This is a genomic window from Pseudomonas sp. PDM25, assembly GCF_019219045.1.
Classification (GTDB): Bacteria; Pseudomonadota; Gammaproteobacteria; order Pseudomonadales; family Pseudomonadaceae; genus Aquipseudomonas.
In genome coordinates, this window is the sequence record NZ_JAHUWL010000008.1 from 1 (window position 1) to 114,205 (window position 114,205).

Annotated in this window: 104 protein-coding genes, 4 tRNA genes and 2 pseudogenes; 52 read left to right on the top strand and 58 right to left on the bottom strand. The window is 59.0% G+C overall.

The features are described 5' to 3' along the window. Positions 1-293 precede the first annotated feature (293 nt). The 6 genes from msrQ to KW848_RS16365 form a co-directional block, all read right to left on the bottom strand. Complete coding sequence (gene msrQ / locus KW848_RS16340) at positions 294-914, bottom strand: protein-methionine-sulfoxide reductase heme-binding subunit MsrQ (protein ID WP_218537472.1); 621 nt, start codon at positions 912-914, stop codon at positions 294-296. Beyond that, on the bottom strand, positions 914-1,927 hold the full coding sequence (gene msrP / locus KW848_RS16345) for a protein-methionine-sulfoxide reductase catalytic subunit MsrP (RefSeq protein WP_218537473.1): 1,014 nt from the start codon (positions 1,925-1,927) through the stop codon (positions 914-916). The genes msrQ and msrP overlap by 1 nt, the downstream gene beginning before the upstream one ends. A gap of 58 nt (positions 1,928-1,985) precedes the next feature. Then, a complete protein-coding gene (pssA, locus tag KW848_RS16350) occupies positions 1,986-2,840 on the bottom strand; it encodes a CDP-diacylglycerol--serine O-phosphatidyltransferase (protein WP_008156794.1) in 855 nt (284 codons plus the stop codon). A 146-nt stretch (positions 2,841-2,986) separates the two neighbouring features. After that, entirely contained in the window at positions 2,987-4,003 is a 1,017-nt protein-coding gene (gene ilvC / locus KW848_RS16355) for a ketol-acid reductoisomerase (protein WP_007948647.1), read from the bottom strand. A 48-nt stretch (positions 4,004-4,051) separates the two neighbouring features. Further along, a complete protein-coding gene (gene ilvN, locus KW848_RS16360; RefSeq protein ID WP_003176102.1) occupies positions 4,052-4,543 on the bottom strand; it encodes an acetolactate synthase small subunit in 492 nt (163 codons plus the stop codon). Between the two features lie 2 nt (positions 4,544-4,545). After that, positions 4,546-6,270, bottom strand: a complete 1,725-nt coding sequence (locus tag KW848_RS16365; protein WP_008156791.1) for an acetolactate synthase 3 large subunit — start codon at positions 6,268-6,270, stop codon at positions 4,546-4,548. A gap of 400 nt (positions 6,271-6,670) precedes the next feature. Between KW848_RS16365 and KW848_RS16370 the strand changes: the two genes are divergently transcribed. After that, on the top strand, positions 6,671-7,093 hold the full coding sequence (locus KW848_RS16370) for a DUF4124 domain-containing protein (RefSeq protein ID WP_192410900.1): 423 nt from the start codon (positions 6,671-6,673) through the stop codon (positions 7,091-7,093). A gap of 108 nt (positions 7,094-7,201) precedes the next feature. Here KW848_RS16370 and KW848_RS16375 read toward each other — a convergent pair whose 3' ends face one another. The 3 genes from KW848_RS16375 to mrcB are packed head-to-tail and all read right to left on the bottom strand — an operon-like array spanning position 7,202 to position 10,612. Then, positions 7,202-7,537, bottom strand: a complete 336-nt coding sequence (locus tag KW848_RS16375) for a YqcC family protein (RefSeq protein ID WP_008156787.1) — start codon at positions 7,535-7,537, stop codon at positions 7,202-7,204. Then, positions 7,537-8,271 (bottom strand): tetratricopeptide repeat protein, encoded by a 735-nt coding sequence (locus KW848_RS16380; RefSeq protein WP_111451044.1) that lies wholly within the window; start codon positions 8,269-8,271, stop codon positions 7,537-7,539. Before KW848_RS16380 ends, KW848_RS16375 begins: the two co-directional genes overlap by 1 nt. 16 nt (positions 8,272-8,287) lie before the next feature. Continuing rightward, positions 8,288-10,612, bottom strand: coding sequence for a penicillin-binding protein 1B (gene mrcB / locus KW848_RS16385; protein WP_111451045.1), 2,325 nt, complete (start codon positions 10,610-10,612; stop codon positions 8,288-8,290). Between the two features lie 118 nt (positions 10,613-10,730). Here mrcB and KW848_RS16390 point away from each other — a divergent pair, with 118 nt between their 5' ends. From KW848_RS16390 to KW848_RS16405, 4 genes are all read left to right on the top strand, one after another. Next, a complete protein-coding gene (locus KW848_RS16390) occupies positions 10,731-12,287 on the top strand; it encodes a bifunctional aminoglycoside phosphotransferase/ATP-binding protein (RefSeq protein ID WP_218537474.1) in 1,557 nt (518 codons plus the stop codon). Positions 12,288-12,378: 91 nt separating this feature from the next. Then, the gene (locus KW848_RS16395; protein WP_111451047.1) at positions 12,379-12,723 is read left to right on the top strand and encodes a pentapeptide repeat-containing protein; all 345 of its coding nucleotides are present in this window, start codon (positions 12,379-12,381) and stop codon (positions 12,721-12,723) included. 226 nt (positions 12,724-12,949) lie between these two features. Next, complete coding sequence (locus KW848_RS16400; RefSeq protein WP_003228231.1) at positions 12,950-13,222, top strand: TfoX/Sxy family protein; 273 nt, start codon at positions 12,950-12,952, stop codon at positions 13,220-13,222. Positions 13,223-13,237: 15 nt separating this feature from the next. Next, positions 13,238-14,038: a Crp/Fnr family transcriptional regulator gene (locus KW848_RS16405; protein ID WP_218537475.1), complete on the top strand. Its 801-nt coding sequence runs from the start codon at positions 13,238-13,240 to the stop codon at positions 14,036-14,038. 232 nt (positions 14,039-14,270) lie between these two features. On the opposite strand, the gene KW848_RS16410 is transcribed toward KW848_RS16405, so the two are convergent. From KW848_RS16410 to KW848_RS16425, 4 genes are read right to left on the bottom strand one after another with little or no spacing between them, the layout of a single operon-like run. Further along, entirely contained in the window at positions 14,271-15,122 is an 852-nt protein-coding gene (locus tag KW848_RS16410) for a ChaN family lipoprotein (RefSeq protein WP_218537476.1), read from the bottom strand. 20 nt (positions 15,123-15,142) lie between these two features. Then, positions 15,143-15,910 (bottom strand): heme ABC transporter ATP-binding protein, encoded by a 768-nt coding sequence (locus KW848_RS16415; RefSeq protein WP_218537477.1) that lies wholly within the window; start codon positions 15,908-15,910, stop codon positions 15,143-15,145. Beyond that, positions 15,910-16,893, bottom strand: coding sequence for an iron ABC transporter permease (locus KW848_RS16420; protein ID WP_218537609.1), 984 nt, complete (start codon positions 16,891-16,893; stop codon positions 15,910-15,912). Before KW848_RS16420 ends, KW848_RS16415 begins: the two co-directional genes overlap by 1 nt. Before the next feature lie 50 nt (positions 16,894-16,943). Continuing rightward, entirely contained in the window at positions 16,944-17,816 is an 873-nt protein-coding gene (locus tag KW848_RS16425; protein WP_218537478.1) for a hemin ABC transporter substrate-binding protein, read from the bottom strand. Positions 17,817-17,982: 166 nt separating this feature from the next. Between KW848_RS16425 and KW848_RS16430 the strand changes: the two genes are divergently transcribed. Beyond that, positions 17,983-18,300 (top strand): Rieske (2Fe-2S) protein, encoded by a 318-nt coding sequence (locus KW848_RS16430; protein WP_008153288.1) that lies wholly within the window; start codon positions 17,983-17,985, stop codon positions 18,298-18,300. Here KW848_RS16430 and sfsA read toward each other — a convergent pair. Together sfsA and KW848_RS16440 are read right to left on the bottom strand one after the other, a co-directional pair. After that, the gene (sfsA, locus tag KW848_RS16435; RefSeq protein ID WP_218537479.1) at positions 18,297-19,010 is read right to left on the bottom strand and encodes a DNA/RNA nuclease SfsA; all 714 of its coding nucleotides are present in this window, start codon (positions 19,008-19,010) and stop codon (positions 18,297-18,299) included. The two genes, KW848_RS16430 and sfsA, sit on opposite strands and share 4 nt — an antisense overlap. Continuing rightward, positions 19,010-20,182, bottom strand: a complete 1,173-nt coding sequence (locus tag KW848_RS16440) for a pyridoxal phosphate-dependent aminotransferase (RefSeq protein ID WP_192410892.1) — start codon at positions 20,180-20,182, stop codon at positions 19,010-19,012. Before KW848_RS16440 ends, sfsA begins: the two co-directional genes overlap by 1 nt. 332 nt (positions 20,183-20,514) lie before the next feature. Here KW848_RS16440 and dksA point away from each other — a divergent pair, with 332 nt between their 5' ends. The 16 genes from dksA (at position 20,515) to KW848_RS16520 (ending at position 41,483) form a co-directional block, all read left to right on the top strand. After that, positions 20,515-20,958 (top strand): RNA polymerase-binding protein DksA, encoded by a 444-nt coding sequence (gene dksA, locus KW848_RS16445; protein ID WP_008153293.1) that lies wholly within the window; start codon positions 20,515-20,517, stop codon positions 20,956-20,958. A 200-nt stretch (positions 20,959-21,158) separates the two neighbouring features. Beyond that, positions 21,159-22,055, top strand: coding sequence for a tRNA glutamyl-Q(34) synthetase GluQRS (gluQRS, locus tag KW848_RS16450; protein ID WP_218537480.1), 897 nt, complete (start codon positions 21,159-21,161; stop codon positions 22,053-22,055). 77 nt (positions 22,056-22,132) lie between these two features. Continuing rightward, complete coding sequence (locus tag KW848_RS16455; protein ID WP_003176118.1) at positions 22,133-22,309, top strand: hypothetical protein; 177 nt, start codon at positions 22,133-22,135, stop codon at positions 22,307-22,309. Next, positions 22,293-25,247 carry a sensor histidine kinase gene (locus KW848_RS16460; RefSeq protein ID WP_218537481.1) on the top strand — a complete coding sequence of 985 codons (2,955 nt, stop codon included), beginning with the start codon at positions 22,293-22,295 and terminating at the stop codon, positions 25,245-25,247. The genes KW848_RS16455 and KW848_RS16460 overlap by 17 nt, the downstream gene beginning before the upstream one ends. Before the next feature lie 22 nt (positions 25,248-25,269). After that, complete coding sequence (locus KW848_RS16465; RefSeq protein ID WP_218537482.1) at positions 25,270-26,706, top strand: sigma-54 dependent transcriptional regulator; 1,437 nt, start codon at positions 25,270-25,272, stop codon at positions 26,704-26,706. 737 nt (positions 26,707-27,443) lie between these two features. Further along, positions 27,444-28,844, top strand: a complete 1,401-nt coding sequence (locus tag KW848_RS16470) for a polynucleotide adenylyltransferase PcnB (protein WP_192410890.1) — start codon at positions 27,444-27,446, stop codon at positions 28,842-28,844. Positions 28,845-28,847: 3 nt separating this feature from the next. Then, a complete protein-coding gene (gene folK, locus KW848_RS16475) occupies positions 28,848-29,333 on the top strand; it encodes a 2-amino-4-hydroxy-6-hydroxymethyldihydropteridine diphosphokinase (RefSeq protein ID WP_218537483.1) in 486 nt (161 codons plus the stop codon). Between the two features lie 371 nt (positions 29,334-29,704). Then, positions 29,705-30,505 (top strand): 3-methyl-2-oxobutanoate hydroxymethyltransferase, encoded by an 801-nt coding sequence (panB, locus tag KW848_RS16480; RefSeq protein WP_218537484.1) that lies wholly within the window; start codon positions 29,705-29,707, stop codon positions 30,503-30,505. Continuing rightward, a complete protein-coding gene (gene panC / locus KW848_RS16485; RefSeq protein ID WP_218537485.1) occupies positions 30,502-31,362 on the top strand; it encodes a pantoate--beta-alanine ligase in 861 nt (286 codons plus the stop codon). Before panB ends, panC begins: the two co-directional genes overlap by 4 nt. Positions 31,363-31,559: 197 nt before the next feature. Beyond that, positions 31,560-31,940, top strand: a complete 381-nt coding sequence (gene panD, locus KW848_RS16490; RefSeq protein WP_008153310.1) for an aspartate 1-decarboxylase — start codon at positions 31,560-31,562, stop codon at positions 31,938-31,940. A gap of 228 nt (positions 31,941-32,168) precedes the next feature. Then, the gene (pgi, locus tag KW848_RS16495) at positions 32,169-33,833 is read left to right on the top strand and encodes a glucose-6-phosphate isomerase (RefSeq protein ID WP_218537486.1); all 1,665 of its coding nucleotides are present in this window, start codon (positions 32,169-32,171) and stop codon (positions 33,831-33,833) included. 234 nt (positions 33,834-34,067) lie between these two features. Further along, entirely contained in the window at positions 34,068-36,005 is a 1,938-nt protein-coding gene (gene acs, locus KW848_RS16500; protein WP_218537487.1) for an acetate--CoA ligase, read from the top strand. Between the two features lie 65 nt (positions 36,006-36,070). Next, positions 36,071-36,943, top strand: a complete 873-nt coding sequence (locus tag KW848_RS16505) for an oxygenase MpaB family protein (RefSeq protein ID WP_218537488.1) — start codon at positions 36,071-36,073, stop codon at positions 36,941-36,943. Between the two features lie 182 nt (positions 36,944-37,125). Continuing rightward, positions 37,126-38,142 carry a class I SAM-dependent rRNA methyltransferase gene (locus KW848_RS16510; RefSeq protein WP_218537489.1) on the top strand — a complete coding sequence of 339 codons (1,017 nt, stop codon included), beginning with the start codon at positions 37,126-37,128 and terminating at the stop codon, positions 38,140-38,142. A gap of 60 nt (positions 38,143-38,202) precedes the next feature. Continuing rightward, the gene (locus KW848_RS16515; protein ID WP_218537490.1) at positions 38,203-41,187 is read left to right on the top strand and encodes a DUF748 domain-containing protein; all 2,985 of its coding nucleotides are present in this window, start codon (positions 38,203-38,205) and stop codon (positions 41,185-41,187) included. Further along, on the top strand, positions 41,187-41,483 hold the full coding sequence (locus KW848_RS16520) for a DUF2845 domain-containing protein (protein ID WP_111451067.1): 297 nt from the start codon (positions 41,187-41,189) through the stop codon (positions 41,481-41,483). The genes KW848_RS16515 and KW848_RS16520 overlap by 1 nt, the downstream gene beginning before the upstream one ends. A gap of 287 nt (positions 41,484-41,770) precedes the next feature. Here KW848_RS16520 and KW848_RS16525 read toward each other — a convergent pair whose 3' ends face one another. Continuing rightward, the gene (locus KW848_RS16525; protein WP_111451068.1) at positions 41,771-42,127 is read right to left on the bottom strand and encodes a BON domain-containing protein; all 357 of its coding nucleotides are present in this window, start codon (positions 42,125-42,127) and stop codon (positions 41,771-41,773) included. Between the two features lie 309 nt (positions 42,128-42,436). Next, on the bottom strand, positions 42,437-42,868 hold the full coding sequence (locus KW848_RS16530) for a pilin (RefSeq protein WP_218537491.1): 432 nt from the start codon (positions 42,866-42,868) through the stop codon (positions 42,437-42,439). 225 nt (positions 42,869-43,093) lie between these two features. On the opposite strand from KW848_RS16530, the gene pilB reads away from it, so the two are divergent. From pilB to yacG, 5 genes are read left to right on the top strand one after another with little or no spacing between them, the layout of a single operon-like run. After that, positions 43,094-44,794 carry a type IV-A pilus assembly ATPase PilB gene (gene pilB, locus KW848_RS16535; protein WP_218537492.1) on the top strand — a complete coding sequence of 567 codons (1,701 nt, stop codon included), beginning with the start codon at positions 43,094-43,096 and terminating at the stop codon, positions 44,792-44,794. A 2-nt stretch (positions 44,795-44,796) separates the two neighbouring features. After that, positions 44,797-46,014, top strand: a complete 1,218-nt coding sequence (locus KW848_RS16540) for a type II secretion system F family protein (RefSeq protein ID WP_218537493.1) — start codon at positions 44,797-44,799, stop codon at positions 46,012-46,014. A 1-nt stretch (position 46,015) separates the two neighbouring features. After that, entirely contained in the window at positions 46,016-46,888 is an 873-nt protein-coding gene (locus KW848_RS16545) for an A24 family peptidase (protein ID WP_111451072.1), read from the top strand. Then, positions 46,885-47,508: a dephospho-CoA kinase gene (gene coaE / locus KW848_RS16550; protein ID WP_111451073.1), complete on the top strand. Its 624-nt coding sequence runs from the start codon at positions 46,885-46,887 to the stop codon at positions 47,506-47,508. Before KW848_RS16545 ends, coaE begins: the two co-directional genes overlap by 4 nt. Further along, on the top strand, positions 47,505-47,705 hold the full coding sequence (gene yacG, locus KW848_RS16555; RefSeq protein ID WP_008153323.1) for a DNA gyrase inhibitor YacG: 201 nt from the start codon (positions 47,505-47,507) through the stop codon (positions 47,703-47,705). Before coaE ends, yacG begins: the two co-directional genes overlap by 4 nt. 3 nt (positions 47,706-47,708) lie before the next feature. Here the strand turns inward: yacG and KW848_RS16560 are convergent, their stop codons facing one another. The 3 genes from KW848_RS16560 to KW848_RS16570 all read right to left on the bottom strand — a co-directional run bounded on the left by KW848_RS16560 (position 47,709) and on the right by KW848_RS16570 (position 49,686). Continuing rightward, the gene (locus KW848_RS16560; RefSeq protein ID WP_111451074.1) at positions 47,709-47,924 is read right to left on the bottom strand and encodes a hypothetical protein; all 216 of its coding nucleotides are present in this window, start codon (positions 47,922-47,924) and stop codon (positions 47,709-47,711) included. 63 nt (positions 47,925-47,987) lie between these two features. Then, on the bottom strand, positions 47,988-48,677 hold the full coding sequence (locus KW848_RS16565; RefSeq protein ID WP_008153325.1) for an energy-coupling factor ABC transporter permease: 690 nt from the start codon (positions 48,675-48,677) through the stop codon (positions 47,988-47,990). A gap of 76 nt (positions 48,678-48,753) precedes the next feature. Then, complete coding sequence (locus tag KW848_RS16570) at positions 48,754-49,686, bottom strand: LysR family transcriptional regulator (protein WP_111451076.1); 933 nt, start codon at positions 49,684-49,686, stop codon at positions 48,754-48,756. Between the two features lie 121 nt (positions 49,687-49,807). Between KW848_RS16570 and KW848_RS16575 the strand changes: the two genes are divergently transcribed. Then, complete coding sequence (locus KW848_RS16575; protein ID WP_192410878.1) at positions 49,808-50,050, top strand: DUF2790 domain-containing protein; 243 nt, start codon at positions 49,808-49,810, stop codon at positions 50,048-50,050. Between the two features lie 8 nt (positions 50,051-50,058). Here KW848_RS16575 and KW848_RS16580 read toward each other — a convergent pair whose 3' ends face one another. From KW848_RS16580 to KW848_RS16595, 4 genes are all read right to left on the bottom strand, one after another. After that, on the bottom strand, positions 50,059-51,327 hold the full coding sequence (locus KW848_RS16580) for an OprD family porin (protein WP_218537494.1): 1,269 nt from the start codon (positions 51,325-51,327) through the stop codon (positions 50,059-50,061). Between the two features lie 17 nt (positions 51,328-51,344). Then, the gene (locus KW848_RS16585) at positions 51,345-52,565 is read right to left on the bottom strand and encodes a benzoate/H(+) symporter BenE family transporter (protein WP_218537495.1); all 1,221 of its coding nucleotides are present in this window, start codon (positions 52,563-52,565) and stop codon (positions 51,345-51,347) included. Next, a complete protein-coding gene (locus tag KW848_RS16590; RefSeq protein WP_218537496.1) occupies positions 52,562-53,926 on the bottom strand; it encodes an aromatic acid/H+ symport family MFS transporter in 1,365 nt (454 codons plus the stop codon). Before KW848_RS16590 ends, KW848_RS16585 begins: the two co-directional genes overlap by 4 nt. A 301-nt stretch (positions 53,927-54,227) precedes the next feature. Then, positions 54,228-54,695, bottom strand: coding sequence for an FAD/FMN-containing dehydrogenase (locus KW848_RS16595; RefSeq protein ID WP_218537497.1), 468 nt, complete (start codon positions 54,693-54,695; stop codon positions 54,228-54,230). Positions 54,696-54,824: 129 nt separating this feature from the next. Here KW848_RS16595 and KW848_RS16600 point away from each other — a divergent pair, with 129 nt between their 5' ends. The 5 genes from KW848_RS16600 (at position 54,825) to KW848_RS16620 (ending at position 58,286) form a co-directional block, all read left to right on the top strand. Further along, a complete protein-coding gene (locus KW848_RS16600; RefSeq protein ID WP_008154887.1) occupies positions 54,825-55,451 on the top strand; it encodes a DUF1780 domain-containing protein in 627 nt (208 codons plus the stop codon). After that, positions 55,448-55,975 carry an MOSC domain-containing protein gene (locus KW848_RS16605; RefSeq protein WP_192410874.1) on the top strand — a complete coding sequence of 176 codons (528 nt, stop codon included), beginning with the start codon at positions 55,448-55,450 and terminating at the stop codon, positions 55,973-55,975. Before KW848_RS16600 ends, KW848_RS16605 begins: the two co-directional genes overlap by 4 nt. Positions 55,976-56,030: 55 nt before the next feature. Further along, a complete protein-coding gene (locus KW848_RS16610; protein ID WP_008154890.1) occupies positions 56,031-56,204 on the top strand; it encodes a DUF3094 domain-containing protein in 174 nt (57 codons plus the stop codon). A 60-nt stretch (positions 56,205-56,264) separates the two neighbouring features. Beyond that, positions 56,265-57,563, top strand: a complete 1,299-nt coding sequence (locus KW848_RS16615; protein WP_192410873.1) for an NAD(P)/FAD-dependent oxidoreductase — start codon at positions 56,265-56,267, stop codon at positions 57,561-57,563. A 324-nt stretch (positions 57,564-57,887) separates the two neighbouring features. Next, on the top strand, positions 57,888-58,286 hold the full coding sequence (locus KW848_RS16620) for an EF-hand domain-containing protein (RefSeq protein ID WP_111451083.1): 399 nt from the start codon (positions 57,888-57,890) through the stop codon (positions 58,284-58,286). A gap of 63 nt (positions 58,287-58,349) precedes the next feature. Here KW848_RS16620 and KW848_RS32460 read toward each other — a convergent pair whose 3' ends face one another. From KW848_RS32460 to rluD, 9 genes and pseudogenes are all read right to left on the bottom strand, one after another. After that, complete coding sequence (locus KW848_RS32460) at positions 58,350-59,213, bottom strand: methyl-accepting chemotaxis protein (protein WP_375154722.1); 864 nt, start codon at positions 59,211-59,213, stop codon at positions 58,350-58,352. After that, positions 59,205-59,975 (bottom strand): annotated as a pseudogene (locus tag KW848_RS32465) (MCP four helix bundle domain-containing protein); the annotation flags it as partial. The pseudogene KW848_RS32465 and the gene KW848_RS32460, both read right to left, overlap by 9 nt. Positions 59,976-60,142: 167 nt before the next feature. Then, positions 60,143-60,219 (bottom strand) — tRNA-Pro (locus tag KW848_RS16630). A gap of 97 nt (positions 60,220-60,316) precedes the next feature. Next, a tRNA-Lys gene (locus KW848_RS16635) sits at positions 60,317-60,392 on the bottom strand. A gap of 5 nt (positions 60,393-60,397) precedes the next feature. Further along, a tRNA-Pro gene (locus KW848_RS16640) sits at positions 60,398-60,474 on the bottom strand. A 9-nt stretch (positions 60,475-60,483) separates the two neighbouring features. Then, positions 60,484-60,559: transfer RNA gene (locus tag KW848_RS16645), tRNA-Asn, on the bottom strand. 298 nt (positions 60,560-60,857) lie between these two features. Beyond that, positions 60,858-63,422 (bottom strand): ATP-dependent chaperone ClpB, encoded by a 2,565-nt coding sequence (gene clpB / locus KW848_RS16650; protein ID WP_218537499.1) that lies wholly within the window; start codon positions 63,420-63,422, stop codon positions 60,858-60,860. A 129-nt stretch (positions 63,423-63,551) separates the two neighbouring features. Continuing rightward, positions 63,552-64,277, bottom strand: coding sequence for a peptidoglycan editing factor PgeF (gene pgeF / locus KW848_RS16655; RefSeq protein WP_218537500.1), 726 nt, complete (start codon positions 64,275-64,277; stop codon positions 63,552-63,554). Beyond that, complete coding sequence (gene rluD / locus KW848_RS16660) at positions 64,274-65,236, bottom strand: 23S rRNA pseudouridine(1911/1915/1917) synthase RluD (protein ID WP_007942311.1); 963 nt, start codon at positions 65,234-65,236, stop codon at positions 64,274-64,276. Before rluD ends, pgeF begins: the two co-directional genes overlap by 4 nt. Positions 65,237-65,387: 151 nt before the next feature. Here rluD and KW848_RS16665 point away from each other — a divergent pair, with 151 nt between their 5' ends. The 4 genes from KW848_RS16665 (at position 65,388) to KW848_RS16680 (ending at position 69,688) form a co-directional block, all read left to right on the top strand. Next, on the top strand, positions 65,388-66,410 hold the full coding sequence (locus KW848_RS16665) for an outer membrane protein assembly factor BamD (RefSeq protein WP_192410870.1): 1,023 nt from the start codon (positions 65,388-65,390) through the stop codon (positions 66,408-66,410). Between the two features lie 122 nt (positions 66,411-66,532). Further along, on the top strand, positions 66,533-66,766 hold the full coding sequence (locus tag KW848_RS16670; RefSeq protein ID WP_111451088.1) for a PP0621 family protein: 234 nt from the start codon (positions 66,533-66,535) through the stop codon (positions 66,764-66,766). Then, complete coding sequence (locus KW848_RS16675; RefSeq protein ID WP_218537501.1) at positions 66,756-68,345, top strand: PAS domain-containing sensor histidine kinase; 1,590 nt, start codon at positions 66,756-66,758, stop codon at positions 68,343-68,345. The genes KW848_RS16670 and KW848_RS16675 overlap by 11 nt, the downstream gene beginning before the upstream one ends. Positions 68,346-68,347: 2 nt before the next feature. Further along, a complete protein-coding gene (locus KW848_RS16680) occupies positions 68,348-69,688 on the top strand; it encodes a sigma-54 dependent transcriptional regulator (RefSeq protein ID WP_111451090.1) in 1,341 nt (446 codons plus the stop codon). Between the two features lie 121 nt (positions 69,689-69,809). On the opposite strand, the gene thiO is transcribed toward KW848_RS16680, so the two are convergent. From thiO to KW848_RS16715, 7 genes are read right to left on the bottom strand one after another with little or no spacing between them, the layout of a single operon-like run. Beyond that, positions 69,810-70,910, bottom strand: a complete 1,101-nt coding sequence (thiO, locus tag KW848_RS16685) for a glycine oxidase ThiO (RefSeq protein WP_218537502.1) — start codon at positions 70,908-70,910, stop codon at positions 69,810-69,812. A gap of 55 nt (positions 70,911-70,965) precedes the next feature. Then, positions 70,966-71,361 carry a type IV pilin protein gene (locus tag KW848_RS16690; protein WP_008154912.1) on the bottom strand — a complete coding sequence of 132 codons (396 nt, stop codon included), beginning with the start codon at positions 71,359-71,361 and terminating at the stop codon, positions 70,966-70,968. A gap of 14 nt (positions 71,362-71,375) precedes the next feature. Next, positions 71,376-74,495, bottom strand: coding sequence for a pilus assembly protein (locus tag KW848_RS16695; protein ID WP_218537503.1), 3,120 nt, complete (start codon positions 74,493-74,495; stop codon positions 71,376-71,378). Then, on the bottom strand, positions 74,482-74,961 hold the full coding sequence (locus KW848_RS16700) for a PilX N-terminal domain-containing pilus assembly protein (protein ID WP_218537504.1): 480 nt from the start codon (positions 74,959-74,961) through the stop codon (positions 74,482-74,484). Before KW848_RS16700 ends, KW848_RS16695 begins: the two co-directional genes overlap by 14 nt. Positions 74,962-74,972: 11 nt before the next feature. Further along, a complete protein-coding gene (locus tag KW848_RS16705; RefSeq protein WP_218537505.1) occupies positions 74,973-75,686 on the bottom strand; it encodes a PilW family protein in 714 nt (237 codons plus the stop codon). After that, positions 75,683-76,132 (bottom strand): type IV pilus modification protein PilV, encoded by a 450-nt coding sequence (gene pilV / locus KW848_RS16710; protein WP_218537506.1) that lies wholly within the window; start codon positions 76,130-76,132, stop codon positions 75,683-75,685. The genes KW848_RS16705 and pilV overlap by 4 nt, the downstream gene beginning before the upstream one ends. Further along, on the bottom strand, positions 76,129-76,602 hold the full coding sequence (locus KW848_RS16715) for a GspH/FimT family pseudopilin (protein ID WP_008154923.1): 474 nt from the start codon (positions 76,600-76,602) through the stop codon (positions 76,129-76,131). The genes pilV and KW848_RS16715 overlap by 4 nt, the downstream gene beginning before the upstream one ends. 131 nt (positions 76,603-76,733) lie before the next feature. Between KW848_RS16715 and KW848_RS16720 the strand changes: the two genes are divergently transcribed. Further along, complete coding sequence (locus KW848_RS16720) at positions 76,734-77,291, top strand: GspH/FimT family pseudopilin (protein WP_218537507.1); 558 nt, start codon at positions 76,734-76,736, stop codon at positions 77,289-77,291. Here KW848_RS16720 and ispH read toward each other — a convergent pair. The 6 genes from ispH to murJ form a co-directional block, all read right to left on the bottom strand. After that, positions 77,260-78,207 (bottom strand): 4-hydroxy-3-methylbut-2-enyl diphosphate reductase, encoded by a 948-nt coding sequence (gene ispH / locus KW848_RS16725; protein WP_007901894.1) that lies wholly within the window; start codon positions 78,205-78,207, stop codon positions 77,260-77,262. The genes KW848_RS16720 and ispH overlap by 32 nt on opposite strands. A 240-nt stretch (positions 78,208-78,447) precedes the next feature. Continuing rightward, positions 78,448-78,885, bottom strand: coding sequence for an FKBP-type peptidyl-prolyl cis-trans isomerase (fkpB, locus tag KW848_RS16730; protein ID WP_177327872.1), 438 nt, complete (start codon positions 78,883-78,885; stop codon positions 78,448-78,450). Positions 78,886-78,892: 7 nt separating this feature from the next. Next, entirely contained in the window at positions 78,893-79,405 is a 513-nt protein-coding gene (lspA, locus tag KW848_RS16735) for a signal peptidase II (protein WP_008154929.1), read from the bottom strand. After that, entirely contained in the window at positions 79,398-82,229 is a 2,832-nt protein-coding gene (ileS, locus tag KW848_RS16740) for an isoleucine--tRNA ligase (RefSeq protein ID WP_218537508.1), read from the bottom strand. The genes lspA and ileS overlap by 8 nt, the downstream gene beginning before the upstream one ends. Beyond that, complete coding sequence (ribF, locus tag KW848_RS16745) at positions 82,230-83,180, bottom strand: bifunctional riboflavin kinase/FAD synthetase (RefSeq protein WP_111451098.1); 951 nt, start codon at positions 83,178-83,180, stop codon at positions 82,230-82,232. It lies immediately after the preceding gene. Between the two features lie 129 nt (positions 83,181-83,309). Then, complete coding sequence (gene murJ / locus KW848_RS16750) at positions 83,310-84,848, bottom strand: murein biosynthesis integral membrane protein MurJ (RefSeq protein ID WP_218537509.1); 1,539 nt, start codon at positions 84,846-84,848, stop codon at positions 83,310-83,312. Positions 84,849-85,100: 252 nt separating this feature from the next. Here murJ and rpsT point away from each other — a divergent pair, with 252 nt between their 5' ends. Further along, entirely contained in the window at positions 85,101-85,379 is a 279-nt protein-coding gene (gene rpsT, locus KW848_RS16755) for a 30S ribosomal protein S20 (protein ID WP_008154937.1), read from the top strand. A gap of 198 nt (positions 85,380-85,577) precedes the next feature. Here rpsT and KW848_RS16760 read toward each other — a convergent pair whose 3' ends face one another. From KW848_RS16760 to rplU, 5 genes are all read right to left on the bottom strand, one after another. Beyond that, positions 85,578-86,042, bottom strand: coding sequence for a CreA family protein (locus KW848_RS16760; protein WP_008154938.1), 465 nt, complete (start codon positions 86,040-86,042; stop codon positions 85,578-85,580). 12 nt (positions 86,043-86,054) lie between these two features. Then, positions 86,055-87,173, bottom strand: coding sequence for a glutamate 5-kinase (gene proB / locus KW848_RS16765; protein ID WP_111451100.1), 1,119 nt, complete (start codon positions 87,171-87,173; stop codon positions 86,055-86,057). A gap of 137 nt (positions 87,174-87,310) precedes the next feature. Next, positions 87,311-88,534 (bottom strand): Obg family GTPase CgtA, encoded by a 1,224-nt coding sequence (gene cgtA, locus KW848_RS16770; RefSeq protein ID WP_111451101.1) that lies wholly within the window; start codon positions 88,532-88,534, stop codon positions 87,311-87,313. A gap of 194 nt (positions 88,535-88,728) precedes the next feature. Continuing rightward, positions 88,729-89,004, bottom strand: a complete 276-nt coding sequence (rpmA, locus tag KW848_RS16775) for a 50S ribosomal protein L27 (RefSeq protein ID WP_017340859.1) — start codon at positions 89,002-89,004, stop codon at positions 88,729-88,731. Between the two features lie 34 nt (positions 89,005-89,038). Then, the gene (rplU, locus tag KW848_RS16780) at positions 89,039-89,353 is read right to left on the bottom strand and encodes a 50S ribosomal protein L21 (RefSeq protein ID WP_003176051.1); all 315 of its coding nucleotides are present in this window, start codon (positions 89,351-89,353) and stop codon (positions 89,039-89,041) included. A 240-nt stretch (positions 89,354-89,593) separates the two neighbouring features. Between rplU and KW848_RS16785 the strand changes: the two genes are divergently transcribed. From KW848_RS16785 to KW848_RS16795, 3 genes are all read left to right on the top strand, one after another. Continuing rightward, complete coding sequence (locus tag KW848_RS16785; RefSeq protein ID WP_033054288.1) at positions 89,594-90,562, top strand: polyprenyl synthetase family protein; 969 nt, start codon at positions 89,594-89,596, stop codon at positions 90,560-90,562. 181 nt (positions 90,563-90,743) lie between these two features. Continuing rightward, the gene (locus KW848_RS16790; protein ID WP_008154270.1) at positions 90,744-91,085 is read left to right on the top strand and encodes a zinc ribbon domain-containing protein YjdM; all 342 of its coding nucleotides are present in this window, start codon (positions 90,744-90,746) and stop codon (positions 91,083-91,085) included. 206 nt (positions 91,086-91,291) lie between these two features. After that, on the top strand, positions 91,292-91,549 hold the full coding sequence (locus KW848_RS16795; protein WP_018925879.1) for a hypothetical protein: 258 nt from the start codon (positions 91,292-91,294) through the stop codon (positions 91,547-91,549). Positions 91,550-91,683: 134 nt separating this feature from the next. On the opposite strand, the gene KW848_RS16800 is transcribed toward KW848_RS16795, so the two are convergent. The 3 genes from KW848_RS16800 to KW848_RS16810 all read right to left on the bottom strand — a co-directional run bounded on the left by KW848_RS16800 (position 91,684) and on the right by KW848_RS16810 (position 93,414). Beyond that, positions 91,684-92,301 (bottom strand): FKBP-type peptidyl-prolyl cis-trans isomerase, encoded by a 618-nt coding sequence (locus KW848_RS16800; protein WP_008154266.1) that lies wholly within the window; start codon positions 92,299-92,301, stop codon positions 91,684-91,686. 121 nt (positions 92,302-92,422) lie between these two features. After that, positions 92,423-92,722: a DUF6482 family protein gene (locus KW848_RS16805; RefSeq protein WP_192410861.1), complete on the bottom strand. Its 300-nt coding sequence runs from the start codon at positions 92,720-92,722 to the stop codon at positions 92,423-92,425. Between the two features lie 203 nt (positions 92,723-92,925). Then, positions 92,926-93,414, bottom strand: a complete 489-nt coding sequence (locus KW848_RS16810) for a TIGR00645 family protein (RefSeq protein ID WP_033054284.1) — start codon at positions 93,412-93,414, stop codon at positions 92,926-92,928. Positions 93,415-93,573: 159 nt separating this feature from the next. On the opposite strand from KW848_RS16810, the gene KW848_RS16815 reads away from it, so the two are divergent. Further along, positions 93,574-95,403: a hypothetical protein gene (locus KW848_RS16815; RefSeq protein ID WP_218537510.1), complete on the top strand. Its 1,830-nt coding sequence runs from the start codon at positions 93,574-93,576 to the stop codon at positions 95,401-95,403. A 5-nt stretch (positions 95,404-95,408) separates the two neighbouring features. On the opposite strand, the gene KW848_RS16820 is transcribed toward KW848_RS16815, so the two are convergent. Together KW848_RS16820 and KW848_RS16825 are read right to left on the bottom strand one after the other, a co-directional pair. Continuing rightward, positions 95,409-95,750: a hypothetical protein gene (locus KW848_RS16820; protein ID WP_008154258.1), complete on the bottom strand. Its 342-nt coding sequence runs from the start codon at positions 95,748-95,750 to the stop codon at positions 95,409-95,411. 318 nt (positions 95,751-96,068) lie between these two features. Next, positions 96,069-98,507 (bottom strand): Lon protease family protein, encoded by a 2,439-nt coding sequence (locus tag KW848_RS16825; RefSeq protein ID WP_008154256.1) that lies wholly within the window; start codon positions 98,505-98,507, stop codon positions 96,069-96,071. 276 nt (positions 98,508-98,783) lie between these two features. Here KW848_RS16825 and KW848_RS16830 point away from each other — a divergent pair, with 276 nt between their 5' ends. From KW848_RS16830 to KW848_RS16845, 4 genes are all read left to right on the top strand, one after another. Continuing rightward, a complete protein-coding gene (locus tag KW848_RS16830) occupies positions 98,784-99,272 on the top strand; it encodes a DUF3015 domain-containing protein (RefSeq protein ID WP_218537511.1) in 489 nt (162 codons plus the stop codon). 104 nt (positions 99,273-99,376) lie between these two features. Continuing rightward, on the top strand, positions 99,377-101,230 hold the full coding sequence (locus KW848_RS16835) for a DUF4105 domain-containing protein (protein ID WP_218537512.1): 1,854 nt from the start codon (positions 99,377-99,379) through the stop codon (positions 101,228-101,230). 214 nt (positions 101,231-101,444) lie between these two features. Next, positions 101,445-101,801, top strand: a complete 357-nt coding sequence (locus KW848_RS16840; RefSeq protein WP_218537513.1) for a hypothetical protein — start codon at positions 101,445-101,447, stop codon at positions 101,799-101,801. A 70-nt stretch (positions 101,802-101,871) separates the two neighbouring features. Next, complete coding sequence (locus tag KW848_RS16845; protein ID WP_218537514.1) at positions 101,872-102,366, top strand: GreA/GreB family elongation factor; 495 nt, start codon at positions 101,872-101,874, stop codon at positions 102,364-102,366. Here KW848_RS16845 and KW848_RS16850 read toward each other — a convergent pair. Next, positions 102,363-103,154: pseudogene (locus tag KW848_RS16850) on the bottom strand (glutamate dehydrogenase); the annotation flags it as partial. The gene KW848_RS16845 and the pseudogene KW848_RS16850 overlap by 4 nt on opposite strands. Positions 103,155-103,371: 217 nt before the next feature. Continuing rightward, positions 103,372-105,036 (bottom strand): energy-dependent translational throttle protein EttA, encoded by a 1,665-nt coding sequence (gene ettA, locus KW848_RS16855; protein ID WP_111451107.1) that lies wholly within the window; start codon positions 105,034-105,036, stop codon positions 103,372-103,374. Positions 105,037-105,319: 283 nt separating this feature from the next. Between ettA and KW848_RS16860 the strand changes: the two genes are divergently transcribed. The 5 genes from KW848_RS16860 (at position 105,320) to KW848_RS16880 (ending at position 113,747) form a co-directional block, all read left to right on the top strand. Continuing rightward, complete coding sequence (locus KW848_RS16860) at positions 105,320-109,168, top strand: bifunctional diguanylate cyclase/phosphodiesterase (protein ID WP_218537515.1); 3,849 nt, start codon at positions 105,320-105,322, stop codon at positions 109,166-109,168. Positions 109,169-109,391: 223 nt separating this feature from the next. Then, on the top strand, positions 109,392-110,645 hold the full coding sequence (gene glyA / locus KW848_RS16865) for a serine hydroxymethyltransferase (RefSeq protein ID WP_111451109.1): 1,254 nt from the start codon (positions 109,392-109,394) through the stop codon (positions 110,643-110,645). A gap of 276 nt (positions 110,646-110,921) precedes the next feature. Further along, the gene (locus KW848_RS16870) at positions 110,922-112,235 is read left to right on the top strand and encodes a C4-dicarboxylate transporter DctA (protein ID WP_218537516.1); all 1,314 of its coding nucleotides are present in this window, start codon (positions 110,922-110,924) and stop codon (positions 112,233-112,235) included. 67 nt (positions 112,236-112,302) lie between these two features. Next, positions 112,303-113,007: a FadR/GntR family transcriptional regulator gene (locus KW848_RS16875; protein ID WP_074871066.1), complete on the top strand. Its 705-nt coding sequence runs from the start codon at positions 112,303-112,305 to the stop codon at positions 113,005-113,007. A 44-nt stretch (positions 113,008-113,051) separates the two neighbouring features. Continuing rightward, entirely contained in the window at positions 113,052-113,747 is a 696-nt protein-coding gene (locus tag KW848_RS16880; RefSeq protein WP_218537517.1) for a GntR family transcriptional regulator, read from the top strand. Positions 113,748-114,205 lie beyond the last annotated feature (458 nt).

Here is a 114,205-nt window from a genome sequence, read left to right on the forward strand (position 1 = left end):
TTTCCTTTGCAACTTCAACCACTTGCGCTTGCGATCTCTCGTTAGCGGGAGGCGAATTCTACAGCGTTACTCGCTGCTGTCAACACCTCTTTTACACCGCTTTCGACCGAGAAGATCGAATCGTCAAAAGAGCCAAACAACCTCGCTCCTTCAACTCCTTCTGGGCTTCGATGACCTGAAGCAACCCGCTGTCGAAAACTACGTAACTCATTGTTTACCAAGGAGTTTTCCGCTTCGACTGCGCCGGAAGTGGGGCGAATTATAGACTTCCAGAATCTGCCGTCAACCCTTAATTAAGCTTTTCGTGCAGCAGGTGTCTTTTTGGCTATTAATCGTGGGATTCGGCGGATTACAGAGGGTAGTCGCAACACTAATAGCAATGCACCTATAGAAGCGTAAACCGCCCACTCCTTAAGATCAGCGCGCACGATCCACAACATATGCAGCAATCCAAGCCCGAGAACCCCATAGGCAAGACGATGTAATTTCTTCCAGCCAGAACCCAAACGCCGCTGACTATAGCGATTTGAGGTCACCGCCAAGGCCAATAAACACAGAAACCCAAGCGTCCCGACAATAATGTACGGCCGTTTGCGCAACTCGACACCCAACTGCGACCAATCAAAGCCGAGGATGAACGCCGTATACCCACTCAAATGCAAAACCACATAGGCGAAGCACCACAACCCCAGTTGTCGCCGGACAGCAACCCACCCTGCCCAACCAGTAAGCTTCTGCACAGGTGTCATGCTTAACGTAATGAGCAGCAGTACAAGCGCCCCCAACCCCAACCGGTCAACCAGAACCTTGCCCGGATCAGGCCCCAGCACATCCTCCCAGGCCTGATACAACCAAAGCAGCGGCCAGACCGCAGCAGCTATAAAGACGCCAATTCGCCAAAACGGAAATCGCATCAGTAGTTCTTCCGCAAATCGAGCCCTGTATATAGAGAGGCGACTTCATCCGAGTAGCCATTGAACATCTGCGTGTCCCGCACATTGGGCTTGAACAGCCCACTCGGCAAACGCCGCTCACGCGCCTGGGTCCATCGAGGATGATCGACTGTCGGATTCACGTTCGCATAGAAGCCGTACTCATCCGCAGCAATGCTCTGCCAGGTGGTCTTCGGCTGCTCGCTGACCAGACTGATCCGCACGATGGATTTGATGCTCTTGAAGCCATATTTCCACGGCACCACCAAACGCAGAGGCGCGCCGTTCTGATTGGGCAGCTCACGCCCGTACATACCCACGGCAAGAATCGCCAACGGATTCATCGCCTCATCCAGACGCAGCCCTTCCACATACGGCCAATCGATCAAGGCAAAACCGGAACGTTGCCCGGGCATGCTCTTGGGATCTTCCAGGGTTTCAAAGCGAATGAATTTGGCTTTGGAAGTCGGCTCGACTTCCTTGAGCAGGGCCGAGATGGGAAATCCGATCCAGGGAATGACCATCGACCAGGCCTCTACACAGCGAAGACGGTAAATACGCTCCTCGAGCTGATAAGGCCTCATGAAGTCCTCCAGTGCGTACCGCCCTGGTTTTCCCACCTCCCCGTCTATTACCACACTCCAAGGTTCGGTTTTCAGCGCGCCGGCATTGGCAGCGGGATCACCTTTGTCGGTGCCGAACTCATAGAAATTGTTGTAATGGGTCGCGTCCTTGAATGGCGTGATCGCCTCATCCTTGACGCTAACCGCGCCCCATCTAGCAGAAGGTAGTTTTTCGGCAAACCAGGAAGGCGCCTTGCCAGGCTCGACATCCGAATAACGCGCAGCATCGGCAGCACTGACCCAACGCGGCAAGCCGCTAACAGCCAAACCGGCGACGGCAGCACCGAGCACATTGCGACGAGATAGATAGAAGGATTCAGGCGTGACGTCCGACTCATGGCAGTCAGACGCTTTGGGGACTTTGATCAGCATGGCAACTCCGCAGCATTGGAGAACAGATGCACCAATAGACTGCGGAGTATGAGGGAAGCTAAGCGTTTTTGTGCCGACGAAGACGTAACAGATATTGAACCGGGCCAGAGGCTGCATAAGCGAGGAAAACCAGCAGCAGAATGCGCGGCGGATCACTGAACACCACGGCAAACACCAACACCACGGCGAGAATCGCCACGAAAGGTACACGCCCTTTCAAGTCCAGCTCCTTGAAGCTGTTGTACTTGATGTTACTGACCATCAGCATGCCGGCAGCCGCAACCATCAGCGCCACCAGGAAGGACATCTTCGAACCCTGGATGCCGTAATCACTGAACGCCCAGACAATGCCTGCAACCACACCAGCAGCCGCCGGACTGGCCAGACCTATGAAGTAGCGCTTGTCCGCAGTGCCGACCTGGGTATTGAAACGCGCCAGACGCAACGCTGCACCGGCCACATAAATGAAGGCAACCATCCAGCCGACCTTACCCATGTCGCCCAAGGCCCAACCGAATGCCAACAATGCTGGCGCGACACCAAAGGCGACCATGTCGGACAGCGAGTCGTACTCGGCACCGAAGGCACTCTGGGTATTGGTCATACGGGCAACGCGACCATCGAGGCCGTCGAGCACCATCGCGACAAAAATCGCGATTGCTGCAAAAGCAAAATACTTGCTCGCACCAATCGAATCACCGGCACTCAAGGCGCTCTGGGCGCTCATCGAGTTGATGATGGAGTAAAACCCTGCGAACAGGTTCGCAGTGGTGAACAGATTCGGCAGAAGATAGATACCACGATGCCGGACTTTACGGCCTTCAGCGTCGTGCCCTTCCTCGATGTGTTCATCGATGGGCAGCAGGCTTTCGGCGTCAGAAGCCTGGTTTGGCTCTTCGGGACGTTCGCTCATGGACATTACCTTGCAACGGGGTGGAAAGTTTGGACAGGTGTCTGGGACGACGGTTCGGCCGCAAACGATGCAGCTTTATACCAGAACCGGCCGCCCAAACGAAAAAACGCGGCCTAGGCCGCGTTTTTTTCGTACAAGTGTGCGACTTAGTTTTTAGCTTTGTCGACGATCTTGTTGGCACCGATCCACGGCATCATGGAGCGCAGTTGCTCGCCGATGATTTCGATACCGTGAGCGGCGTTGTTACGACGCTTGGCGGTCATCGAAGGATAGCCGGTAGCGCCTTCGCTGATGAACATCTTGGCGTATTCGCCGTCCTGAATACGTTTCAGGGCGTTGCGCATGGCCTGACGGGATTCGGCGTTGATCACTTCCGGACCGGTCACGTACTCGCCGTATTCAGCGTTGTTGGAGATCGAGTAGTTCATGTTGGCGATACCGCCTTCGTACATGAGGTCAACGATCAGCTTCAGTTCGTGCAGGCATTCGAAGTAGGCCATTTCCGGCGCGTAGCCAGCTTCAACCAGGGTTTCGAAACCGGCTTTAACCAGCTCAACGGTACCGCCGCACAGAACGGCTTGTTCGCCGAACAGGTCGGTTTCAGTCTCGTCCTTGAAGGTGGTTTCGATGATGCCGGTACGACCGCCACCAACGCCAGCGGCGTAGGACAGTGCAACGTTTTTGGCGTTGCCGGAAGCATCCTGATAGATAGCGATCAGGTCAGGGATACCGCCGCCTTTGACGAACTCGGAACGCACGGTGTGGCCCGGAGCTTTCGGCGCGATCATGATCACGTCGAGGTCAGCGCGCGGAACAACCTGGTTGTAGTGGATCGCGAAACCGTGGGAGAAGGCCAGGGTGGCGCCTTTCTTGATGTTCGGCTCGATTTCGTTCTTGTACAGAGCGGACTGGAACTCGTCCGGGGTCAGGATCATGACCAGGTCGGCAGCCGCAACAGCGGAAGCAACGTCGGTCACTTTCAGGCCGTGAGCTTCGGCTTTGGCAACAGTTGCCGAACCTTTACGCAGACCAACAGTAACGTCAACGCCGGAGTCTTTCAGGTTGCACGCTTGAGCGTGGCCCTGGGAACCGTAACCGATGATGGCAACTTTCTTGCCCTGGATGATCGACAGGTCGCAGTCTTTTTCGTAATAAACTTTCATGAAATTCCCCTATATATCCAGGCCGTTCAGGCCATTCGCTAATTTGGTTTAGATGCTGAGTACTTTGTCGCCGCGGGCAATACCGGTTACGCCGCTGCGGACGGTCTCCAGAATCGAGGCGGTGCCAATGGACTGAATGAAGCTGTCGAGCTTATCGCTGGTACCGGTCAATTGAACGGTATACACGCTAGCGCTGACGTCAACGATCTGCCCACGATAAATATCGGTAGTGCGTTTGATCTCGGCGCGCTGGGCGCCGGTGGCCTTGACCTTGACCAGCATCAGCTCGCGCTCGATGTGAGCACTCTCCGACAGGTCGACCAGTTTGACCACTTCGATCAACTTGTTCAGGTTCTTGGTGATCTGCTCGATAACTTCATCGTGGCCAACCGTGGTCAGCGTCAGACGCGACAGGGTCGGGTCTTCGGTAGGTGCCACAGTCAGGCTTTCGATGTTGTAGTTGCGCTGCGAGAACAGGCCGACTACACGAGACAGAGCACCCGGTTCGTTTTCCAGAAGCAAGGAAATAATGTGCCGCATGATTATGTACGCTCCGTCTTGCTCAGCCACATATCGCGCATGGAGCCGTCTTTGATCTGCATCGGGTAGACGTGCTCGCTGGTGTCGACCGAAACATCAATGATCACCAGGCGATCTTTCATGGCAAACGCTTCTTCCATCTTCGCCTTCAAATCTTTCGATTCAGTGATGCGCATGCCGACGTGACCATAGGCCTCTGCCAGCTTGACGAAATCAGGCAGCGATTCCATGTAGGAATGCGAGTGACGGCTACCATAGCTCATGTCTTGCCACTGGCGAACCATACCCAAAACGCCGTTGTTCAGGATGACGATTTTGACTGGCAAGCCATATTGCAGACAGGTGGACAGTTCCTGAATGTTCATCTGGATACTGCCCTCGCCCGTCACGCAAACGACATCGTCATCCGGGAAGCTCAGCTTGATGCCCATGGCCGCCGGAAAACCGAAGCCCATGGTGCCCAGACCACCGGAGTTGATCCAGCGGTTCGGCTTGTTGAACGTGTAGTACTGCGCCGCGAACATCTGGTGCTGACCCACGTCGGAGGCGACAAAGGCATCGCCTTTGGTCACTTCACACAGGGTTTCGATCACGGTCTGCGGCTTGATAACGCTGCCGTCGCCCTTGTCGTAAGGGAACAGGCCGCGATCACCGCGCCACTCATCAACTTGCTTCCACCAACTGGCAACGGACTCCTTGTTCGGGGTCTCGCCGATTTCCTTGAGGATCGCGACCATCTCGGTCAGGACACTCTCGACCGGACCGACGATAGGCACGTCTGCCTTGATGGTCTTGGAGATCGAAGCCGGGTCGATGTCGATGTGAATGATCTTGGCATTCGGGCAGAACTTCGCCGGGCCGTTGATCACGCGGTCGTCGAAACGAGCGCCGACTGCAAGGATCACGTCGGCATGGTGCATCGCCAGGTTAGCGGTGTAGCTGCCGTGCATGCCGAGCATGCCGATAAACTGACGGTCGGTGCCAGGGTAGGCACCCAGCCCCATCAGGGTATTGGTCACCGGCAGGTTGAGCATCTTCGCCAGCTCGGTCAGCGGCGCGGAGCCACCACCGAGAATCACGCCGCCGCCTGCATACATCACAGGACGCTTGGCCGCCAGGAGCATTTCTGCCGCCTTGCGGATTTGCCCGGAGTGACCGCGAACGGCCGGGCTGTAGGAACGCAGCTTGGCTTTTTTCGGGAAGATGTATTCGAACTTCTCGGCCGGGTTGGTCATGTCTTTCGGGATATCGACAACGACCGGACCAGGACGACCGGATTGCGCGAGGTAGAACGCTTTCTTCATGACTTCCGGGATTTCCGACGCGTGCTTGATCATGAAGCTGTGCTTCACGATCGGCCGGGAGATACCGATCATGTCGGTTTCCTGGAACGCATCGGTGCCCACCATGGTGCTAGGCACCTGGCCGGAAATGACCACCATCGGAATGGAGTCCATGTAGGCCGTGGCAATACCGGTAATGGCGTTGGTTGCGCCCGGGCCGGAGGTCACCAGTACCACACCGGCTTTACCGGTGGCACGGGCATAGCCGTCAGCCATATGGGTCGCAGCCTGTTCGTGACGAACCAGGATGTGGGTCACTTCCGGTTCTTTGAACAAGGCATCGTAGACATGAAGAAGAGCACCACCCGGGTACCCGTAGATATATTTGACGCCTTCGTCACGCAAAAAGCGGACGAGCATCTCACCGCCAGATAAAAGCTCCACGTTGTTCACCTCTAAAACGCCAGAATACCGCCCACATAAAAGAGGACGGGTCTTAATAGGTTTACTTCTCAGCAGAGCATGAGCGACGGTGGTCGCCGACTACGTCAGCACTGACTGAGCAAGTATTGGGATCGTCCCAAGTGTTGCGGGCCTTTCCCACCCAGCGCGAGGTAACGCGTTGCGGGTGTAACAGGTCGGCGCGGATGTGCGCCTCATGATCTGCTGAGCGGGCCTGCTTCTGGCAGTCCCTCTACAGCGGACTTTGGATTCTTCTGTTTCGTCCTCTCCAAGTCAAGTCGTCTATGTGCTTTATTGAACTAAGCACATGAGAAAGCAAGAAAAAACCGCTAAACAGCAACTGTGTTAGCTTCAATTGCGCAACCCAATACAAGGAAATGGCATGCGAACGTTTTTCCTGACCGTCAGCCTGCTGATTGGCATCAGTCCTCTGGGCGTGGCCGCTCAGATCTACAAATGGGTCGACGCCCAGGGCGTTACCCACTTCGACGCCCAGCCGCCCCAAGGCCAGGAAGCTACCACCGTGGTCACGCCCTCCTCGCCTGCCAGCAACCAACCCCCGCCGCCACGCAGCGGTGCCATTGGCGATCAACAGGCCATCGACAAAAAAGTGAAAAAGCAGGTCAGCGAGCAGCAAGCCCAGCTAAAGGCATTCTGCGAACAGGCGCGGACGAACCTGGCTCAACTGCAGAACAATCCGCGAATACGGGAGGATGTCGAAGGCGAGATGCGCCGCCTGACCGACCAGCAGCGGCAGGAGCGCATTAGCGAAACACAGAAACAGATTGCGGAAAACTGCCAGTAGACACCTGTAGGAGCCGAGCTTGCTCGCGATGAGGGCAAAACAGTCAACAGATCTGCTGACTGTTGCACCGCTATCGCGAGCAAGCTCGGCTCCTACAACGGATCGGATTCAGCGGGAGGCGGTGATCAGTAGATCAAACTCTTTGAGCAGCACCTGCAGTTGCCGATCCCTGCCTTGAACATTGCGGGCAGCGAAGACCATTTCGGCCATCTCCTGAATTCCCGAAGCGTTTGGCAAGGGCAGATCCTGCTCGAGGATCACCTTCATCCGCGGAAGGAAGATCCATTGCAGCCACTGCTCGAAATCCAGCGTATCGACCGAGAATGGTTCGACACTGGAAAGCGCTTCGGCGGAGGGCGAGACCTCGTCCCACCAACCCTGAACCCGCAGCTCGCGCTCGATAAGCAGCAACTGTTCGGCAATCTTCGGGAAGCGCGCATCCATCACAGCGAAACCTTGGCCTTCTGACGGGCCAATGCTGCGCCAGCAGAATCACCCTGTTTCTCACGCGCCTGAGCGATCAATTCCCACAAGCTGGCTTGAAGTGCCGGACGACCATTGGCGAAGGTCAGGCCACGACGAGCAAACTGCTCGGCTTGTGGTGCATCGCCTTGAGCCATACGTACCTGGGCCAGACGATAAAGCACTTGCGGCTCACGCGGAGCAACACGCTGGGCGCGTTCGAGGCTGGAGGAAGCACCGTTGAGATCACCACTCGCCTGTTGCTGCTGAGCGGTAGTCAGCAAGGCCAGAACCGGACCGTCCAATTGCTCGTCGGCAGACAAGCCACCGGAGCTCGCCGAAGGAATCCCGCTCGGCGTCGACGGCATGCTGTAGCTGCCCTGATTGACCGGTGCCGACTGGACCGGCGAGGTATCGATCGGCCCCGGAGTAATCGGGCCTGGCGTGATCGGCGCAGTGCTGATCGGTGCCGACGTTACTGCGCCACCACCCGGCACCATCACGACGACGCCGGTATCACCTTGTGGAATCGCCTGAGTCTGGGTTTGCGCAGGACGTTTAGTCGTCGTCTGACGGAAACCGCCATTCGCCGAAATCCGTTCACTGTTCGAAACGGCGCTACCGGAATCCACAACCGGAATCGACCCGCGTTGTACGGAGGAGCAACCGCTGAGCAAAGCCACGGCAGTAACCGCTGGAATCAACCACTTGTTCACTTGAAACCCTCTTTGCTTAATTCATCCAGCCCTTGACCCAATCCATCACCGTTTCGCCGGAAACAGGGCTTTCGCCACCGCAAGCAGCACCGGGAGGCGGTTCGCTGCCGCGAATATACGGCATCTGCACCGCACCTGGGCAGTTGGCATCAGAGCCTTGTCCGGTACGCGAATCGACCCAGGCCTGAACAATGTTGTCTGGCTGCGGCATGTCCAGCGGTAACGGATCGGCCTTGCGCATGAAACTGGTCCAGACCTGCAACGCACCGGTCGCGCCGGTGAACGGCGTCTTGCCGTTGTCATCGCGCCCCAGCCAGACCACTGCCAGCAGGTCCTGACTGAAACCGGCGAACCAGCTGTCCCGCGAATCGTTACTGGTACCGGTCTTGCCGGCCAGGGTCAGGGTTTTCGGCAACACGTTGTAAACCGAACTACCGGTACCTTCACGCATGACCCGCTGCATGGCGCTCTGGATCAGGTAAATGGAGGCCGGATCGAAACGCTGCTGAATCTGGAACGGATAACGCTTGAGCGGTTCGCCTTCCGCGGTCAATACGCTACGGATCCCGCGCATCGGCGTATTGAAACCACCGTTGGCCAGGGTCTGGTACATCGTCGCCACTTCGATCGGGGTCAGACCGCCAGCCCCCAGTAGCATCGACGGGAACGCCGGGAATTCGCGACTCACACCAAGACGCGCCAGGGTCTTCAGGACATTCGGCACGCCCACCGCCAACCCGAGACGCGCGGTCGACAGGTTGTAGGAGTGCGCCAGGCCCTGATACAGAAATACGGTGCCATGGGAACGGCGATCGTAGTTCTGGGGTTTCCAGACTTGACCGTCCGCGCCTTTGACCGAGAAGGAATCGTCCGACAGCCAACTGGTCAATGTGTACTGGCTCGGCTTCTCAAGGGCTGTCAGATAAACCGCCGGCTTGATCAAAGAGCCGATCGGTCGCACAGCATCCAGCGCACGGTTGAAGCCGGCAAAACTCGCCTGACGACTGCCGATCATGGCCTGGACTTCACCGGTTTCCGGGTTGGTCACGACCATGGCCGCTTCAACCTCATCGGAACCCTTGCGCCCGGCGAGTCTCTTGAAGGTGTCGTTGACCGACGCCTCGGCTTTCATCTGCAGGATCGGGTCGAAACTGGTGAAGATCCGCAGACCTTCTTCGGTCAAGTCTTCGTCGCGATAGTCTTCACGCAGCTGACGCTTGACCAGATCGAGGAAGCCGGGGAACGAGCTGTCCGCCAGCTTGCCGCGAGTCGTCACACCCAGTGGCATTTGCTTCGCGGCAGCGACCTGCTCGGCGGTGGCAACACCTTGCTGCTCAAGTACATCGAGTACCAGATTACGCCGCTCAAGCGCCCGCTCAGGGTTGCGACGCGGGTTGTAATAGGACGGCCCCTTGACCATGCCCACCAGCATGGCGACTTGATGCAGTTTCAGTTCGGACAACGGTTGCCCGAAGAAAAACTGGCTTGCCAAGCCAAAGCCATGCACTGCGCGCTGGCCATCCTGACCGACGAACACTTCGTTGAGGTAAGCCTCAAGAATTTCTCGCTTGTCGTAATGCAGCTCAAGCAACATCGCCATCATGGCTTCGGTGAGTTTACGGGTCAGGCTGCGTTCGCTGGTCAGGTAGAAATTCTTGACCAACTGTTGCGTCAGCGTACTGCCGCCCTGGGTCATCTTGCCGCCAGAGGTGTTGACGTAGACGGCGCGGGCAATCGACTTGGGCGACACGCCCCAATGGCTATAGAAATCCCGGTCTTCCACAGCGACCAGGGTTTCCAACAGATAGGGCGGGACCTGATCGATTTTGATCAGAATGCGATCTTCGAGGTTTTTCGGGTAAATCCCGCCGATCAGCAGCGGCTCAAGGCGCACCACAGAAAGCTTCGAACCGTTGGTCGCCGAAAGTTCGGCCACGTAGTCGCCGGAGAACCGCACGCGCACAGGCTGGGGTTTCTCCAGGCCTTCGTAGAACTGGAAGCCACGGGTATTCAAGTCGACAGTGTTGCCACTGACCGCCGCCGCACCGGGGCCATTGCTCACGGCCTCGCGTCGGTAGCCCAAGGCGTCGAGCTCGGTGAGGAAGTCTTCCTTGCTCAACTTTTGGCCGGTAAACAGCTCCAGCGGGCGCGCGTACACCTTGGCCGGGATGGTCCAGCGCTTGCCGGAGAACTTCTCCTGGACGATCGCGTCGAGGTAAACCGCGAACCCGGCCAGCACCACAAGGCCGACCAGACTGAGTTTAAGGGCCCAGCCCAGCCAGGGGCGCAGGCCCTTGGAAGGTGGTTTTTTGGGGGTGCGGGGGGATCGAGTACGAGTCATGGCGGCGGATTATACGCACTTTATTCAGACTCAACAGGAGCCCTCTGAGGTTTGCGTCAGACGGACTTGCGGCCATAATGACGGCCGTGAATTTCCCCCAGACTCTGAAGGATCGCTTGTGAGCCAATCCCTGATCGCTGCCCTGCAAAACCCAGCCCTCTACCCGCATCCCGTAGACGGGTTCCAGGTCATCGAAACCCATATTTCCTGGGTAATCCTCACCGGTCCCTTTGCTTATAAAGTGAAGAAGCCAGTGAATTTCGGCTTCCTGGATTTCACCAACCTCGACGCTCGCAAGCATTTTTGCGGGGAGGAGCTGCGTCTTAACCAGCGCCTGACCAACGATTTGTACCTCGAAGTATTGCCAATCACCGGCAGCGCCGAAGCCCCACAACTGGGCGGCGCGGGTCCGGTCGTCGATTACGCACTGAAAATGCGTCAATTCCCACAGAGCGGGTTACTCAGCACCCTACAAGCCAATGGTGAATTGACCACCACGCACATCGACGAGATGGCCGCGCAGATCGCCCAATTCCACCTCAACGCGCCGAAAGTGCCTGCCGAACACGAAGCCGGCACGCCGGAAAGCGTGATGGCACCGGTACGCCAGAACTTCGAACAGATCCGCCCGTTCCTCAGCGACAAGGCCGATCTGCTGCAACTGGATGCGCTGCAAGCCTGGGCCGAAAGCAGCTTCGAACGCCTCAAGCCACTGTTCGCCCAGCGCAAGGCCGAAGGTTTCATCCGCGAATGCCACGGTGACATCCACTTGGGCAACGCCACCGTGATCGACGGCAAGGTCGTGATCTTCGACTGCATCGAGTTCAACGAACCGTTCCGCTTCACCGACGTTTATGCCGACACCGGCTTCCTGGCGATGGACCTGGAAGACCGTGGCCTGAAGAGCCTGGCGCGCCGCTTCATCAGCCAGTACCTGGAATTGACCGGCGATTACCAGGGCCTGGAGTTGCTGAACTTCTATAAAGCCTACCGCGCACTGGTTCGCGCCAAGGTCAGCCTGTTCAGCATGCCGGCCGAGGCCGACCCGGTGCAGCGAGCCACCACCCTGCGTCAGTACCGCAATTACGCCAACCTGGCGGAAAGCTACAGCACCATTCCTTCGCGCTTCATGGCCATTACCCACGGTGTTTCTGCCGTCGGCAAGAGCCACGTAGCCATGCGTCTGGTGGAAGCATTGGGCGCCATTCGCCTGCGTTCCGATGTAGAGCGCAAACGTCTGTTCGGCGAGCAAACCGTGCCAAACGACCCTCAGGCCGGCATCTATAGCGCCGACGCCAGTGCCGCCACTTACACCCGCCTGCATGAAGTTGCCGCTGTGATCCTGCGCGCAGGCTTCCCCGTGGTGATCGATGCGACGTACCTCAAGCGCGACCAGCGTGACGGCGCAGCGAAAATCGCCGAAGCCACCGGCGCGCCATTCCTGATCCTCGATTGCAATGCGCCGCAAGCGGTGATCGAGACCTGGCTGGCCCTGCGTCAGGCAGACAAAAAGGACCCGTCCGACGCCAACCTGGCGGTTATCGAAGCCCAGCAAGCCACTCGCGAGGCTCTGACGCCGGCAGAGATTCTGTGCAGCAAACGCGTTCAGACCAATGAAAGCGGAACCCTCGACACCGTCATTGCGCAGATTCGCCAGCGCCTGCCAGGGCTGTAAGCAACTATTTCAGCCGTGAAGCCTTCACCGGCTTCACGGCTGCCAAATAGTGGCACTATACTGGCGTCATAAAACCAACAGGTGATCTGACATGAGCCAGCCGAAACTTCTCGATACCCCGCTTTATGCTTTGCTGCACAAAGACGACATCACTGGCTTCAACAACGAGCGACCAAAAGACGGACCTATCGACATGGTCGGTGGCGATTTCCGGGGGCTGGACCTGCGTGAACTGAACGCCGACGGCATCGACTTTACCGATGCCTATTTCCGCTCCGCCGACTTGCGCGGCATCGACTTTCGCAACGCCTCCCTGGAAGGCGCGAGCCTTGCTCACGCACAGATCTCCGGCGCCTACTTCCCGCCAGAGCTGAGTGCTGACGAGATCCTGATGTCGATGAATTTCGGTACACGCCTGCGTTATCGCACCCGCTAGTACCCGCATCGCCTCCCCAATTTGACACGATCCCTGTGCGAGCTTGCTCCCACAGAGATTGCGTTGCCTGCTTCTACTGCACTCGCAGACATTTCCTCTCTCTCCAGACATCTGCTTCTTAGAAGCTTTTGCGTCGAAACCGACCAAACAATCACGCTTTTCCTACTGATGGCTACACTCCTGAGAAGCTCGCCCACGCACCGTTCGGCCGTCGCAAGGAGGCTTGATGAATGATGAACTGCAGCACCTGAAGAATCTTGGCAAGACGTCGGCGCAGTGGCTGCATGCCGTGGGCATCCACAGCGCCTCGGACTTGCGTCGCCTGGGGGCGGTGGATGCTTATCGGGCCGTGCGCACGCGCGGGTTTCGGGCGTCCAAGGTGTTGTTATATGCCATCGAAGGTGCCCTGATGGATGTGCACTGGAATGACATTCCCGCCGAGCGCAAGGACGCCTTGAACAAACAGCTGGAAGCTATCTCGTCACGTCACAAAAACTGAACGGACGCAGCAGCCATGTACCTACTAGGGGAACAACCGGCTTACGCCGACGCGCTGATCAACCGACTGCAACATATTCCCGTCCGGCTGCTGGAAGGTTTGATGCCCTGCGGACCGCGCCTGGAATTTTCAGCCGTCGATGATCTGGCCGTCCTGTTACCCGGCAATCAACTTTTTGTGCTGGACAATGGCCTGCTGCATGGATGCATCGACGATCGGGCATTGTTCTATCTGCACGAGGGCGATCTGATCGGCTTGCGTCAGGGCACAGAACTGCCGCGTTGCCGCTTTCGCAGCGATAACCCTTTGGCACTGACGCCATATCTGCGATCCGAGGTTTTTCAGCATATCTACGCCGACCCGGAGCGTTCGGAGTTGTTTCTTCAATACATGGCCGGACAGTCCGCGCTGCTGTCCGATGCCGTGGCCCGCTTGAAACTACCCGAGTTTCGAAGCACCAATGGCTTTCAGCGCGTGGCCAGTGGCGAAGTATTGATCCGTCAGGGCGATGAACCGGATCAGGTGTTTGTCATCATTGATGGCCACGCTGAAGCCTTTGTCGACGGCCACAAAGTCGGCGATATACCCAAGGACGAGATTTTTGGCGCCATGGCGGTATTCACTGGCGAGAAGCGTAACGCCAGTGTGATCACCAGCGAGCCCAGCACTGTCATGCTGATCCCCAAAGACCAGTTTCTCAGCCTGACCCAAAGCAATCCGAAGATCGCTCATAGCCTGATTGCGAGCATGGCCCGACATATCGACCTGCTGAACAAGCAGATCATTCTGATGAGTTCGCGCAAGCGAACAGGCTAAAACCAATGATTACGGGCGTTTCAAGCGAACGGGCAGCGCATTTCAAAGAACTGAAAAATCAGCGGTTGACTTGGTAATGAGAATCGCTATGATTACCGCATCCGGTCGCGAGACTGGTCGATATTTGAAAAGCCCTTGGTTCGGACTCTCAGATATCTCCTCATCAGGCTAATCACGGTTATTTGACCCGGCTCTTGCCGGGTCTTTTTTTGCCTGGAGAAAAGTCGTTCGATCACTTGCCAAATTGCTTACGCATTTGCGCGCAGTAATCCTGGGGCGGCGTGGCAGGCGTGTACCAGACGTAATCCGCCATGGCCGGTGTGACCTCGCTGCCCTGCTCCGCCAGCATCACCACCGCAGGCGCCTGGGGTTCACCCAGATCAAGCACATGAATCGGCACGCCGACATCCTTGCGCGCATGGTAAGCGCCGGCAAACAGCAGTGAAGGCGTGGGTGCCGCCAGCAGGCGTTCGGCCATCCGTCGGTCACGTTGCTGCTGGACCGCCAGCATCGCCGGCATCTGCGATGTCGGCAGCAGGCCACAGTGGGATTCGCTGACTTGCTTCAGCAACTCGTCCTTCACTGACGCTGCGTTGGAACGCGAACCGCTCAATGTCGGAGGGGTGGCGTAAACGGCACGGACTTCAAGCGTGTCCAGATTGGCTGCCAGCAGCGGGTATGGCTGGGACAGCGCGAAACGTACGATAGGCCCGTACAGATTCCAGTCCCAGCCAGACTGCCAGGCCAATGCACCGGGCAAATCCGCTGGCGGTGTCGAGGCGTGACGAACGTCATCGACACGCGGCTGTTGATCAGGTGTGAGCATTTCCAGCAGCAGACTGCCTTGAGGTCGCCGCTGACCCAGCGACTGCAATAACCACAGCTGCAGCTCATGGTGATCGCGATTGTCATGTTGCTCGCCCACGATCAGCCGTGAAGGCGTCTTCAGCCGTTCAATCAGCTCCTCTGCCGTGAGGGTCTGACCGCTGCGCAAGTCCCGGATCTCGCCGACAACCGGTGGCGCAGTCGAAACATGCTGACAGGCACTCAGCAACAGCAAGGCCAGCATCAAAATCCCACGCATGTTTTCACTCCATAAAAAACTCAGCGGGCGATGATCAGCGGATGCCCACGCTCCGGGTGCTGCTGCACCAGCACTTCCAGCCCGAACACGGCCTTGAGTGGCTCTGGGCGCAACACCTGCTCCGGAGTATCGAGCGCCACAGGGCGCCCGCCTTCGAGCAGTAACAGGCGATCACAATAGCGCGCTGCCAGGTTCAGATCATGCAGGATCACCAGCACCGCCGCGCCTCTATTGGCGAACTCGCGTACAGCTTGCAAAGTGGTGTGCTGATGAAGCGGGTCGAGCATCGACGTTGGCTCATCGAGCAACAACGTTTGCCCTGCTTCGCCCGGCCAGAGCTGCGCCAGAACCCGCGCCAGATGCACCCGCTGACGTTCACCACCGGACAAAGCCAGATAGCTGCGGCCACTCAAATGTTCGGCATCGGCTGCGTGTAATGCAGCGGCGACGATCTCGTCATCGCGGACCCGACCGCTTTGATGGGGCAAGCGGCCCATGCCGACCACCTCTTCGACACGAAAAGCGAAGTCCAGGGTCGACACCTGCGGCAATACCGCCAAGCGCTGCGCTCGCGACGTCCCCGTCCAGTCGCTCAGCTCGCGCTCGTCGAGCCAGACGCTGCCCTGATGAGCCCGCAACTCGCCGCACAAGGCGCCGAGCAAGGTGCTTTTGCCGGCGCCATTCGGCCCCAGCACGCCGAGAACTTCGCCCGGTTTGAGCTCAAGCGTGATGTCCGTCAGGACAATCTTTCGGCCCCGACGGATTTGCAGATTTTGCGTTCGCAACATCAGGCACGCCCTCTGAGCAATAAATACAGAAAGAACGGCGCACCGATGAAAGCCGTGACGATCCCGATCGGCAATTCGGCCGGCGCCAGGGCCAGTCGCGCCACCAGATCGGCAAACAACAGAAGGCTGGCACCGGCCAATACTGACGCTGGCAACAGCACACGATGATCCGGACCGGCCAGCAGTCGCACCAGATGCGGCACCACCAGCCCCACAAACCCGATCATCCCCGCCGCGGCCACCGCCGCACCGACACCCAACGCCGTGCAAAACACCAATTCGCGCTTGAGCCCTTCGACGTCGATGCCCAGGTGACCCGCCTCCGACTCACCCAGCAACAACGCATTCAAGGCCTTGGCCCGGCGCGGCAGCCACAGCGCCACGCCGGCACTGATCAGCAGTAACGGCCAGAGCCGCGAATAGCTGGCGCCATTGAGGCTGCCCAGGTTCCAGAACGTCAGGGTGCGCAGCGTCGCGTCATCCGCCAGATAGGTGAACAGTCCCACGGCGGAACCGGCCAGCGCAGTCAACGCAATACCGGCCAGCAGCATGGTCGCGACATGGGTCTGCCCGTTGCGTCGGCCCAGTCGATACACCAACGCGGTCACGCCAAGCCCGCCGAGAAACGCGCACAGCGATAACAGATACGGCCCGAAGGATTCAGGCAGACCGCCGAACACAGAACCACCGACGATCGCAATGGCCGCGCCCAATGCCGCACCACTGGAGACGCCGACCAGCCCCGGATCGGCTAGAGGATTACGAAACAACCCCTGCATCGCCACGCCGGACAAGGCCAACACCCCTCCCACGGCCATCCCCAACAAGGTTCGCGGCAAGCGAATCTGCCCCAGGATCAGTTCGGCCTGCTCCAGTCCGTCGGGCGCAATCGGGACACCCACCAGCCGCAGAGCTGCACGCAAGGTGTCGAACAACGGCAAGCTCACCGGTCCAAGCGCCAATGACAACCAGATGGCCAGCAAACACAGCAGGATCAGACCAATGAACAAAGCACGGGGTTTAACCAGGATGGTCATTGGCCGGCCGAATCGGGGTAAAAGGCGTCAGACAGTTTTTTCATCGCATCGGGTAGCCGCGGCCCCAAGCCCCCGACCAACAAGGTCGGATCAAGCTCCATGACTCGCCCGTCCTTGGCGGCGCGGGTCGAGGACAGGATCGGGTTCTCCTTGAACAACGCCGCACGGGCTGCATCGCCGGTCAGTGCGCGATCGGCAAACACCAGCACCTCAGGATTCAGACTGACCAGGGATTCGACAGAGAAGGGTTTGTAGCCGGTATGCGTGGCCAGGTTGTGCCCGCCGGCCTGTTGCAGCAACCAATCGGCGGCGGTGTTCTTGCCGGCGATGAGCGGTTTGCCGCCCGCGTGACCAAGCAACAACAGCACGCCCGGCGATTTTCCTTTCAACTGCGCCCGAGTGACCCGGATCTTTTGCTGATCGAGTTGCTGTTGATAAGCCTGGAACACCTGCGAGGCCTGATCGTCCGCGCCAAGCAATTTGCCCAGACGCTGCAAATTGCCCTGCAACGTCGGCAGGTCCGGCTGGGCCGAGAACAGTTCGACCTGCACACCCGCACTGCGAACCTGCGAAAGCACCGGTGGCGGTCCCGTTTCCTCGGTACCGACCAGTATCTGCGGGCGTAAGCTCAAGATGCCCTCCGCCGACAGCTGCCGCTGATACCCGATGCTCGGCAATGCCTTGAGCGATTCCGGGTGCTGACTGGTGGTGTCGACACCGACCAGTTTCGATTCACCGCCCAGCGCGCTGATCCATTCCGATAAAGCGCCCCCGGCACTGACCCAACGTTGTGGCGACTCGGCCGCTGCGGCGTGGTGGCTGACGAGGAGTCCGACACAGAGCGCAGCAACGCGGGTACTCAGGCGCATAAACAGCTTCCTTCAAGGGTTTTCCCGGGCATTGAAATGACAGGCCACGTATCCTTGGCGCCTGGCATCTGTACCCGAAGGGCAAGGCGGCCATTTGATAATTGTTTGCATTTGAACGTCAAGCTCGGACATATCCAGTCACGAGCCGCCGGACTTGAGGATAGACATGAAGTTTCTTTGTGCAGGCGTTGAACTGGCCGATGCCAGCAGCCGCGGCTTCGACATCGACGGCCAGAAGCTCTTTGCCGTGCGCCGTGGCGGCCAGGTTTACGTCTACATCAATCGCTGCCCGCACCGTGGGGTCGGACTGGAATGGAAACCCGACCAGTTTCTCGACCCCAGCAACAGCCTGATTCAGTGCGCGACCCACGGCGCACTGTTTCTGATCGAAGACGGCGAATGCGTCGCCGGCCCTTGCGCCGGCCAGTCTCTGACCACCGTCGCCTGCCGCGAAGACGAGCAAGGGATCTGGGTCAGTCTTTAGCCGTTGAGCAACACTTCCAGACGCCGATCGACCACCATTTCTTCGTGGGTCAACCGCACGCCATAGGCCAGCACCTCGACTCCGCACGCCACCGCTTCACGCAAAGCGTCGGCGTAGGCCGAATCGATTTCTTTTGCAGGACGCACAGCGTCGATGCCGGTGAGATTGACGCAATACAACTGCACCGCACGAATTCCGTCCCGGGCCAAATGCGCCAATTCGCGCAAATGCTTGGCCCCGCGCTGGGTCACTGCATCGGGAAATGCCGCTACCAGCGAACCGTCGAAGCCCAGGGTGACACTTTTGACTTCGACATACGCCGGCCCGCTCGGGTAATCGAGGCGGAAATCGATGCGACTGCTCTCCTGACCGTAGGCCACTTCGCGCTTCAGCTCGGTAAAGCCGTTGAGTTCAGTGATGACACCCGCTCGCAGCGCTTCTTCGATCAAGCCGTTGGCCCGCCCGGTGTTCACGCAAAACAAGCGCCCCTGCGGGGTTTCGCCGACTTCCCAGGTGCCGGGCAACTTGCGCTTGGGATCGTTGGAACGGCTGAACCAGACCTGCCCGCCCTCAACCTGGCAATTGAGCATCGAGCCGGTGTTCGGGCAATGAATAGTCATCAACTCGCCGCTAACGGTTTCGATATCGGCGAGAAAACGCTTGTAACGACGAATCAAACGACCTTCTTCGAGGGGAGGATGAAAACGCATCAGCCTTGCCAGCTCTTCAAGCCGCGCGCAATCCGCTCGACCGCTTCCTGTAGGCGCGGAAGACTTTGGGTGTAGGCAAACCGCACATGATGGCCGGCCTGATAACGACCGAAGTCCAGACCCGGAGTAATCGCAACGTGTTCGGTTTCGAGGAAATGTCGGCAGAACGCGAAGGCATCGCCGCCGAACTTGCTGATATCGGCATACAAATAGAACGCGCCTTCAGGCTCGACAGCGATACCGAAGCCCAGCTCTCGCAGGGCTGGCAAGAGGAAATCCCGACGACGGCCGAATTCGGCGCGGCGTTCTTCCAGAATGCTGATCGTGGCCGGTTCGAAGCAGGCCAGAGCGGCGTGCTGAGCCATGCTCGGGGCGCTGATGTAGAGGTTCTGGGCGAGCTTTTCCAGTTCACCGACCGCCGCTTCAGGCGCCACCAGCCAACCCAGTCGCCACCCCGTCATGCCGAAATACTTGGAAAAACTATTCAGTACAAAGGCACTGTCATCGACTTCCAGCACGCTGGCCGCATCAGTGCCATAGGTCAGGCCGTGATAGATCTCGTCCACCACCAGATGACCGTGACGCTCCTTGATCGCGGCAGACAGGCCCGCCAGTTCATCGCGGGTCAGGATCGTCCCGGTCGGATTGGCTGGCGAAGCCACCAGGGCGCCGACGCTGTCGTGGTCCCAGTGGCGGGCAATCAGTTCCGGCGTCAGCTGATAGCGCACGTCCGGGCCTACAGGAACAAGCTGCGCGGCGCCTTCCACCAGCCGCAAAAAGTGCCGGTTGCACGGGTATCCCGGGTCCGCCAGCAGCCAGTGCTTGCCCGGATCCACCAACAAGGCGCTGGCCAGCAGCAGCGCACCGGAACCGCCAGGCGTGATGAGAATTCGCTGCGGGTCGATGTTCAAACCGTAGCGTTGCTGATAAAAGCCGGAAATGGCCTCACGCAACTCGGGAATGCCACGCGCGGCGGTGTAACGGGTCTTCCCCGCCGTCAATGCGGCCTGGCCAGCCTGAATGATCGGCTCGGCGGTGGTGAAGTCGGGTTCGCCGATTTCCAGGTGGATCACGTCGTGACCAGCGGCTTGCAGTTCATTGGCCCGCGCCAGCAGCGCCATGACATGGAAAGGTTCGATCGCGCGACTGCGGGCACTGTAGGACTGAGCCATTAGCCTTCCTTCAACGGGGAAAAGAACTGATTCTACCCAAGCGCAGGAACGAGCGAGAACCTAAAGCGGTCAGACCGTTATAACGCTGTTCTCAAACGACTCAAGCGTGTGTCTCAGGTTTGACTAAAATCAATAATTGATCAGGTCTCCAGCGCCACCAGACAAGGCTTTGCAATCATTTGCAAGCACTGCGGGCCACTACCTCGACATCCGGGAGTAGCGCGGCCCGATTTGATCTGGTAAGTTCGCCCGCTTGCAGCCGCAGGGCCGGCAGGTGTCGGTGATGGAGCAATCCTGCGCAATGGATTACAAGAGTAGAGGCGGTCTATTTCATGTCCACCCAAGCAAAGCAACAACAGAACCAGTCGATCAGCGGCTTCGAACCCTACAAAGAAGTGAAGGGCGAGGAGTACATGGGCAAGCCCATGCGCGCTCACTTCACCAAGATCCTGAATAAGTGGAAACAGGACTTGATGCAGGAAGTCGACCGTACTGTTGATCACATGAAAGACGAAGCGGCCAACTTCCCGGACCCGGCAGACCGTGCCAGCCAGGAAGAAGAATTCAGCCTCGAGCTGCGTGCCCGCGACCGCGAGCGCAAGTTGATCAAAAAGATCGACAAGACGCTGCAACTGATCGAAGACGAAGAATATGGCTGGTGCGAGTCCTGCGGCGTCGAAATCGGCGTCAAGCGACTGGAAGCCCGCCCTACCGCCGACATGTGCGTTGACTGCAAGACCCTGGCGGAAATCAAGGAAAAGCAAGTCGGCAAGTAATCTCGACTTGAACGAAAAACGGAGCGTGCGAACGCTCCGTTTTTGTTTCTGACATTCGCCACGGCGAGCCCTCCTGTGGGAGCGAGCCTGCTCGCGATTGCGGCGTGTCAGTCAACGAATGTGTTGTATGTGAAACCGCTATCGCGAGCAGGCTCACTCCCACAGGGACTCGCGCACGACCAGAGATGTAACATTCGTCCATGACCGCCACGACTTCCACCCCCTACATCGGGCGCTTCGCCCCCACGCCCAGTGGCCATCTGCATTTCGGTTCGCTGGTCGCAGCGCTGGCCTCATACCTCGACGCGCGCTCGGTGGGTGGCCGCTGGCTGATGCGCATGGAAGATCTCGATCCTCCCAGGGAAGAGCCCGGCGCTCAGGCGGCGATCCTCAAAGCCCTGGAAAGCTACGGTTTCGAGTGGGATGGCGAAGTGGTCCGACAGAGTGACCGGCACGATGCCTATGCCGAAGTCCTCAATCGCCTGTTCAATCAGGGCCTGGCCTACGCTTGCACTTGCTCGCGCAAACAATTGGAGCCGTATCACGGGATTTACCCGGGCTTTTGCCGCAACGCCGGTCATGACACTAAAGATGCAGCGATTCGCCTGCGTGTCCCCGAGCTGGAATATCACTTCATCGACCGGGTGCAAGGCGAATACCGCCAACACCTGGGCCGGGAAGTCGGCGATTTCGTGATTCGTCGCCGCGACGGGCTCTACGCCTATCAATTGGCGGTGGTGCTGGACGACGCCTGGCAAGGCATTACCGATATCGTCCGCGGCGCCGACCTGCTCGACTCCACGCCGCGCCAGCTCTACTTGCAAGAACTGCTTGGCCTGCCGCAACCGCGCTATCTGCATATCCCGCTGATCACCCAGCCCGATGGCCACAAGCTCGGCAAGTCCTATCGTTCGCCGCCGTTGACCGAAGATCAGGCAACCCCCTTGTTGCTGCGTGCATTGCGCGCACTGGGGCACAATCCCGGTGCCGAACTGGCTTACGCCACCCCACGGGAAGTGTTGAACTGGGGCATCGCCCACTGGGATGCCGTGTTGATCCCGCGCACACTCAACCTGCCCGAAGCACAACTACAGTGATCACACTTGCAGTGGCGCGCCCATCCGTTACCATCGCCGCACGTTTTCGGGCACGCGCATAAAAAAGAGAGGCCGGGATGTACATCTATCGCTTGGTCCTGCTCCTGGTAGTGGGGATTTATCTGTTCTCCCCGGCCATCATGGATTGGTGGATCGACGCCACTGGCGCCTGGTATCGCCCTTATCTGCTCTGGCTGATTCTGATCGTCGTGACCTTCATCCTGCAGAGCCAAAAAGATGCCGATGAGCTTTAGCCTGACCCAGATGATCCTGATCAGCGCCGCCTACCTGGCGGTGCTGTTCGGCGTAGCCTGGATCAGCGAACGGGGCATGATCCCCCGGGCGATCATTCGCCACCCGCTGACGTACACCCTGTCGCTGGGCGTGTATGCCAGTGCGTGGGCGTTTTACGGCACGGTGGGCCTGGCCTATCAATACGGCTACGGATTTTTGTCCAGCTATCTGGGCGTCTCCGGCGCGTTTCTGCTGGCGCCGGTGCTTTTGTATCCGATCCTGAAAATCACCCGCACGTATCAGCTGTCGTCGCTGGCCGATCTGTTCGCCTTCCGCTTCCGCAGCACCTGGGCCGGCGCACTGACCACGATCTTCATGCTGATCGGCGTGCTGCCGCTGCTGGCGTTGCAGATTCAGGCGGTGGCCGACTCCATCGGCATCCTCACCCGCGAGCCGGTGCAACATCGCGTGGCCCTGAGCTTCTGCGCACTGATTACGCTGTTCACGATTTTCTTCGGCTCGCGGCACATTGCGACGCGGGAGAAACACGAAGGCCTGGTGTTCGCGATTGCCTTTGAATCGGTGATCAAACTGATCGCCATCGGCGGTGTTGGCTTGTATGCGTTGTACGGCGTATTCGACGGCCCGCAACAGCTGGAACTGTGGCTACTGCAAAACCAGACCGCCCTCGCCGCGTTGCACACGCCATTGCAGGAAGGCCCATGGCGCACGCTGCTGCTGGTGTTCTTCGCTTCGGCGATTGTAATGCCGCACATGTACCACATGACGTTTACCGAAAACCTCAACCCTCGCTCGCTGGTCAGCGCGAGCTGGGGCTTGCCACTGTTTCTGCTGTTGATGAGCCTGGCGGTACCGCTGATTCTCTGGGCCGGGCTGAAACTCGGCGCCACCACCAACCCGGAATACTTCACGCTGGGCATCGGCATCGCCGCCAACAACAAGGCCCTGGCGCTATTGGCCTATGTCGGTGGCTTGTCGGCGGCCAGCGGCTTGATCATTGTCACCACCCTGGCGCTGTCCGGGATGGCGCTGAACCATTTGGTGCTGCCGCTCTATCAGCCGCCGGCCGAAGGCAATATCTACCGCTGGTTGAAGTGGACCCGCCGGGCGCTGATCGTCGCGATCATCATGGCCGGTTACGGTTTCTACCTGCTGCTGGGCGCGGAGCAGGACCTGGCGAATCTGGGCATCGTCGCCTTCGTCGCCACTCTGCAATTCCTGCCGGGCGTGCTGTCGGTACTGTACTGGCCGACCGCCAACCGCCGCGGTTTCATCGCTGGTTTGCTCGCGGGGATTCTGGTGTGGCTGGTAACCATGCTGCTGCCGCTGGTCGGCAATCTGCAGGGTTTCTACATACCGCTGCTGAACATGATCTACGTGCTGGACGACACCAGTTGGCACATGGCGGCGATCGCCTCGCTGGCGGCCAACGTGCTGATGTTCACCCTGATCTCGCTGTTCACCAACGCCAGCAGCGAAGAAGCCAGCGCCGCCGAAGCCTGCGCCGTGGACAACGTGCGTCGGCCGCAACGCCGCGAACTGCACGCCGCCTCCCCCCAGGAGTTCGCCACACAGCTTGCCAAACCCCTGGGCGCCAAGGCTGCGCAGAAAGAAGTCGAACAGGCCCTGCGCGACCTCTATCTGCCTTTCGATGAGCGCCGGCCTTACGCCTTGCGTCGCTTGCGCGACCGTATCGAAGCCAACCTCTCCGGCCTGATGGGGCCGAGTGTGGCTCAGGACATGGTCGAGACATTCCTGCCTTATAAGGCCGGCGGCGAAAACTACGTCACCGAAGACATCCACTTCATCGAAAGTCGCCTCGAGGATTACCACTCGCGCCTGACCGGGCTGGCCGCCGAACTCGATGCCCTGCGCCGCTATCACCGCCAGACCCTGCAGGAATTGCCGATGGGCGTTTGCTCGCTGGCCAAGGATCAGGAAATCCTCATGTGGAACAAAGCCATGGAGGAGCTGACTGGCATTGCCGCACAGCGTGTGGTCGGCTCGCGGCTGAGCACCATTGCCGATCCCTGGAAAGAGCTGCTGCAAGGCTTCATCAATCTGCCGGACGAGCATTTGCACAAACAGCACCTGGCCCTCGACGGCCAGACCCGCTGGCTGAACCTGCACAAAGCCGCGATCGATGAACCGTTGGCCCCGGGTAACAGCGGCCTGGTGCTGCTGGTTGAAGACCTGACCGAAACCCAGATGCTCGAAGACAAACTGGTGCACTCCGAGCGCCTGGCCAGCATCGGTCGACTCGCCGCCGGTGTGGCCCATGAAATCGGCAACCCGATCACTGGCATCGCCTGTCTGGCGCAGAACCTGCGCGAAGAGCGCGAAGAAGACAGCGAACTGAAGGAAATCAGCGGGCAGATCCTGGAGCAGACCAAACGCGTGTCGCGCATCGTTCAGTCGCTGATGAGCTTCGCCCACGCCGGCAGTCATCAGCACAGCGACGAGCCCGTCTGTCTGGCCGAAGTGGCCCAGGATGCCATCGGTTTGCTGGCGCTGAACCGACGCAATTTCGAAGTGCAGTTCTACAACCTGTGCGATCCCGATCACTGGGTCGAAGGCGACCCGCAGCGACTTGCGCAAGTACTGATCAACCTGCTCTCAAACGCCCGCGACGCCTCGCCTCCCGGCAGTGCGGTGCGGGTCAAAAGCGAAGCCGGCGAACACACGGTCGATTTGATCGTGGAGGACGAAGGCAGCGGTATTCCGAAGAACATCATGGATAGATTGTTCGAACCTTTCTTCACCACCAAGGATCCTGGCGAAGGCACCGGTCTGGGCCTTGCACTGGTCTATTCCATCGTTGAAGAGCATTATGGACAAATCACCATCGACAGCCCGGCTGATGTTCAAAGCCAACGCGGCACCCGTATCCGGGTGACCTTGCCGCGTCATGTCGAAGCGACGTCCGCTGTGAACTGAGACCGTCGAGAGTATCGAATCAATGCCGCACATTTTGATCGTCGAAGACGAAACAATTATCCGCTCCGCCTTGCGCCGCCTGCTGGAACGTAACCAGTACCAGGTCAGCGAAGCCGGTTCAGTGCAGGAAGCACAAGAACGCTTCACCATTCCCACGTTCGACCTGATCGTCAGCGACCTGCGTCTGCCGGGCGCGCCTGGCACCGAGTTGATCAAACTCGGCCAAGGCACTCCGGTGTTGATCATGACCAGCTACGCCAGCCTGCGTTCGGCGGTCGACTCGATGAAGATGGGCGCGGTGGATTACATCGCCAAGCCTTTCGATCACGATGAAATGCTGCAAGCCGTCGCGCGAATCCTGCGTGACCGTCAAACTGTGCAAGCCAGCGGTGAACCGGTCGCTGGCAAAGCCGGTAATGGCGCCGCGAAACCGGGCGCCAGCAACAACAATGGCGAAATCGGCATCATCGGCTCCTGCCCGCCGATGCAGGATCTGTACAGCAAGATCCGCAAAGTCGCGCCAACCGACTCCAATGTTTTGATTCAGGGCGAATCCGGCACCGGTAAAGAACTGGTGGCGCGCGCCCTGCACAACCTGTCCAAACGTGCCAAGGCGCCGATGATTTCGGTGAACTGCGCGGCCATTCCGGAAAGCCTGATCGAGTCCGAACTGTTCGGCCACGAAAAAGGCGCGTTCACTGGCGCCAGCGCCGGGCGTGCCGGCCTGGTAGAAGCCGCCGACGGCGGCACCTTGTTCCTCGACGAAATCGGCGAACTGCCACTGGAAGCCCAGGCCCGCCTGCTGCGCGTGCTGCAGGAAGGTGAAATTCGTCGTGTGGGTTCGGTGCAGTCCCAGAAAGTCGATGTGCGCCTGATCGCCGCGACTCACCGGGACCTCAAGAGCCTGGCGAAGATCGGCCAGTTCCGTGAAGACTTGTATTACCGCCTTCACGTGATCGCCCTGAAACTGCCGGCCCTGCGCGAGCGCGGTGCCGACGTCAACGAAATTGCCAACGCGTTCCTGGCGCGGCAGAGCGCGCGGGTCAACCGCACCGACCTGAAGTTCGCCCCGGATGCCGAGCAAGCCATTCGTCACTACTCCTGGCCGGGTAACGTTCGGGAGCTGGAAAACGCCGTAGAACGTGCGGTCATTCTGTGTGAGAGCCCGGAGATTTCCGCCGAGCTGCTGGGGATCGACATCGAGCTGAGCGATCTGGACGATGACGATTTCATCGGCCTGCCACCACAACAGGGCAGCGCCGCCGGTAACAATAGCCATGAGCCGACCGAAGACCTGTCACTGGAAGACTACTTCCAACACTTCGTTCTCGAGCACCAGGACCACATGACCGAAACCGAGTTGGCACGCAAACTCGGTGTCAGTCGCAAATGCCTGTGGGAACGCCGTCAGCGCCTGGGCATTCCGCGGCGCAAGACCGGGGTGGCCAGCGAGAGCTGAACCTCACCTGTCTGATGTGCGGGTAACACGTGACAAGGTGAAAAAACTGTTACCTCACCTTTTCCACGTAACAGAAGCCGGGGCTTACGGTAACGAAGCCCCGGTTTTTTTTGGCCTCTGAAAACCTCACCAACGGGCCTAACCCCTTGTTTTGCTGGGCCTCGCAAAAGTTGGCACGCACCCTGCTATATGTTTGGTACAAGAACAATAACAAGCAATGCACAAGACAATAAAAATAAGACGTATCGACTCACGCACAATAAAAACAAGACGGCGAGAGGCGTAGCTAACTGATTCTTTTGGAGAGGCGTTGTATTTGGGGCTTGCCCCACGACCAGGCCGAGAACAACAAAAAACTGTCACAAGACAGAGCCTGAACTGGTTGGATCGCAAGATCACTGCAACACAGCGACCAAAGCAATCCGTTTGCTCTTGGCTCCCGATTGGGAGGGTCATGAAGGAAAAACTTCATGGCGAGGGCACTTAACAAAAACAAAAAGCCCGAATCAAAAATAAAAATAGAGCATGCAACTACTTTCTTGGGGAGCTTCGGCTCCCCTTGTAGTTTCTGGTGTTTGGCCCTTGTAGCGGCACACAGAACCAATCCGCACCAATAAGCCCCTGCTTCAAGCGCTTGCGCAGCTTCCTACACCATCCCCCGACTAAATGCTAGAATCCCCGCCCATCATGCGGTCATTCTTCGTTTTGGCCGAACATTCCTTCAAACAGTGCATCCCATGCTGAAGAAGCTGTTCCAGTCATTCCGTTCTCCCAAGCGTCATACGCAACACATTCGCAGTACGCCTGAAGTGCTCAACAGCGGCCAACATTCGCTGCAAAAGGCCCAATTCAGTCGCTACGCGGTGAACATCGTCGAACGCCTGCAGAACGCCGGTTATCAGGCTTACCTGGTCGGCGGCTGTGTGCGTGACATGCTGCTCGGCATCACGCCAAAAGATTTCGACGTCGCCACCAGTGCCACGCCTGAGCAGGTGCGGGCCGAATTCCGCAACGCGCGGATCATCGGTCGCCGCTTCAAGTTGGTGCACATCCACTTTGGCCGCGAAATCATTGAAGTCGCGACCTTCCGCGCCAATCACCCGCAAAACGATGAAGAGGAAGACAGCAACCAGTCTTCCCGTAACGAAAGCGGGCGCATCCTGCGCGATAACGTCTATGGCACGCTGGAAGAAGACGCGCAGCGCCGCGACTTCACCATCAACGCCTTGTATTACGATCCGGTCAGCGAGCGCATCCTCGATTACGCCAACGGCGTACACGACATCCGCAATCACCTGATCCGCCTGATCGGCGACCCGAAGCAACGCTACCAGGAAGATCCGGTACGGATGCTGCGAGCCGTGCGTTTCGCCGCCAAGCTTAATTTCGGCATCGAAAAGCACAGCGCCGTGCCAATCCGTGAACTGGCGCCGATGCTGCGCGAGATCCCATCGGCCCGCCTGTTCGAAGAAGTGCTCAAGCTGTTCCTCTCCGGCCATGCCGCGGACACCTTCGAGATGCTGGTCGACCTGCAGCTGTTCGATCCGCTGTTCCCGGCCAGTGCCGAGGCGCTGGAATACAACCCGACGTACACCCACACGCTGATCAGCGATGCGTTGATCAACACCGATCTGCGGATCAAACAGAACAAACCGGTGACCCCGGCGTTCCTGTTTGCGGCGCTGCTTTGGCCTGCCCTGCCGGCCCGTGTATTGCGCCTGCAAGAACGTGGCATGCCGCCGATTCCGGCCATGCAGGAAGCCGCTCACGAGTTGATTGCCGAACAGTGCCAGCGCATCGCGATTCCGAAACGCTTCACCATGCCGATCCGCGAGATCTGGGACATGCAAGAGCGTCTGCCACGCCGCAGCGGCAAGCGCGCCGACCTGTTGCTGGACAATCCGCGGTTCCGTGCCGGTTACGACTTCCTGCTGCTGCGCGAAAGCGCCGGTGAGCAGACCGAAGGCCTGGGCGAATGGTGGACGGACTATCAGGACGCCAACGACAGCGAACGTCGCGACATGATCCGCGACCTCAGCGGCAAGGATGACGGCACCGGCGCGCCACGCAAGCGTCGCCGCAGCGGTGGTGCCAAGCGCAAACGCACCGCCGGCGCACCGAGCGCCACGGGCGAGTAATCCATGGAACGCATCTACATCGGCATTGGCAGCAATCTGGCTGACCCCGCCGAACAATTGCGCAGCGCCGTCGAGGCGCTGACACAGTTGCCGCAGACCGAACTGATCGGGGTTTCCGGGTTTTATCAGAGCGACTCGCTGCTGCCCGGCCAACCGCGTTATACCAACGCGGTTGCCGCCCTCGACAGCACGCTCCCGCCGCTGGAGCTGCTTGATGCGCTGCAAGCCATCGAGAACGGACAGGGCCGCGAGCGCCTTGAACGCTGGGGGCCGCGTACGCTGGATCTCGACATCGTACTGTTCGGTGATCGGCAGATCGATGAACCTCGCCTCAAGGTGCCTCACTACCATATGCAGGAACGAGCGTTCGTTCTCTATCCACTGGCCGAACTGGCGCCTGCGGATTTGCGTCTGGCTGATGGCCGCAGCCTGAGCGATTTGCTCGCTGCCTGCCCGTTCGTCGGCCTGGAACGCCTCTCCCAAAATTGACAAAAATCCCCTGTGGGAGCGGGCTTGCTCGCGAATGCGGTGTGCCATTCAGCCTCAATGTTGACTGACACACCGCATTCGCGAGCAAGCCCGCTCCCACAGTGTTTTGTACCGGACTCAAGATCGACGGCAATCCTGCTGAATCGCATCAGTTACCCCGGTAACACCCCACACGTAACAATGCGGTAACACACGCAATTGACTTCCCGAGTTCTCCTCACGACTATAGGCGTCCCGCTGCCGCCAACACGGCGTTGAAGGGCGCAATCCAGGCCTTAAAAGCACGACAACAGACCGTGCGCCTGTATTTAACGAAGAATCACGCGCGTTACTCGCAGTAGTTTCCACAGCGCCTGAATGAGGAACTTTTCATGCCAGCCATCACCCTGACCACTCTGCAAGGTCTCAAGCAAAAAGGTGAAAAGATCACCATGCTGACCTGCTATGACGCGACCTTCGCCCACGCCTGCAATGAGGCTGGCGTCGAAGTGCTACTGGTGGGCGACTCCCTAGGCATGGTTTTGCAAGGTCACGACAGCACCCTGCCGGTCACCACCGCGGAAATGGCTTACCACGTGGCATCCGTCAAACGCGGTAACACCGATGCGTTGATCCTCGCCGACCTGCCCTTCATGGCCTACGCCACCCTCGAACAAACCATGACCAACAGCGCCCTGTTGATGCAGGCGGGTGCGCACATGGTCAAGGTTGAAGGTGCGCTGTGGCTGGCGGACTCGATCCGTCTGCTGGCCGAACGCGGTATCCCGGTGTGCGCCCACATGGGGCTGACACCGCAATCGGTGAATATTCTGGGCGGTTACAAAGTCCAGGGCCGCAGCGAGAACCAGGCACGCCAGATGCGCGCCGATGCCATCGCTCTGGAACAGGCGGGGGCAGCCATGCTGTTGCTCGAGTGCGTACCGAGTGAACTGGCTCAGGAAATCACCCAGGCGGTGGGTATTCCGGTGATCGGCATCGGCGCCGGCAGCGGCACCGACGGCCAGGTCCTGGTTCTGCACGACATGCTCGGCCTGTCGATCACTGGCCGTATGCCGAAGTTCGTGAAGAACTTCATGGCCGGGCAACAAAACATTCAAGCGGCGCTTGGTGCGTACGTCACTGAAGTCAAAGCGGCGACTTTCCCTGGTATCGAACACGGATTCTCTGCATGAACACCGTAAAAACCGTACGCGAATTGCGGGCCGCCGTGGCCCGTGCCCGCAGTGAAGGCAAGCGCATCGGCTTCGTGCCGACCATGGGCAACCTGCACAGCGGTCATGTGGCACTGGTGACCAAAGCCACCCAACGGGTGGATTTCGTGGTCGCGAGCATTTTCGTCAACCCGTTGCAGTTCGGCGCCGGCGAAGACCTCGACAAGTACCCGCGCACCCTCGCGGCCGATCAGGAGAAACTGCTCCAGGCCGGCTGCCACTTGCTGTTCGCGCCAACCGTTGAAGAAATGTACCCCGACGGCATGGTCGGCCAGACCCGTGTCAGCGTTCCGCAACTCTCCGAAGGCCTGTGCGGCGCCAGCCGTCCCGGGCATTTCGAAGGGGTGGCGACGGTCGTCACCAAGCTGTTCAACATGGTCCAGCCGGACCTGGCGATCTTCGGCCAGAAAGACTTCCAGCAACTGGCGGTGATCCGCGCCCTGGTGCATGACCTGAACATGCCGATCCAGATCATCGGCGAACCGACGGTACGTGCGGCCGATGGCCTGGCGCTGTCGTCGCGCAATGGTTTCCTCAGCGAAGAACAGCGGGCCGTTGCGCCAGTTGTGTATCGCGGTTTGAGCCAGATTGCCGACGCAATCAAACAGGGCGAACGGGATTTCCCGGCGTTGATTGATGCGCAGATCAAGCAGCTTGAAGCGGCGGGTTTGCGTCCTGACTATCTGGAGATTCGCCATGCGCTGACCTTGCGCCCGGCGACTGCGCAGGATCGGGATCTGGTGATTCTGGTGGCGGCGTTCCTGGGCACTACGCGGCTGATCGATAACCTGCATCTGAACCTCGACACACCCGCCTGAACACCGCAATACAAATGTGGGAGCGGGCTTGCTCGCGAATGCGGCAGATCAGTCGGCATCAATACTGAATGACACACCACATTCGCGAGCAAGCCCGCTCCCACATTGGGTCGGCGGTGACTCCACACGCCGTATTGCTGGCCCTCAAGTCTTTGGGCACAATGCCCGCCGTTCGATTCCGACCTGGGGAAACACTCATGCACGCCATCATGCTCAAAGCCAAGCTGCATCGCGCCGAAGTCACCCACGCTGTACTCGATTACGAAGGTTCTTGCGCCATCGACGGCGAATGGCTGGACCTGTCCGGCATCCGTGAGTACGAACAGATCCAGATCTACAACATCGACAATGGTGAACGCTTCACCACCTACGCGATTCGTGGCGAAGAAGGCTCGCGCATGATCTCGGTCAATGGTGCCGCAGCGCACAAGGCCAAGGTCGGTGACCGCGTGATCATCTGCGCATACGCCCACTACAGCGAAGCCGAGCTGCTCAACTTCAAGCCACGCATGCTCTACATGGCCCCGGGTAATGAACTGAGCCACACCAGCAATGCCATTCCGGTTCAGGTCGCCTGATCCAGTCTTAGCCCTTCCCCTTCCGTTTGTCGGACCGTTCCCTGCTCGATGTATAAAAAAGTACCGGGAACGGGTCAGACAAAGTCAAGACAGATCGCAGCGCGAGGTTTACTGTATTCGCCCTGTGTCATGAAATCGTGTCGACGCAGTTGACCGGAGGCCCACCCACAGCGCTCCGGTATTTTCAGTGTTCAAAAGGCCGTTCAAGTAAAAAGGAAACCCGCAGCGATGGCGTATTACCGCACCCCTCAAGACGTTACCGCTCTGCCCGCCTGGCAAGCGTTGAATGACCACCGCCAAGCCATGCAAGATTTCAGCATGCGCGAAGCCTTTAATGCCGATCCGCAGCGCTTTACCCAATTCACCCTCAGCAGCTGCGGCCTGTTTCTCGATTACTCGAAGAACCTGATCAACACCGAGACCCGCGATCTGCTGGTGGGCCTGGCGAACGAAGTCGACCTCCAGGGCGCGATCAAAGCGCTGTTCGAAGGCGAAATCGTCAACTCCTCCGAAGGTCGCCCCGCCCTGCATACCGCACTGCGCCGTCCGGTCGGCGACAAGCTGAAGGTCAACGGCGTCAACGTGATGCCGGAAGTGCACAAGGTCCTGAACCAGATCACCGACCTCGTGGGCCGTATCCACGACGGTCTGTGGCGCGGTTACTCCGAGAAGCCGATCACTGATGTGGTGAACATCGGCATCGGCGGCTCGTTCCTCGGCCCGGAACTGGTCTCCGAAGCGCTGCTGTCTTACGCCCAGAAGGGTGTGCGCTGCCATTACCTGGCGAACATCGACGGCAGTGAGTTCCACGAACTGACCATGAAGCTGCGTGCCGAAACCACGCTGTTCATCGTTTCGTCGAAATCCTTCAACACCCTCGAAACCCTGAAGAATGCCCAGGCCGCACGCGCCTGGTACCTGGCTCAGGGTGGTTCGGAAGCCGAGCTGTACCGTCACTTCATCGCCGTCTCCAGCAACAATGCAGCGGCAGTGGCCTTCGGGATCCGCGAAGAAAACATCTTCCCGATGTGGGACTGGGTTGGCGGCCGTTACTCGCTGTGGTCGGCCATCGGTTTGCCAATCGCGCTGGCCATCGGCATGTCGAACTTCAAGGAATTGCTGTCCGGTGCCTACACCATGGACCAGCATTTCCAGAGCGCACCTTTCGAACAGAACATGCCAGTGCTGCTGGCCCTGCTCGGCGTGTGGTACGGAAATTTCTGGGGCGCGCAAAGCCACGCGATCCTGCCGTACGACCACTACCTGCGTAACATCACCAAGCATTTGCAACAGCTGGACATGGAATCCAACGGCAAGAGCGTGCGTCAGGACGGCACACCAGTGTCCACCGACACCGGTCCGGTGATCTGGGGCGGCGTGGGTTGCAACGGTCAGCACGCTTACCACCAGTTGTTGCACCAGGGCACCCAACTGATCCCGGCCGACTTCATCGTGCCGATCGTCAGCTTCAACCCGGTGTCCGACCACCACCAGTGGCTGTACGCCAACTGCCTGTCGCAAAGCCAGGCGCTGATGCTGGGCAAGACCCTTGCCGAGGCCGAAGCCGAGTTGCGCGACAAAGGCATGAGCGAAGAAGAGGTGCAGAAACTTGCGTCTCACAAGGTGATCCCGGGCAACCGTCCGAGCAATACGTTGGTGGTCGAACGCATCAGCCCGCGTCGTCTCGGCGCACTGGTGGCGATGTACGAACACAAAGTCTTCGTGCAAAGCGTGATCTGGGGCATCAACGCCTTCGACCAGTGGGGCGTGGAACTGGGTAAAGAGCTGGGCAAAGGCGTCTACAACCGCCTGGTCGGCAGCGAAGAAAGCCCGGCTGACGATGCCTCGACCCAAGGCTTGATCAACTACTTCCGCGGTCGTCACCGCGGCTGATCTGACGCCACTCGGCAGCACTTGTGGGAGCGAGCCTGCTCGCGATAGCGGTCTGACATACAACATTAATGTTGAATGTCATGCCCCCATCGCGAGCAGGCTCGCTCCCACATTGGTTTGCGTCAGTCACAAATTTTGCAGCCAGCCCCTTCCACACCGATCGGCAGCCGACTTGAACCCTTCCCCCACTCGGCGCATCTTTATTACTTGTAGCAACAAGAATAAGGAACCGTCATGTTCGATATCAGCACGTTCCCCCAAGCCGATGCCGTCCGCCGGGCCGCACAATTAAGTCAAGACGACTACAAGCGCCTGTACCGCCAATCCATCGAGCACCCCAGCACCTTCTGGGCCGAACAGGCCACACGCTTTCTCGACTGGAGTACCCCGTGGGATACCGTCCAGCGCTATAACCTGAAAACCGGTGAGGCGAGCTGGTTTGCCGGCGGCAAGTTGAATGTCAGTTACAACTGCATCGACCGTCATCTGGAAAAGCGCGGCGATCAAACCGCGATCATCTGGGAAGGCGACGACCCTGCCGAATCCGCGCAGATCAGCTACAAAAAACTTCATCACAACGTCTGCCGCCTGGCCAACGTGCTCAAAAGCCGTGGCGTGAAGAAAGGCGACCGCGTGTGCATCTACATGCCGATGATCCCGGAAACCGCCTACGCCATGCTCGCCTGCACGCGCATTGGTGCGGTGCATTCGGTGGTGTTTGCGGGTTTTTCTCCGGACTCTGTGCGTGACCGGATTCTCGATGCCGACTGCCGCACCGTGATCACCGCCGATGAAGGCGTGCGCGGCGGTAAAGTCGTGCCGCTCAAGCAGAAGGTCGACAAGGCGCTGCAAAGTTGCCCGAACGTCAGCACCGTGATCGTGGTCGAGCGTACCCAGGGCGAAGTGGACTGGGTCGAGGGCCGGGACATCTGGTATCACCAGGCGCTGCGTGACGTCAGCGACGATTGTCCGCCGGAACCGATGGGCGCCGAAGACCCGCTGTTTATCCTCTACACCTCCGGCAGCACCGGCAAACCCAAAGGCGTGCTGCACACCACCGGCGGCTACCTGCTGCAAGCGGCGATGACCTTCAAGTACGTGCTCGACTACCGCGACGACGAAGTCTTCTGGTGTACCGCCGATGTCGGCTGGGTCACCGGCCACAGCTACATCGTCTACGGTCCGCTGGCCAACGGCGCGACCACGCTGATCTTCGAAGGCGTACCGAGCTACCCGAGCAGCTCGCGCTTCTGGCAGGTGATCGACAAGCACCATGTCAACATTTTCTATACCGCCCCGACCGCCCTGCGCTCCCTGATGCGTGAAGGCCCCGAACCGTTGAAGGAAACTTCCCGCGCGAGCCTCAGATTACTCGGCACTGTCGGTGAGCCCATCAACCCGGAAGCGTGGGAGTGGTACTTCAATGCCGTCGGCGAACAGCGTTGTCCGATCGTCGATACCTGGTGGCAGACCGAAACCGGCGGCATCATGCTCAGCCCGCTGGTCAGCGCTCAACGGATCAAACCCGGTTGCGCCACGCAACCGATGTTCGGCGTGCAACCGGTGTTGCTCGACGAAGTGGGCAAGGAAATCAAAGGCGCCGGCAGCGGCGTGCTGGCGATCAAATCCAGCTGGCCGGCGCAGATCCGCAGCGTCTACGGCGACCCGCAACGAATGGTCGACACCTACTTCAAGCCCTACCCCGGTTACTATTTCACCGGCGACGGCGCCCGGCGCGATGAGGATGGCGATTACTGGATCACCGGGCGCATCGACGACGTGATCAACGTCTCCGGGCACCGCATCGGCACCGCGGAAGTGGAAAGCGCGCTCGTTCTGCACGACAGCATCGCCGAAGCGGCGGTGGTCGGTTACCCGCACGACGTCAAGGGTCAGGGCATCTATGCCTTCGTCACCCCCATGAACGGCACCGAGCCCAGTGACGAATTGAAGAAAGAATTGCTGGCTCACGTCAGCGAGGAAATCGGCAGCTTCGCCAAACCGGACCTGATCCAGTGGGCACCGGCCTTGCCGAAAACCCGTTCGGGCAAGATCATGCGGCGCATTCTGCGCAAGATCGCCTGCAACGAACTGGACAGCCTGGGCGACACCTCGACCCTGGCTGACCCGAGCGTGGTCCAGGAGTTGGTCGATAAACGCCTGAACCAGTAATCGCTTGTTTCAAAAGCCTGCGCGGCCGTTAATGGCCGCGCCTCCTTTTCCGCCACTGAGTCGCCATGGAATTCATTCGAACCCGCATCGAAACCCAGATCATGAGCCTGACCGGTCTGTCTCTGGGCAAGCTCGACCTGGAAAACCCCAAGGGTGATCCCGGCCTGTTCGGCCCCGATTCGGTGTGCTGGCAAGTGCATGGCGACTTCAGCAGCATGCTGATCGGCGGCATCAGCGCCCTGATGCTGCAAGCCCTGCATCCACTGGCCCTGGCCGGGGTATGGGACCATTCGAATTTCCGCGAGGACATGATCGGCCGACTGCGCCGCACCGGGCAGTTCATTTCCGGCACCACGTTCGGTTCGCGAAAGGACGCCGACTGGCTGATCGAGAAAGTCCGCACCATCCACCTGCAAGTGACCGGCACGGCACCGGACGGCCGGCCCTACGCCGCCAGCGATCCCGATCTGTTGACCTGGGTGCACGTGGCCGAAGTCAGCAACTTCCTCGCGGCCCATTTGCGTTACCGCAATCCGAACCTGTCCCTGGCGGATCAGGACCGTTACTACGCGGAAATCGCGTTGGTCGCCGAACGGCTCGGTGCCCGTAACGTGCCGCGTTCGCGGCAGGAAATTGCCGATTATCTTGAGCGCATTCGCCCACAGCTACTGTGCGATGAACGCAGTCGAGAGGTGTTACGGCTGTTGTTGAACGCCCCGTCCCCCAGCCGTTTGGCCAGACCTTTCGGCGGTTTGATGATGAAGGCCGGGATCGACCTGCTGCCGGACTGGGCCAGTGACATGCTGGGCGTCAGCCAGAGCCCGCTGCAACGCAAGCTGATCCGCGCCAGCGTCAATCGCAGCGTGCCAATGCTGCGCTGGGCGGTGCGTAACGGCTCGGTGCACCGCGCCAAACGACGGATGGGATTGTTGAGCTAAAGAGCTAAAGAGCTAAAAGCTTCGCGAGCAAGCCCGCTCCCACATTGGTTCTGTGTCGCACACAAAATAACCGATCAACAAAGAACCAATGTGGGAGCGGGCTTGCTCGCGAAGGCAGCCCCTCGGTTTGCTGCCAAGCTGTTAAACTCCCGCGCCAAATTCCCTCCTGCAAGGCGCCCAGCATGTCTTCCTTGAATCAGGCGCTGCGCGCCGCCCTCGATCGTCGTCAGGACCTGCTGGCCGAGCTGCATCAGCAAGGCACCGATTGCTATCGCCTGTTCCACGGTAGCCAGGAAGGCGCCGGCGGCCTGACGATCGACCGCTACGGCCCGCAATTGCTGGTGCAAAGCTTTCACCAGTCGCTGGAACGAGATGCGCTGCTGCAACTGCACGACACCATCAATCAGCACTTGGGCCTCGAAACGCTGCTGGTCTACAACGATCGCTCCCGGGGCAACTCGCGCATCGACCGTGAAGACACTGTCTACCGCGCCGACGAGGCCGCCCTGCAAGACTTGATCGGTCACGAATGGGGCTTGAATTACCGGATTCGCGGTCGCCACGCCGGCCAGGACCCGCTGCTGTTCCTCGACCTGCGCAATACACGCGGCTGGGTCAAGCAGCACAGCAAAAACAAAAGCGTGCTGAACCTGTTCGCCTACACCTGTGGCGTCGGCCTGAGTGCGGCGGCCGGCGGCGCGAGCGAAGTCTGCAACCTCGATTTCGCTGAGGGCAACCTGGCCGTCGGCCGTGAGAACGGCCTGCTCAATCCGCAGTTGCCGACCATGGACTTCATCCAGTCCGACTACTTCCCGGCCATCCGCCAGTTGGCCGGCCTGCCGATCAGCCAGCGCCGCGGGCAAAAACTGCCGAGCTATCAACGTCTGGAACAGCGTCAGTACGACCTGGTGCTGCTGGATCCGCCAGCCTGGGCCAAGAGCGCTTTCGGCACCGTCGACCTGCTGCGCGACTATCAGAGCCTGCTCAAGCCGGCACTGCTGACCACCGCCGACAATGGCGTTCTGATCTGTTGCAATAACCTGGCAAAAGTCAGCATGGACGACTGGCGCGAGCAAGTTTTGCGTTGTGCAGAGAAAGCCGGCCGACCGGTGCGCGAGTGGACAGTGATGAAACCGGGCGGCGATTTTCCGTCAATGGATGAACAGCCACCGCTGAAAACCCTGATTCTTCAGCTCTGAGATTCGTCCGAAAAATCAGATAAATCCTATAAAGCAAGATCACTTCGGAACCGGAAACGCATGCCATACTCCAACGCACTCCGATTCAGACAGATGAAGCCGCACATGCCCAAAGGATTGATTCGCGCTATTGGCGCTCTGTTGACCGCTCTAGCCCTCTACAGTCTGCTGGGGTTTCTGATTTTGCCGGGTATCGCGTTGCGGGTGGCCAATCAACAATTGGCCAGTTACGCGACGACGCCCGCAACGATCCAGCGTATCGAACTCAACCCCTTCAGCCTTGAAGTCACCCTGTGGGGCCTGATCATCGGCGAACCGGGCAAGGAGCAGGTCGGCTTCGAGCGCCTGTACGCCAACCTGCAGATCGACAGCCTCTGGACCAAGGCGCTGCACCTGTCCGATATCGAAATAGACAAACCCAAGACCGAAATCCTCTTCGGCAAGGACGGGAAGCTCAATCTGCTTGGCCTGTTCAAAATCCCCGCCAGTGAACCGACCCCGGCCGACCCGAACGCCAAACCGTTCCCGTTGCGCATCGAGCGGATCAAACTGGCCGGCGGTGCCGTGCATTTCCAGGATCAACGCCCCAGCGAACCCATTGAATTCCTCTACGACAAACTCGACTTCGAACTGAAAAACCTCAGTACCCTGCCTGAAGACAGTGCCGACATGACCTTGGTGGCCATCGGCCCGGCAGGTGGACAGATCGACTGGACCGGCAATTTCAGCCTGATCCCGATCACCTCCGAAGGTAAGCTGAAGATCACCAACGGCAAGATGAAATCCTTTTGGCCCTATGTGCGTGACGCGGTGCCACTGGTGCTTGAAGACGGCGTCCTCAGCCTGAGCACCGACTACAAACTCAACCTGTCCAAGGAAACCGAACTGCTGTTGAGCAACGTCGCCGTCAGCGTCGCGCCGTTCGCGATCAAAGCACCAGACGGTCGACCGCTGGCGAAACTCGAGCGGCTGGACATCAGCGAAACCACCGTCGACCTGGCCAAGCAACAAGTGGTTGTCGGCAAGATCCGCAGCCAGAAACTGGAAACCTGGGCCGCCCTCGAAGCCGACGGGCAACTTGATTGGCAGAAACTGTTCGCCAGCCAACCGTCCAAAGCAGCCGTCAAAGCCAAGGCCGAACCGGCCGCCACGCCAGCCGCCGCCGACTCACCGAAACCCGACCCGGCGCCCCCGAGCAAGCCATGGCAGGTGCTGCTCAAAGACGTGCAACTGCGCAATTACCAGGTGCATCTGGCTGACCGCAAGGCGCAACCGGCCGTGGCGCTGGATGTAGGCCCGCTGAACCTGGACCTGCAGAATTTCGACAGCCTCAATGGCGCGCCTTTTAACCTCAAGCTCGACACGGGCGTGGGCAAGCAAGGCAAGATCACGGCAGACGGTATCGTCAATCTCGCCCCGGTCAGCGCCAGGTTAAACGTACAAACCAAGGACATCGACCTGCGCGTCGCCCAGTCCTATATCACCCCGTTCATTCGCCTGGAACTGCGCAGCGGCATGCTCGGCAGTGATCTGGCGGTCGATCTGAAAAGCACCGAGCCGCTGGCATTCAGCGTCACCGGCCGTGCTCAAGTCGATCAACTGCATACCCTCGACACCCTCAAAACCCGCGACTTCCTCAAGTGGCAGCAGTTGGTGCTCGAAGGCCTGAACTATCAGCACGGCGACAGCCTGTCGGTCGACAAGGTCAACCTGTTCCAGCCTTATGCGCGCTTCATGATCAACGATGACCGCACCACCAACATCGACGACCTGCTGATTCCGCAACCGCCGGACTCCGGCGCCAAAACGGGCGCTGCCAAACCGGCCAGCCAGGAAAAGCCGCTGGGCATCCACATTGGCGGCATTGCCATCAATGACGGTTCGGCCAACTTCGCCGACTTCAGCCTGACCCCGAATTTCGCCACGGCCATTCAACAGCTCAACGGGCAAATCGGCACCATCGACAGCCGTCAGGCGAAACCGGCCAGCGTCGATATCAAAGGCAAGGTCGACCGTTATGCGCCGGTCACCATCAAGGGCTCGGTCAACCCGTTCGACCCGATGGCCAGCCTCGACATCGCCACCAGTTTCAAACGTGTTGAACTGACCACGCTCACGCCCTACTCCGGCAAGTTCGCCGGTTACCGCATCCGCAAGGGCCGACTCAATCTCGACCTGCATTACAAGATCACCAACGGCCAACTCCTGGCCGAAAACAAAGTGGTGGTCGAGCAGCTGCAACTGGGTGAAAAGGTCGACAGCCCAGACGCTGTGAGCCTGCCGCTGAAGCTGGCGATTGCCTTGCTCAAGGATGTCGACGGCAAGATTTCCATCGAGCTGCCGGTGAGCGGCGACCTGAACAACCCGCAATTCAGTGTCATGCCTATCATCTGGCAGACCCTGCGCAACCTGATCGTGAAGGCCGCCGCGGCGCCCTTCAAAATGATTGGCGGGCTGGTCAGTGGTGGCGGTTCGGAAGATTTGGGTACCGTGTCGTTTGCGCCGGGTTCGAGCGATCTGAGCAAGGAGGCCGAAGGTTCGCTGGTCAAACTGTCCCAGGCCCTCAAGGAACGTCCGGCCCTGCGCCTGGAAATCGAAGGCACGGCGGCCGCCAGCAGCGATGGCCCGCTGATCGCCGAGCAACGTCTGGAGCGGGAATACCAGTACAACTACTACAAAATGCTCCAGCGCCGCGGCGACAAGGTGCCGGCTCAGGCTTCATTGCTGGATGTACCGGATAACGAGAAAGGCCCGTTGCTGGAAGGGATCTACCGCACGCGCCTGAAGACCCAGCCGCCCGCCGAGTGGAAGGATTTGGGCAAGGAAGAACGCACGGCAAAAATGCGCGAAGGCATAATCAAGTTCTGGAGTTCCAGCGACGTGCTCTTACGCCAGCTGGGCCAGGAGCGCGCCAGCAGCATCAAGGACTATCTGGTCGACAAGGGTCAGTTGGCCGATGACCGCGTGTACTTCATCGACGCTAACCTCGGCGAAGCGGAAAGTGACGGTCGAGTGGTTACGCCGCTGCATCTGGACGCCGAATGATGGGCGCGAAATGGCTGATGAGCCTGGCTCTGGCGATGATCGCCAGTCACGCCTCGGCAGCCGACACCCTGCGCTGCGGCAGTCAATTGGTCAGTGTCGGGGACAGGTCCAGCGAAGTGCTGCAGAAATGCGGAGAACCGGTCAGCCGTGATCTGCTGGGCTACAAGCGCAGCGCTAACCGACGAGAAGAATTTCAAGTCGAGGAATGGACCTACGGGCCCAACGGCGGGATGTATCAGTACCTGCGTTTTGAAGGTAATCGGTTGAAGCAGATCACCAGCAAGCGCGGTAACTGAATCCAGCACACATTACAATTCGAACACCGTCAATGTGGGAGCGGGCTTGCTCGCGAAAACGGCCTGACAGCCAACATTTATGTTGAATGTTAAGCCCCCTTCGCGAGCAAGCCCGCTCCCACATTTGGTTTTGCATCGCTCACAAATAGAACAGGCCCCTGACACGAATGTCCGGGGCCTGTAATGGCCACATCCTTATGGCCTTCGCATGAACTCTCCTGAGGCGGCAGACGTATTGCTCGGCCCGTCTGTCGCACCTTCTCCCAGTCCAGGCGAGAAGCTTTGCCTTACTCGGCTTTCAGGCCGTCAGCGGAAACCGCTTTGACGCCTTTGATTTTCTTGGCGATCGCCACGGCGGTGGCTTTCTGAGCGTCAGTCACCGCAACGGTGGACGACAGGGACACTACGCCTTTGTTGGTTTCGACTTTGATGTCGGTACCAGGAATGCCTTTCTCGGTCACCAGGTCGGCTTTGACTTTAGTGGTGATCCAGGTATCGGAAGTAGCTTCTTTGGCTTTGGTGACTTCACCCGCCGCCAGAGTCATCGGAGCCTGGGTGGTTTGAGTGGTCTGTGCAAATGCAGCGTTGGCCATGGTCAGGGTCAGCGCGGTAGCAGTAGCGGCAGCGATAGCGAACTTCTTCATACGAGTAACTCCTGTTTTTCATAAAGTCTGCTGCGTGTCTTGTCAGCAGGGTTACTGGAGATAGTGCGAACGTTGTGCCAACTTTGATAAAGCCAATAAATCCATATAAATCAATAGCTTACAAAAACACCTGATTTTCGGAATCATGCAAAATGCATGACTTCCAAATTATCGACATGCAAGTTGCGGGTTTTACCGCAGGCCTAAGGCCATGAATTATCGGAAGTTTTCTCAATGACTCGATTTTTCCCGAACGGCGAACAAAAAATGCCCCGTCAAACAGACGAGGCATCAGCTCAAGCCACCGGATTACGCGCCACTGCCGGGACAGCCTTTTGGTGCGAAGTCAGCGTTGACATTGCTGGCACACGTCCAGGCACCCGCCGTGTTCCCTGATGAGCGAGTCAGTGTGATGGTCTTGCCCAACACCGGTCCTGGGGCATTAACCAGCGTACAAGTGATCGTCCCGGCACCTGTCGAAGCTGTGCCTGAAGCCGCCAATGTGCAATTGGAGGTTGTCGCCGCCGCGTTACCTGCCACCAATAGCAATGTAGGGTCGGTGCCTTGGTTGATGATGTCTTCGAAAGGCACTTTCAACGCGCTGATCTCAGCCAGGCCGGCCGTCACTTTGGCCCGGGCCTGATACTTGGAGTACTGAGGCAGCGCAAACGTCGCCAGAATCCCGATGATCGCCACCACAATCAGCAGCTCGATAAGCGTAAAACCTTTTTGAGTCTTCATAGACAAGCTCCATGCATGAGTCGAAATCTCATGATCTGAACTAGCCGCAGCACAGCCCATGCCAAGCCCTTCGCCCCGTGTTGGTGGGGCGTGCGATCGACAAAAAACCTTTTCCTACCCCCAGAATCCGCACTATCTGACACTTTTTGTCACCTCAACGCCGCTGGTTTGGTTCCTCCGCTTGACTAGGCTATAACTCATGAACTGTCTGCGTCCGGTATCCCAATGAATGACATCGCCCTTAGCGGTCTGGCCAAGCAATTGGTCCTGGCCGAGCTGCTCACTGACAAAAGCGCGCAACAGGCGTATCAGCAAGCCCAACGCAACAAAATCTCCCTGGTCAGTTATCTAGTGCAGAACAAACTGGTGAAGAGTCGCCAGGTCGCCGAAATCGCTTCGGAACACTTCGGCATGGCCTTGCTCGACCTCAACTGTCTGGACAAGGAAACCCAACCCAAGGGGCTGGTCAGCGAGAAGCTGATTCGCCAGCACCACGCCCTGCCCCTCTGGCGGCGCGGCAACAAGTTGTTCGTGGGTGTTTCGGACCCGACCAATCATCAAGCCATCAATGACATCCAGTTCAGCACCGGGCTGAATACCGAAGCCATCCTGGTGGAGGACGACAAGCTCAGCGACGCCATCGAAAAATTCTTCGATACCCAAGGCACCGGCCTGGACGACATGGCCGATGTCGACCTCGATGGCGTGGACATCGAGTCGATCGATGACAACAAGCAGGATTCCATTGGCGGACAAGACGCCGATGACGCGCCGGTGGTGCGCTTCGTGCACAAGATGTTGCTGGACGCGATCAAAAGCGGCTCTTCCGACCTGCATTTCGAACCCTACGAAAAAACCTACCGTGTGCGGATGCGCACCGACGGTATTTTGCGTGAAGTCGCCAAGCCACCGATTCAACTGGCCAATCGCATCGCCGCGCGGCTGAAAGTCATGGCCAGCCTCGACATCTCCGAACGGCGCCGGCCCCAGGACGGGCGGATCAAGATGCGCCTGTCCAAGAGCAAATCCATCGACTTTCGGGTCAACACCCTACCGACCCTGTGGGGCGAGAAAGTGGTGATCCGGATCCTCGACCCGTCCAGCGCCCAAATGGGCATCGACGCCCTCGGCTATGAGCCCGACCAGAAAGAACTGTACATGGCCGCCCTCAAGCAGCCGCAGGGGATGATTCTGGTGACCGGGCCCACCGGCTCGGGCAAGACGGTGTCGCTCTACACCGGGCTGAACATTCTCAACACCGTGGACATCAACATCTCCACCGCCGAAGACCCGGTGGAGATCAACATGGAAGGCATCAACCAGGTCAACGTCAATCCCAAGCAGGGAATGGACTTCGCCCAGGCGCTGCGCTCCTTTCTGCGACAGGACCCGGACGTGATCATGGTTGGCGAAATCCGCGACCTCGAAACCGCTGAAATCGCCATCAAAGCCGCCCAGACCGGTCATCTGGTGCTGTCGACCCTGCACACCAACAGCGCCGCCGAAACCCTGACGCGCCTGCACAACATGGGCATCCAGGGGTTCAACATTGCCACCTCGGTCAGCCTGATCATCGCCCAGCGCCTGGCGCGAAAATTGTGCAGCCATTGCAAGAAACCCATCGAGATTCCCCGGGAGGCGCTGCTCAAGGAAGGCTTCCCCGAGGAACGCATCGGCTCATTCACGATCTATGAGCCAGTCGGTTGCGATCACTGCAACAACGGCTACAAAGGGCGAGTCGGGATTTATGAAGTGGTGAAGAACACACAGGACCTGCAACGGCTGATCATGGCCGAAGGCAACTCACTGGAAATCGACATCCAGATGCGTAAAGACGGCTTCAACGACCTGCGCACGTCAGGCCTGATCAAGGCCATGCAAGGCATCACCAGCCTTGAAGAAATCAACCGGGTCACCAAGGACTGAATATGGCGGTCAAAGCAGCAAAAATCAGCGTCTACGCCTGGGAAGGCACAGACCGCAAAGGCACCAAAATGACGGGCGAGTTGAGCGGTCAGAATCCGGCATTGATCAAGGCCCAATTGCGCAAGCAGGGCATCAACCCCGGCAAGGTACGCAAGAAGTCCGCCTCGATTTTCAACCTGGGCAAGCGCATCAAGGCCCAGGACATCGCCCTGTTCACCCGGCAGATGGCGACCATGATGAAGGCCGGCGTACCGCTGTTGCAGTCCTTCGACATCATCGGTGAAGGCTTTGATAACCCGGCCATGCGCACACTGATTGACGAGGTGAAACAGGAAGTCGCAGCGGGTAACAGCTTCGCCGCCTCCCTGCGCAAAAAGCCTCAGTATTTCGATGAGCTCTACTGCAACCTGGTGGATGCTGGCGAGCAGGCCGGTGCCCTCGATACCCTGCTGGAGAGAGTGGCGACCTATAAGGAAAAAAGCGAAAGCCTCAAGGCCAAGATCAAGAAAGCCATGACCTACCCGCTGGCGGTGGTGTTCGTCGCGATCATTGTGACCGGGATTCTGCTGGTCAAAGTGGTGCCGCAGTTCGAATCGGTATTCAAAGGATTTGGCGCCGAATTGCCAGCTTTCACGGTGATGGTCATCGGCCTGTCGGAATTCATGCAGGACTGGTGGTGGGCGATGCTCGGCGTGCTGATCGCGGCCATCTTCGGCGTGCGCCACGCGTTTAAAACGTCGCAAGGCTTTCGGGACCGAATGGACACCTGGCTGCTGAAACTGCCGCTGATTGGCACGCTGATGTACAAGTCCGCCGTGGCCCGGTACGCCCGCACGCTGTCGACTACCTTTGCGGCGGGTGTGCCACTGGTGGAAGCGCTGGATTCGGTGGCCGGCGCCACCGGCAACATCGTGTTCAAACGCGCGGTGCTGCGCATCAAGCAGGACGTGGCGACCGGTATGCAGCTGAATTTTTCCATGCGCGCCTCCGGTATCTTTCCGAATATGGCGATCCAGATGACTGCGATTGGCGAAGAGTCCGGCGCGCTGGACGATATGCTCGACAAGGTCGCGAGCTTCTACGAGGACGAAGTGGACAACATGGTCGATAACCTCACCAGCCTGATGGAGCCGTTCATCATGGTGGTGCTGGGTGTTATCGTCGGGGGCCTGGTGGTTGCGATGTACCTGCCCATCTTCCAACTCGGCACAGCGATCTGACATGCCCTTGAACGACATTCCGACCCTCCACCCGTTGACCTTCGTGATTGCAGCCATGTTGGTCGGCCTGCTGATTGGCAGCTTTCTCAATGTGGTGGTCTGGCGCCTGCCAAAAATGCTTGACCGCGAATGGCGTGAGGAGGCTCGTGAAGTGCTGGGCTTGCCTGGCGAAACACCGCTGCCGACCTTCAACCTGATGCTGCCCCATTCCCAGTGCCCACATTGCGGCCATCGAATCCGCGCCTGGGAAAATATTCCGCTGCTCAGTTATCTGTTCTTACGGGGTCGATGCTCGAACTGCACCGCAGCCATCAGCAAACGCTACCCGCTGACCGAACTGGCCTGCGGTTTGCTCTCGGCGTTCATCGTTTGGCATTTCGGTTTCGGCTGGCAGGCCTGCATGGTGCTGCTTCTGAGCTGGGGGTTGCTGACGATGAGCCTGATCGACGCCGAGCACCAACTGCTGCCGGATGTGCTGGTGCTGCCGCTGATATGGCTGGGGCTGATCCTCAACAGTTTCACCTTGTTCGTGCCATTGCATGACGCATTGTGGGGCGCTGTGGCCGGCTATATGGCGTTGTGGTCGGTGTTCTGGCTGTTCAAGCTGATCACCGGCAAGGAAGGCATGGGCTACGGTGATTTCAAGTTGCTAGCGATGTTCGGCGCCTGGGGTGGCTGGCAGATCTTGCCGCTGACCATCCTGTTATCGTCGATGGTGGGCGCCGTTGTCGGCGTGATTTTGCTGCGTTTGCGCAACGCGAAAACCTCCACGCCGATCCCCTTCGGACCCTATCTGGCAATTGCCGGCTGGATTGCCTTGCTCTGGGGTGGTCAAATAACCGGCTTCTATTGGCAGTTTGTCGGTTTGAAATGAATACCCCTGTGGAAAAACCCTGGATTCTCGGCCTGACCGGCGGCATCGGCAGCGGCAAAAGCGCGGCTGCCCAGCACTTCATCGACTTGGGCGTGCACGTAGTGGACGCCGATCACGCGGCGCGTTGGGTGGTAGAGCCGGGGCGCCCGGCGCTGGCCAGGATCGCCGAACACTTCGGCCCCGACGTATTGCAAGCCGACGGGCAGCTGGATCGCGCGGCGTTGCGCAAACTGATCTTCGAAGTGCCAGAGGAACGCCGCTGGCTCGAAGCGTTGCTGCATCCGCTGATCGCCAAGGAAATCGCCGAGCATCTGGCCAAGGCACAATCGCCTTACGCGATTCTGGTTTCGCCGCTGCTGATCGAGTCCGGGCAATACGCCATGACCCAGCGAGTCCTGGTAATCGATGCCCCGGAACAACTACAGATCGAGCGCACCTTGCAGCGTGACCAGACCAGCGAGCAACAGGTCCAGGCGATCCTCAAGGCCCAATCCAGCCGACAGGACCGCGTGAGCCACGCCGACGATGTGGTGGTCAACGACCGCGACCTCGCCTGGCTGCACAGCGAGGTCGAACGCCTGCATCACTTTTACCTTACTTTGCGTGGAGGCCAGTCATGAGCCAGACCCCAACCGTCAATTGCCCAACCTGTGGCGCCCCTGTCGAATGGGTCGCCAGCAACGTCAACCGGCCGTTCTGCTCGGATCGCTGCAAATTGATCGACCTCGGGGCATGGGCCTCGGAAGAACACAAGATTCCGGTCAGCCCAGATGCCGAAGACGACCTGTTCAGCGAAGACTTCGAGCCGCGTCACTGATCTTCAAGGCCGCATAAAACCGTAGTCCTGGCTGTCATCGAGGTTTTCCGCAAGAAAACGCAACTCATCGGCCAGGTCTTCGACACTGCGCACTGCCTTGCTCTGTTGCACCACTGCACTGAGCAAGGCACGCAGGCTCAACCCCGGATCAAAACCCACTTCCTGCGCCCCATCCAGACTGTGACGCAACTCCTGCCTTGCCCATTCGTAGACACTCATTTCGATGCTCCTGAAGGTTTTCCAGAGCATGGATTCGTGAGCGATTTTTGCCTTTGATGTGGATCAAGATTTGGGATCGTCGTCTTTCCAGGGGGCCGAAAGGTAGCGCGTGCGATTGAACGTTTCCAGCCACTCGGGGCAAAACACCACTAGCGCACTGACCACCATGCCGTTGATGAACGCTTCCGGAAAAATCAGCAGCCACAGATAACCGACAAAATCTTCCAGCCAATACGGCATGGCGAAACGCTCGTCGAACCACAGCAGCCACAGCGCCAGCAGCAGGCACAGCAACGCCGACAGCGCCGCAGCAAAGAAACCGGACACGAAGATATACACAAAGGGATTACGCGGTTGCGCTCGCTCCACCAGGATGGCGCAGCATTCGGTGACCAGCACCGGCAGTAGAATCAGCAGCGCGCCGTTGACCCCCATCGCCGCCAGATCTTGCCGCCCGAGCAGCACCAGTCCCGCTTGCGCCACCAACCCGCCGACAATCGCCAGCGGCCAGTCGAGCAACAGGGTCACGGCGGTCATGCCGATAAAGTGGTAGGACACGCCGGTATCGAAGTCTTGTCGCACCAGCCAGAGCATGAACAGCGCGAACACCGTGCCGAACAACAGATGCTGGCGGCGACTGTCGCTGAACAGTTCGACCCACGGTGCTCGCGCAACGGCCCAGATCAGCACCGGCACATAGATCAACCACCCCGCCGTGAGGGTTTCAGGTGACAGTAACTCGGCGCCGATCATGGCTGGGCACACTCCCTTGTCTTGCCGAAAGAGAACAGGCCCTCAGTCTACACCGCCCCTTGTACACCCTTCGACTTCAGGCCCAATGCCGTGGATCGTTCATCACCGCCTCGTGTTCAGCGAACAGCTTGGGTAATTCGGCTTTGAGAAAGTCCACCCAGGTCCGAACCTTGGCATCGAGAAAACGCCGCGACGGGTACAGCGCATATACGTTGCGTTCACGGGGGCGCCAGGCCGGCAGCAAGCGCAACAACGTGCCATCGCTCAACGGACGCGTCGCGGTGTAGAACGGAATCAGGCTGATCCCCATGCCGGCCTCCGACGCCTTGACCATCGACTCGGCAACATTGCATTGAAAGGTCCTGGCCGGGCTGACGGCATGCTCTCCGACTTCGTCCCGGAACACCCATTCATCGCTGTACAAAGGGTCGAGCATGCGCAGGCACTGATGATCGTTCAGCGCCAGCGGTGTGCGCGGCACGCCACGACGTTGCAGGTAGTGCGGGGAGGCGCAGGGCACGCTGTAAATCTGCCCGATGGCCTGGGCGACCATTTGCGAATCGGCCAGTTCGTGGGCAATCGAAATCACCACGTCGTGCCCTTCCTCCATTGGATCGGGATTGCGCTGCGACAGGGTCAACTCGAACACCACGTCGGGGTAAAGCTCGCTGTAGCGGGCGATCAATGGTGTGATCAGCACGCCCAGGCCACTCATGCTGTGAACCCGCAGCCGTCCACTCGGTTTGAGATGGGCGCCGCGAGCCTCTGCCGTTGCCACCTCCATTTCTTCGAGTATTTGCCGACTGCGTACCAAAAAGCGCTCACCGGCCTCGGTCAGGCTCAACCGCCGCGTGGTGCGTTGCAGCAAGCGTGCTTGCACATGCTGCTCCAGATCCGCCACCAATCGGGACACTTGCGCGGTCGACAGTTCCAACGCGTCGGCGGCGGCCGTAAAGCTTGCGCACTCCACCACGCGGACGAACACCCGCAAGTTATTGAGCAGATCCATAAGCCCTCCACGGGCAGTGACTGTTACGTTTCATGTAAGGCTGCATCAGGCGCTGGCCCCTTTATCGGTCGCGGGCAAAGACTAGAATTCAGGTATCGAAATCAACACGGAGCACGGAAAAATGAAAACCCTGATCAGCCTGTTTCTGACCGTTGTCGCCACCTCAGCCTTGGCCGCCGGCAACGAACCCGCCGCCACCTCGTACAACCCGGCACAGCGGCTGGACATCGCCGAAGTGGTTTCAGTGTCGAACACCGCGACCGCCTGCGACGTCGTGCCAGCCACCATGGTCTACATCGATCATCAGGGCGAGACTCATCGCGTGACGTATCAAGTGATGGGTAACTGCATGAGCAATCTGTGATCCCTGCTTCATAGCAACGTCCAGGTGTAACTGAGGATCAGGCGGTTTTCGTCGATATCGCTGCGGTAGTTGGAGCGAGCCATCGCGTTGCGCACACGGATCCCGAGGCCTTTGAGGCTGCCGCTCTGCAGCACATAGCCGATGTCCAGATCACGCTCGCGGTCCTTGCCCTCGAACCCTTTGCCGGTGTCGACGTTGTTGCCGGTGATGTAGCGCACAGTGCTGGTCAGCCCCGGCACACCGAGGGCGGCGAAATCGTAGTCGTAACGCGCCTGCCAGGAGCGCTCATCGGTGTAGGCAAACTCATAGGTCGGCACCTCGTTACCCAGAGGGCTGATGTTGGCAAACACTCGCGGGAACGCGCTGTCGCCGAACATGCCCTGATAGCCGACATAGAACGTGTGGCCGCCACGCTTGGCCGACAGCAAGGAGAAGAACGCCTGGTTGTCGATATTGCCCAGCAGTTTTTTGCCGTCTTCGCGCGAATCGTAATACCCAACGTTGGCGCCCAGGGTCCAGTTACCGAGTGGCTCGCTGTGCTTGAGGCCGAGAAAGCGCTGGTTGTAGATATCTTCCAGTTGCCCGAACCAGGCGCTGACCGAGCTGCGTTTATCGTTGAAGGAATAATCGGCGCCGGCAAAGTTGAAACCATCACTACTGACCTGACGCTGCGGTACATGACCGAGCATGGCTTGCATCTTTTCGTCGCCGGCCTCGTTGCGCAGGCTGGTCGAACTCAAGTGACCACCTTGTAAGGTCAGGCCATTGATCTCGTTGGAGCTGATGCTTGCACCCTGATAGCTGGGCGGCAGCAAACGGATATCGCTGAAGGCCAGCACTGGCACGTTGGGTTGCAGTTCACCCACCTTCAGTTCGGTTTTGGAGAAACGCACCTTCAACGCGCCTTCCAGACGGCTGTATTCATTCGCCGCGCGCCCGTCACCCTGCACCGGTAGCAAACCGGTATTGACCCGATCCGGGCTGCTGTCGAGCTTGAGGCCGAGCAGGCCAATAACATCCACACCAAAACCGACGGGGCCCTGGGTGTAACCGGATTTGACGTTGAGGATGAAGCCCTGCGCCCACTCTTCGGCCTTCGATTGCTGGTTGGCCCCGACGATGTCGGAAAAGTCCCGGCTGAAGTAATAGTTGCGTGCTTGCAAGGTCGCCGTGGTGTCTTCGATGAAGCCACTCTCGGCCGCCATCGCACCGGCGGAGAAACTCGAGACGACCGCCATGGACAACACTGAACCGGTTGTTGGAAGAATCTGTTTCATTGTTTTTTCTCTTATTTTTATTGATCGACAGGTTGAAGTGCTTCAGCCGCAGCGGATTTGCGGCGGTGAACGGGACGACGGGCGTTCAACAACACGTGGGTGACCATGCCGAAAATCAGCCCCCAAAAAGCAGCGGACAAACCCAACAACGACATGCCCGACGCGGTGGTCAGAAAAGTCACCAGCGCGGCTTCGCGATCGCTCGGCACAGCCATTGCGCCGGCCAACGCCCCGGCAATTGCGGCGAACAGCGCCAGCCCGGCCAGGGCGGCGATCAGTTCTTTGGGGAACGCCGAAAACAGCGAAACCAGGGTGGCGCCGAAGATCCCCAGCACCAGGTAACACAGCCCGCCCACAACCCCGGCCACATAGCGTTTGCCGGGATTTTCATGGGCCTCGCGCCCGGTACAAATCGCCGCGGTGATGGCTGCCAGATTCAGCCCATGGCAACCGAACGGCGCCAACAGCGCCGTGCCCAGCGCACTGCTGGCGATGATTGGCCCGGCCGGTGTTGCGTAACCGCTGGCGCGCAGCACCGCCATGCCGGGAACAAACTGGCCGGTCAGCGCCACCATCACCAGCGGCAAGGCGATATTCAGGGTCGCGCTCAGGCTGAACGCGGGTGTGATCCACACCGGCGTGGCCAAACCGATCACCAATGCCTCGCTGCGCAAATCACCGAAGAGAAAAGCCATCGAGCAGCCCACCAGCAGCACCATCAACACCGCATACCGCGGCATCAGCCGTTTGCAGACCAGGTACGTGGCGAACATCGCCAGCACCAGCAACGGTTTGCCCTGCAACGAGACGAACAACCCCGTGCCGAAGCTGAACAGAATCCCCGCCAGCATCGCTGCCGCAATCGCCGCGGGCAGTTTGCCGATGATCCGGTCAAACGCTCCCGAGACCCCGACCAGAAAGATAATCAGGCTGCTGACCAGATACGCGCCTACCGCCTCCGGCATGGAGATCCCCGGCAACAGCGCCACCAGCAACGCCGACCCCGGCGCCGACCACGCGATGATCACCGGCACGCGGTAACGCAGGCTCAGACCGATGCCGAGCACGGCGCTGCCGATGGAAATCGCCCAGATCCAGGACGACAACACCTCCCGCGAGAGGTGTGCGGTCTCGGCGGCCTGAAAGATGATCACCAACGGGCCTGCGTAGGAAATCACCGTGGCGATAAAACCGGCGACGGCCGCAGACAGGGAAAAGTCCTGGAATAAGGTTTTCATGAAACCTCGCCAACAGCCCCGTCAGGCGATCCGTGGATGCCCGGCAACATTTGTTTGGCACTGCGCCGACTGCTCACGGCGAACACGGTCATGGCAATCGCGGCCACCGCACCGGGCAAGGCGAATGCCATGAAGTTCAGTTGCAGTGGCAGGCTGATCCCGAGCAAGGCACCGCCCAGCAGCGGTCCGACGATGGCACCGTTGCGCCCGATGCCCGAGGCCCAGCCCAAACCGGTGGAGCGAATGGTCATGGAGTAGAACTGCGCGGCGCAGGCGTACAACAGAATCTGCGAGCCAATGGTGGTGGCGCCGGCAATGGCGATCAGCAAATACAACAGCGGCATCGGGCTGTTGAAGCCCAGCAAGGTGATCGACACCGCAGCCACGGCGAAGAACACCGCCAACACCCGTGGCAGGTTGAGTTTGTCTCCCAGCACACCGCCGCCCACCGCGCCGAAAATGGCGCCGAAGTTGAGCACCAGCAGGAACGACAGACTTGAGCCCAGGCTGTAACCGGCGTTAGCCATCAGTTTTGGCAGCCAGGAACTCAAGGCGTAGACCATCAGCAAGCAGCAGAAAAACGCCAGCCACAACATCAGCGTGCGCAGCGCACGACCTTCGCGAAACAGTTGCAACACCGGCGTGCCGGTGCCCTTCACTTCGCTCATGTGCAGCTGATCGCTGGTTTGCGCGACGTACGCCGGGTCAATCCGCTGCAGGATGTTGCGCGCCTCTTCATTGCGCCCCTGACGCAGCATGAAACCCACCGACTCGGGCAGGAAGTACATGATCAACGGCAACAACAGCAACGGCAGCACCGCCACATAAAACACCGATTGCCAGCCAAAACTCGGGATCAGCACGATACCGAGCCCCGCCGAGAGCATGCCGCCTACCGAATAGCCGCTGAACATGATCGCCACCAGCGTGCTGCGGATTTTCTTCGGCGCGTACTCGTTCATCAGCGCCACGACATTGGGCATCACCCCGCCAATGCCAAGCCCGGCAATGAACCGGCAAAGCCCAAACTCGGTGGGGTTGCGGGCAAAACCATTGAGCACGGTGAAACCGCTGAACAGCATCACGCAGATCGTGATGGCTTTTTTGCGACCGATCCTGTCCGACAGCGGGCCGAAAAACAGCGCGCCGAACATCATGCCGAACAATGCATAACTGCCCAGTGCGCCCGCTTGCAGAGGACTGAGCCCCCACTCTTTCATCAGCATCGGCAGCACCACGCCGTAGATCACCAAATCGTAACCGTCGAAAATGATGATCAGGGCACACCAGAACAGCACCATCCAGTGAAAGCGATTGAATCGTGCGTTGTCGATAACCGCATGTACGTCGATCTTGCGCATGGCATTTATCTCTTGTTGTTATTTTTTTAAGAGCGTCGGCAACACGGCTAACGTCCGTACAGCCGAGGGTAGAGGCGCCAGGCGCGGGGCAATATCCGCTTTGCGCAGATCGCTATCCGTTTTGTGCAAGGCCCTGAACCGGGCGCGGGATGGGGAGTATTGCGGGGATGGCGGGCAGCAAATCCGGCAGATCGGAACCTCTGCGATGAACTGCCTTCATTGCGATCACATTTGAACGCTAAGCGCGGGCTGATGGACGATTGAGATGTCAGCGCCTGCGGTCACAGGCGCTTTGTGCGGATCAGGGCAGGGCTTTCTCCAGCGCCTCACGCAATTGCGCAGCCGTGGCGTATTCATGCTGAGCCACCAATCGACCGTCCTTGAGCTGCAGCCACAGCACTTTATCCACAGGCCCGGGATAGCGTGGCGCCACGCGACCATCGCGGTCGAGCATCACTCGATAGGGATAATCGCGCATGGCCGGTACAGCGAACATTTTCGCGATCAGTCGAGGCATGCGCTGGATGTCCGCGACAAATACCGCGTGCCGAGCCTCCAGGTAGCCCTTGGGCTGGTCCTGCAGAGCAGCGCCGACCAGTTTGGCGGCGTCCATGCTGCGCGCCACCAGCAACGTCTGAGTCTGATTATCAAGCGTGAAGGCCTGATCGAATTGATCGAGCAAGGTCCACGGCGCCAGCCGCTCACCCACCTCCAGTGCCTGCGCCCAAAGAGGCAGAAGACTGAGCAATAACACGGGCCAATATTTCACGTTCTACTCCTCGTTCAAGCTCATTTGAGTAATGGCCATCAGTCTACACCGCCCATTTCGAGCGCCCAGTCCCACTGTTTACCGTTTCACGCTTTCTGCTTGTCGCAAATGAACGCTAAGCTTGGGCCTATGGATGACTCAGATTATTTACGCCTGCTGACCATTGCGGCCGAGCAAGCCAACGCGTTCCTGTCCAATGCCCGCAAATGGGAGCGTGAGCGTTGGGTCTGCCAGCGCCTGCTGCAAGGCCTGAACATTCCCTATCGCGCCGACGAATTCGCCCCGGCCGGGGAGCCGCCGGACGTGCTGTTTCGTGACGCCAGTTTCGAAGTGTTTTTCGTGCTCGATGAAGGCCGACGCCTCAACGACGAATGGCGCGATGAACTGCAACGTCGGCGCAGCGCATTTTCCCTGAGTTCGCTGGTACGGCGCGAGGCCAAGCCCCGGCGCATTCCGGCCAATGAGTTTCTGCTGAGACTGGCGCCGACCTTGCGCAAAAAAGCGCACAACTACAAAGAACGCGGCATGGACCTGGGCGAACTGGACATCATCGCCTTCGCCAGCCTCAAGCGCGAAGTGCTGGACCTCAACAGCCATTTCCCGCCGCCTACCGAATACCTGCGTCAGGGCTGGCGCTCGTTGTCGCTGGTCGGCCCGACCTTCGCCCGTGTGCTGTTCGCTCACCCGGATGCGCCGGATTTCCTGCGCAGCAACCTGGGTCGCAGCATTGTTTTCGACGTCGGGATCAGCCTGTGAGTCCATTGCAGGCGCTGATTGCCGAAGTGCCGCAAACGGGTCGCGTTCGCTGGATCGGCGTGCGGCCGCAGTCACGCTCTCAAATGATCGAACTCGATGCCGTGGAGGCGCGGCTTGAAGCCGGTTTGACCGGTGATCACACGCGTCCCGGCGTACGCAATGCGCGGCAGGTAACGCTGATCCAATGGGAGCATCTGGCGGTGATCAATTCGCTGATGGGCCGCCCGGTGGATCAACCGGTGTTAGCGCAGGACTTGCGGCGCAACATCGTCGTCAGCGGCATCAATCTCTTCAGTCTCAAGGGCCGACGCTTCAGGATTGGCCAGGCGATTTTCGAAACCACTGGCTGGTGCCAACCCTGCGCCCGTCTCGAGAACAACCTCGGCCCCGGGACCTTTCAGGCCGTTCGAGGACATGGCGGAATCACCGCCCGGGTGTTACAAAGTGGAATCATTCGCCTGGACGATACGGTGAGCGTCGAGCCCATTCCTGCCAGCGGCTATGCTCCGTTCAACGTTCGTTAAATCCGCCTGTAGCTTCTACACACTCAGCAACGTCTACCCCCTGACGAGGCCCAATATGACCAGCCGCCTGAACCCAGACGACCAAAAGCATGTCGAAGAGTACCTGCAATTGTCCCAGCACCAAGTCGAGCGCCGGCCTTTCCGGCCGTGGATGCTCCTGGTGGTGGTGTTGGCAGTGACCATTGGTCTGGGCCTGTTGAGCCGACTTATCAGTTACCTGACGCTATGAGCAGCATCGCGCTCGCTCGGTTGACTGCACCGATTTCTTTTAGCCTTGCGAGATATCCCCATGACTCATCGTATTGTCATCGTTGGCGGCGGCGCCGGCGGTCTGGAGTTGGCTACCCGTCTGGGTAAGACTCTGGGCAAGCGCGGCACGGCCAGTGTGATGCTGGTCGACGCGAACCTGACCCACATCTGGAAACCGCTGTTGCACGAAGTGGCGGCAGGTTCCCTGAACTCTTCCGAAGACGAACTCAACTATGTTGCCCAGGCAAAATGGAACCACTTCGAGTTCCAGCTGGGGCGCATGAGCGGGCTTGATCGCGCGCAGAAGAAAATCCAGCTGGCGGCCACCTACGACGAAGCCGGCATTGAATTGGTCCCGGCACGCGAAGTGGGTTACGACTCGCTGGTGATCGCGGTCGGCAGCACCACCAACGATTTCGGCACTCAGGGCGCGGCGCAACACTGCCTGTTCCTCGACACCCGCAAACAGGCCGAGCGCTTCCACCAGCAATTGCTCAACCACTACCTGCGCGCCCATGCCGGGCAGACCGACAAGGTCGAGCAGATCAGCGTGGCCATCGTCGGCGCCGGTGCTACCGGTGTCGAACTGGCCGCCGAACTGCACAACGCCGCCCATGAACTGGCGGCTTACGGCCTGGACCGGATCAAACCGGAAAACATGCACATCACCTTGATCGAAGCCGGGCCACGGGTGTTGCCAGCGTTGCCCGAACGTATCGGCGGGCCGGTGCATAAAACCCTGGAGAAACTCGGGGTCAACGTCATGACCAATGCCGCCGTCAGTGAAGTGACGGTCGACAGCCTGATTACCGCCGATGGCAAAGTCATCAACGCCAGCCTGAAAGTCTGGGCGGCCGGGATTCGTGCACCAGGCTTCCTCAAGGACATCGATGGCCTGGAGACCAACCGGATCAATCAGCTGCAAGTGCTGCCGACCCTGCAAACCACCCGCGACGAGAATATCTTCGCCTTCGGTGACTGCGCGGCCTGCCCGCAGCCGGGCAGCGATCGCAACGTGCCGCCGCGCGCCCAGGCTGCGCATCAGCAAGCTTCGTTGCTGGCCAAATCGCTGAAACTGCGGATCGAAGGCAAGCCGCTGCCTGAGTACAAATACACCGACTACGGCTCGTTGATCTCGCTGTCGCGTTTTTCGGCTGTGGGTAACTTGATGGGCAACCTCACCGGCAGCGTGATGCTGGAAGGCTGGCTGGCGCGGATGTTTTACGTGTCGCTGTATCGCATGCACCAGATGGCGCTGTATGGCGCGTTTCGTACGGCGATGTTGATGTTGGGCAGCAAGATCGGGCGCGGGACTGAGCCGCGACTCAAACTTCACTGATAGAACACAATCCACTGTGGGAGCGGGCTTGCTCGCGAAGGCGGTGTAACAGTCAACAGAGATGTTGAATGTAATGACCCCTTCGCGAGCAAGCCCGCTCCCACATTTGTTCTGCATCGACTCTTAGATCTGTGTCTCACTGTATCTCCCCCGCCGTTTCATCCCCTTCGCTTACAAACTCCCCCCTTGCGCGACACAGTAGCGATACACCACGCCCGCTAAATGGCCACACCCGAGCAAGGCTCCCCGCCAGCTACGGTTATCGCCGCACTTGCGTGGCGTCCTTTATCGAACGGTTGTGTCGTGCAACCCAGGAGTATTGAAATGTCCCGTACCACCAAAAACACTATCGGTCTGCTCGGCGCTGTTTTGGCCGGTGGCATGATGTTGTCCGGCGCTGTGTTCGCCGCCCAACCCCTGACACAAGGCTACCTGCTGGCCTCGGCCGAACAGGTCGTGAAGACCCCTGAAGGTAAATGTGGCGAAGGCAAGTGTGGCGATGCCTCGATGGCAAAAACCGACACGGATGGCGACGGCAAGGTATCCCGTGCCGAATTCCTGAAAGTCGCGCCGAAGTCCAACTTCGACAAGATCGACACCAACCATGATGGCTTCATCGACGAGCAAGAGGCATTCGATAACGTGAAAGCCAACTACGAAGCCAATGGCAAGAAAATGCCAAAAGGCCTGTTCGAGCACTTGAAAGACCAAGACGGCGCCTAAGCTTCCGAAAACCAGGCCGCGCTTTTCCATCGAGAAGCGCGGCTTTTTTTGCGTCTGGAAAATTTAAAGCTGAAAGCGCCGCACCATGCCCTGCAAGGCATTGGCCAACTGAGACAGCTCCTGGCTGGACGCGCTGGTCTGATCCGCCCCGGCGGCAGATCGCACCGAAAGGTCACGGATATTCACCAGGTTGCGGTCGACTTCACGCGCCACCTGCGCCTGTTCTTCGGCAGCGCTGGCGATCACCAGATTGCGCTCGTGGATCTGATGAACCGACGCGGTGATGGTCTGCAACGCTTCACCTGCACGCTCGGCCAAGGCCAATGTGCTGGCCGCACGGCTTGTGCTGGCGTGCATGGAATCCAGCGCCTGAGTTGAGCCGTTGCGCATGCCCTGAACCATTTGCTCGATTTCCTGAGTCGATTGCTGCGTGCGATAGGCCAAAGCGCGAACTTCGTCGGCAACCACCGCGAATCCGCGACCGCTTTCCCCGGCGCGCGCCGCTTCAATGGCTGCGTTGAGGGCCAGCAAGTTGGTTTGCTCGGCAATCGCACGAATCACATCCAGTACCTTGCCGATGCCCTGAGACTGGTTGGCCAGGGACTGCACCAATCCACCGGTGATCTGTACATCGCTGGCCAGGGCGCCAATGGCCGTGACTGTTTCGCTGACCCGCGCCTGGCCGACATGCGCGGACTCACTGGATTGGCGCGTGGCGTCGGAGGTCGACACCGCGTTGCGAGCGACCTCCTCCACCGCGGTGGTCATTTCAGTGACAGCCGTCGCCGCTTGTTCGATCTCATTGTTCTGCTGTTGCAGGTTTTGCGTGCTGTCGAGGGTGACGGCATTCAACTCGTCAGCCGCTGTCGCCAATTGCGCGGCCGAGCCGCTGATACCTTGCAAGGTTTCGCGCAGGTTGCGCTGCATGGTCGCCAACGCCTTGAGCAAACGACTCACTTCATCGTTGCCATGGGTTTCGATGGGGCGCGTCAGGTCGCCTCGCGCCACGTTTTCCGCGGCATCCAACGCTTCGTTCAAAGGTTTGACGATGCTGCGGGTCAGCAGCATGGCCAGGCCGACGGTGGCCAATGCCGCCAATGCGATAAACAGGCTGACGATCATCCGCGATGTTTCGTAATGCGCTGCAGATTTCTGGCTCTCGGCGGCGACTTGTTTGGCGAACAGATCCGCCAAGTCAGTGAGCTGCTTGCCGGAACCATCGACCACGGTTTTCATGTCTACCAGTAGCAACTTGGTCAATTCGTCATGACGACCCTGTTCGGCCAGGGAAAAAGATAGGGCAATGCCGGCACGATAAGCCGCGAAGGTGGTTTTGAACTGGTCATACAAGGCTTTGCCTTCGACGGTGTTGACCAACCTGTCATATGCCGCAATCTTCTCGCTCAACTCTTTGTCGCGAGTGTCCATCTGGCCGCGGTAGACAGGGATGTTCTTCGGATCCTGATCCAGGGCCATGCGCAGGGAAATGGTACGGATGCGCAGCATGATTTCGCGGATCTCGTCACCGCCGCGAATGCTCGGTAGCCATTGTTTCTCCACGGCCACCTCGCTATCGCGAATGCTCGACATCTGCCCCAGGGCAAAAATCCCGAGCAACGCGACCAATACGGCAATCAAGGCAAACCCCAAGGCTGCCCGAGGAGCGATATTTAACTGTCGAAGCACCATAACGAACGCCTTTTTCTTGTAGTGGCCTGGATAAGGGGCGTTGTTTCGGCAGTACCCCGTCGCCTCGTTATCGGCAAGTTGTACGATGACTGAAGTGTTTTTTCTCGAAGACAAAAAATCGAAGACAAAAAAAATCCCCGTATCTTTCGATACGAGGATTTTTAATATGGTCGGGGTAAGGGGATTCGAACTCCTGACATCCTGCTCCCAAAGCAGGCGCGCTACCGGACTGCGCTATACCCCGGTAATAAAAAGGCGACCTTTAAAAAGTCGCCTTCTTCGATCAGTGCTTTTGGCCTCTGATCTTAAGATCTGATCCCAGTGTGAACTGGTTTCAAAAATGGTGGGTCGTGTGGGATTCGAACCTACGACCAATTGGTTAAAAGCCAACTGCTCTACCAACTGAGCTAACGACCCAAAAATGGTCGGGGTAAGGGGATTCGAACTCCTGACATCCTGCTCCCAAAGCAGGCGCGCTACCGGACTGCGCTATACCCCGGTTTGAAATTGGCTCCGTGACCAGGACTCGAACCTGGGACCCAATGATTAACAGTCATTTGCTCTACCGACTGAGCTATCACGGAACTACATATTTCAATTTACAACTGTGAAGCTTGCTTCACCTCTTCGACCCGTTCGCATCGCTGCGTTCGTGTGTCTGAGGCGCGCTATTCTACAATCTTAAGCACCTCTGTCAACCCCCTAAATTGCTTTCAAGTTAATGATTTGCAACTTATTTCAGATTCCTGCTTGGGGAGCTGGAACCCTTCAGGGCGACTTACTGCGGGGCGCACTTTACAAGCCTTTTCCTTTAAGTTCAACAGCCTGGCGAAAAAAAGGCCTCGCAATGCGAGGCCTCTTCAATTTTGCTGCCGTCGTGGATCAGACAAATACGATTTCGTCGTTCTCCACAACACCCTTGGCGGTATCGCCCGGCATGAAACGACCGGACAGAATCAGCTGCGCCAGCGGGTTCTCGATCCAGCGCTGGATCGCTCGTTTGAGCGGCCGTGCGCCGTAAACCGGGTCGTAACCCACCGCGATCAGCTTATCCATGGCCTCAGAGCTCAGTTCAAGCTTCAGCTCGCGTTCGGTCAGGCGACTGCGCAGGCGACCCAACTGGATCTCAGTAATGCCCGCGATCTGATCCCGAGCCAATGGCTCAAAGATCACCACTTCATCGACCCGGTTGATGAACTCCGGCCGGAAGTGCGTGGAAATCGCATCCATCACTGCCGCACGCTGCGCCTCACGATCACCGACCAATTCCTGGATCTGCACCGAACCGAGGTTGGAGGTCATGACAATCACGGTATTTTTGAAATCCACCGTGCGGCCATGACTGTCGGTCAGTCGGCCATCTTCCAGCACTTGCAGCAAGATGTTGAAGACGTCCGGGTGGGCCTTCTCGACCTCGTCCAGGAGGATCACCGAATAAGGCTTGCGACGCACCGCCTCGGTCAGGTAACCGCCCTCTTCATAGCCTACGTAGCCTGGTGGCGCACCGATCAGACGAGCCACGGAATGTTTCTCCATGAACTCGGACATGTCGATCCGCACCATCGCCTCTTCCGTATCGAAGAGGAACTCGGCCAGCGCCTTGCACAGCTCGGTTTTACCGACACCGGTCGGGCCGAGGAACATGAACGAACCGCTCGGGCGATTCGGATCGGACAACCCGGCACGGGAACGCCGCACAGCGTTGGAAACGGCAATCACCGCTTCGTCCTGGCCGATCACACGTTGGTGCAACAGGCTTTCCATCTTCATCAGCTTGTCGCGCTCACCCTCGAGCATTTTCGACACCGGAATGCCGGTCCACTTCGAAACGACTTCAGCGATCTCTTCTTCGGTCACCTTGCTGCGCAGCAACTGGTTTTCAGTTTTGCCGTGCTGGTCGACCATTTGCAGGCTGCGCTCCAGGTCCGGGATGATCCCGTACTGCAACTCGGCCATGCGGTTCAGGTCGCCTTTGCGGCGGGCCGTTTCCAGTTCCTGACGGGACTGTTCGATTTTCTGCTGGATCTGCGCAGAACCCTGGACTTCGGCTTTTTCCGCGTTCCAGATTTCCTCCAGGTCCGAGTACTCACGTTCGTGACGAACGATTTCTTCCTGGAGTTTTTCCAGACGTTTCTTCGCCGCGTCGTCGCTTTCTTTCTTCAGCGCCTGGGATTCCACCTTCAGCTGAATCAGACGACGCTCCAGACGGTCCAGCACTTCCGGCTTGGAGTCGATCTCCATGCGGATACGGCTGGCGGCTTCGTCGATCAGGTCGATGGCCTTGTCCGGCAGCTGACGATCGGTGATGTAGCGATGGCTGAGCTTGGCCGCGGCGATGATCGCGCCGTCGGTGATCGCCACCTTGTGGTGAACCTCGTAACGCTCTTTCAGGCCACGCAGGATGGCGATGGTGTCTTCTTCGCTCGGCTCATCCACCAGGACTTTCTGGAAGCGCCGCTCGAGGGCCGCATCCTTCTCTATATATTGGCGGTACTCGTTGAGCGTGGTCGCGCCGACGCAGTGCAGTTCACCACGGGCCAACGCAGGCTTGAGCATATTGCCCGCGTCCATCGAGCCTTCGCCTTTACCGGCGCCGACCATGGTGTGCAGTTCGTCGATGAACAGAATGATCTGCCCTTCCTGCTTCGACAGTTCGTTGAGCAAGGATTTGAGGCGTTCTTCGAACTCGCCACGATACTTGGCACCGGCAATCAGCGACCCCATGTCCAAGGACAGCAGGCGCTTGCCTTTCAGTCCATCCGGGACTTCGCCGTTGATAATGCGCTGGGCCAGGCCTTCGGCGATGGCGGTTTTACCCACGCCAGGTTCACCGATCAGCACCGGGTTGTTCTTGGTGCGGCGTTGCAGCACCTGAATGGTCCGGCGAATTTCGTCGTCACGGCCGATCACCGGATCGAGCTTGCCTTCTTCGGCACGCTTGGTCAGGTCGACGGTGTATTTATCCAGCGCCTGGCGCGACTCTTCATGGTTGGCGTCATTGACGGCCTCACCACCACGCAGGTTGGTGATTGCGTTTTCCAGGGCTTTCTTGCTGACGCCCTGACCGAGCAACAACTTGCCGAGTTTGCTGTTCTCGTCCATGGCGGCGAGCAACACCAACTCGCTGGAGATGAACTGATCGCCCTTCTGCTGGGCCAGGCGATCGGCCTGGTTGAGCAGACGCGCCAAATCCTGCGACATGTTGACGTCGCCGGTCGGGTTCTGGATTTTTGGTAGTTGGTCGAGCTCTTTGGTCAGCTCTTTACGCAGGCTGTTGACGTCGAAGCCCACCTGCATCAACAGGGGTTTGATCGAACCACCCTGCTGTTCAAGCATGGCTTGCATCAAGTGCGCCGGTTCAATGCCCGGATGATCGAGGCCAACGGCCAGGGATTGGGCGTCGGACAAGGCTAACTGCAACTTGCTGGTTAAACGGTCTATACGCATGGGTCACCTTCCTTTTGAGCAGGCCGGACCTATGAAACATCCTGAATGAAGAAACCTGCCAGATATCACTTAGATGTGGTCGATTCTGGGAGATTCAAGCGTCGTGATGTTGATGTAGATCAGAGAAGTCTAGCGTTCGAGCCAGACCAAGGAGGCAAACCGACCGGTACGTGGACTACGGCGGTAAGAAAAGAAGCGAGGATCGGTCACGGTACAGAAACCGCCACCATAAACAGCGGTGACACCGCGAGCCGCCAGACGCAAGCGCGCCAGCTCATAGATATCAGCCATGAATTTGCCAGCATTTGCACTCGGCACAAACGCTTTAGCGGCTTTGGGTAATTGTTCGACGAAGGTTTCGCGCACTTCAGGGCCGACTTCAAAGGCTTGCGGACCAATGGCCGGACCGAGCCAGACCAGCACTTCTTCTGGCGGCACGGCCAGACTGTCGAGGGTTGCTTCCAGCACACCCGCCGCCAACCCGCGCCATCCGGCATGAGCCGCCGCGACGCGAGTACCGGCACGGTCACAAAACAGCGCCGGCAGGCAATCCGCAGTCATTGCCGTGCAGGCAATACCGGGCGTTGCCGTCCAGCTGGCATCGGCAGTGGCCGTAAGGCTTGGGTCTGCGTGGGCCACGGCAATGCCGTGAACCTGCTTTAACCAGGCCGGCTGAATAGCGAAATGATCAGTGAGGCGACGGCGGTTTTCGACCACAGCTTCGGGGCTGTCATCGACGTGATCGCCGAGGTTGAGGCTGTCGAACGGCGCCAGACTGACGCCGCCCGCACGGGTGGTAACGCAGGCTTTCACCCCGGCAGGCGCAGGCCAGTCGGGAATCAGCCAGTCACTCATCCGATGAACGCCTCGCGGTCTTGCTTGAGCAGCGTCAGCAACCAGACGAAATCGTCCGGCAGTGGCGATTCCCAGCTCATGCGTTTACCGGTGGTCGGGTGATCCAGCTCCAGGAACCGCGCATGCAGCGCCTGACGCGGGAACGCCTTCAACGATTCGACCATGGTCACACTGGCTGCCGGCGGAATACGGAAGCGACCGCCGTAGGCAGGGTCTCCGACCAACGGGTAGTTGATGTGGGCCATGTGCACACGAATCTGGTGCGTACGACCGGTTTCCAGCTTCACCCGCACGTGCGTGTGGGAGCGGAAACGCTCGAGCACGCGGTAATGGCTGACGGCCTGCTTGCCACCTTCCATCACGGCCATGCGCTGGCGTTGCTGACCGTGACGACCGATCGGCGCGTTGATCTTGCCGCCGGCAGTCACCACGCCGATCACGATGCACTCGTAGATCCGGCTTACGCTGCGGCTCTGCAATTGCGTGACAAGCTGTGTCTGCGCCTGAATGGTCTTGGCCACCACCATCAGACCGGTGGTGTCCTTGTCCAGGCGATGCACGATACCGGCGCGGGGCACATTGATGATGTCCGGCACGTGGTGGAGCAAGGCGTTGAGCAAGGTGCCATCGGCGTGACCGGCGGCAGGATGCACCACCAGACCCGCGGGTTTGTTGATCACCAGGATGTCGTCGTCTTCATAGACGATGTCCAGCTCGATGTCTTGAGCGATCCATTCGCCCTGAGCTTCCTGCTCGGCAGTGAGTTCAAGAATGGCACCACCATGAACGATGTCTCGCGGGCGGATAACCGCCCCATCCACAGTCAGGCGGCCGTCTTTGATCCAGGCGGAAAGGCGCGAGCGCGAGTGCTCAGCGAATAATTGTGCGGCGACTTGATCGAGGCGTTGGCCGCCCAATTCGGACGGCACCTCTGCGCGAAGTTCAATTTTATCGGACATGCTCAGACTAGGCGTCGGCACAGCCTTTGGTTTCGGCTGCGCGCTTGTGGTTAAATACGGCGTCTTTTGCCCCGAGGCTATTCAACGGGGCGTTCATCATAACAGGACGGCCCCGCCCAAGACAGCGGCCGTCATAGGGACGCAAGCCGCCATGCAAGTGAAACACCTGCTGCTGATCGCCATCCTCGCATTGACCGCTGCTTGCTCATCGAAGGAAGTCGTAGACGAAAACCTGAGCGAGGTCGAGCTGTACCAGCAGGCTCAGCACGATCTGGACAACAATAGCTACACCGCCGCCACAGCCAAGCTGAAGGCGCTGGAGTCGCGTTATCCGTTCGGTCGCTACGCCGATCAGGCTCAACTCGAGCTCATTTACGCCAACTACAAGAACACCGAGCCTGAAGCGGCGAAGTCCGCCGCCGAGCGGTTCATTCGCCTGCACCCGCAGCACCCGAACGTGGATTACGCGTATTACCTCAAGGGTCTGACTTCTTTCGACCAGGACGTCGGCCTGTTGTCGCGTTTCCTGCCGCTGGACATGACCAAGCGTGACCCGGGTGCCGCTCGCGACTCCTACAACGAGTTCGCCCAGCTGACCAGCCGCTTCCCCAACAGCCGCTACTCGCCGGACGCCAAGCAGCGCATGATCTACCTGCGCAACCTGCTGGCGGCCTACGAGATTCACGTTGCCGACTACTACCTGACCCGTCAGGCCTATGTCGCCGCCGCGAACCGTGGTCGCTACGTGGTGGAAAACTTCCAGGAAACCCCTTCGGTCGGTGACGGCCTGGCGGTGATGACAGAGGCCTACCAGCGTCTGCACCTGGACGATCTGGCCGCTACCAGCCTCGAAACCCTGAAGCTCAACTACCCGAACCATCCAAGCCTGGTCGACGGTCAGTTCCAGCCTTCGGTGGCCGAAGCCGACAACCGCTCGTGGCTGAGCAAGGCGACCCTGGGCCTGATCGAATCCCGTCCACCACTGCCGCCGGGCGAAACCCGCGCCAACCAGGACGTGCAGAAGCAGTTCCAGGACGCCAAGGACGCAATTCCGAACGATCTCAAGCCTAAAGATGAAAAAGGCGACGTGATCGAAGAAGAGGAACACGACTCCGAAGCCAATAACAGCGACCGCTCGTGGTTCAGCTACATGACCTTCGGCGTGTTTGACTGACACATCGGGTTGTACGAAAAGGAGCCTTTCGAGGCTCCTTTTTTATGGGCTCGATGATTACGCTGTGCGCTGGTCATGTCCTTGGCTAAACTGGCTCTTCACTCGTCGAATAGCAGCTCATCATGCTTCGTTTACTGTTCTGGATCGCCCTGATTGCCGCTGCGGTATGGTTCTGGCGCAAGTTCAAGGGCCAGGCGTCCGTGCCCAGGTCCTCTGCCGAGCTGGAGGCGGCTCCGATGGTCCGTTGCGCCCATTGCGGCGTACACCTGCCACGCGACCGCGCGCTGAGACTTCAACAACAGTGGTATTGCAGCCAGGCTCATCTTGAGCAAGGCCCGGGCTCCAGTGATCGCTGAGACCTCCAGTCCCGGCAGCAAACAGGCCCAGCGACTGCTGCGCCTCTATCACCTCTACCGTTTGAGCATCGGCATCACCCTGGTGCTGTTGATCGCCAGCAACATGGACAACCAGCTGCTGACGTTCAGCAATGACGACCTGCTGCGCAGTGGTAGCTGGTTTTACCTGGTGCTGAACATCCTGCTGGTGGTATTCCTCGGGAACACCCGGCGCCCGGCGCAACTGTTCAGCCTGGCGCTGACCGACGTCCTGCTACTGTGCGGTCTGTTCTATGCCGCCGGTGGTGTGGCCAGCGCCATCGGCAACTTGCTGATCGTATCGGTAGCCATCAGCAACACTTTGTTGCGAGGGCGCATCGGCCTGCTGATTGCCGCCGTTGGCGCGCTCGGCATCGTCGGGCTGAGCTTCCTCCTGAGTTTCAGCCATCGCGCCACCCCCAACGATTACCTGCAAGTCGGCACGCTCGGCGCCTTGTGTTTTGCTGCTGCATTGCTGGTGCAAGGACTGATCCGACGCCTGGATGTCAGCGAAACCCTCGCCGAACAGCGGGCCAGCGAAGTTGTCAGCCTCGAAGCCCTCAACGCCCTGATCCTGCAACGCATGCGGACCGGCATCCTGGTACTCGACGACCAGCGGCGGGTTCAACTGGCCAATCACAGCGCCTTGAACCTGTTAGGCAGGGAAAATCTTGCAGGCCAGGTGATCGACGACTACTTGCCCAGCCTGGTCGAACGCCTGCAACTGTGGCGCAACAATCCGACGCTGCGCCCCCAGAGCCTGAAAGTCGCCAGCAGTGGTCTGGAGCTGCAACCGAGCTTCATTGCCCTGGACCAAAGCCCATACCACCAGACCCTGGTCTTTCTCGAAGACCTCGCGCAAATCGCTCAACAAGCCCAGCAATTGAAGCTCGCCGCCCTCGGTCGCCTGACCGCCGGTATCGCCCATGAAATCCGCAACCCACTGGGCGCCGTTAGTCATGCCGCGCAGCTATTGCAGGAATCAGAGGAACTGAACGGCGCGGACCGACGTCTGACACAGATTATTCAAGACCACTCTCAGCGAATGAATCGGGTAATCGAAAACGTCCTGCAACTGTCCCGCCGCCAGCAAACCATAGCGCAACGGCTTGATCTGAAGCCGTGGCTGGAACAGTTCGTCAACGAAACCCGCGAGAGGGCGACCGAGCATCAGCAGATTCATCTGCGCATCGGCTCAGGAGACTTCAAAACCCTGATGGATCCAGACCAACTGACCCAGATTCTCGACAATCTGTTGCGCAACGCCTGGCGCCATAGCGCCTTGAATCACGACCTGGCACAGGTCTGGCTCGAATTGTTTGTCGATTCGGACAGCCAGCTGCCGATCCTCGAGATCCTGGACGATGGCCCCGGCGTGACGCCAGAGCATCACGTGCACTTGTTCGAACCGTTCTTCACCACCAGCACCCGAGGCACCGGCCTGGGGCTTTATCTGTCCCGTGAGCTGTGCGAAAGCAACCAGGCCCGCCTAGACTTCAAACCACGCCAAGGCGGCGGCTGCTTTCGCATCACTTTTGCTCACGGACGGAAACAAAGTTGAACATGAGCCCACGGCAAAAAGTCCTGATCGTCGACGACGAACCGGATATCCGCGAACTCCTGGAAATCACCCTGGGACGGATGAAACTCGACACCTTCAGTGCCCGCAACCTCGGCGAAGCCCAGGCACTGCTGTCGCGAGAGTCATTCGATTTGTGCCTGACCGACATGCGCTTGCCGGACGGCACCGGCCTTGAGCTGGTGCAACACATCCAGCAACGCCACCCCCAAGTACCGGTGGCCATGATCACCGCTTATGGCAGCCTGGAAACGGCGATCAACGCCCTCAAAGCCGGCGCCTTCGACTTCCTGACCAAACCGGTGGACCTCACTCGCCTGCGGGAACTGGTCAGCAGTGCGCTTCGGTTGCCTGCGCCGGGCGGCACCGGCATTGCCATCGATCGCCGGCTGCTGGGTGATTCACCGCCCATGCGCGCCTTGCGCAAACACATCGACAAACTGGCCCGCAGCCAGGCGCCGGTGTACATCAGCGGCGAATCCGGCAGCGGCAAGGAATTGGTCGCGCGACTGATCCATGAGCAAGGGCCACGCGCCAACCAACCTTTTATTCCGGTCAATTGCGGGGCGATTCCGTCGGAATTGATGGAGAGCGAATTTTTCGGGCATCGCAAAGGCAGTTTCAGCGGTGCCATCGAAGACAAACCCGGACTGTTCCAGGCGGCCCATGGCGGCACCCTGTTCCTCGACGAAGTGGCTGATTTGCCGCTGGCGATGCAGGTCAAACTGCTACGGGCCATACAGGAAAAAGCCGTTCGCGGTGTCGGCGAGCAACAGGAAACCGTGGTCGATGTGCGTATCCTGTGCGCCACCCACAAAGACCTCGACGCCGAAGTTGCCGCCGAACGCTTTCGCCAGGATTTGTACTACCGGTTGAACGTGATCGAACTACGGGTGCCGCCCTTGCGCGAACGCCGTGACGACATCGAATCCCTCGCCAGCCATGTGCTCAAACGCCTGGCCACCAGCACTGGCCAACCCGTCGCAAAACTCCACCCCCAAGCCCTCGACGCGCTGAAAAGCTATCGCTTCCCCGGCAATGTGCGGGAACTGGAAAACGTCCTCGAACGGGCGCACACGTTGTGCGAAAACAAACAAATTGAAGCCAGCGATCTGCGACTGGCCGAAGGCAACTGCAACCCGGAAGGCGGTGTGCCGGACCTGACGCAGATCGACAACCTGGAAGACTACCTGGAAAACGTCGAACGCAACCTTATCCTCCAGGCCCTGGAAGAAACCCGCTGGAACCGCACGGCGGCGGCTCAGCGGTTAAATCTTTCATTCCGGTCGATGCGCTACAGGCTCAAAAAATTAGGGTTGGATTGAGGGCCTCTTCGCGAGCAAGCCCGCTCCCACATTCGATTGCGTTCTTTCTGGTAGAACTCGTTTAAATGTGGGAGCGGGCTCGCTCGCGAAGGCGATCTGACAGGCGCCGAAAATCCCGCGACTAAATCCGCCCGATCGGTGCATACGGCGCCGGATCAATGATCGGCTCACGCCCCAGCATCACATCCGCAAACAACTGACACGATGCGGGCGCCAGCACCAAGCCATTACGGTAATGCCCGCAATTCAGCCAAAGCCCTTCGAACCCTGGCACCCGACCGATGTAGGGAATACCTTCCGGCGAACCCGGTCGCAACCCGGCCCAGTGCCCCACGACCTCGGCATCCGCCAGTGCAGGAATCAACTCCACCGCCGACGCCTTCAGGCTCTCCAGGGCGGATTCGGTTAGCGTCTTGTCGAAGCCTTCATGCTCCAGCGTACTGCCAATCAGAATGTGCCCATCGCGCCGAGGGATCGCATAACGCCCCTTGGCCAGAACCATGCTCGGCAGAAAGTCCGCCGCGCATTTGTACAGAATCATCTGACCTTTCACCGGTTCGACCGGCAGCTCCAGATCCAGGCTCTTGAGTAAATCACCGCTCCAGGCACCGGCGGTCAGAACCACCTGATCGCCATGAATCGCTCCCGCCGAGGTCTGCACCCCGACCACCGTAGCGCCTTCACGGATAAACCCGCTGACTTCACACTGTTCATGAATCCTCACATTCGGCAGCGCCAGCAACGCGGCCTTGAGGGACTTCACCAGCCGCGGATTACGCACATTGGCCACATCTGCCATGTAGATCGCCCGGGAAAAACTGTTCCCCAACACAGGCACTGCGTCGTGAGCCGCCGAGATATCCACAGCCCGCAACGGACGATTTTCCCGCTCGGCCCAGGCCAGCGCCTCAGCCTCATCATCCAGATCCAGCCAGTACAACCCGGTGGTATGCACCTCGGGATCGACACCGGTGGCGGCAAACAGTCGCTCACCCAGCTGTGGATAAAAATCCTGGGACCAATGCGCCAACGCGGTGACCGCCGGGCTGTAGCGCCACGGGTAGAGCGGCGAAACGATGCCGCCACCGGCCCAGGACGACTCCTGACCGACGTTCGAGCGATCCAGCAGCACAACTTTTTCCACTTCGGACGCGAGATTGAACGCTGTCAGCAGGCCAATCACGCCGCCGCCGACAATCACCACTTGCTGTTGCCTGGTCATGTTCTGATCCAACCGTTAAAAAGACAGGGGCACAAAAGGCACCCAAAAAAAGAACTTAGCGCCCCCAGCAATCCTTGGTCGCGGCCGTCGCATTGACCATGCTTCTGACGCCAGTGTTGGTGATGGTGAAATCACCGCACTTGTCAGCTGCCATGGCCTTGCCAGGCTTGCGCACCGCCGTCAGCAGGAAGGTCTGATCGGTCAGGGTCGGGGTGATGGTGTAGAAGTCATTACCGGCGCTCAGGCCGGTGGCATTGGTGTAGACATTATTCTTCGAATAGAAGCGTTCAAGGATCTGTGCTTGTTCGGAGAGCAGGCCGGCGACTTCAGTGCGGCGGCCCTTGTTCACATACTCGGTGAGGCTCGGGTAGCCAATGGTGATGACGATCCCGATGATCGCAATCACGATCATGATTTCGATCAGGGTAAAACCTCGGTTGGATCTGCGCATGCCTCAACTCTCACTTACTGTATTTGTCGCCACATGATGCGACGGCTACCGCCGCTGCCGGGCTTTTCCACCAGGGAGCTGATGCCACCGCTGGAGTCGTTCATAATCTTGCGGGACGCATTGTTGACGATCGCGTTCAGCGTCGGAATACCACCGGTGAAAACCACCCCGCTGGAGATCGAATCCTTGATGTCGACCAACCCGTCGCCATTGCTGTCGAGCACCGCGTAATTGAGCATCTTACCGCTGAATGCATCCAGCTCGACCAGTTTGCCGGTGCCGAAACTGGCGCAAGGGTCGGTGGTGTCCACGCTGGCCGTGGTGAATACGATCCGGCCGGCCACCAGACTGGCCTGATTGATTACCCGCTCGCCGGTCAACACGTTGTTGTAAACCAATGGCAGATACCAGCCCTTCTCTGCCGGATAGGTCACGTCGTTCTGGCTGGTGGTGATGAATTGCCCACTGCTACCCGAGAACACGCCAGTCACCGCCTGCGCCTGCAAACTGGACGTTGTGATTTGCCCGGAGCCACCTTCCGCATCCCACACGGCATAGAACGCCTGGAGGTCTTTGTTGGTCTTGTCGGCAGTCTCGTTGAATTTACCGGTGCCGAAAAACACTTCCTTGCCGCCCAATGCGTGATCGGCCAGCAACGGTTGCGCGGTAATCGGCTGGGTCGCGCCACCTGCAGTGGTGAACAACGGCTTGCCGGAAAATGCCACGCCCCAGGTATCGGAGGCAGTGCCACTCAAATCGAACTTCCACAACCGCCCTTTCAGATCGCCCCCATAGGCGGCCTGCACCACATTTTGCGAGTCGACCCTGAGCTTCACCGACGACAGGCCGTTGGTGGTTTCTGTACTGTCGACCACGATTTTCTTGATCAGCGAGCCGTCGCGGATATCCACCACATACAGCGCTGCCACCCCGGAGTTGCTGCCATAACCGTTGGAGATGAATGCCGCCCAGCGACCATCGGCCAAGCGTGCCACTTCGGGATGTGCATAGGCATAACCCAGATCATTGAAAACGTTCGCCGTATTTGCTGTGGCCGGTGCACTGATCTCCCACAACGCGTTAGTCACGTTACCGGCCGACGCGTCGAACAGTTGCAGTGCATAAAAGGTTTTGCCGCCCGCCCCTGTTCCTCCAATCGCCAGGGTTTTCCAGGCGCTGCCGAGTTGGGCATCGAACACACCGACCTGACCGTCGACCAGATATTTGTGGCTCACACCATTGATGTAAGTGGGGTCAGCGATGTAGCGCAATGATGACAGCACACTGGAGGGCATATAGCCGTAGCGTCTGGCACCGTTGGTCGAGCTAATGACGTTTACAAAACCGTCGTTGGCGTTCACCACCAGGCTGGAGTTCATGTTGGCGGCTTTGGTGGCGAGGTAGGTGCTGTAAGTGGTATCACCCACCAGATCGGACGCGGTTTTGTTCGTGGGCGCGGCCAGCACGAGAGGCGAATTGATGATATCGCCGAGCAATACACTGCGCGTTCTCAACCCGGTTTTGTTGGTGCCCTTGCTCCACTCCACCAGATCGCTGCCGGTGATGCCAGTGGGCAGGCTCTGGCTGAGGAAGGACTGCTGGGCTGGGGAAAAATTGCTGTAGGCCAGGGTAACAACGGCGTTGGTCAGGGTATTCCAGGACTGGTAGGTCGGCGCGGTAGCACCGGGCACGATGGCAGTATCGGTCGTCCACAGTACCGCGGCCGTGTTCACCGCGCCCGTCGATGTGAAGCCAAAGGACTTAATGGTGCCGCGCCAGTCCTTGGGATCGTAGCTGGTCTGAAAGTAACTCGAACCGCTGGACAGCGTCGTGCCGCTGGCAACACCGCTGCCGCCGGAGCCGGCCTTGGAGGTGATATCGCTCAGGGCTGAAGACAGTGAGCTGTTGAGCTCGGCGCCGTCAGTCGCCTGGTAGTACTTGCCCTGCCCGTAGGTCGCGGCGTCCGCCAGCATTTGGTTTGCCGCGGCGAACCCCACGGTGTAGGTATTCATGTTCTGCCCGGGAAAATCCGGGGCGTCCCAGCTTTTACCCGCGGCATCGACTCCCGTGGAGCGCATGTCGATATCGAAGGCGAACTTGGCGATGTCATCCAGGTACAGGGTGTCGCCCTCGTCGTCGCCAAAGCGGTTGGCACCATCGTTACTGCTGATCCCGTCCCAGTTCGGTAAGCGGCTGCCACCCAGCGGATCGTCAGTCGGAAAGGTTTGGTCGTAGGTGGGCAGACCATCGGTGATCACCACCCCGTAATTTCTCTGGCAGCGATACTGAATCGGGCTGGTGTAGGTGGTGGGTGTCGAGTTGTTGTACGGCGCCATGCCACGGAAATAGCGGGTGATCTCGTAATAGGCTTCAGCCAGCGGCGTATTGGCCTGCGCGCTCAGTTCGTCGATTCCGGCGATCAATTCGTTGTAGTTGGTATCGGCCTGAGCCTGCGTCACGGTGCCGCTGACTGCCGACAAATCACTGATCGAGCGGGCGATGTAACCGCCGTCATTCTTATGGTTTCCGACCGCCAGGTTGAACGTCGTCAGACCGATACGCAGCGAGCGGTTGCCGGCCACCAACGCCTTGGAAACGTTGCGCGCCACATTCATCCGGTAATCATTGGGAATCGAGCCATCGGTGAAATCCCGGTCGGAATTGTTGGCAAGGCTTACCAGATACGACAAGTATTTCGCCGAATAGCGAGTGTCCTCACCCCCTACCGGATCGGGAAGCTTCAGGCAAAGCGAATCCAGACCGAAAAAGCTGTTGTTATAAAAACCGTACCAATCCTTCGAACATGTTCCTCGAGTCAAACTCGACAAGGAGATATTGCTGTCGGTCATATCAAGTTCCCGCCCTTTCAAGCACGAACCATTCGAGAGGCAAATAGTCACCTGAGTGCGCGTGATCGTCGGGTCGAAGTCTGCCGCCCAGATAATGCTGTTCATACTCCCCGAGTCATCGAGTAACAGCATCACATTGGGGGCCACGGCGGCGGCATTCAACAGCGGCGAATCCGAGGGCGTGAAGGCGTAAGTCGGCGCGGCCAGATAAAGGCTCAACGCCGCGCCGCAGAACCACTGCAACAACCAACGGCGCCAGCCTGTGCGAGCCTCAGTATTTCGCATAGATACTCTCCACCACACTGCGCGAGTTGCCCGCGATGCCGACGGCGGTCACCCGGTACAGCGTTGTCGAGGTGTTGCTCGGCACATTCACGGCGGTCAGGGTGGTGCCGATGTTTTGTACCCCGTAAAAACCGCTGCCGGAGGCGATCCAGGTCACCCCCGAGGTGGAATTGAAGCCAGCGCCGGTGATTGTCGACGACTCGGCCGGTGGCGCGCATTGGGTAGTGCCGCTGCAGACCGGCAACGAATAGGTATCCATTTGTACCGCGCTTTCACCTACGCGCAACGCCGATTCGGCGCCCTGGAACGACTGATTGCGCAAGGTCACGCTGGCGGCCATTTTTTCCTGCAGGGTGGCGTTTTGCATGGATGAAAGGCCGATCAGTGTCAGCAACAGAAGAAACACCAGGCTGACCAGCAGCGCCATGCCCCGCTGGGCGGGAGGGGTCACGGGAGAAATACTCATCGGCCCTCTCCTCATGGCAAGCGGTTGCGCAGCGCGGCAACCACGTTGAAGGTTTGATTGCCTACCCGGTTGTTCGGGTCGGTGAGGGTCAATGTCAGGCGAACACTACGGATGCGCGCCGGATCAGTGGGGTTGTTGCTGTAACTGGAGGCGGCCACATCAGTGGCGGAACTGGCGAGGCCGAAGCTTACGTTGAAGGCACTGACGTTGTTCACCAGCACCGCCTGAGCCGGCGTGCCGCTGCCGACACCCATGAGCAGTTGATTGTTGCTGAAGCTGTAGATCAAGCGCCGGATCGGAAACGCCAGCTCTCCCGACCCCGGAACCCGGACGCCGGTGTAGGCCGTTGCATTGTTCCGGCAATCGGAAACCACCGTCCAGGTCGGTACCCCGCCACTGCTGCCGACATCCGCTGTCACCAGGGTCAGTTTGAGGTTGGCGTTATCCCAATTGATGGGCGTTGTCTGGCTGGCATTGAAGTCACCCGCCGAGCTTGAATCGGTGACCGCCCCCAGACATCCGAACATCCCGACCATGCGAATTTCCTGAATCATCTTGCTCAGCACGAAACGCGCATCTTCCTGCATGGCGGCAGCGGTGTTCTGGCTGACATAAGTATTCTTGGCCGCGATGAAAATCTGCGCCACACCCAGGACCACGACCAGACTCAACGCCAGGGCGATCAGTAACTCGATCAGGCCGAAACCTCTGTTGGTCTGGTTCATGGCGTCGACACCGGATCAAGGGTGGCGCGACTGGTCAGGACGAAACTACGGCGTGAATTGGCAGTGTTGGCCGCCCGTGAGTCATCCCAGGTGATGGTGATGGTGTACACCCGCTGATTGAGCGCAACGCTTCCGGTGGCAGTGGCGCCGCCGAAATTGACAATGTTGGTGGTGAAGTCGTAGAGATCCTGATCCCGAGCGACGCTCAGGTTGCCCGAGGTCGGAGGCGTGACGGTGTAGTCGGCACCGGAGTTGGCGCGAATGCGGTCCATCATGTCGTAGGCGATAAAACTCGCCTGGCTGGTCATCCGCGCGCTGTCCGTGTACTTCAGCGCATTAAGCTGAATCGCTGCCGCCCCCAACAGCCCCACACTCAGAATCAACAACGCAACCAAGACTTCGATCAGCGTCATGCCCTCCTGTGCACGCTTGCTCCATCCCCTCATCCGCAGCTTCCACCCAATAGAATTCGTCCGTTCAAACACACATTCAGTGTCCTGCTTTCCGCCCCCCGTACGTAGCTGATCACCACCGCCGTGGACGGTGCCGACAACCCGCCAAGGTTGTTGAAATCGATGGCGGTCACTCCTGAGGTTAGCGTCAGAGTCGCGCCGCTGCTCATCGCTGGAACAACCCGCAATACATTGGCCGGATTGCCAGTACCGTCAAAGACCGTTAATTCTCCGCTCCAGACGCTGCCGCCGGCCGTCGGGCGCAGCCGGGTGGTGACACCACGATCGATTGCCTCCAGTCGGGCGAAATTGAGTCCGCGTTGCAGATCGCCGATTTCGGTGTCGGCCTTGGTGATTTGCACCGAACGGGTAAACGCCGGTACGACCAGCGTGATCAGGACCAGAAACACCGCGAGCGCGACCAGCAACTCGATCAGCGTGAAACCTTTTGTACGATGATCCATCGGTGCCCTCCGTTGCCGTCGGCTATACCTGCTTCTACACGCTAGAACATTCGACCGGCAGATGTTCGGTTGTTTTGCCATTACTCGCGCAGGGATCGCGCGGGCCGCAGCACTCCAGGGAGGGAGATGACATGCATCAGCGAGGTTTCAGCCTGATCGAACTGCTCATGGGACTGACAATTGTCGGGATTGTTCTGCTGTTGGTCAGTCCGGCGTTTGCTGCACTGACTGAATCGAACCATCGCGAGCAGATGGCAGAGTCGCTTATCAGCGGTATACGCAACGCCAGAACCGTTGCCATCACACGCAACCAGAGCGTCGTGATTCACGGCATCAACGGCGACTGGAGTCAGGGCTGGCGGATCATTCTGGATATCAGTGGCAAAGGAGCGGAGGACAACAGCAATCCGCTGCTGATTGAGCGCGCGAGTGGCACTGAGGTGCCGATTGTCGGCAATTGGCCGGTCAGGCGATACATACGCTTCAACAGTATCGGTGAGCCACAGATGCCCGGACGGGCCTTTCAAGCGGGGACACTGCACATTTGCGCCGCCCGCGAACCGGTCTCTCAGCTCCAGGTGGTGCTGGCCGCGACCGGTCGCGTCAGCCTGCGCAGCCATAAGGCTGAGCAGGCGCTGTGCCCGAGGGGCAAGAGCGTTAAAGCAGGGAGCGGACGCGCAACTCTTTAGGCATGGAGAAGGTAATGTTCTCCTCGCGACCGGCCAATTCATCGGCGCCAGTAGCGCCCCACGCCTGCAACTGCTGGATCACGCCACGCACCAGCACTTCCGGTGCGGAGGCGCCAGCGGTGATGCCGATTCGCTCGACACCGTCGAACCAGCTCTTTTGCAGGTCTTCGGCACCGTCGATCAGGTAGGCAGGGGTGGCCATGCGCTCAGCCAGTTCACGCAGGCGATTGGAGTTGGAGCTGTTCGGGCTGCCGACCACCAGAACCACGTCGCATTCATCGGCGAGTTGCTTGACCGCGTCCTGACGGTTTTGCGTGGCGTAGCAGATGTCATCCTTGCGTGGACCACCGATCGCCGGGAAGCGTGTACGCAGAGCGTCGATGACGCGGCTGGTATCGTCCATGGACAGGGTGGTCTGGGTCACGAACGCCAGTCTTTCAGGGTTGTTCACCTGCAATTCGGCGACGTCTTTCTCGTCTTCGACCAGATAGATCGCGCCACCATTGCTGCCATCGTACTGGCCCATGGTGCCTTCAACTTCCGGATGACCGGCGTGGCCGATGAGGATGCATTCACGGCCGTCGCGGCTGTAGCGGGCCACTTCGATGTGTACCTTGGTCACCAGCGGGCAAGTGGCGTCGAACACCTTCAGGCCACGACCGGCGGCTTCGGTGCGCACGGCCTGGGAAACACCGTGGGCACTGAAGATCACGATGACGTCGTCCGGCACCTGATCCAGTTCTTCGACGAAGATCGCCCCACGAGCACGCAGGTCTTCGACGACGAATTTATTGTGGACCACTTCGTGGCGCACATAGATCGGCGGCCCGAAGACTTCCAGGGCGCGGTTGACGATTTCGATTGCCCGGTCCACACCGGCGCAGAAGCCACGGGGGTTGGCGAGTTTGATTTGCATGCTGTGCCTCGTGTCTTGCGCGCAAGAAATAGCGAAAACAGTGAAAAACTTCTTACTGTGGGAGCGGGCTTGTGTGGCGAGGGGATTTATCCCCGTTCGATTGCGAAGCAATCGTAAACCAGGCCGCGTGTTCTTATTCAAGACCGCGGTGATTGGATTCAGGGGCGCTTCGCACCCCAACGGGGATAAATCCCCTCACCACAAAGGCTCGCTCCCACATTTTTGACCGTGTCCGGTCAGTTACAGCGATTTGACGTTGATGATCTCGACGTCAAAGGTCAATGTCTTGCCGGCCAGCGGGTGGTTGAAGTCGATGGTCACTTGCTCGTCATCGAATGTCTTCACTACACCAGGCAGCTCAGTATTGGCCGCATCGTTAAAGATCACCAGCAAGCCAGGCGACAGTTCCATGTCCTTGAACTGCGAGCGCGGGATGATCTGTACGTTCTGCGGGTTGGGTTGGCCAAAAGCGTTTTCCGGCTGAATTGTCAGCGTACGCTTGTCGCCAGCCTTGAAGCCGAACAGTGCTGCTTCGAACCCTGGCAACAAGTTGCCGTCACCGACCTTGAAGGTCGCCGGGGCTTTGTCGAAGGTGCTGTCGACCGTGTCGCCGTTCTCCAGGCGCAGTGCAAAGTGCAAGGTGACTTCCGTGTTCTGGCGGATGCGTTGCTCAGCCAATACCTGTTCAGTCATGAACGGCTTCTCCGGTTTTCTTACTTTTGAACATGTCTAGCGCAAGCATTACGGCACCGACAGAGATTGCACTGTCGGCAAAGTTGAACGCCGGAAAATACCAGCGGTTCTGCCAATGCACCAGAATGAAATCGATCACATGGCCCAGGGCGATACGGTCATACAGATTACCCAGCGCGCCACCCAGCACCAGCGCCAAAGCGACGGCCAGCCAGGTTTCGTTGCGCCCCAGACGTTTGAGCCACACGACCAGCACCGCACTGACCACGACCGCGATCAGGGCAAACAACCAGCGCTGCCAGCCGGAGCTGTCGGCCAGGAAGCTGAATGCCGCACCCGTGTTATAGGCCAGGGTCCAGCTGAACAAATCGGGGATCACCACGATTTGCTGGAACATCTCGAGCTTGCCTTCGAAGTAGAACTTGCTGGCCTGGTCGATGACCAGGACCAGCAAACTCAACCAGAGCCAGCTCAGCCGTCCGAAACGGCCAGCCGCATTAGGCATAGTGACGAACCTCGCCAGCGCCGCTGATGTTGTCGACGCAACGACCGCAGATTTCCGGATGCTCCGGGTTCACGCCGACGTCTTCACGGCAGTGCCAGCAACGGGCGCACTTGGCGTGACTCGACTTGACCACTTGCAGTTTCAAACCACTGACTTCGGTGACCACGGCATCGGCCGGCGCCTGAACGAACGGTGCAACGGTCGCGGTCGAGGTGATCAGTACGAAGCGCAGTTCGTTGCTCAGCTTGGCCAGGTCGGCGCTCAGCGCCTCTTCGGCGAACAGCGTCACTTCGGCTTGCAGGTTGCCACCGACGGCCTTGGCCGCGCGCTGGATTTCCATTTCCTTGTTGACCGCGACCTTCACCGCCATGATCCGCTCCCAGTAGGCGCGGTCCAGCTCGACGTTTTCCGGCAACTCGGTCAGGCCTTCGTACCAGGTATTGAGCATTACCGATTCGTTACGCTCGCCCGGCAGGTATTCCCACAGTTCGTCAGCGGTGAACGCCAGGATCGGCGCGATCCAGCGCACCAGCGCTTCGGAGATGTGGTACAGCGCGGTTTGCGCCGAACGGCGGGCCTTGCTGTTGGCGCCAGTGGTGTACTGACGGTCCTTGATGATGTCGAGGTAGAAACCGCCCAACTCCTGCACGCAGAAGTTGTGGATCTTGGAGTAGACGTTCCAGAAGCGGTATTCACCGTAGTGCTCTTGCAGCTCGCGTTGCAGCAGCAGGGTGCGGTCCACGGCCCAACGGTCCAGCGCCAGCATTTCTTCGGCCGGCAGGATGTCGGTGGCCGGGTTGAAACCGGTCAGGTTGGAGAGCAGGAAGCGCGCGGTGTTACGGATCCGCCGGTAAGCGTCCGCACTGCGCTGCAGGATCTGCTCGGAAACCGCCATTTCACCCGAGTAATCGGTGGAAGCCACCCACAGACGCATGATGTCGGCGCCCAGGGTGTCGTTGACCTTTTGCGGCGCGATCACGTTGCCCAAGGACTTGGACATCTTGCGGCCGGACTCGTCGACGGTGAAGCCATGAGTCAGCAGCTCGCGGTATGGCGCGTGGTTGTCGATGGCGCAACCGGTCAGCAACGACGAGTGGAACCAGCCACGGTGTTGGTCCGAACCTTCCAGGTACAGGTCGGCACGTGGACCGGTTTCGTGGCCCATCGGGTGCGAACCGCGCAGAACGTGCCAGTGCGTGGTGCCCGAATCGAACCAGACGTCCAGGGTGTCGCTGATCTTGTCGTACTGCGGCGCTTCGTCACCGAGCAACTCGGCGGCGTCCATCTTGAACCAGGCTTCGATGCCTTCGACTTCGACGCGCTTGGCGACTTCTTCCATCAGCTCGGCGGTACGTGGGTGCAGCTCGCCGCTTTCCTTGTTCAGGAAGAACGGGATCGGCACGCCCCAGTTGCGCTGACGGGAGATGCACCAGTCCGGACGGTTGGCGATCATCGAGTGCAGGCGCGCCTGGCCCCAGGCCGGGACGAACTTGGTCTCTTCGATGGCTTTGATCGCCCGCTTGCGCAGGGTGTCGCCGGTCACAGGTTCTTTGTCCATGCCGATGAACCACTGCGCTGTGGCGCGGTAGATTAGCGGGGTCTTGTGACGCCAGCAGTGCATGTAGCTGTGTTCGATGATGCTGGTGTGCAGCAGCGCACCGACTTCGGTCAATTTGTCGACGATGGCCGGGTTGGCCTTCCAGATGAACTGGCCGCCGAAGAATTCCAGCGACGGTACGTAAACGCCGTTGCTTTGAACCGGGTTGATGATGTCATCGTTGACCATGCCGTACTTCTTGCAGGTCACGAAGTCGTCTACGCCGTAGGCCGGCGAAGAGTGAACCACGCCGGTGCCAGCGCCCAGTTCGACGTAGTCGGCCAGGTAAACCGGCGACAGACGATCGTAGAACGGGTGACGGAAGTTGATCAGCTCCAGCGCTTTACCGGTGGTGGTCGCGATGACCGAGCCTTCCAGGTTGTAACGGGCCAGGCACGATTCGACCAGCTCTTCAGCCAGCACCAGCAGTTTGTCGCCGACATCGACCAGGGCGTAGTTGAATTCCGGGTGAACGTTCAACGCCTGGTTGGCCGGGATGGTCCACGGGGTGGTGGTCCAGATCACGATAGAAGCAGGTTTACCCAGCGACGGCAGACCGAAAGCGGCAGCCAGTTTGGCTTCGTCGGCAATCGGGAACGCCACGTCGATGGTCGAGGACTTTTTGTTCTCGTACTCGACTTCTGCTTCAGCCAGGGCCGAACCGCAATCGAAGCACCAGTTCACAGGCTTCAGGCCCTTGAACACGAAACCGCCCTTGACGATTTCAGCCAAGGCACGGATTTCACCGGCCTCGTTTTTGAAGTCCATGGTCTTGTACGGGTTGGCAAAGTCGCCCAACACGCCCAGACGGATGAATTCGGACTTCTGGCCTTCGATCTGCTCGGTGGCGTAGGCACGGCACAGTTCGCGGGTCTTGTCCGCGCCCAGGTTTTTACCGTGGGTCACTTCGACTTTGTGCTCGATCGGCAGACCGTGGCAGTCCCAGCCCGGAACATAAGGCGCGTCGAAACCCGACAGGGTTTTCGAGCGGATGATCATGTCCTTGAGAATCTTGTTCAGCGCATGACCGATGTGAATCGTGCCGTTGGCGTACGGAGGACCGTCGTGAAGTACGAACTTCGGACGATCCTTGCCAATCTCGCGCAACTTACCGTACAGGCCAATGCTGTCCCAGCGCTGCAGAATCTGCGGTTCGCGCTGAGGCAGGCCGGCCTTCATTGGGAAGGCGGTGTCCGGAAGGTTTAGCGTGGCTTTATAGTCGGTCATTTAAGGCTCTTCATTAGCGATTGGCGCTAGGTGCGACAGGGCACGGGCGGCGGCAACATCCGCATTGATCGCCGTCTTAAGCGCCTCCAGAGAGGCGAAACGCTGCTCTTCACGCAGCTTGTGGTGGAAAACCACCGTCAAACGCCGGTCATACAGATCGCCGGCAAAATCTAAAAGATGCACTTCGAGGTGGGCTTTGCCATCACCTTGAACGGTTGGCCGCACGCCAATGTTGGCGACGCCTGGCCAGGTCTTGCCGTCGATGTCGACGTTGACCAGGTAAACCCCGGTCAGCGGCACGCGACGACGCTTGAGTTGTATGTTGGCCGTCGGCGTACCCAACTGGCGCGCCAGCTTCTGGCCATGCAGGACCCGTCCGGCAATCCGGAACGGACGACCGAGCAGTCGCTCGGCCAAGGCAAAATCGGCAGCCGCCAGAGCATTGCGGACCTGGGTGCTGCTGACGCGAATACCGTCCAGCTCGACCGTCTGCGCCGCTTCGACGGTAAAGTCCTGAAGGACGCCAGCCTGTTGCAGGAAATCGAAATCCCCTACCCGGTCACAGCCAAAACGGAAATCGTCGCCGACCTCAAGATGTTGCACACCGAGGCCGTCCACCAGAATGGTATCGACGAATTCGGCGGCGCTGAGCTTGCTCAGGCGCTGGTTGAAGGCCAGGCACAGGACCCGGTCGACACCTTCTTCGGCCAGCAGCTGCAGTTTGTCCCGCAGCCGGGCCAGACGGGCCGGAGCCGTGTCCGGCGCGAAGAACTCTCGCGGCTGCGGCTCAAAAATCACCACGCAGCTGGGCACGCCCAACTCGAGCGCACGCTCACGGAGCCTCGCCAGGATAGCCTGGTGGCCACGGTGAACACCGTCAAAGTTGCCAATAGTGGCGACACAGCCCCGATGCTGGGGGCGCAGGTTGTGGAGGCCTCGAACCAGCTGCATAACGCGCTTCTTGCTCATAAAGTGGTCGATTATAACCACACCCGGCGGCCGACGACAGGCAACACCGTAACCCAAAGTGATCGAGCCGACAAAACTGTCGATTCGCCCGTGTTTATCGAGGTCGTGACCTCAGCTCAGCGCCTTGCGATTGAAGTCTCGCAAACGGAAGCCCATCAACAGCAACATGCCGAAATAAGCCGCCACACCGGCAACGACCAATGCGCCCAGACGCAGGAACCTCTCCAGCATATGCCCCTGATCCCAGGCTGGCATGAAATGCATTCCAAGCAGCAATACAGCAGACATCACCAACACGGCTATCACCAGCTTGAAGCCGAACTTCGCCCAACCCGGTTGCGGCTCATACATCTGCTGCTTGCGCAGCTGATAGAACAGCAGGCCGGCGTTAATGCACGCGCCGATGCTGATGGCCAGCGCCAGACCGGCGTGGGCCAGCGGACCGATCAACACCAGGTTGAACAACTGGGTAACGATCAGGGTAAAAATCGCGATTTTTACCGGTGTGCGGATGTTTTGTTGCGCATAAAAGCCCGGCGCCAGCACTTTGATCACAATAATCCCGAGCAAACCGACCGAATAAGCGATCAGCGCCCGCTGGGTCATGGTGGCGTCAAACGCGCTGAACTGGCCGTACTGGAACAAAGAAACCGTCAACGGCTCGGCGAGAATCCCCAGTGCCAGGGAGCAAGGCAACACCAACATGAAGCACAGGCGCAGACCCCAATCGAGGATCCGTGAATATTCCTCGCGATCCTTGCTGGCGTAAGTCTTGGCCAGGGTGGGCAGGAGAATCGTGCCCAGTGCCACGCCCAGAACACCGGACGGTAACTCCATCAAACGGTCGGCGTAGTACATCCAGGACACGGAACCGGCGACCAGGAACGAAGCGAAAATGGTGTTGATGATCAGCGAAATCTGGCTCACGGACACACCAAGAATCGCCGGCAGCATTTGTTTCATGACCCGCCAGACGCCGCTGTCACGCAGGTTCAGGCGTGGCAACACCAGCAGGCCGAGCTTTTTCAGGTGCGGCAGCTGATAGAGCAATTGCGCCAGACCACCCACCAGTACTGCCCAGCCCAGCGCCATGACCGGTGGATCGAAGTACGGCGTCAGAAACACCGAAAAGATGATCATGCTGACGTTGAGCAGCGTCGGCACAAAGGCCGGCACCGAGAAGCGGTTATAGGTATTGAGGATTGCCCCGGCCAATGAAGACAGGGAGATCAGCAATATATAAGGGAAGGTCACGCGCAACAGGCTGGCGGTCAGCTCGAATTTTTCCGGCGTATCGGTGAAACCCGGCGCGGTCGCCCAGATGACCCACGGCGCAGCGATCATGCCCAAGGCGGTGACCAACGCCAGCACCAGCGTCAGCAGGCCCGAGACGTAGGCAATGAAGGTTCGCGTCGCCTCCTCGCCCTTCTGGCTTTTATATTCCGCAAGAATCGGCACGAATGCCTGGGAAAAAGCCCCCTCGGCGAAGATCCGTCGCAGCAGATTGGGCAATTTGAAGGCGATAAAGAAGGCGTCGGTCGCCATCCCGGCGCCAAATGTGCGTGCAATGAGAGTGTCACGAACGAACCCCAGAATCCGGGAAAGCATCGTGATAGAGCTGACGGCGGCTAACGATTTGAGCAGATTCATTGAAAGAGTTTGTGCCTGTCGATAAACAGCAGGCGAACAAAGCGCCTACTTATGCGATACTCCGCGCCGCAGCAGCACAGAGCCAAAGCTCGCGAGTTTACAGGTCAAGCGCCGGAAATAAATATCCCGCCTCTTTATACCTACCACTTAGCGGAACGTCTCAACCGCCCTTGACAAGACATCAACTCATCGGCATGATTCGCGGCCTATTTTGTTTGCTATTTCCTAAAAAGTCTTTCGAGGAGCTCGACGGTGGCCAACACACCTTCCGCCAAAAAACGTGCAAAACAGGCTGAGAAGCGTCGCAGCCACAACGCCAGCCTGCGTTCCATGGTTCGTACCTACATCAAGAATGTAGTTAAAGCCATCGACGCAAAAGACGCTGAAAAAGCTCAAGCTGCTTACGTTCTGGCCGTGCCAGTTATCGACCGTATGGCCGATAAAGGCATCATCCACAAGAACAAGGCTGCTCGTCATAAGAGCCGCCTGAACGGTCACGTCAAGGCTCTGAACCTTGCTGTTGCCGCATAAGCGATAAGCTTGTTAAAAAACCGACCCTAGGGTCGGTTTTTTATTGCCTGCGATTTAATAAATCTGCACAAAAAAATGTGGGAGCGGGCTTGCTCGCGAAGGCGGTGTAACAGTCAACGATGATGTTGAATGTCATGGCCTCTTCGCGAGCAAGTCGAAACGTCGCACCGCCGCTCCCACATTTCGATTTGTGTCAGATTACTGGGCGCTCGCCCACGGCAGGATTGGGATGGCGGTGACCGCATTCTGCGGACTGCCTTCGATCACACGATCGCTATAGACCAGGTACACCAGCGTATTGCGCTTCTTGTCGAGGAATCGCACCACCTGCATGGTCTTGAACACCAGCGACGTGCGCTCCTTGAATACCTCGTCACCATCCTTCAACTCGCCTTTGAAGCGGATCGGCCCGACCTGACGACAAGCGATAGACGCTTCCGCACGATCTTCAGCCAATCCCAAACCACCCTTCACGCCACCTGTCTTGGCTCGCGACAGGTAGCAAGTCACACCCTCAACCTTTGGATCATCAAACGCTTCGACGACGATGCGGTCGTTCGGACCGACAAACTTGAACACCGTCGACACCTGACCAATCTCCTCGGCCGAGGCCAGCAGCGGCATCGCCAACAGCAGACCCAACAATCCTTTTGCCACGCGCATTCAGGTATTCCCTCAGACCAGGATCAGGTTATCGCGATGAACCAGTTCCGGCTCCGCCATGTAACCCAACAGACCGACAATCGCCTCAGACGACTGACCGATGATTTTTTGTGCTTCCAGCGCGCTGTAGTTGGCCAGGCCTCGGGCGATTTCACGACCATCCGGCGCCACGCAAACCACCATCTCGCCACGACGGAAGCTGCCCTGGACCCGCTTGACACCCACAGGCAGCAAACTTTTGTTGCCTTTTGACAGCGCCATCACCGCACCAGCATCCAGCACGAGCGTGCCGCGGGTTTGCAGGTGCCCGGCCAGCCATTGCTTGCGCGCCGCCAACAGGCCGCGCTCAGGCGACAGCAAGGTGCCGATGCGCTCACCTGCCTTGAGACGATCCAGCACACGATCAATACGCCCACCGACGATGATGGTATGCGCACCGGAGCGAGCCGCCAGCCGCGCAGCACGCAATTTGGTCTGCATGCCGCCACGACCCAGCGCCCCACCCGTACCGCCCGCCACCGCATCCAGCGCCGGATCATCAGCGCGTGCTTCGTAAATCAGATTGGCGTCAGGGTTGTTGCGCGGATCGGCGTCGAACATGCCATCGCGATCGGTAAGGATCACCAGCAAGTCAGCTTCGACAAGGTTGGCTACCAGCGCCGCCAGGGTGTCGTTGTCACCGAAACGGATTTCGTCAGTGACCACGGTGTCGTTCTCGTTGATCACCGGAATAACTTTCAGCTCGACCAGCGCGCGCAAGGTGCTGCGGGCATTCAGGTAGCGCTTGCGGTCGGACAAGTCGTCATGGGTCAGGAGAATCTGCGCGGTATGTCGGCCATGCTCGGCAAAGCTCGACTCCCAGGCCTGCACCAACCCCATCTGACCGATGGCGGCAGCGGCCTGCAACTCGTGCATCGCACTGGGTCGTACGGTCCAGCCCAAGCGGCTCATGCCGGCCGCCACCGCCCCGGAGGACACCAGCACCAGCTCGACGCCTGCCTCATGCAAAGCCACCATCTGCTCGACCCAAACACTCATTGCCGCGCGATCCAGGCCCTTGCCGTCCGCTGTCAGCAAAGCGCTGCCGATCTTCACGACCCAACGCTGCGCACCTGTCACCTTGCTCCGCATCATCTTCAACCTTAGCTTGAGGGCAGCGCGACCTGGCACTGCCCGTAACATTATTCGTGGTTATTCGTGACCAACTATCGATTTCCAGATACTAAAACGCCGCTCTAGAGAGCGGCGTTTAAGTTTATCGCAACGAATCAGTCACGCACGTAAATGATTTCCGGACCGTCTTCGTCATCCACATCTTCTTCGTCCCAATCATCGTCACCGATGTCGTGGACCGACTTCACGCCGCTACGGCGCAGGGCACGCTGGTCATCCAGGGCCTGCAGCTGAGCACGGGCTTCGTCTTCGATGCGCTGATCGAGTTCGGCCAACTCTTCTTTGTACGCCGGATCGGCAGCCAGACGATCGGCACGATCTTCCAGATAACGCATGATGTCGTGGCACAGACGCTCGGTACCCAACTTAGAGATCGCAGAGATCACATAGACAGGACCGGTCCACTCCAGGCGATCTACGATTTCCTTGACGCGCTCGTCGTGCTCTTCCTCAAGAATCTGGTCGCACTTGTTCAGCACCAACCAACGATCACGTTCAGCCAGGGACGGGCTGAACTTGGTCAGTTCGCTGACGATCACTTCTGCAGCATCCGGAGCACTGGTGTCATCCAGCGGCGCCATGTCCACGAGGTGCAGCAACAGACGGGTACGCGACAAGTGCTTGAGGAAGCGAATCCCCAGGCCTGCGCCGTCGGAAGCACCTTCGATCAGGCCCGGAATATCCGCGACCACGAAGCTTTTCCAGCGATCGACACTGACCACACCCAGATTCGGCACCAGCGTCGTGAACGGGTAGTCGGCGACTTTCGGCTTGGCGGCCGATACAGCGCGGATCAGGGTACTTTTACCGGCGTTCGGCAAGCCCAGCAGGCCGACGTCAGCCAACACCTTCATTTCCAGCTTCAGGTCACGCGCCTCACCCGGTTTACCCGGAGTGGTCTGGCGCGGAGCACGATTAGTACTGGATTTGAAACGGGTGTTACCCAGACCGTGCCAGCCGCCATGTGCCACCAGCAGACGCTGGCCAGCCTTGGTCAGGTCGCCAATCACTTCCTGAGTCGCGGAGTCGATAACGGTCGTACCGACCGGAACACGCAGCACCAGCTCTTCACCTTTCTTGCCGGTGCAGTCAGTGCTGCCGCCGTTGGAACCACGCTCGGCATCAAAGTGCCGGGTGTAACGGTAGTCCACCAGGGTGTTGAGGTTTTCGTCGGCGATCATGTAGACCGAGCCGCCATCACCACCATCACCGCCGTTCGGGCCGCCGTTTTCAATGAATTTTTCGCGACGGAAGCTCATGCAACCGTTGCCGCCGTCACCGGCCTTTACTCGAATCGATACTTCATCAACAAACTTCATAACAAAACGCCTCTCGTCATACGGACGAGCCGAAAAACACTAAGACATAAGACTCTTGCAAAAATGAGCGCAGCGACCTCAATCAACGACCGCAAATCCAGCGCTGGAGCCCATCACAAACAGCTTTGCAAGAGACTCACCCCACAAACGAAAAAGCCCCGTCGCGAGACAGGGCTTTTCCAGCAACTACGCAATTATGCCGCGACGACTTCAGTCTTCGGGACAATGCTTACGTAACGACGACCGAAGGCGCCCTTTACTTCGAACTTGATCACGCCGTCGATTTTAGCGAACAGAGTGTGATCTTTACCCATGCCAACACCGTAACCGGCGTGGAATTGGGTGCCGCGCTGACGCACGATGATGTTGCCCGGAATGATAACCTGGCCGCCATACATCTTCACGCCAAGGCGTTTGGCTTCTGAGTCGCGACCGTTACGGGTACTACCACCAGCTTTTTTGTGTGCCATGAGTCAATTCTCCTAGTGAGGAATTAGGCTGAAATTAAGCCTGAATACCGGTGATTTTGATCTCGGTGTACCACTGGCGGTGGCCCATACGCTTCATGTGGTGCTTACGACGACGGAACTTGATGATGCGGACTTTATCGTGACGACCTTGGGAGATCACTTCAGCCACAACGGTAGCGCCAGCAACAACTGGAGCGCCGATGTTCACGTCATCGCCATTGGCGACCAACAGAACGCGATCAAAAGTAACGGATTCGCCGGTAGCGATTTCCAGTTTTTCGATCTTCAGGTATTCACCTGGGGCGACCTTGTATTGCTTGCCACCAGTAACAATTACTGCGTACGACATGGTATTTCTCCGATAATCCTGCTCACCCAGCTCTTTATAAGAAGAGGTATTGGCTGGCATGGCTGCATTGGGCTGGAAGGCCTGTTTGCAATTGCGTAAGGCAGGTGCTGCCCAGGAAGTTCAGGGTGCGCGATTGTACGCAAGCTGCCAGGGCGATGCAAGAGGCCGTCCATCGTACCTTGACACCCGCCGACGTGGGTCCTAGCATGCCGCGCAACCCTTCTGGAGCAACTGTCGCTGATGCAACCCCAAGCTTTCTACCGCGCGGTGGCGGACGATTTTAGCGCCGTCGACGGCATCATCAAGAAGCAGCTGACTTCCCGAGTGCCGCTGGTATCGAAAATCGGCGATTACATTACCTCGGCTGGCGGTAAACGCCTGCGCCCCCTATTGGTTTTGCTGTGTGGCAAGGCGCTGGGGCGCGAAGGCGATGACCTGCGCCTGCTGGCGGCGACCATCGAGTTCCTGCACACCGCAACCCTGCTGCATGACGACGTGGTCGACATGTCCGGCATGCGCCGTGGCCGCTCGACCGCCAACGCCATGTGGGGCAACGCCCCTAGCGTGCTGGTGGGCGACTTCCTGTATTCGCGGTCCTTCGAAATGATGGTCGAGCTGGGCTCCATGCCGGTGATGAAAATCCTTTCGCAAGCCACGCGCATCATCGCCGAAGGCGAAGTGTTGCAGCTGTCGAAGGTTCGTGACGCCAGCACCACCGAAGAAACCTACATGGAAGTCATCCGCGGCAAGACTGCGATGCTCTTCGAGGCCTCGACACACAGTGCTGCAGCGCTGTGCGAAGCGACATCGGAACAGTCGGAAGCCCTGCGTACATTTGGCGATCACCTGGGCGTGGCGTTCCAATTGGTCGACGACCTGCTGGACTACAAAGGCGACGCCGAAACCCTGGGCAAGAACGTCGGTGACGACCTGGCTGAAGGCAAACCGACCCTGCCGCTGATCTACACCATGCGCGAAGGCACGCCGGAGCAGGCTGCCCTGGTGCGCAAGGCGATCCAGAAAGGCGGCATCGAAGACCTGGAAAGCATCCGCGAAGCCGTGGAAGCCTCAGGTTCGCTGGATTACACCGCGCAACTGGCCCGTGACTACGTGGCCCGAGCGATCAAATGCCTCGATGCGCTGCCTGCCAGCGAATACCGCGATGCTCTGGTCGAGTTGAGTGAATTTGCGGTCGCCCGCACGCACTGATTCATCCCCTGTGGGAGCGGGCTTGCTCGCGAAGGCGGCGTAACAGTCGACATCAATGTTGAATGTTAGTCAGCCTTCGCGAGCAAGCCCGCTCCCACAGGTTATTTAGCGCCACGCCCTCTTCCGCCTAAAACCCTATATAATGTGCGCTTTTTAGCGATCCTCAATCCAAGGAGCTTTAGTGAGCACGTTGCCACCCTGCCCAAAATGCAATTCCGAATACACCTACGAAGACGGCGCCCAGTTGATCTGCCCTGAGTGCGCCCACGAGTGGTCCGCCAGCGGCGAAGCCGAAGCAGTGTCCGATGACACCGTGAAAAAGGATTCGGTCGGCAACGTCCTGCAGGACGGCGACACCATCACCGTGATCAAGGACCTCAAGGTCAAAGGCACGTCGCTGGTGGTCAAGGTCGGCACCAAGGTCAAGAACATCCGCCTGTGCGATGGTGATCACGACATCGACTGCAAGATCGACGGCATCGGCCCGATGAAGCTCAAATCCGAGTTCGTCAGAAAAGTCTGAGCCTGCCGTATTCCATCCCGCGTCCTGCGTGGGATGGTGCTTCACCCTCCCCCGCTTCGCCCAACAATCCCTCGCAATAGCCAAACGCCAGCCGTTTTGACCTTACGCAACCTTTATCCCTAAAAAAACCCAAACCGCCAATAGGTCCTTGCTATTTAATGAATAGGAATTATTCTCATTGAAGCCCATCAAAGGAGATGAGACCCATGACTTATTTGATCGATGCCTGGCTGGACCGCCCACACCCTTACCTCAGGATCCTGCATCGGGAAACCGGGGAAGTCTGTGCGGTGCTTGAAGAAGAAGCCTTGAACGAGCTGCAGGATCAGGGGGATCTGGACGTCAACGGCTTGAGTTCCAGCGAGCCGGTGGTGCTCAAGGAACTGGTGCGCAATCTGTTTCTGTTCTGCTATGCCCGGGCATTGCGCCCGTCTCATGATCTCAATACAAAGTTCGAGGTATGAAGATCACTGCAAAAACTGTGGGAGCGAGCCTGCTCGCGAAGGCTGACTAGCATTCAACACTTCTGTCGATTGTTATGCCGCTATCGCGAGCAGGCTCGCTCCCACATTAGCCCGATGTGATATCGAGCCAGGTATTACAGAACGTCGAGCAGCTCGACGTCGAATACCAGTACGCTGTGCGGCGGAATGCTGCCAACGCCTTGAGCGCCGTAAGCCAGTTCGCTCGGCACGTACAGACGCCATTTGCTGCCGGCGTTCATCAGTTGCAGGGCTTCGGTCCAGCCAGCGATCACGCCGCCAACCGGGAATTCTGCAGGCTGACCACGATCGTAGGAGCTGTCGAACACAGTGCCGTCGATCAGGGTGCCGTGGTAGTGAGTGCGCACTTGATCTTCACGGGTTGGCTTGGCGCCTTCACCTTGAGTCAGCACTTCGAATTGCAGGCCGGAAGCCAGGGTGGTGATGCCATCACGCTTGGCGTTTTCAGCCAGGAATGCCAGGCCTTCGCCAGCAGCGGCTTCAGCTTTGGCTGCTGCTTCAGCTTGCATGATTTCGCGAATGACCTTGAAGCTCGCGGACATTTCTTCCTGACCTACACGGCTTTCCTTGCCGGCGAAAGCGTCGGTCAGACCTGCCAGGATCGCGTCCAGGTTAACGCCCGGTGGCGGGTTGTCGCGCAGTTGATCGCCCAGCTGACGGCCAATACCGTAGCTGACGCGGGTTTCGTCGGTGGACAGATTTACTTCGGACATGACACTGCTCCGCTGTGCGGACGCCCCTGGAACTAGCCGTGCGTACACAGCGCGTCCCGGAGCGCCCGGAACCAAAAGGGCCAGCAGACTAGCACAGATGCTATCGCGTTGATGAGGGGCGTCAGTGGTGCCACGCAATCGGTACCTTCAGGCTCACCTCGGAGCTGGCACCGAGCCCACACATCTCGTCATGAACCGAAACATGTACAAGGTTGAACGGCAAGCTGGGAAAGGCATGAAGCACTTCACGGGCATGCTCGACCGAACGCAAATGAAACATCTGGCCATGGGCATCGCTCAACGGGTACGCCGCGCCATGCATCCGCGCTTCCAACAGGTAGATCCCACCTTCCATTGAAATCAGGTTGAGCTCATCGATCTTCCCGGCGATGGCATAAGCATTCAACTCTTTCAGGTCCATGAACACACCTCACGCAATGGCGAGCCAAGATCATTACAGGCATAGGCCTCGGCGCATCAAAGTACAAGCCACAAACGACACCGCCCGTCTGTTTCGCAACCCTGTGGGAGCGTGGCTTGCCCGCGATGGCATCACCGCGGTTTATCGTTTGACCGAGTTGATGCCATCGCGGGCAAGCCACGCTCCCACAAAAGAGGCTGAAATCAGTGCTTGGTCAGCTTATCCAGATAACCCATGGCAAACGCCGAAATCACGAAGGTCATGTGGATAATCACGTACCACTTCAAATGCTCGGGATCGACGTTCTTGGCGTCCATGAAAATCCGCAGCAGGTGGATGGAAGAAATGGCCACGATGGAAGCGGCCACCTTCATCTTCAATGAAGAGGAATCCATGGTGCCCAGCCAGTTGAGCTTTTCCTTGTCGTCGTCGATGTCCAGTTGGGAAACGAAGTTCTCGTAACCGGAAATCATCACCATCACCAGCAAACCGCCTACCAGCGCCATGTCGATCAGTGACAGCAGCACCAGAATCAGATCCGACTCGGCCATCGAGAACACGTTAGGGATGACGTGGAACACTTCCTGGAAGAATTTCAGCGCCAGGGCCAGCAGCCCAAGGGACAGACCGAAGTAGATCGGCGCCAGCAGCCAGCGGCTGGCGTACATTGCATTTTCGATAAAGCGTTCCATCAAATCTCACACAAGGCCTGGAAATGGCCGCGAGTATAACAGCCGCCTGTCACACCCAGAAACCGTTGGGAAATCCGCAACCTGCGCGTGTGTGACAAGGTTTTTCTGCTAGTGTCCAAAGGATTGACAGCTCAGCGACATCGGACAGGAAGACGGGAAATGGATGTGCGATTGCCTTTGACGAGCGCCGGCATTTGCCTGGCTTTGCTGATGAGCGCCTGCTCACCCAGCGATGAGAAGCGCCAGGTCAGCCTCGAGGAAAAGACGGCGCAGTTCGAGAAGTCTCTGGATGCGATTCAGGACCCGAAACTCAAGGATGCCGTGGCTGAACTCGGCGGCTCACTGTTGCTGCTTGAGCGTGCCCAGCTCAAGCTCGACAGCAAACCGGTGGAAACAGAATATGGCGAAGACGCCCTCGCCGTCCTCAAGCACTACCCCACTCCACAAGCCTTGGTCGACACCTACATCAACGGCCTGTTCGTGCTGCATAAAGATTCCGGTTCCGACTACCTTACCGACCTGCAACCGGTGTTCCCCTTCAACTTCAACATTCCGGTCGCGTTTCTCTTTCCTCATAGTCTTGAATGGCAATCGGTGACTTTGAGCAACAAACGCGTCATCCCGTTTCAGCCGGAATGGTCAGAAACCGATCCTGGAATTCAACTGAGCCCATCGAGTTCAAACCTGACCAACCCCGACGACCTGACGGTGACCTACCCCTTCATCGATGGCCTGGATGTTGAAAACAAGAACCAGCCACAACCGGTGAGCCTGCAAGGCAAGGTGGAAGTCATCGCGCCGCGCCGGCTCTACAGCTTCGACCTGACGAAAAAGGACGTTGGCCAGACTCGCACCAACGACAACCTCAGCGTCACCCTGCTGAACCTTGCAAACAACTACGCCGAAATCGAATTCAACAACAGCGCGCCACTGGCCCCCGAGGTCAGCGAAACACCGCTGAACCCGCTGATCGTCCAGGCCAAGGACAGCACCGGGCAATTTCTCTCGCGCTCAGGCTCGATCAACGAAACCTCCGCACAAATAGCCTTCTATCAAAAGCAACTGGCGAAAATGCAACAGCAGAAAGCCTGGAGCGAGAGCTTCGAGAAACAGATCGAAGAAGAACAGCGCGCCTTTGAGAAGCAACAGAGCCACCATTATTCCAAGGTGTACTTCAACGGGCCGATCGAAACGCTTGAGGTCAGCGTGCTGGACTTTTCAACCGCCACGGTGACCCGCAAGGACCTGAACCTGCCGGTACGTCGCTTCGACCCACACACCACGCAAAAGACCATCCAGCCACTGACGCTGCCGGTGGTGGTGTACGACGACCAGGCCCCGATCTGGCTCAAGGGCGCCACACTGGGCGAGGAACAACTGAAAAAAAGCGTCCGCATCAGTCAGTCGGTCGAAGACCTCAGCGCTGCGCGCATCGAGTTCGATCACCCCAGAAGCTTCAATGACGAGCTGCTCGGCACCTCCTTCACCCCCGGCGAAAGCCCGGTCAGTTTCTTTACCGAGGACAGTAACGGCAAGCGTGATGAGCCGATCGAATTGCCGCCTGAGGCTTACCAGGTCGATCCCTTGCGCGGCATCATCACCTACGACTTGAACCTCTTTCCGGAAACGCCGGCTTATGCGGTGGGCTCCATGCCGCTGTTTCTCGCCACCATCGAAAAGAAAACCATCGACGCCCACCAGTTGCCCAAAGGCCTGGCGTTTAAAGGCAATGCGCTGGTGATTGATCTGAAGCTGTTTCCCGCCCAGGACTGGCGTTTCTTCGCCAAGGACGACAGCGGCAATTATCTGAAGGAGATTCTTTCGGTCAGCCACGATGCGAGCGCAGAAGGCCCCGCATTATTGGGGGTGCATTACTTCTACGGGCAGCCAACCCGTCTGGAAACCTATCAACGAACCGATCTCTCCACCGTGCAATATGGCTTCGAGGTCAAACTCGACAAGGCGGACACGTCCAGCCTTGCTCAATAGCCTGTTCAGTGCTCGGGCCGAAACTCGAAACCTCCAGTGTTGCGGCAGCGGCCACCATTGATTTCGCGCAGCTGAGCTTGCAGGTGCAGGCACCAGATTTGCGGATCATCGGCCAGTTCATAGCCGTGCAAGGTGAGACTTTCAACGATGGTGTCGAGAATCGACTCAGCCACAAAGGGGCCATGAAACGGGCCCTGGGCTTTAATGGCAGAAGGTTGTTCGCCAGCCATTCCGGCGGCGAAGAGTAAGGTCCACATGCCCGTATCCCCCGCCAATGGGCGGATGGCACACTCGATACGGGTCACAAGGCCCAGGCATTGACGGGTGAGGCAGAGGTTGCGCGACATGGCGGCGACCCTCGGTAGATCCGGTATTCAGCCCCCACGGGAGGGCTGTCTCGATCCAGTGATTACTGTCGATATCCTTGACCTGAGAATAGAGGAAAAGTCTGACTAGCACGTCAAGTGAGACCAGAAGGCGCCGAATGGTCATTGTGTGAATATTGACGCCAGACTGATGACACTTTTTTGAGTACGACGCCGTTAGACATGTGGGAGCGGGCTTGCTCGCGAATGCGGTGGGTCAGCCAACATATCTGTTGAATGAAAACCATATTCGCGAGCAAGCCCGCTCCCACAGGGGGTTGAGGAGACCTCAGGTTTGTGTCAGGCCGGTTTGGCCTCGACCAGTGCTTCCTGTGCAGCTTCTTTCTCGGCTTCCTTGAGGTCTTCTTCGCTGATCATTTCTGCGATGACCCGCAAGCGTTCCACCACTCGCGCGTTAACGCTGCCTTCAGGGAACTGGCCATCAGCGTCCGGCGCACCGGCCGGCTCGCCGACCAACAGGCTCAGGGCTTCATCAGCCTGGCGCACGGCGTAGACGTGGAACTGCCCCGCGCGCACCGCCGTCAGCACTTTCTCGTCGAGCATCAGCGTGGCAACGTTGGCGTGGGGAATGATTGCGCCCTGCTCACCGGTCAGCCCGCGCGCTTCGCAGAGTCGGAAGAAGCCTTCGATCTTCTCGTTGACCCCACCCACCGCCTGCACTTCACCGAACTGGTTGATCGAACCGGTGATCGCAAAGCACTGCTTGAGCGGGGTTTTCGACAGCGCCGAAATCAGCGTGCAAGCCTCGCCCAACGATGCACTATCACCATCGACGTAACCGTAGGATTGCTCAAGGGCGATACTCGCGGAAATCGCCAGCGGGAATTCCTGAGCGTAACGACTGCCCAGATACCCCGTGAGGATCATCACGCCTTTGGAGTGAATCGGCTGACCGAGGTTAACCTCGCGCTCGATGTCGACGATGCCGCTACCGCCCGGATAGACGGTTGCGGAGATCCGCGCCGGTATACCGAACGCCGAGTCACCGACCTCCAGCACTGTCAGCCCGTTGCACTTGCCGACCGCCGCGCCAGCGGTGTCGATCAGGATGATTCCTGCCAGCATGTCATCGAGAATCCGCGCCGAGACGCGCCCGGTACGCGTGGCCTTGGCCTTGAGCGCACGTTCGATGTGCCCGGCGTCGGTCATTTCGTCACTGGCCAGTTGGCGAATGAAATCCGCCTCGCTGACCAGTTGGAACAGATCACCGATCCGCGCCGACAAACGCCCCTGGTGCTCAGCCAGGCGAGCACTGTAAGTCGCCAGACGCGCCACCGCATCGGCGGTCAGCGGCGCCATGCCTTCTTCGGAAGTGCGGGTCTTGAGCAACTGGGCGAACTGCTCCAGGCTCTCGTCGACCATCGGGATGTCTTCGTCGAAGTCCACCAGGACGCGGAACATCTCCTGGAAGTCCGGATCGAGGTCCTGCAGCGTGTAGTAGAGCTGTCGGGCGCCGATGATGACCACTTTGACCTGCAACGGAATATGTTGCGGAGTCAGGGTCACGGTGGCGAAACGGCCCATCTCGCCCAGCGGCGATTCCATTTTCAGTTTGCGCGATTGCAGCGCGCGTTTGAGCGCATCCCACACGAACGGCTCGCTGAGCATTTTTTCCGCTTCAAGAATCAGGAAGCCGCCGTTGGCGCGGTGCAGCGCACCCGGACGCAACTGTCGATACGTGGTGTAGAGCGCGCCTTGATCGGTGGTGTACTCGATGCGGCCGAACAGGTTTTCGTACGTCGGGTGCGGCTCAAAGACCACTGGCGCACCGCCGCTGAACGGATGGCCGACCACCAGGCTCGGCGCGTATTGCTCTTCCAGCAGCTTGCGGGCGATGGCGTCTGTCTTGCTGTCGTCCACCAGTTGCTCGACCACGGTCTTGAGCAGGTACACCTGCATCGCTTGCAGGTAACCGCAGACCGCCGCGTTTTCCGCATATTTCTCCGATAACGGAGAAAGCAATGGCTGCAAGGCCAGGGTGATGGTTTCTTCGTTGAGCTGGCGCAGTAGATTGCTCGACTCACGCTTCCATTGCGGCAGGCTGGCGAGTTCTTCGTTCAGCCGCTCTTCCAGCCATGCAATGTCGTCGTGAAAACGCTCGCGATCGGCTTCCGGCAACTGGGCAAATTCGGCCTCGTCCACGGCCTTGCCTTCGCTCATCGGTGTGAAGGCGATATTGGTGCTGTCGCGGTACAGCGCAACGTCCTTCTCCAGCGCCAGGCGCTCGATCACGTCCAGCGCCTTGTCGTAACGCTGGTTGAAGGCGCGGTCGATGGCGCTTTTCTTTTGCTGGTAGGACGGGTGCTCGAACACGGCCGGAAAAGTCGCCAGCAGGTTGTCGATCAAGCCGTTGATGTCATCGATAAAGGCGCCGGCGGTGCCCGACGGCAACTCCAGTGCGCGAGGCTCGCGAGGATCATCGAAATTGTTGACGTAGACCCAGTCCGCCGGGGTCTGCAGGCGTTTGCCTTCGGCTTTCAGGTAGCGTTTGACGAACGAAAACCGGCCGGTGCCGGGCTCGCCCATGACGAATACGTTGTAACCGGGGCGTGGCATTGCCACACCGAACTGCAAGGCTTCGACCGCACGTTCCTGGCCAAGCACACCGCGGAAGGGCTCCAAATCATTGGTGGTAGAGAAGCTGAACTGTTCAGCGGAAAACGGACGGGTCAGCGCTTCAGGCGCTAGACGCAAGCTGGCAGCAACAGGATCAGGCATCGGGCTTCCTTACATCAGGCGGGGCAGATAGCGGCATTCTGGCGCTGCCCATACCTCACTTGCAAGGCGCGCCTCTAGCCAAAGCATAGACAAAGCGGTATCGCCAAGCGGGCCGGGTCTAAATCAATGTTTTCAACGAATGTTTCGCAAAAAATCACGGAACCCCAGGAACGTGCCTAAACTCCAAACTGCGCGGCTGGAACAATAACCGGCCCACTGGCGCCAGATCGGGCCAGACCCCTTGTCCATTGGTATGCACATAAAGAGAACAAAGCTATGAAACGGATTCTTCTCGGTACTCTCTTCACCGTTGTATCCCTCAATGCCATGGCTCAGGCGCCAGGCGGCCCGGATTGCGGTTGGGGCAACATGCTGTTCGAAGGTCAGCGTGGCACCCCGGCTCACTTCCTGGCATCCACCACCAACGGCACTTCCGGCAACGCAACGTTCGGTATGACCTCGGGTACCAACGGTTGCTCGACCAATGCGTCGCTGACCTATGGCGGCAAATCCTGGATTGCCATGAATGGCATGATGAACGAGCTGTCCGAAGACATGGCTAAAGGTCAGGGCGAAGCGCTGACCACTTACGCTGTGGTACTGGGCGTGGCGCCGGAAGACCGTGCGCATTTCGCTGCTGTCACTCATGAGCACTTCCAGCAGATCTTCAGCAAGGCTGACGTGACCGCTGACGACGTGCATACCAACACCCTGGCCGTTCTGAAGAGCGATCCGCGTCTGGCCAAGTACGCCACTCAAGCTTAAGCTCGACCCGCCCGCTCCTTTTCGGGGCGGGTTTTATTTTTTGAACCTGGCCCTTTTGGCCTGCCCCTTTGGGTCTTTGTTTCTTCCGACTTAAGTTGCCCACTATGCTCAAACGCCTTGCCTGGCTGGCGCTCTGTGTCTGCGGCCCGCTGTCTGCCACGCCCAAAATCGACAATCAACGTTTGCAGCAACTGGCCAATGATCCCTTCTGGATTTCCCTGGGTCACTACGAAACCGCCAAACTCGGCGGCTGGCGCAGCTACGTCAGCGACAAGAAATTCTTCCTCGCCGCCGACGGCAATGAACATCCCGACCGCGAGCTGGCGGCGACCGTGCAAGCGCTGTACGCCCCGGCCAGTGCTGGCGAGAAACATGCGCAATGCGTCTACCCGGCCCGCACCCGCTGGCTCAAGGCACAGCTCAACCTGACCGATCTGCCGACGCTTCCCTGTACTGAATTCAAGCAATGGTTCAAGGATGTTTCGCCCCACAGTGCGGTGATGATTTTCCCGGCGGCGTATCTGAACAGTCCGTCATCGATGTTCGGCCACACGTTGCTGCGTATCGACCAGGCCAATGTGCAGAGCGATCAAACCGCCCTGCTCAGTTATGCAATCAACTTCGGCGCGTACATCGAGGGTTCGGACAACAGCATCCTGTATGCCTGGAAAGGCTTGATGGGCGGCTATCCCGGCTTGTTTGCCCTGGTGCCCTATCAAGAAAAACTCTCGGAGTACCGCAGCCTCGAGAATCGCGATCTGTGGGAGTACCGCCTCAATCTGACCCAGGCAGAAACCGAACGCATGGTCGAGCACGTCTGGGAGCTCAAGCAGATCCAGTTCGACTATTTTTTCTTCGACGAAAACTGCTCTTATCGCCTGCTGGAATTGCTGCAAGTCGCCCGTCCGAGCCTGCGACTGACCGAACAATTCCCGCTCACCGCAATTCCTACCGACACCGTCAAAGCGGTGAAAGAAGCAGGACTGGTGGAATCCATTCAGTATCGACCGTCTCGCGAACGTGAACTGCTGAGCCGCGCCGAACCATTGACCACTGAAGAACAGGATTGGGTGCTGAAAGTCAGTGCCGACCAGAAGCAACTGCAAGACCCGGCGTTCAAGGCTCAACCCAAGGATCGTCAGGCGCTGATCATCGACGCCGCCTACCGCCTGGAGCGCTACCGAGCCAACGGCCAAGAGCGTGATCCGCAACGGGCCCAGCGCAGTTTCGAACTGCTGCGGGCGATCAACCAGAACCCGGCACCGGAACTGGACATCCCGCAACCCGGCCTGCCTGAAGATGGCCATGAATCGCGTACCTGGCAGGCCGGTATCGGCACTCGAGGCGACAAGGCGTTTGGCGAGTATGGCTTGCGCATGGCGTATCACGACCTCAACGACAACGCCGAGAGCTTCCCCCTCGGCGCGCAAATTGAAATCCTGCAAATGAAACTGCGCCAGTACGAAGGCAATCACTGGCAGTTGCAGCAATTGGACCTGGCGACCATCCGTTCCCTGACCCCCCGCAATGAATTGCTGCAGCCACTCTCGTGGCAAGTTACCGGCGGCCTGGAGCGCGTGCCGGGTAAGCATGACGACGAAACCCTGGTCAGCCACGTCAATGGAGGCGGCGGCGGGACCTGGCAACTGGGCGACGACATGCTCGGCTTTGCATTGGGCACCGTGCGCCTTGAACACAACAACGACTTTGCCGGTTTCATCGCGCCAGCGGCGGGCTTCAACAGCGGTGTGCTGTGGAAAAATCCGCTGGGCAACTTCAGCCTGGAAGCCAAGGGCGACTTCTTCACCAATGGCGAAGTGCGCCGTAGCGTGAGTCTGAATCAGCAGTGGGAATTGTCGCGCAACCTGGGTTTACGCCTGAGTGCCCAGCGCGATTTCAGCCACCTGGCTTCGCCCGAGAACGAAGTGATGCTTGAGATGAAGTGGTATCACTATTGACCTGACACACCACCATCCCTGTGGGAGCGGGCTTGCTCGCGAAGGCGGTGTGTCAGTTGGCATAAGTGTCGACTGGCACACCGCCTTCGCGAGCAAGCCCGCTCCCACATTTGATTTGCGTTGCCCAATAGATTTTTCACACCCCTTCCACAATTGCCTCACGAATCCACTCCTAGACTTCTCTTATAGGCCGTTGACGGTCTGGGAGTCTGAGATGTGGCGTTGCGTGGGTGTGGTGGGTTTGCTGATATTGATCGCGGGTTGCCAGACGACCCACGAGGATCTGATCGCCAAGGGTTATCCACCGGCATTCGCCGATGGCTTCGATGACGGTTGCAGCAGTGGCCGGCAAGCGGCAGGGGCAATCACCGGAGAGTTTCGTAAAAACGTTCCGCGTTACCTCAAGGACAAGCAATACGCCGAGGGCTGGAGCGATGGCTTCCGTCAGTGTCAGGCGATGCGCGAAAGCGAGGACCGTGAGGATTATCGCAGCCACCATTGGGGCGAGCGCGAAAAAGCCTGGCAGCAGCAGAAGGATCAGGACGCCGCTCGTGCTTTTCGCTCGCAATAAGTCGCTGACAGATATCTGTCGAAACTAAAAGCCTGCGACCATGGCCCAAACCCTATAACGGGAGAAAACCATGAGTCGCGCCTTCGTCAATGAAGATAACGCCGCCGCGCAAGCCGATCAGCCCGTCGAACGGCAGGTCAGTGCGCAGCCCAATTACGTCACGCCCACGGGGCTGGCCCAGTTGCAGGTGAAAGTCGCCGAATTGCAACACCTGCACAGCGAGCAATCCGCCAAAGGGGAGCACGCCGACAAGCAGCGCCTGGCGGACCTTGAACGGGATTTGCGGTATTTCAAGCAGCGTCTGCAAAGCGCTCAGGTCGTGACCGCCGCCAACTCAAGGCAAAAAGTGCAGATCGGCAGCCGTGTGACCTTCGCCGACGAACACAACACCGAGCAAACCGTGCAACTGGTCGGTGAAGATCAGGCCGACGCGTCGGCGGGCCTGATTAACTGGGGTTCACCGCTGGGCCGGGCGCTGCTCGGGGCGCAACTCGGCGACGAGGTGCTGTGGCAACGTCCGGCTGGCGATCAGTTGATCGAGATCATCCGTATCGAACCGGCTTAAACCACGCCTTGGGCGAGCATCGCGTCGGCAACTTTGACGAAGCCGGCGATGTTCGCGCCTTTGACGTAATTGATCCGGCCATTCTCTTCGCCGTAATGCACGCAAGCGTGGTGGATCGACTGCATGATCGCGTGAAGTTTGCTGTCCACTTCACCACCGGTCCACAGCGGGCGCATGGCGTTCTGCAACATCTCCAGCCCGCTCACCGCGACACCACCGGCATTGAAAGCCTTGCCTGGCGCGAACAGAATCCCCGCCTCGATAAACAAATCTACGGCTTCAAGAGTGGTCGGCATGTTCGCGCCTTCCGCCACGCAGAGGCAGCCGTTGCGCAATAACGTGCGGGCCGCCTCGGCATCCAGTTCGTTTTGTGTCGCACATGGCAGCGCGATGTCGCAACTCAGCGCCCATGGGTGCTGGCCGGCCTTGAACTCCAGGCCAAAACGGCCGGCCAGTTCACTGATGCGCCCGCGCTGGACGTTTTTCAGCTCCAGTACCGCCAGCCACTGCTCTTCGGTCAAACCGCTTTCGCAGTACAGCGTGCCTTCGGAGTCGGACAACGAAATCACTTGGCCGCCCAGGTCCATGACCTTGCGCGCCGCGTATTGCGCGACGTTGCCGGAACCCGAAATGGCCACGCGCTTGCCTTCGACGGTTTCACCGCTGCGCTTGAGCATTTCTTCAGCGAAGTACACACAGCCGAAACCGGTGGCTTCCGGGCGAATCAGGCTGCCGCCATAGCTCGGACCCTTGCCGGTCAACACGCTGGTGAACTGGTTGCGCACCCGATTTGGGATTATCAGATCCAGGCTTGCACTGATTTGGGAATCGCCATCGCGAGCAGGCTCGCTCCCACAGTAGATCTCCATTGGATTGAAGATTTCGGCCCGGTTAAATCCCATGTGGGAGCGAGCCTGCTCGCGATAGCCGCGCTGCGCGTCTATCTGAAACCCCAAAAAAAACGGAGCCCCGAAGGCTCCGTTTTTTCATGCAACCAACCTGAAATCAGGCCAGTTTCTTGTGCCGTACACGGTGCGGCTGAGTCGCCGCTTCGCCCAGGCGTTTGCGGCGATCGGCTTCGTACTCGGTGTAGTTGCCTTCGAAGAACACCGCTTGCGAGTCGTCTTCGTACGCCAGGATGTGAGTCGCGACGCGGTCAAGGAACCACCGATCGTGAGAGATCACAATGGCAGCGCCCGGGAAGTCCAGCAGGGCTTCTTCCAGGGAACGCAGGGTTTCAACGTCGAGGTCGTTGGACGGTTCGTCGAGCAGCAGGACGTTGCCGCCCTCTTTCAGGGTCAGGGCCAGGTGCAAGCGACCGCGCTCACCACCGGACAGGTCCTTGACGAACTTCTGCTGATCGCCGCCCTTGAAGTTGAAGCGACCGACGTAGGTGCGCGACGGGATCTCGTAGTTGCCGATGCGGATCTGATCCGAACCGTCGGAGATTTGCTGGAACACAGTCTTGCTGCCGTCCAGGTCTTCGCGGCTCTGATCGACGCACGCCAGTTGCACGGTTTCGCCGACTTCGATGGTGCCCGAATCCGGTGTTTCCTTGCCCATCAGCATGCGGAACAGGGTCGATTTACCGGCACCGTTACCACCGATCACGCCAACGATGGCGCCTTTAGGCATGGAGAACGACAGGTTGTCGATCAGCACGCGATCGCCATACCCCTTGGAAACGTTCTTGAATTCGATGACCTTGTCGCCCAGGCGTGGACCGGCCGGGATGTAGATCTCGTTGGTTTCGCTGCGCTTCTGGAATTCCTGCGATTGCATTTCTTCGAAGCGTTGCAGACGAGCCTTGGATTTGGACTGGCGGGCCTTGGCGCCTTTGCGCACCCACTCCAGTTCTTCCTTCATGGCTTTTTCGTGGGCCGACTGCTGCTTGGATTCGGCAGCCAGACGATCGGACTTGGCTTCGAGCCAACCCGAATAGTTGCCCTCGTACGGGATACCGGCGCCGCGGTCGAGCTCGAGGATCCAGCCGGCAACGTTGTCCAGGAAGTAACGGTCGTGCGTGATCGCAACCACGGTGCCCGGGAAATCGTGCAGGAAGTGCTCCAGCCAGGCAACGGAATCGGCGTCCAGGTGGTTGGTCGGTTCGTCGAGCAGCAGCATGTCGGGGGCGGACAGCAGCAGGCGGCACAGGGCCACACGACGCTTCTCACCACCGGACAGGAATTCGACCTTGGCATCCCAGGCCGGCAGACGCAGCGCATCGGCGGCGACTTCCAGTTGGCGATCCAGGTTGTGACCGTCGCTGGCCTGCAGGATGGCTTCGAGCTTGGCCTGTTCGGCGGCCAGTTTGTCGAAGTCGGCATCTTCATCGGCGTAAGCCGCGTAGACCTCGTCCAGGCGAGCCTGGGCGTTCTTGATCACGCTGACCGCTTCCTCGACCACTTCACGCACGGTCTTGGTCGGGTCCAGGATCGGTTCTTGCGGCAGGTAGCCGATGTTCAGCTCTGGCATCGGACGGGCTTCGCCTTCGAACTCGGTGTCGACGCCCGCCATGATTTTCAACAGCGTGGACTTACCCGAACCGTTGAGGCCGAGCACGCCAATCTTGGCGCCAGGGAAGAACGACAGCGAAATGTTTTTCAGGATTTCCCGCTTCGGCGGAACAACTTTACCCAGCCGATGCATGGTGAATACGTATTGAGCCATGGAGAACCTAGGGTCAGTGAACGATGAATGATTGGGGCGCGGGCGATGCCCGTCCAGGTTGTGCGCGTCGACGATTGATAGCTACCAATGTTGCGCGCTGAAAAAACCTGATTCTAGGAGCTGGAACGCTCCCGCGTAACCGGCAAAGCTACCTGATTGACGGAAGGCAGTCCAGCCGAGCGGGACTGGCACTTTGCCACAAGTCAGGGCATGCTAGCCGCCCTCCGGGCGTCCGGCTTATAGTGCACGTCGCGCCAGTCCAGCCAAACCGCAGGATTACAGTTTGTCTAATGTCACCCCACCTTCTTCCGTGAGCGCACTCAATCCTGCGACCGGCTCACCCCTGCGTGGGTCCCTGAAGGGCGCGCTGGCGGCGCTCGCGCTGATGTTGCTCGCGCTGCTGTTTTGGCAATTGCTGGATCAGCTTCGCGAAACCCAGAAAAACCAGCGTCAGTACACCATCGACTACACCGCCGATCTGGCCTCGCAAGTCAGCCTGAACATGGCGCTCAACGCCCAGATCGCCCTCAACCTGCTACCGATCGTCGAACAACCGCAAAGCGCCGACGAACAGCAGGCGCTGTTTCGCAAACTGCAGAAATCCTTGCCCGACCTGCGTAGCCTCGCGTTGCTCAGCCCTTCCGGGAAAGTCCTCACCGACAGCGCCGACAACAGCGATGACGCCGACTACCTGAGCGAACTGGTTCGGCGCAGTCGCGCCCAGGCCCATTATTTCAGCAACGCCAATGACGGTTCGGTGGTGCATCTGCTGCTGCATCAAGCCAGCGGCAGCACCCGCGGCTACTGGGCTCTGCGCCTGACGCCGACATTTTTCTCTTCGCTGACCAATCAAAACGAAACTGGCATTCGCCCGCTGTGGGTGGTGGAAAACCGCGTCAATCACCAGATCATCAGCCGCGACGATGGGCAGCCCTCGGCCACGCCGGCGGTGATAACACCGGATGAGCTGGCCAACAGCGTGCTGACCGTGCCCCTGAGCAGCAGCGACTGGCAACTGCGCGGGTTGTTCGACCGGCAACGGGTGATCGAACACCTGCTGCCGGCGTTCATTGGCAAATGCCTTCTGGGCCTGGCCTTCTCGCTCCTGCCGTTTATCGCCCTGCTGAACATGCGCCGTCGCCAACGCCAGGTGCACGAAGGCCGTCGACGCTACCAGGATATTTTCGAAGGCACCGGCGTCGCCTTGTGCGTACTCGACGTGTCCGGGCTCAAAAGCGTCTTCGACAATGCTCAGCTGCACAGCAGCGAGCAACTGAAGGCCTGGCTCGAAACACCGCAACAGCGCCAGCACCTGCTGCAGGAATTGCGCATCACAGAAGTCAACCTGGTCGCCCTGCAACTGCTCAACGTCAACACCTGCGATCAAGCCTGGAAACTGCTGATCGACGGTAACCCGCAGGACGGCACCGCCATCGGCAATCAAGTGCTCGACGCAGTGCTCAACCAGCAGAAACAGCTTGAACTGGAAATCAAACTGCAAGACGCCAATGGCCGCGACCAGCACTTGTGGCTGGTGCTGCGTCTGCCGGAAGACCAGGACGACTATAAAGCGGTGATCCTGAGCATCACCGACATCACCAGTCGCAAGCTCGTCGAGCTGTCGCTGTTGGAGCGTGAAGGATTCTGGTCCGACGTGGTGCGCACCGTGCCGGACCATCTGTACGTGCAGGACGTGGTCAGCCAGCGAATGATTTTCAGCAACCACCACCTGGGCCAGACGCTCGGTTACAACCGTACCGAACTGCACCAGATGGGCGAGTATTTCTGGGAAATTCTGCTGCACCCCGAAGATGCCGACTTCTACCACCGCTCGCGCCAGACCCAGCGCCAGGCCGGTTACCGACAACTGATGCAATGCCAGCTGCGCTTCCGCCACCGGGACGGTAAATGGCGGCGCTTCGACATCCGCGAACAGGCGCTGGCGCGGGACAAGCACGATCAGGTCACGCGAATCATCGGCGTGGCCAAGGACATCACCGATCAGATTGAGGCCAGTGAGTCCCTGCGCGACAGCGAGCAGCGCTACCGGATGCTCGCCGAAAGCATCAGCGACGTGATTTTCTCAACCGACAGCAAGATGGCGCTCAACTACGTCAGCCCGTCGGTGCAAGCCGTGCTGGGCTACGACGCCGACTGGATTTTCCAGAACGGCTGGCAATCGACCATCGCCAACCCACAACAGCTGACCGGCATTTATCAACTGATGGACCGGGTCAGCAAAGCGCTGAATAAACCCGAGCAACTGGCGCTGTTGCGCAGCCAGGTGCAGACCCAACTGTTTTTGTTCGATTGCCTGCGGGCCGACGGGCGCAAGATTCCGATCGAACTGCGGCTGGTGCTGGTCTGGGACGAACACGGTGCATTCGAAGGCGTGCTGGGCGTCGGTCGCGACATCAGCCAGCAACGCCGGGCCGAAAAAGACCTGCGCATGGCCGCGACCGTATTTGAGCACTCGACTTCTGCGATCCTGATCACCGACCCGGCCGGCTACATCGTCCAGGCTAACGAAGCCTTCAGCCGTGTCAGCGGTTATGCGGTGGAACAGGTGCTCGACCAGTTGCCGAACATGCTGACCGTCGACGAGCAGCAGGAAGCCCATCTGCGTTATGTGCTCAAGCAATTGCATCAGCACAGCACGTGGGAAGGCGAAGTCTGGCTCAAACGACGCAATGGCGAGCATTACCCGGCCTGGGTCGGGATCACGGCGGTGCTGGATGACGAAGGCGATCTGGCCAGCTACGTGTGCTTCTTCAGCGACATCAGCGAACGCAAGGCCAGTGAGCAGCGGATTCACCGCCTCGCCTATTACGACGCCCTGACCCACCTGCCCAACCGCACGCTGTTCCAGGATCGTCTGCACTCGGCGCTGCAATCGGCCGAACGGCAGAAGTCCTGGGTGGTGCTGATGTTCCTCGACCTGGACCGCTTCAAACCGATCAACGACTCCCTGGGCCACGCCGCCGGTGATCGCATGCTCAAGGAAATGGCCACGCGCCTGCTCGGCTGTGTCGATGATGACGACACCGTGGCGCGCATGGGCGGCGATGAGTTCACCTTGCTGCTGCAACCGCGGGCCAACCGTGAAATTGCCTTGAACCGGGCGATTCATGTGGCCGAACAGATTCTCGCCAGCCTGGTGAAACCGTTTGTGCTTGAAGGCCGCGAGTTTTTCGTCACCGCCAGTATCGGCATCGCCCTGAGCCCTCAGGACGGTAACGAACTCAGCCAGCTGATGAAAAACGCCGACACCGCGATGTATCACGCCAAGGAGCGTGGCAAGAACAACTTCCAGTTCTATCAAGCCGACATGAACGCCAGCGCCCTGGAGCGTCTGGAGCTGGAAAGCGACTTGCGTCACGCCCTGGAGCAGAACGAATTCGTCCTCTACTACCAACCGCAGTTCAGCGGCGATGGCAAACGCCTGACCGGCGCCGAAGCCTTGCTGCGCTGGCGCCATCCGCGACGCGGCCTGGTGCCGCCGGGAGACTTCATTCCGGTGCTCGAAGAGCTCGGCCTGGTGGTGGATGTCGGCGACTGGGTGATCAGCGAGGCCTGCCGTCAGCTCAAGACCTGGCATCAGGCCAAGGTCCGGGTGCCGAAGGTGTCGGTGAACATTTCGGCCCGGCAGTTCTCCGACGGCCAACTCGGGACGCGGATCGCCACCATCCTCAAGGAAACCGGCCTGCCGCCGGCGTGCCTGGAACTGGAACTGACCGAAAGTATCCTGATGCGCGAAGTCAGCGAAGCGATGCAGATTCTCGCCGGGTTGAAAAATCTCGGCCTGAGCATTGCGGTCGACGACTTCGGCACCGGTTACTCATCGCTCAACTACCTCAAGCAGTTCCCGATCGACGTGCTGAAAATCGACCGCACATTCGTCGACGGCCTGCCGTCGGGTGAGCAGGATGCACAGATTGCCCGCGCGATCATCGCCATGGCCCACAGTCTCAATCTGGCGGTGATCGCCGAGGGCGTGGAAACCCACGAGCAACTCGACTTCCTGCGTGAGCATGGTTGCGACGAGGTTCAGGGGTATCTGTTCGGGCGGCCGATGCCGGCGAACCGGTTTGAAGCGCAGTTCAGCAATGATGCGTTGTTCATGTTCGACTGAGGCCTTGTGGTGTTGCGGGCGGCCCCTTCGCGAGCAAGCCCGCTCCCACATTTTGAAATGCACTCCCCTGTGGGAGCGGGCTTGCTCGCGAAGAGGCCCTCCGATGCACCGCATATCTGGTCATGAAGCCCACTTGTCTGCGACATGATGTCCTTTCATATGCCATCTAAAACCCATTGGGTTAGAATGCCCCCCTTTTCTGCCCCGATCCCTGAGGACCGCCATGTTCAGCCGTGATTTGACTATTGCCAAGTACGACGCCGATCTCTTTGCCGCCATGGAGCAAGAAGCTCAGCGCCAGGAAGAGCACATTGAGCTGATCGCTTCGGAAAACTACACCAGCCCTGCGGTCATGGAAGCTCAAGGCTCGGTACTGACCAACAAGTACGCCGAAGGCTACCCGGGCAAGCGCTACTACGGTGGTTGCGAGTTCGTCGACGTGGTCGAGCAACTGGCCATCGACCGTGCAAAAGAACTGTTCGGCGCTGATTACGCCAACGTTCAACCGCACGCCGGTTCGCAAGCTAACAGCGCCGTTTACCTGGCTCTGCTGCAAGCGGGCGACACCATCCTGGGCATGAGCCTGGCGCACGGCGGTCACTTGACCCACGGTGCCAGCGTTTCCTCCTCCGGCAAGCTGTACAACGCCGTTCAATACGGTATCGACAGCAACGGCCTGATCGACTACGACGAAGTCGAGCGTCTGGCGGTTGAGCACAAGCCGAAAATGATCGTGGCCGGTTTCTCTGCCTACTCGCAGATTCTGGACTTCCCGCGTTTCCGCGAAATCGCCGACAAGGTTGGCGCCTACCTGTTCGTCGACATGGCCCACGTGGCCGGTCTGGTCGCCGCTGGCGTCTACCCGAACCCGGTGCCTTTCGCTGACGTCGTGACCACCACCACGCACAAGACCCTGCGCGGTCCACGTGGCGGCCTGATCCTGGCTCGCGCCAACGCCGACATCGAGAAGAAGCTGAACTCCGCGGTATTCCCGGGCGCCCAGGGTGGCCCGCTGGAGCACGTGATCGCCGCTAAAGCGATCTGCTTCAAAGAAGCGCTGCAACCTGAGTTCAAGACTTACCAGCAACAAGTGGTGAAAAACGCCCAGGCCATGGCCGGCGTGTTCATCGAGCGCGGTTACGACGTAGTGTCGGGCGGTACTCAGAACCACCTGTTCCTGCTGTCGCTGATCAAGCAGGAAATCTCCGGTAAAGACGCCGACGCCGCTCTGGGCAAAGCGTTCATCACCGTGAACAAGAACTCCGTGCCAAACGATCCACGCTCCCCGTTCGTCACCTCCGGTCTGCGCTTCGGTACTCCGGCTGTGACCACTCGTGGCTTCAAGGAAGCAGAGTGCAAAGAACTGGCCGGCTGGATCTGCGACATCCTGGCGGACCTGAACAACGAAGCGGTGATCGATGCCGTTCGTGAGAAGGTCAAGGCCATCTGCAAGAAGCTGCCGGTATACGGCGCCTAATCAGCCCGCTAAACCGCAGCAATGAAAAAACCGGCCAGTGATGGCCGGTTTTTTTTCGTCCGCAATTTTTTCAAACCGCGAAAAGGCTCAAGGTCGGGGCATTGCGCCCAACTGGTAAGACCGGTCATGCCAATTACTCAAAATTTGCTTGCGAACACCCAAAAACAGCGCCTAGACTGCGCCTGCACTGGACATACCGGTAAGACCACAATAATTAAGTCCTGAATCTGATGCGCGAAGCGCACGGCAGCCAGGACACCGACCAGGATTCCTCCCATGCTCAGATGGTGCTCGCGTTCAATCTTCCTCCAAGTGGTTCTCGGACTGGTGCTCGGCATCGTCTGTGGGCTGACCCTTCCTGAATACTCCGCCCAGCTCAAACCGCTCGGCGATGGCTTCATCAAACTGATCAAGATGCTTATCGGTCTGATCGTGTTCTGCGTGGTGGTCAGCGGCATCAGCGGTGCCGGCGACCTGAAGAAGGTCGGACGCATCGGCCTGAAATCGGTGATCTACTTTGAAGTCCTGACCACCATCGCCCTGGTGATTGGTCTGGTGTTCGCTTTCAGCACCGGCATCGGCAGCGGCGCGAACATTCATCTGGATCAGCTTTCCGCTGCCGACATGGGCGACATCGCCCAGCGCGGTCAGCACATGCACACCACCACACAATTCCTGATGGACCTGATCCCGACCTCGGTGATCGGCGCCTTCGCGGAGAACAACATTCTGCAAGTCCTGCTGTTTTCAGTGCTGTTCGGCAGCGCCCTGAATCTGGTGGGTGAAGCGGCCTCCGGTATTTCCCGGTTGATCAACGAACTCAGCCACGTGATCTTCCGCATCATGGGCATGATCGTGCGTCTGGCGCCGATCGGCGTGTTCGGCGCCATCGCTTTCACCACCAGCAAATATGGCCTGGATTCGCTGCAGCACCTGGGCAGCCTGGTCGGCCTGTTTTACCTGACCTGTTTCGCGTTTGTGTCATTGATTCTCGGCCTGGTGATGCGCCTTTCGGGCCTGAAGATGTGGCCATTGCTCAAGTACCTGCGCGAAGAACTGCTGATCGTCATGGGCACCGCCTCCTCCGACGCCGTGCTGCCACAAATCATGCGCAAGCTTGAGCATCTGGGCATCGGCAGTTCGACGGTCGGGCTGGTGATTCCTACCGGTTACTCGTTCAACCTGGACGGTTTCTCGATCTACCTGACCCTCGCCATCGTGTTCATCGCCAATGCCACCGGTACGCCGCTGGCCATTACCGACCTGCTGACCATCCTGCTGGTGTCGTTGATCACCTCCAAAGGTGCCCACGGGATTCCCGGCTCGGCACTGGTGATTCTCGCGGCGACCCTGACGGCGATCCCGGCGATTCCGGTGGTCGGCCTGGTGCTGGTGTTGGCAGTGGACTGGTTCATGGGCATCGGCCGGGCGCTGACCAACCTGATCGGCAACTGCGTCGCCACCGTGGCCATCGCGCGCTGGGAAAAGGACATCGATATCCAACGGGCGAACAAAGTACTTTCTGGCCAGGTGGGTTATACCTTCCAGCCGAGAAAGCCCGTCGGCCCTGCGCATCAGCAGGAATTCTGAATAATCGCCGTGCCTGCCCACGGGCAGGCACGGTCATCAATCGTTTTGGATGCTCATGGAGCGAACAGTGATCACCTCGTCGACCGTTGTGAATTCAGTAGTAGAAAAACTCCGGGCCGCGTTGGCCCGTGGTCAGTGGCGCTCCGGCGAGATGCTGCCAGGGCAGCGCGAGCTGGCTGAGCAACTGGGCATCAGCCGCCCGAGCCTGCGTGAAGCCGTCATCGTGCTGGAAACCCTTGGGCTGGTGCGTTCCATGCCGGGTAAAGGCGTGGTGGTGCTGGAGGCCAACCTCAGCGACAGTCAAAGCCACGACAGCGCAGTCGCCGGTGCGAGCCTGGAAGACGTGCTGCAACTGCGCTACACCCTCGAGCCGTTCATTGTCGGCCTGGTGGCGCAGTCGATCAGCAGCAAGGAAGTCGGGCAACTGCGCTTGACCCTGATGGACATGCGCGAGGCGCTGGAAGCCAACGACAGCGAAGCCGGGGTGAACGCCTACATCGCGTTCCACGAAGAGCTGTTCACGCTGACCTCGAACCCGATCTTCCAGAGTGTGGTGCAACAGACCAGCAACGCCCTCAAGCAAAGCGCCGACGTGCTGCGCAACTCCCCGGAGCATTTGGCTGAGCGCCTTGAGGAGAACGAAGCCGTGGTGCGCGCTATTCGCAGCAAAAACAGCGCCCAGGCCAGCGCCGAGATGCGTCGGCACATCCTTCGGGAAGGCCAGCGGATGGGCATCGAATTGAATATTCCGGACGACAATCTGGGCAAATAGCCGTACTGAAAAAAACCTATTGGCAACCGGACTGGAGACAGGCCATGAGCGCCTACGCCTTGAAGATTCCCGTTTTCTCGAATTCCACCGCCCTGCCCTTGCGCCACCAGAGCGACAAGAAGCATGGCGTCGACGACATCTATCCGCAAATTTTCGACGCCATTCTCGAACAACGCATTGCCCCGGGGAGCCGTTTGACCGAAGCAAGCCTTGGCCAGGCATTCGGTGTCAGCCGCAGTATCATCCGCCAGGTACTGGCGCGATTGTCGCATCAGAAGGTCATCATTCTGCGGCCCAATCATCGCCCGCAAGTCGCGACCCCCGATGCCGAACAAACTCGTCAAATTCTCCATGCCCGCCGGCTCACCGAAACCACTCTGGTGCGACTGGCCTGCCAGCAACCAGCTCCCCGGCACCTGCCGCAGTTACGCCAATTGATAGAGCGCGAACGCCACTATATCGAGCAAAACCAACGCGGGCCGGCTATTCGTCTGTCGGGCGAGTTCCACCTGCAACTGGCGCAACTCGCAGGCAACGTCCCGTTGGCACAATTTCTCGGCAGCCTCGTGCCGCTGACCTCATTGGCCATCGCCTACTACGAAGAACAAGTGCGCAGTGACTGCTCGTGGCAAGAACATGCGGTGATCGTCGAGGCGGTGGAGTGTGGAGATGCCAAAGTTGCCGAGGGCTTGATGACCCGACTTCTGGAGCATTTAGAGGTGAGGTTGCTGAACCCATAATCGAGTTTTATAACGGCTTGCGTACAACATTTTCTGACCGTCCCGATACCCGGCTCCTTAGCCGTTTTTTAACTTGAAACTATTTAAACCTGATGCCACCCCACAATCTCACGCTTTTAACTGCCAACTATTGCTTTAGACCTCCCACATAAAAACCTCATTTACACCTCCAACTTCCTGAAACAAAGGAACGAGCACAACCAGTAAAAAATAATTTAATCTCTGGTTCGAGCTTTACTGAGACCAAGCAATCAACATAAACATACACCATGACTTCACAATCATTGCACTGCATCGAAACCTTAACAGCCGCTACTCACTTGAGGCGTTTGATGGCGACAATAAAGTTGCGAAAAACAGGAGTCTCCAGGGCACCACTGTCAGACCAAGTTCTGGACTTATGTATACAAGAAGGCTTCGCCCAGCCGACTGAACAAAAAACAAACCTCAATTTATTA

Bases quoted from the DNA above. Each gene is read 5' to 3' on its own strand.
- KW848_RS16415 (WP_218537477.1), bottom strand. From the start codon at position 15,910: ATGTTGCGAACGCAAAATCTGCAAATCCGTCGGGGCCGAAAGATTGTC.
- pgi (WP_218537486.1), top strand. From the start codon at position 32,169: ATGGCGTATTACCGCACCCCTCAAGACGTTACCGCTCTGCCCGCCTGG.
- mrcB (WP_111451045.1), bottom strand. From the start codon at position 10,612: ATGACTCGTACTCGATCCCCCCGCACCCCCAAAAAACCACCTTCCAAG.
- KW848_RS16720 (WP_218537507.1), top strand. From the start codon at position 76,734: ATGCATCAGCGAGGTTTCAGCCTGATCGAACTGCTCATGGGACTGACA.
- KW848_RS16670 (WP_111451088.1), top strand. From the start codon at position 66,533: ATGCTTCGTTTACTGTTCTGGATCGCCCTGATTGCCGCTGCGGTATGG.
- cgtA (WP_111451101.1), bottom strand. From the start codon at position 88,534: ATGAAGTTTGTTGATGAAGTATCGATTCGAGTAAAGGCCGGTGACGGC.
- KW848_RS16470 (WP_192410890.1), top strand. From the start codon at position 27,444: ATGCTGAAGAAGCTGTTCCAGTCATTCCGTTCTCCCAAGCGTCATACG.
- KW848_RS16815 (WP_218537510.1), top strand. From the start codon at position 93,574: ATGGATGTGCGATTGCCTTTGACGAGCGCCGGCATTTGCCTGGCTTTG.
- gluQRS (WP_218537480.1), top strand. From the start codon at position 21,159: ATGACCGCCACGACTTCCACCCCCTACATCGGGCGCTTCGCCCCCACG.
- KW848_RS16810 (WP_033054284.1), bottom strand. From the start codon at position 93,414: ATGGAACGCTTTATCGAAAATGCAATGTACGCCAGCCGCTGGCTGCTG.
- KW848_RS16785 (WP_033054288.1), top strand. From the start codon at position 89,594: ATGCAACCCCAAGCTTTCTACCGCGCGGTGGCGGACGATTTTAGCGCC.
- pilB (WP_218537492.1), top strand. From the start codon at position 43,094: ATGAATGACATCGCCCTTAGCGGTCTGGCCAAGCAATTGGTCCTGGCC.
- KW848_RS16600 (WP_008154887.1), top strand. From the start codon at position 54,825: ATGGATGACTCAGATTATTTACGCCTGCTGACCATTGCGGCCGAGCAA.
- KW848_RS16690 (WP_008154912.1), bottom strand. From the start codon at position 71,361: ATGCGCAGATCCAACCGAGGTTTTACCCTGATCGAAATCATGATCGTG.
- pilV (WP_218537506.1), bottom strand. From the start codon at position 76,132: ATGAGGGGATGGAGCAAGCGTGCACAGGAGGGCATGACGCTGATCGAA.
- KW848_RS16620 (WP_111451083.1), top strand. From the start codon at position 57,888: ATGTCCCGTACCACCAAAAACACTATCGGTCTGCTCGGCGCTGTTTTG.
- KW848_RS16615 (WP_192410873.1), top strand. From the start codon at position 56,265: ATGACTCATCGTATTGTCATCGTTGGCGGCGGCGCCGGCGGTCTGGAG.
- KW848_RS16460 (WP_218537481.1), top strand. From the start codon at position 22,293: ATGCCGATGAGCTTTAGCCTGACCCAGATGATCCTGATCAGCGCCGCC.
- panD (WP_008153310.1), top strand. From the start codon at position 31,560: ATGCACGCCATCATGCTCAAAGCCAAGCTGCATCGCGCCGAAGTCACC.
- rpmA (WP_017340859.1), bottom strand. From the start codon at position 89,004: ATGGCACACAAAAAAGCTGGTGGTAGTACCCGTAACGGTCGCGACTCA.
- KW848_RS16430 (WP_008153288.1), top strand. From the start codon at position 17,983: ATGAAGTTTCTTTGTGCAGGCGTTGAACTGGCCGATGCCAGCAGCCGC.
- yacG (WP_008153323.1), top strand. From the start codon at position 47,505: ATGAGCCAGACCCCAACCGTCAATTGCCCAACCTGTGGCGCCCCTGTC.
- KW848_RS16610 (WP_008154890.1), top strand. From the start codon at position 56,031: ATGACCAGCCGCCTGAACCCAGACGACCAAAAGCATGTCGAAGAGTAC.
- proB (WP_111451100.1), bottom strand. From the start codon at position 87,173: ATGCGGAGCAAGGTGACAGGTGCGCAGCGTTGGGTCGTGAAGATCGGC.
- KW848_RS16515 (WP_218537490.1), top strand. From the start codon at position 38,203: ATGCCATACTCCAACGCACTCCGATTCAGACAGATGAAGCCGCACATG.
- KW848_RS16680 (WP_111451090.1), top strand. From the start codon at position 68,348: ATGAGCCCACGGCAAAAAGTCCTGATCGTCGACGACGAACCGGATATC.
- KW848_RS16530 (WP_218537491.1), bottom strand. From the start codon at position 42,868: ATGAAGACTCAAAAAGGTTTTACGCTTATCGAGCTGCTGATTGTGGTG.
- KW848_RS16820 (WP_008154258.1), bottom strand. From the start codon at position 95,750: ATGTCGCGCAACCTCTGCCTCACCCGTCAATGCCTGGGCCTTGTGACC.
- KW848_RS16370 (WP_192410900.1), top strand. From the start codon at position 6,671: ATGCGAACGTTTTTCCTGACCGTCAGCCTGCTGATTGGCATCAGTCCT.
- KW848_RS16840 (WP_218537513.1), top strand. From the start codon at position 101,445: ATGTGGCGTTGCGTGGGTGTGGTGGGTTTGCTGATATTGATCGCGGGT.
- KW848_RS16395 (WP_111451047.1), top strand. From the start codon at position 12,379: ATGAGCCAGCCGAAACTTCTCGATACCCCGCTTTATGCTTTGCTGCAC.
- KW848_RS16705 (WP_218537505.1), bottom strand. From the start codon at position 75,686: ATGAACCAGACCAACAGAGGTTTCGGCCTGATCGAGTTACTGATCGCC.
- KW848_RS16665 (WP_192410870.1), top strand. From the start codon at position 65,388: ATGCAAGTGAAACACCTGCTGCTGATCGCCATCCTCGCATTGACCGCT.
- KW848_RS16800 (WP_008154266.1), bottom strand. From the start codon at position 92,301: ATGTCCGAAGTAAATCTGTCCACCGACGAAACCCGCGTCAGCTACGGT.
- KW848_RS16795 (WP_018925879.1), top strand. From the start codon at position 91,292: ATGACTTATTTGATCGATGCCTGGCTGGACCGCCCACACCCTTACCTC.
- KW848_RS16405 (WP_218537475.1), top strand. From the start codon at position 13,238: ATGTACCTACTAGGGGAACAACCGGCTTACGCCGACGCGCTGATCAAC.
- KW848_RS16880 (WP_218537517.1), top strand. From the start codon at position 113,052: ATGAGCGCCTACGCCTTGAAGATTCCCGTTTTCTCGAATTCCACCGCC.
- KW848_RS32460 (WP_375154722.1), bottom strand. From the start codon at position 59,213: ATGCAGCGCAACCTGCGCGAAACCTTGCAAGGTATCAGCGGCTCGGCC.
- KW848_RS16835 (WP_218537512.1), top strand. From the start codon at position 99,377: ATGCTCAAACGCCTTGCCTGGCTGGCGCTCTGTGTCTGCGGCCCGCTG.
- KW848_RS16540 (WP_218537493.1), top strand. From the start codon at position 44,797: ATGGCGGTCAAAGCAGCAAAAATCAGCGTCTACGCCTGGGAAGGCACA.
- KW848_RS16560 (WP_111451074.1), bottom strand. From the start codon at position 47,924: ATGAGTGTCTACGAATGGGCAAGGCAGGAGTTGCGTCACAGTCTGGAT.
- dksA (WP_008153293.1), top strand. From the start codon at position 20,515: ATGTCCACCCAAGCAAAGCAACAACAGAACCAGTCGATCAGCGGCTTC.
- KW848_RS16870 (WP_218537516.1), top strand. From the start codon at position 110,922: ATGCTCAGATGGTGCTCGCGTTCAATCTTCCTCCAAGTGGTTCTCGGA.
- clpB (WP_218537499.1), bottom strand. From the start codon at position 63,422: ATGCGTATAGACCGTTTAACCAGCAAGTTGCAGTTAGCCTTGTCCGAC.
- ribF (WP_111451098.1), bottom strand. From the start codon at position 83,180: ATGCAGCTGGTTCGAGGCCTCCACAACCTGCGCCCCCAGCATCGGGGC.
- KW848_RS16825 (WP_008154256.1), bottom strand. From the start codon at position 98,507: ATGCCTGATCCTGTTGCTGCCAGCTTGCGTCTAGCGCCTGAAGCGCTG.
- KW848_RS16590 (WP_218537496.1), bottom strand. From the start codon at position 53,926: ATGCGCAAGATCGACGTACATGCGGTTATCGACAACGCACGATTCAAT.
- rplU (WP_003176051.1), bottom strand. From the start codon at position 89,353: ATGTCGTACGCAGTAATTGTTACTGGTGGCAAGCAATACAAGGTCGCC.
- KW848_RS16455 (WP_003176118.1), top strand. From the start codon at position 22,133: ATGTACATCTATCGCTTGGTCCTGCTCCTGGTAGTGGGGATTTATCTG.
- panB (WP_218537484.1), top strand. From the start codon at position 29,705: ATGCCAGCCATCACCCTGACCACTCTGCAAGGTCTCAAGCAAAAAGGT.
- KW848_RS16715 (WP_008154923.1), bottom strand. From the start codon at position 76,602: ATGGATCATCGTACAAAAGGTTTCACGCTGATCGAGTTGCTGGTCGCG.
- KW848_RS16520 (WP_111451067.1), top strand. From the start codon at position 41,187: ATGGGCGCGAAATGGCTGATGAGCCTGGCTCTGGCGATGATCGCCAGT.
- panC (WP_218537485.1), top strand. From the start codon at position 30,502: ATGAACACCGTAAAAACCGTACGCGAATTGCGGGCCGCCGTGGCCCGT.
- KW848_RS16580 (WP_218537494.1), bottom strand. From the start codon at position 51,327: ATGAAACAGATTCTTCCAACAACCGGTTCAGTGTTGTCCATGGCGGTC.
- KW848_RS16410 (WP_218537476.1), bottom strand. From the start codon at position 15,122: ATGCGTGGGATTTTGATGCTGGCCTTGCTGTTGCTGAGTGCCTGTCAG.
- coaE (WP_111451073.1), top strand. From the start codon at position 46,885: ATGAATACCCCTGTGGAAAAACCCTGGATTCTCGGCCTGACCGGCGGC.
- KW848_RS16695 (WP_218537503.1), bottom strand. From the start codon at position 74,495: ATGCGAAATACTGAGGCTCGCACAGGCTGGCGCCGTTGGTTGTTGCAG.
- KW848_RS16700 (WP_218537504.1), bottom strand. From the start codon at position 74,961: ATGAGTATTTCTCCCGTGACCCCTCCCGCCCAGCGGGGCATGGCGCTG.
- acs (WP_218537487.1), top strand. From the start codon at position 34,068: ATGTTCGATATCAGCACGTTCCCCCAAGCCGATGCCGTCCGCCGGGCC.
- glyA (WP_111451109.1), top strand. From the start codon at position 109,392: ATGTTCAGCCGTGATTTGACTATTGCCAAGTACGACGCCGATCTCTTT.
- KW848_RS16465 (WP_218537482.1), top strand. From the start codon at position 25,270: ATGCCGCACATTTTGATCGTCGAAGACGAAACAATTATCCGCTCCGCC.
- KW848_RS16440 (WP_192410892.1), bottom strand. From the start codon at position 20,182: ATGGCTCAGTCCTACAGTGCCCGCAGTCGCGCGATCGAACCTTTCCAT.
- KW848_RS16400 (WP_003228231.1), top strand. From the start codon at position 12,950: ATGAATGATGAACTGCAGCACCTGAAGAATCTTGGCAAGACGTCGGCG.
- KW848_RS16545 (WP_111451072.1), top strand. From the start codon at position 46,016: ATGCCCTTGAACGACATTCCGACCCTCCACCCGTTGACCTTCGTGATT.
- KW848_RS16760 (WP_008154938.1), bottom strand. From the start codon at position 86,042: ATGCGCGTGGCAAAAGGATTGTTGGGTCTGCTGTTGGCGATGCCGCTG.
- KW848_RS16565 (WP_008153325.1), bottom strand. From the start codon at position 48,677: ATGATCGGCGCCGAGTTACTGTCACCTGAAACCCTCACGGCGGGGTGG.
- lspA (WP_008154929.1), bottom strand. From the start codon at position 79,405: ATGCCTAATGCGGCTGGCCGTTTCGGACGGCTGAGCTGGCTCTGGTTG.
- thiO (WP_218537502.1), bottom strand. From the start codon at position 70,910: ATGACCAGGCAACAGCAAGTGGTGATTGTCGGCGGCGGCGTGATTGGC.
- KW848_RS16425 (WP_218537478.1), bottom strand. From the start codon at position 17,816: ATGCGCCTGAGTACCCGCGTTGCTGCGCTCTGTGTCGGACTCCTCGTC.
- ileS (WP_218537508.1), bottom strand. From the start codon at position 82,229: ATGACCGACTATAAAGCCACGCTAAACCTTCCGGACACCGCCTTCCCA.
- murJ (WP_218537509.1), bottom strand. From the start codon at position 84,848: ATGAATCTGCTCAAATCGTTAGCCGCCGTCAGCTCTATCACGATGCTT.
- sfsA (WP_218537479.1), bottom strand. From the start codon at position 19,010: ATGCGTTTTCATCCTCCCCTCGAAGAAGGTCGTTTGATTCGTCGTTAC.
- pgeF (WP_218537500.1), bottom strand. From the start codon at position 64,277: ATGAGTGACTGGCTGATTCCCGACTGGCCTGCGCCTGCCGGGGTGAAA.
- KW848_RS16525 (WP_111451068.1), bottom strand. From the start codon at position 42,127: ATGAAGAAGTTCGCTATCGCTGCCGCTACTGCTACCGCGCTGACCCTG.
- ispH (WP_007901894.1), bottom strand. From the start codon at position 78,207: ATGCAAATCAAACTCGCCAACCCCCGTGGCTTCTGCGCCGGTGTGGAC.
- KW848_RS16375 (WP_008156787.1), bottom strand. From the start codon at position 7,537: ATGGATGCGCGCTTCCCGAAGATTGCCGAACAGTTGCTGCTTATCGAG.
- KW848_RS16575 (WP_192410878.1), top strand. From the start codon at position 49,808: ATGAAAACCCTGATCAGCCTGTTTCTGACCGTTGTCGCCACCTCAGCC.
- KW848_RS16570 (WP_111451076.1), bottom strand. From the start codon at position 49,686: ATGGATCTGCTCAATAACTTGCGGGTGTTCGTCCGCGTGGTGGAGTGC.
- ettA (WP_111451107.1), bottom strand. From the start codon at position 105,036: ATGGCTCAATACGTATTCACCATGCATCGGCTGGGTAAAGTTGTTCCG.
- rluD (WP_007942311.1), bottom strand. From the start codon at position 65,236: ATGTCCGATAAAATTGAACTTCGCGCAGAGGTGCCGTCCGAATTGGGC.
- ilvC (WP_007948647.1), bottom strand. From the start codon at position 4,003: ATGAAAGTTTATTACGAAAAAGACTGCGACCTGTCGATCATCCAGGGC.
- KW848_RS16505 (WP_218537488.1), top strand. From the start codon at position 36,071: ATGGAATTCATTCGAACCCGCATCGAAACCCAGATCATGAGCCTGACC.
- msrQ (WP_218537472.1), bottom strand. From the start codon at position 914: ATGCGATTTCCGTTTTGGCGAATTGGCGTCTTTATAGCTGCTGCGGTC.
- pssA (WP_008156794.1), bottom strand. From the start codon at position 2,840: ATGAGCGAACGTCCCGAAGAGCCAAACCAGGCTTCTGACGCCGAAAGC.
- ilvN (WP_003176102.1), bottom strand. From the start codon at position 4,543: ATGCGGCACATTATTTCCTTGCTTCTGGAAAACGAACCGGGTGCTCTG.
- msrP (WP_218537473.1), bottom strand. From the start codon at position 1,927: ATGCTGATCAAAGTCCCCAAAGCGTCTGACTGCCATGAGTCGGACGTC.
- KW848_RS16805 (WP_192410861.1), bottom strand. From the start codon at position 92,722: ATGGACCTGAAAGAGTTGAATGCTTATGCCATCGCCGGGAAGATCGAT.
- KW848_RS16585 (WP_218537495.1), bottom strand. From the start codon at position 52,565: ATGAAAACCTTATTCCAGGACTTTTCCCTGTCTGCGGCCGTCGCCGGT.
- KW848_RS16510 (WP_218537489.1), top strand. From the start codon at position 37,126: ATGTCTTCCTTGAATCAGGCGCTGCGCGCCGCCCTCGATCGTCGTCAG.
- KW848_RS16830 (WP_218537511.1), top strand. From the start codon at position 98,784: ATGAAACGGATTCTTCTCGGTACTCTCTTCACCGTTGTATCCCTCAAT.
- folK (WP_218537483.1), top strand. From the start codon at position 28,848: ATGGAACGCATCTACATCGGCATTGGCAGCAATCTGGCTGACCCCGCC.
- KW848_RS16845 (WP_218537514.1), top strand. From the start codon at position 101,872: ATGAGTCGCGCCTTCGTCAATGAAGATAACGCCGCCGCGCAAGCCGAT.